Source organism: Verrucosispora sp. NA02020 (assembly GCF_013364215.1).
Taxonomy (GTDB): Bacteria; Actinomycetota; Actinomycetes; order Mycobacteriales; family Micromonosporaceae; genus Micromonospora.
The window spans coordinates 5,729,531-5,843,212 of sequence record NZ_CP054923.1; the positions used below are offsets into that span (position 1 = coordinate 5,729,531).

The 113,682-nt window shown below is 72.1% G+C and carries 100 protein-coding genes, 4 tRNA genes and 1 riboswitch (1 of these 105 running past the window's edge); of the genes, 48 read left to right on the forward strand and 56 right to left on the reverse strand.

The genetic code is table 11. From position 1 onward, the window contains the following. Positions 1–92 precede the first annotated feature (92 nt). Positions 93–225, forward strand: a riboswitch (cyclic di-AMP (ydaO/yuaA leader). 4 nt (positions 226–229) lie between these two features. The 3 genes from HUT12_RS25490 to surE all read left to right on the forward strand — a co-directional run bounded on the left by HUT12_RS25490 (position 230) and on the right by surE (position 3,337). Next, entirely contained in the window at positions 230–1,315 is a 1,086-nt protein-coding gene (locus tag HUT12_RS25490) for a hypothetical protein (protein ID WP_176094991.1), read from the forward strand. A 235-nt stretch (positions 1,316–1,550) separates the two neighbouring features. Further along, entirely contained in the window at positions 1,551–2,516 is a 966-nt protein-coding gene (locus HUT12_RS25495) for a 1-phosphofructokinase family hexose kinase (RefSeq protein WP_131054400.1), read from the forward strand. Beyond that, positions 2,513–3,337: a 5'/3'-nucleotidase SurE gene (gene surE / locus HUT12_RS25500; protein WP_131054396.1), complete on the forward strand. Its 825-nt coding sequence runs from the start codon at positions 2,513–2,515 to the stop codon at positions 3,335–3,337. The genes HUT12_RS25495 and surE overlap by 4 nt, the downstream gene beginning before the upstream one ends. 3 nt (positions 3,338–3,340) lie before the next feature. On the opposite strand, the gene HUT12_RS25505 is transcribed toward surE, so the two are convergent. Continuing rightward, on the reverse strand, positions 3,341–3,706 hold the full coding sequence (locus tag HUT12_RS25505) for an STAS domain-containing protein (protein ID WP_176094992.1): 366 nt from the start codon (positions 3,704–3,706) through the stop codon (positions 3,341–3,343). A 308-nt stretch (positions 3,707–4,014) separates the two neighbouring features. Between HUT12_RS25505 and HUT12_RS25510 the strand changes: the two genes are divergently transcribed. The 4 genes from HUT12_RS25510 (at position 4,015) to HUT12_RS25525 (ending at position 6,284) form a co-directional block, all read left to right on the forward strand. Continuing rightward, a complete protein-coding gene (locus tag HUT12_RS25510) occupies positions 4,015–4,191 on the forward strand; it encodes a hypothetical protein (protein ID WP_176094993.1) in 177 nt (58 codons plus the stop codon). 154 nt (positions 4,192–4,345) lie between these two features. Beyond that, on the forward strand, positions 4,346–4,738 hold the full coding sequence (locus HUT12_RS25515) for a hypothetical protein (RefSeq protein ID WP_176094994.1): 393 nt from the start codon (positions 4,346–4,348) through the stop codon (positions 4,736–4,738). Positions 4,739–4,968: 230 nt separating this feature from the next. Beyond that, positions 4,969–5,658 carry a BON domain-containing protein gene (locus HUT12_RS25520; RefSeq protein WP_176094995.1) on the forward strand — a complete coding sequence of 230 codons (690 nt, stop codon included), beginning with the start codon at positions 4,969–4,971 and terminating at the stop codon, positions 5,656–5,658. Between the two features lie 80 nt (positions 5,659–5,738). Then, positions 5,739–6,284, forward strand: a complete 546-nt coding sequence (locus HUT12_RS25525; protein WP_176095972.1) for a DsbA family protein — start codon at positions 5,739–5,741, stop codon at positions 6,282–6,284. Between the two features lie 60 nt (positions 6,285–6,344). Here HUT12_RS25525 and HUT12_RS25530 read toward each other — a convergent pair whose 3' ends face one another. After that, a complete protein-coding gene (locus HUT12_RS25530) occupies positions 6,345–9,170 on the reverse strand; it encodes a LuxR C-terminal-related transcriptional regulator (protein ID WP_176094996.1) in 2,826 nt (941 codons plus the stop codon). 255 nt (positions 9,171–9,425) lie between these two features. Between HUT12_RS25530 and HUT12_RS32975 the strand changes: the two genes are divergently transcribed. The 5 genes from HUT12_RS32975 to serS all read left to right on the forward strand — a co-directional run bounded on the left by HUT12_RS32975 (position 9,426) and on the right by serS (position 14,967). Continuing rightward, on the forward strand, positions 9,426–9,800 hold the full coding sequence (locus HUT12_RS32975; RefSeq protein WP_254877078.1) for a hypothetical protein: 375 nt from the start codon (positions 9,426–9,428) through the stop codon (positions 9,798–9,800). Next, complete coding sequence (locus HUT12_RS25540) at positions 9,797–10,984, forward strand: alcohol dehydrogenase catalytic domain-containing protein (protein ID WP_176094997.1); 1,188 nt, start codon at positions 9,797–9,799, stop codon at positions 10,982–10,984. Before HUT12_RS32975 ends, HUT12_RS25540 begins: the two co-directional genes overlap by 4 nt. A 12-nt stretch (positions 10,985–10,996) precedes the next feature. After that, positions 10,997–12,169 (forward strand): trans-acting enoyl reductase family protein, encoded by a 1,173-nt coding sequence (locus HUT12_RS25545; RefSeq protein ID WP_176094998.1) that lies wholly within the window; start codon positions 10,997–10,999, stop codon positions 12,167–12,169. Between the two features lie 153 nt (positions 12,170–12,322). Beyond that, entirely contained in the window at positions 12,323–13,483 is a 1,161-nt protein-coding gene (locus HUT12_RS25550; protein ID WP_131057103.1) for a MerR family transcriptional regulator, read from the forward strand. 203 nt (positions 13,484–13,686) lie between these two features. After that, positions 13,687–14,967 (forward strand): serine--tRNA ligase, encoded by a 1,281-nt coding sequence (serS, locus tag HUT12_RS25555; RefSeq protein WP_131057101.1) that lies wholly within the window; start codon positions 13,687–13,689, stop codon positions 14,965–14,967. Here the strand turns inward: serS and HUT12_RS25560 are convergent. From HUT12_RS25560 to HUT12_RS25575, 4 genes are all read right to left on the reverse strand, one after another. After that, positions 14,954–15,898, reverse strand: a complete 945-nt coding sequence (locus tag HUT12_RS25560) for a cytochrome c biogenesis protein CcdA (RefSeq protein ID WP_254876954.1) — start codon at positions 15,896–15,898, stop codon at positions 14,954–14,956. The genes serS and HUT12_RS25560 overlap by 14 nt on opposite strands. Further along, positions 15,898–16,497, reverse strand: a complete 600-nt coding sequence (locus tag HUT12_RS25565) for a redoxin domain-containing protein (protein ID WP_176094999.1) — start codon at positions 16,495–16,497, stop codon at positions 15,898–15,900. Before HUT12_RS25565 ends, HUT12_RS25560 begins: the two co-directional genes overlap by 1 nt. 130 nt (positions 16,498–16,627) lie before the next feature. Beyond that, positions 16,628–18,094: an NADH-quinone oxidoreductase subunit NuoF family protein gene (locus HUT12_RS25570; RefSeq protein WP_131055582.1), complete on the reverse strand. Its 1,467-nt coding sequence runs from the start codon at positions 18,092–18,094 to the stop codon at positions 16,628–16,630. Continuing rightward, positions 18,091–19,908, reverse strand: a complete 1,818-nt coding sequence (locus HUT12_RS25575; RefSeq protein WP_254876955.1) for a ferric reductase-like transmembrane domain-containing protein — start codon at positions 19,906–19,908, stop codon at positions 18,091–18,093. The genes HUT12_RS25570 and HUT12_RS25575 overlap by 4 nt, the downstream gene beginning before the upstream one ends. A 268-nt stretch (positions 19,909–20,176) precedes the next feature. Between HUT12_RS25575 and HUT12_RS25580 the strand changes: the two genes are divergently transcribed. From HUT12_RS25580 to HUT12_RS25595, 4 genes are all read left to right on the forward strand, one after another. After that, positions 20,177–21,625, forward strand: coding sequence for an alpha-amylase family protein (locus HUT12_RS25580; RefSeq protein ID WP_176095000.1), 1,449 nt, complete (start codon positions 20,177–20,179; stop codon positions 21,623–21,625). Positions 21,626–21,821: 196 nt separating this feature from the next. Continuing rightward, on the forward strand, positions 21,822–22,724 hold the full coding sequence (locus tag HUT12_RS25585) for a L,D-transpeptidase (protein ID WP_254876956.1): 903 nt from the start codon (positions 21,822–21,824) through the stop codon (positions 22,722–22,724). Between the two features lie 72 nt (positions 22,725–22,796). Further along, on the forward strand, positions 22,797–23,531 hold the full coding sequence (locus HUT12_RS25590; RefSeq protein ID WP_176095001.1) for a hypothetical protein: 735 nt from the start codon (positions 22,797–22,799) through the stop codon (positions 23,529–23,531). Positions 23,532–23,907: 376 nt separating this feature from the next. Then, entirely contained in the window at positions 23,908–25,047 is a 1,140-nt protein-coding gene (locus HUT12_RS25595) for a site-2 protease family protein (protein ID WP_131052997.1), read from the forward strand. A 4-nt stretch (positions 25,048–25,051) separates the two neighbouring features. On the opposite strand, the gene HUT12_RS25600 is transcribed toward HUT12_RS25595, so the two are convergent. Continuing rightward, positions 25,052–26,287, reverse strand: coding sequence for a D-arabinono-1,4-lactone oxidase (locus HUT12_RS25600; protein WP_131052998.1), 1,236 nt, complete (start codon positions 26,285–26,287; stop codon positions 25,052–25,054). Between the two features lie 59 nt (positions 26,288–26,346). Here HUT12_RS25600 and HUT12_RS25605 point away from each other — a divergent pair, with 59 nt between their 5' ends. Continuing rightward, a complete protein-coding gene (locus HUT12_RS25605; protein WP_131052999.1) occupies positions 26,347–26,730 on the forward strand; it encodes a thrombospondin type 3 repeat-containing protein in 384 nt (127 codons plus the stop codon). Between the two features lie 43 nt (positions 26,731–26,773). Here HUT12_RS25605 and HUT12_RS25610 read toward each other — a convergent pair whose 3' ends face one another. Beyond that, entirely contained in the window at positions 26,774–27,703 is a 930-nt protein-coding gene (locus HUT12_RS25610; RefSeq protein WP_131053000.1) for an LLM class F420-dependent oxidoreductase, read from the reverse strand. 94 nt (positions 27,704–27,797) lie between these two features. Here HUT12_RS25610 and HUT12_RS25615 point away from each other — a divergent pair, with 94 nt between their 5' ends. The 3 genes from HUT12_RS25615 (at position 27,798) to HUT12_RS25625 (ending at position 32,326) form a co-directional block, all read left to right on the forward strand. Further along, positions 27,798–28,421: an ATP-binding cassette domain-containing protein gene (locus HUT12_RS25615; RefSeq protein ID WP_236145712.1), complete on the forward strand. Its 624-nt coding sequence runs from the start codon at positions 27,798–27,800 to the stop codon at positions 28,419–28,421. Between the two features lie 5 nt (positions 28,422–28,426). Then, the gene (locus tag HUT12_RS25620) at positions 28,427–29,944 is read left to right on the forward strand and encodes a DUF6297 family protein (RefSeq protein WP_176095002.1); all 1,518 of its coding nucleotides are present in this window, start codon (positions 28,427–28,429) and stop codon (positions 29,942–29,944) included. Positions 29,945–30,157: 213 nt separating this feature from the next. Further along, the gene (locus HUT12_RS25625) at positions 30,158–32,326 is read left to right on the forward strand and encodes a carbohydrate-binding module family 20 domain-containing protein (protein WP_176095003.1); all 2,169 of its coding nucleotides are present in this window, start codon (positions 30,158–30,160) and stop codon (positions 32,324–32,326) included. A 96-nt stretch (positions 32,327–32,422) separates the two neighbouring features. Here the strand turns inward: HUT12_RS25625 and HUT12_RS25630 are convergent, their stop codons facing one another. From HUT12_RS25630 to HUT12_RS25640, 3 genes are read right to left on the reverse strand one after another with little or no spacing between them, the layout of a single operon-like run. Continuing rightward, on the reverse strand, positions 32,423–33,118 hold the full coding sequence (locus tag HUT12_RS25630) for an ABC transporter permease (RefSeq protein WP_131053004.1): 696 nt from the start codon (positions 33,116–33,118) through the stop codon (positions 32,423–32,425). Continuing rightward, positions 33,115–34,026, reverse strand: coding sequence for an ABC transporter ATP-binding protein (locus tag HUT12_RS25635; protein ID WP_176095004.1), 912 nt, complete (start codon positions 34,024–34,026; stop codon positions 33,115–33,117). The genes HUT12_RS25630 and HUT12_RS25635 overlap by 4 nt, the downstream gene beginning before the upstream one ends. Continuing rightward, positions 34,023–34,394: a GntR family transcriptional regulator gene (locus tag HUT12_RS25640; RefSeq protein ID WP_236145711.1), complete on the reverse strand. Its 372-nt coding sequence runs from the start codon at positions 34,392–34,394 to the stop codon at positions 34,023–34,025. The genes HUT12_RS25635 and HUT12_RS25640 overlap by 4 nt, the downstream gene beginning before the upstream one ends. A gap of 130 nt (positions 34,395–34,524) precedes the next feature. On the opposite strand from HUT12_RS25640, the gene HUT12_RS25645 reads away from it, so the two are divergent. Together HUT12_RS25645 and HUT12_RS25650 are read left to right on the forward strand one after the other, a co-directional pair. Continuing rightward, positions 34,525–35,049, forward strand: a complete 525-nt coding sequence (locus tag HUT12_RS25645; protein ID WP_176095005.1) for a SigE family RNA polymerase sigma factor — start codon at positions 34,525–34,527, stop codon at positions 35,047–35,049. Continuing rightward, a complete protein-coding gene (locus HUT12_RS25650) occupies positions 35,046–36,209 on the forward strand; it encodes a hypothetical protein (RefSeq protein ID WP_176095006.1) in 1,164 nt (387 codons plus the stop codon). Before HUT12_RS25645 ends, HUT12_RS25650 begins: the two co-directional genes overlap by 4 nt. Positions 36,210–36,212: 3 nt before the next feature. On the opposite strand, the gene HUT12_RS25655 is transcribed toward HUT12_RS25650, so the two are convergent. Both HUT12_RS25655 and HUT12_RS25660 read right to left on the reverse strand, forming a co-directional pair. Beyond that, complete coding sequence (locus HUT12_RS25655; RefSeq protein ID WP_131053008.1) at positions 36,213–37,250, reverse strand: hypothetical protein; 1,038 nt, start codon at positions 37,248–37,250, stop codon at positions 36,213–36,215. Continuing rightward, positions 37,250–37,519: a hypothetical protein gene (locus tag HUT12_RS25660; protein ID WP_131053009.1), complete on the reverse strand. Its 270-nt coding sequence runs from the start codon at positions 37,517–37,519 to the stop codon at positions 37,250–37,252. Before HUT12_RS25660 ends, HUT12_RS25655 begins: the two co-directional genes overlap by 1 nt. Before the next feature lie 288 nt (positions 37,520–37,807). Here HUT12_RS25660 and HUT12_RS25665 point away from each other — a divergent pair, with 288 nt between their 5' ends. The 4 genes from HUT12_RS25665 to HUT12_RS25680 all read left to right on the forward strand — a co-directional run bounded on the left by HUT12_RS25665 (position 37,808) and on the right by HUT12_RS25680 (position 42,348). After that, complete coding sequence (locus tag HUT12_RS25665) at positions 37,808–38,176, forward strand: YciI family protein (protein WP_176095007.1); 369 nt, start codon at positions 37,808–37,810, stop codon at positions 38,174–38,176. Between the two features lie 2 nt (positions 38,177–38,178). Beyond that, complete coding sequence (locus HUT12_RS25670; RefSeq protein WP_176095975.1) at positions 38,179–39,435, forward strand: RNA polymerase sigma factor; 1,257 nt, start codon at positions 38,179–38,181, stop codon at positions 39,433–39,435. Positions 39,436–39,504: 69 nt separating this feature from the next. Then, complete coding sequence (locus HUT12_RS25675; protein ID WP_131053931.1) at positions 39,505–40,200, forward strand: dihydrofolate reductase family protein; 696 nt, start codon at positions 39,505–39,507, stop codon at positions 40,198–40,200. 99 nt (positions 40,201–40,299) lie between these two features. Then, positions 40,300–42,348, forward strand: a complete 2,049-nt coding sequence (locus tag HUT12_RS25680) for a DUF4153 domain-containing protein (protein WP_254876958.1) — start codon at positions 40,300–40,302, stop codon at positions 42,346–42,348. A gap of 70 nt (positions 42,349–42,418) precedes the next feature. Here HUT12_RS25680 and HUT12_RS25685 read toward each other — a convergent pair whose 3' ends face one another. Next, complete coding sequence (locus tag HUT12_RS25685) at positions 42,419–43,225, reverse strand: hypothetical protein (RefSeq protein ID WP_131053930.1); 807 nt, start codon at positions 43,223–43,225, stop codon at positions 42,419–42,421. A 311-nt stretch (positions 43,226–43,536) separates the two neighbouring features. Here HUT12_RS25685 and HUT12_RS25690 point away from each other — a divergent pair, with 311 nt between their 5' ends. Continuing rightward, on the forward strand, positions 43,537–44,376 hold the full coding sequence (locus HUT12_RS25690) for a hypothetical protein (RefSeq protein WP_176095008.1): 840 nt from the start codon (positions 43,537–43,539) through the stop codon (positions 44,374–44,376). Here HUT12_RS25690 and HUT12_RS25695 read toward each other — a convergent pair. Beyond that, on the reverse strand, positions 44,342–44,821 hold the full coding sequence (locus tag HUT12_RS25695; RefSeq protein WP_236145797.1) for a DUF488 family protein: 480 nt from the start codon (positions 44,819–44,821) through the stop codon (positions 44,342–44,344). The genes HUT12_RS25690 and HUT12_RS25695 overlap by 35 nt on opposite strands. A gap of 374 nt (positions 44,822–45,195) precedes the next feature. On the opposite strand from HUT12_RS25695, the gene HUT12_RS25700 reads away from it, so the two are divergent. Then, positions 45,196–45,474 carry a type II toxin-antitoxin system Phd/YefM family antitoxin gene (locus HUT12_RS25700; RefSeq protein ID WP_176095009.1) on the forward strand — a complete coding sequence of 93 codons (279 nt, stop codon included), beginning with the start codon at positions 45,196–45,198 and terminating at the stop codon, positions 45,472–45,474. Continuing rightward, positions 45,471–45,881: a type II toxin-antitoxin system VapC family toxin gene (locus tag HUT12_RS25705; RefSeq protein WP_131053927.1), complete on the forward strand. Its 411-nt coding sequence runs from the start codon at positions 45,471–45,473 to the stop codon at positions 45,879–45,881. The genes HUT12_RS25700 and HUT12_RS25705 overlap by 4 nt, the downstream gene beginning before the upstream one ends. A 106-nt stretch (positions 45,882–45,987) precedes the next feature. Here HUT12_RS25705 and HUT12_RS25710 read toward each other — a convergent pair. From HUT12_RS25710 to HUT12_RS25725, 4 genes are all read right to left on the reverse strand, one after another. Beyond that, a tRNA-Ile gene (locus tag HUT12_RS25710) sits at positions 45,988–46,064 on the reverse strand. Positions 46,065–46,123: 59 nt separating this feature from the next. Next, entirely contained in the window at positions 46,124–47,818 is a 1,695-nt protein-coding gene (locus tag HUT12_RS25715; protein WP_176095010.1) for a pitrilysin family protein, read from the reverse strand. Continuing rightward, a complete protein-coding gene (locus HUT12_RS25720; protein WP_254876959.1) occupies positions 47,815–48,765 on the reverse strand; it encodes a hypothetical protein in 951 nt (316 codons plus the stop codon). Before HUT12_RS25720 ends, HUT12_RS25715 begins: the two co-directional genes overlap by 4 nt. A gap of 152 nt (positions 48,766–48,917) precedes the next feature. Next, positions 48,918–48,990, reverse strand: a tRNA-Asn gene (locus tag HUT12_RS25725). Positions 48,991–49,263: 273 nt separating this feature from the next. Between HUT12_RS25725 and HUT12_RS25730 the strand changes: the two genes are divergently transcribed. Then, a complete protein-coding gene (locus tag HUT12_RS25730; RefSeq protein WP_131053924.1) occupies positions 49,264–49,641 on the forward strand; it encodes a hypothetical protein in 378 nt (125 codons plus the stop codon). Positions 49,642–50,070: 429 nt separating this feature from the next. Next, positions 50,071–51,249, forward strand: a complete 1,179-nt coding sequence (locus tag HUT12_RS25735) for an ROK family transcriptional regulator (RefSeq protein ID WP_176095012.1) — start codon at positions 50,071–50,073, stop codon at positions 51,247–51,249. 130 nt (positions 51,250–51,379) lie between these two features. Here HUT12_RS25735 and HUT12_RS25740 read toward each other — a convergent pair whose 3' ends face one another. The 18 genes from HUT12_RS25740 to HUT12_RS25825 form a co-directional block, all read right to left on the reverse strand. Continuing rightward, positions 51,380–52,387, reverse strand: a complete 1,008-nt coding sequence (locus tag HUT12_RS25740; RefSeq protein ID WP_131054505.1) for a sugar phosphate isomerase/epimerase — start codon at positions 52,385–52,387, stop codon at positions 51,380–51,382. Positions 52,388–52,705: 318 nt separating this feature from the next. Then, positions 52,706–54,421 (reverse strand): lectin, encoded by a 1,716-nt coding sequence (locus HUT12_RS25745; RefSeq protein ID WP_176095013.1) that lies wholly within the window; start codon positions 54,419–54,421, stop codon positions 52,706–52,708. A gap of 79 nt (positions 54,422–54,500) precedes the next feature. Then, a complete protein-coding gene (locus HUT12_RS25750) occupies positions 54,501–57,368 on the reverse strand; it encodes a PQQ-dependent sugar dehydrogenase (protein ID WP_176095014.1) in 2,868 nt (955 codons plus the stop codon). A 238-nt stretch (positions 57,369–57,606) separates the two neighbouring features. After that, a complete protein-coding gene (locus HUT12_RS25755; protein WP_176095015.1) occupies positions 57,607–58,674 on the reverse strand; it encodes a polyprenyl synthetase family protein in 1,068 nt (355 codons plus the stop codon). Beyond that, positions 58,671–60,059, reverse strand: coding sequence for an alkaline phosphatase family protein (locus tag HUT12_RS25760; protein ID WP_176095016.1), 1,389 nt, complete (start codon positions 60,057–60,059; stop codon positions 58,671–58,673). The genes HUT12_RS25755 and HUT12_RS25760 overlap by 4 nt, the downstream gene beginning before the upstream one ends. 19 nt (positions 60,060–60,078) lie before the next feature. Then, positions 60,079–61,296, reverse strand: a complete 1,218-nt coding sequence (gene eboE, locus HUT12_RS25765; RefSeq protein ID WP_176095017.1) for a metabolite traffic protein EboE — start codon at positions 61,294–61,296, stop codon at positions 60,079–60,081. After that, complete coding sequence (locus HUT12_RS25770) at positions 61,296–62,144, reverse strand: TatD family hydrolase (RefSeq protein WP_131057566.1); 849 nt, start codon at positions 62,142–62,144, stop codon at positions 61,296–61,298. The genes eboE and HUT12_RS25770 overlap by 1 nt, the downstream gene beginning before the upstream one ends. Next, entirely contained in the window at positions 62,144–62,749 is a 606-nt protein-coding gene (locus tag HUT12_RS25775; protein ID WP_131057563.1) for an EboA domain-containing protein, read from the reverse strand. Before HUT12_RS25775 ends, HUT12_RS25770 begins: the two co-directional genes overlap by 1 nt. Before the next feature lie 169 nt (positions 62,750–62,918). Beyond that, entirely contained in the window at positions 62,919–63,962 is a 1,044-nt protein-coding gene (locus tag HUT12_RS25780) for a sugar phosphate isomerase/epimerase (protein ID WP_176095018.1), read from the reverse strand. Next, positions 63,959–64,837 (reverse strand): SCO3242 family prenyltransferase, encoded by an 879-nt coding sequence (locus tag HUT12_RS25785; RefSeq protein WP_176095019.1) that lies wholly within the window; start codon positions 64,835–64,837, stop codon positions 63,959–63,961. Before HUT12_RS25785 ends, HUT12_RS25780 begins: the two co-directional genes overlap by 4 nt. After that, positions 64,821–65,981 (reverse strand): inositol-3-phosphate synthase, encoded by a 1,161-nt coding sequence (locus HUT12_RS25790; protein ID WP_176095020.1) that lies wholly within the window; start codon positions 65,979–65,981, stop codon positions 64,821–64,823. The genes HUT12_RS25785 and HUT12_RS25790 overlap by 17 nt, the downstream gene beginning before the upstream one ends. Before the next feature lie 60 nt (positions 65,982–66,041). After that, on the reverse strand, positions 66,042–66,197 hold the full coding sequence (locus tag HUT12_RS25795; RefSeq protein ID WP_176095021.1) for a hypothetical protein: 156 nt from the start codon (positions 66,195–66,197) through the stop codon (positions 66,042–66,044). A 253-nt stretch (positions 66,198–66,450) separates the two neighbouring features. Continuing rightward, positions 66,451–67,656: a Gfo/Idh/MocA family protein gene (locus tag HUT12_RS25800; protein WP_131053887.1), complete on the reverse strand. Its 1,206-nt coding sequence runs from the start codon at positions 67,654–67,656 to the stop codon at positions 66,451–66,453. A gap of 21 nt (positions 67,657–67,677) precedes the next feature. Next, complete coding sequence (locus tag HUT12_RS25805; RefSeq protein WP_131053886.1) at positions 67,678–68,733, reverse strand: substrate-binding domain-containing protein; 1,056 nt, start codon at positions 68,731–68,733, stop codon at positions 67,678–67,680. A 104-nt stretch (positions 68,734–68,837) separates the two neighbouring features. Further along, the gene (locus HUT12_RS25810) at positions 68,838–69,953 is read right to left on the reverse strand and encodes an ABC transporter permease (protein WP_176095022.1); all 1,116 of its coding nucleotides are present in this window, start codon (positions 69,951–69,953) and stop codon (positions 68,838–68,840) included. A gap of 156 nt (positions 69,954–70,109) precedes the next feature. After that, entirely contained in the window at positions 70,110–71,621 is a 1,512-nt protein-coding gene (locus HUT12_RS25815; protein ID WP_176095977.1) for a sugar ABC transporter ATP-binding protein, read from the reverse strand. 65 nt (positions 71,622–71,686) lie between these two features. Beyond that, the gene (locus tag HUT12_RS25820; protein ID WP_131053884.1) at positions 71,687–72,865 is read right to left on the reverse strand and encodes an ROK family protein; all 1,179 of its coding nucleotides are present in this window, start codon (positions 72,863–72,865) and stop codon (positions 71,687–71,689) included. 345 nt (positions 72,866–73,210) lie between these two features. Then, a complete protein-coding gene (locus HUT12_RS25825; RefSeq protein WP_176095023.1) occupies positions 73,211–74,257 on the reverse strand; it encodes a YihY/virulence factor BrkB family protein in 1,047 nt (348 codons plus the stop codon). 825 nt (positions 74,258–75,082) lie between these two features. On the opposite strand from HUT12_RS25825, the gene HUT12_RS25830 reads away from it, so the two are divergent. The 5 genes from HUT12_RS25830 (at position 75,083) to HUT12_RS25850 (ending at position 82,172) form a co-directional block, all read left to right on the forward strand. Next, positions 75,083–77,152: a TRAP transporter fused permease subunit gene (locus HUT12_RS25830; RefSeq protein WP_176095978.1), complete on the forward strand. Its 2,070-nt coding sequence runs from the start codon at positions 75,083–75,085 to the stop codon at positions 77,150–77,152. 17 nt (positions 77,153–77,169) lie between these two features. Further along, a complete protein-coding gene (locus HUT12_RS25835; protein WP_117231039.1) occupies positions 77,170–78,189 on the forward strand; it encodes a TAXI family TRAP transporter solute-binding subunit in 1,020 nt (339 codons plus the stop codon). A 139-nt stretch (positions 78,190–78,328) separates the two neighbouring features. Further along, positions 78,329–80,683 carry a sensor histidine kinase gene (locus tag HUT12_RS25840; protein ID WP_254876960.1) on the forward strand — a complete coding sequence of 785 codons (2,355 nt, stop codon included), beginning with the start codon at positions 78,329–78,331 and terminating at the stop codon, positions 80,681–80,683. Further along, positions 80,680–81,099 carry a roadblock/LC7 domain-containing protein gene (locus HUT12_RS25845; protein ID WP_131057271.1) on the forward strand — a complete coding sequence of 140 codons (420 nt, stop codon included), beginning with the start codon at positions 80,680–80,682 and terminating at the stop codon, positions 81,097–81,099. Before HUT12_RS25840 ends, HUT12_RS25845 begins: the two co-directional genes overlap by 4 nt. Before the next feature lie 101 nt (positions 81,100–81,200). Continuing rightward, positions 81,201–82,172, forward strand: a complete 972-nt coding sequence (locus HUT12_RS25850) for a TAXI family TRAP transporter solute-binding subunit (RefSeq protein ID WP_176095025.1) — start codon at positions 81,201–81,203, stop codon at positions 82,170–82,172. A gap of 59 nt (positions 82,173–82,231) precedes the next feature. On the opposite strand, the gene HUT12_RS25855 is transcribed toward HUT12_RS25850, so the two are convergent. Together HUT12_RS25855 and HUT12_RS25860 are read right to left on the reverse strand one after the other, a co-directional pair. Then, on the reverse strand, positions 82,232–82,423 hold the full coding sequence (locus HUT12_RS25855) for a DUF397 domain-containing protein (protein WP_176095026.1): 192 nt from the start codon (positions 82,421–82,423) through the stop codon (positions 82,232–82,234). Then, positions 82,414–83,217, reverse strand: a complete 804-nt coding sequence (locus HUT12_RS25860) for a helix-turn-helix transcriptional regulator (RefSeq protein ID WP_254876961.1) — start codon at positions 83,215–83,217, stop codon at positions 82,414–82,416. Before HUT12_RS25860 ends, HUT12_RS25855 begins: the two co-directional genes overlap by 10 nt. Before the next feature lie 228 nt (positions 83,218–83,445). Here HUT12_RS25860 and HUT12_RS25865 point away from each other — a divergent pair, with 228 nt between their 5' ends. Beyond that, positions 83,446–83,733 carry a flavin reductase gene (locus tag HUT12_RS25865; RefSeq protein ID WP_176095027.1) on the forward strand — a complete coding sequence of 96 codons (288 nt, stop codon included), beginning with the start codon at positions 83,446–83,448 and terminating at the stop codon, positions 83,731–83,733. Positions 83,734–83,953: 220 nt separating this feature from the next. On the opposite strand, the gene HUT12_RS25870 is transcribed toward HUT12_RS25865, so the two are convergent. The 6 genes from HUT12_RS25870 to HUT12_RS25895 all read right to left on the reverse strand — a co-directional run bounded on the left by HUT12_RS25870 (position 83,954) and on the right by HUT12_RS25895 (position 90,915). Next, positions 83,954–84,490, reverse strand: coding sequence for a hypothetical protein (locus HUT12_RS25870; protein WP_131054891.1), 537 nt, complete (start codon positions 84,488–84,490; stop codon positions 83,954–83,956). 2 nt (positions 84,491–84,492) lie between these two features. Then, positions 84,493–86,352 (reverse strand): DNA primase, encoded by a 1,860-nt coding sequence (dnaG, locus tag HUT12_RS25875; RefSeq protein WP_176095028.1) that lies wholly within the window; start codon positions 86,350–86,352, stop codon positions 84,493–84,495. A gap of 111 nt (positions 86,353–86,463) precedes the next feature. Next, the gene (locus tag HUT12_RS25880; RefSeq protein ID WP_176095029.1) at positions 86,464–88,104 is read right to left on the reverse strand and encodes a BCCT family transporter; all 1,641 of its coding nucleotides are present in this window, start codon (positions 88,102–88,104) and stop codon (positions 86,464–86,466) included. A gap of 202 nt (positions 88,105–88,306) precedes the next feature. Then, entirely contained in the window at positions 88,307–89,152 is an 846-nt protein-coding gene (locus tag HUT12_RS25885; protein ID WP_176095030.1) for a siderophore-interacting protein, read from the reverse strand. 171 nt (positions 89,153–89,323) lie between these two features. Continuing rightward, on the reverse strand, positions 89,324–90,565 hold the full coding sequence (locus HUT12_RS25890) for a deoxyguanosinetriphosphate triphosphohydrolase (RefSeq protein WP_176095031.1): 1,242 nt from the start codon (positions 90,563–90,565) through the stop codon (positions 89,324–89,326). After that, complete coding sequence (locus HUT12_RS25895; protein ID WP_176095032.1) at positions 90,562–90,915, reverse strand: VOC family protein; 354 nt, start codon at positions 90,913–90,915, stop codon at positions 90,562–90,564. Before HUT12_RS25895 ends, HUT12_RS25890 begins: the two co-directional genes overlap by 4 nt. A 306-nt stretch (positions 90,916–91,221) precedes the next feature. On the opposite strand from HUT12_RS25895, the gene HUT12_RS25900 reads away from it, so the two are divergent. Then, complete coding sequence (locus HUT12_RS25900; RefSeq protein ID WP_254876962.1) at positions 91,222–91,707, forward strand: roadblock/LC7 domain-containing protein; 486 nt, start codon at positions 91,222–91,224, stop codon at positions 91,705–91,707. 66 nt (positions 91,708–91,773) lie between these two features. Here the strand turns inward: HUT12_RS25900 and ppdK are convergent, their stop codons facing one another. Continuing rightward, positions 91,774–94,518, reverse strand: a complete 2,745-nt coding sequence (gene ppdK / locus HUT12_RS25905) for a pyruvate, phosphate dikinase (RefSeq protein ID WP_176095034.1) — start codon at positions 94,516–94,518, stop codon at positions 91,774–91,776. A 308-nt stretch (positions 94,519–94,826) separates the two neighbouring features. Here ppdK and HUT12_RS25910 point away from each other — a divergent pair, with 308 nt between their 5' ends. The 3 genes from HUT12_RS25910 (at position 94,827) to HUT12_RS25920 (ending at position 98,819) form a co-directional block, all read left to right on the forward strand. Further along, positions 94,827–96,611: a beta-N-acetylhexosaminidase gene (locus tag HUT12_RS25910; RefSeq protein ID WP_254876963.1), complete on the forward strand. Its 1,785-nt coding sequence runs from the start codon at positions 94,827–94,829 to the stop codon at positions 96,609–96,611. 436 nt (positions 96,612–97,047) lie between these two features. Continuing rightward, positions 97,048–97,707, forward strand: a complete 660-nt coding sequence (locus HUT12_RS25915) for a C39 family peptidase (protein WP_176095035.1) — start codon at positions 97,048–97,050, stop codon at positions 97,705–97,707. Between the two features lie 884 nt (positions 97,708–98,591). Next, positions 98,592–98,819, forward strand: coding sequence for a hypothetical protein (locus HUT12_RS25920; RefSeq protein WP_131052510.1), 228 nt, complete (start codon positions 98,592–98,594; stop codon positions 98,817–98,819). Between the two features lie 6 nt (positions 98,820–98,825). Here HUT12_RS25920 and HUT12_RS25925 read toward each other — a convergent pair whose 3' ends face one another. From HUT12_RS25925 to HUT12_RS25950, 6 genes are all read right to left on the reverse strand, one after another. Continuing rightward, complete coding sequence (locus tag HUT12_RS25925; RefSeq protein WP_131052511.1) at positions 98,826–99,623, reverse strand: carbon-nitrogen hydrolase family protein; 798 nt, start codon at positions 99,621–99,623, stop codon at positions 98,826–98,828. A 61-nt stretch (positions 99,624–99,684) separates the two neighbouring features. Next, entirely contained in the window at positions 99,685–100,980 is a 1,296-nt protein-coding gene (gene clpX / locus HUT12_RS25930; protein WP_131052512.1) for an ATP-dependent Clp protease ATP-binding subunit ClpX, read from the reverse strand. Positions 100,981–101,185: 205 nt separating this feature from the next. After that, complete coding sequence (locus HUT12_RS25935) at positions 101,186–101,848, reverse strand: ATP-dependent Clp protease proteolytic subunit (protein ID WP_131052513.1); 663 nt, start codon at positions 101,846–101,848, stop codon at positions 101,186–101,188. 14 nt (positions 101,849–101,862) lie between these two features. Next, positions 101,863–102,504, reverse strand: coding sequence for a ClpP family protease (locus HUT12_RS25940; RefSeq protein WP_131052514.1), 642 nt, complete (start codon positions 102,502–102,504; stop codon positions 101,863–101,865). A 172-nt stretch (positions 102,505–102,676) separates the two neighbouring features. Then, complete coding sequence (tig, locus tag HUT12_RS25945; RefSeq protein WP_131052515.1) at positions 102,677–104,023, reverse strand: trigger factor; 1,347 nt, start codon at positions 104,021–104,023, stop codon at positions 102,677–102,679. Between the two features lie 161 nt (positions 104,024–104,184). Then, positions 104,185–104,258 (reverse strand) — tRNA-Pro (locus HUT12_RS25950). A 220-nt stretch (positions 104,259–104,478) separates the two neighbouring features. Between HUT12_RS25950 and HUT12_RS25955 the strand changes: the two genes are divergently transcribed. The 3 genes from HUT12_RS25955 to HUT12_RS25965 all read left to right on the forward strand — a co-directional run bounded on the left by HUT12_RS25955 (position 104,479) and on the right by HUT12_RS25965 (position 106,553). Next, positions 104,479–104,552 (forward strand) — tRNA-Gly (locus HUT12_RS25955). A gap of 578 nt (positions 104,553–105,130) precedes the next feature. Next, entirely contained in the window at positions 105,131–105,490 is a 360-nt protein-coding gene (locus tag HUT12_RS32980; protein ID WP_254876964.1) for a hypothetical protein, read from the forward strand. A 613-nt stretch (positions 105,491–106,103) separates the two neighbouring features. After that, positions 106,104–106,553, forward strand: coding sequence for a hypothetical protein (locus HUT12_RS25965; RefSeq protein WP_131052524.1), 450 nt, complete (start codon positions 106,104–106,106; stop codon positions 106,551–106,553). Positions 106,554–106,570: 17 nt separating this feature from the next. Here HUT12_RS25965 and HUT12_RS25970 read toward each other — a convergent pair whose 3' ends face one another. Next, positions 106,571–107,359 carry an aminoglycoside N(3)-acetyltransferase gene (locus HUT12_RS25970; RefSeq protein WP_131052525.1) on the reverse strand — a complete coding sequence of 263 codons (789 nt, stop codon included), beginning with the start codon at positions 107,357–107,359 and terminating at the stop codon, positions 106,571–106,573. Between the two features lie 48 nt (positions 107,360–107,407). Between HUT12_RS25970 and HUT12_RS25975 the strand changes: the two genes are divergently transcribed. Together HUT12_RS25975 and HUT12_RS25980 are read left to right on the forward strand one after the other, a co-directional pair. Further along, positions 107,408–107,689, forward strand: coding sequence for a hypothetical protein (locus tag HUT12_RS25975; RefSeq protein WP_176095036.1), 282 nt, complete (start codon positions 107,408–107,410; stop codon positions 107,687–107,689). A gap of 124 nt (positions 107,690–107,813) precedes the next feature. Beyond that, the gene (locus tag HUT12_RS25980; RefSeq protein ID WP_176095037.1) at positions 107,814–109,043 is read left to right on the forward strand and encodes a S8 family peptidase; all 1,230 of its coding nucleotides are present in this window, start codon (positions 107,814–107,816) and stop codon (positions 109,041–109,043) included. A gap of 209 nt (positions 109,044–109,252) precedes the next feature. Here the strand turns inward: HUT12_RS25980 and HUT12_RS25985 are convergent, their stop codons facing one another. Continuing rightward, on the reverse strand, positions 109,253–109,792 hold the full coding sequence (locus HUT12_RS25985; RefSeq protein WP_176095038.1) for a hypothetical protein: 540 nt from the start codon (positions 109,790–109,792) through the stop codon (positions 109,253–109,255). A 115-nt stretch (positions 109,793–109,907) separates the two neighbouring features. On the opposite strand from HUT12_RS25985, the gene HUT12_RS25990 reads away from it, so the two are divergent. Together HUT12_RS25990 and HUT12_RS25995 are read left to right on the forward strand one after the other, a co-directional pair. Beyond that, the gene (locus HUT12_RS25990; RefSeq protein WP_254876965.1) at positions 109,908–111,140 is read left to right on the forward strand and encodes a GNAT family N-acetyltransferase; all 1,233 of its coding nucleotides are present in this window, start codon (positions 109,908–109,910) and stop codon (positions 111,138–111,140) included. A 19-nt stretch (positions 111,141–111,159) separates the two neighbouring features. Then, a complete protein-coding gene (locus HUT12_RS25995; RefSeq protein WP_176095039.1) occupies positions 111,160–111,489 on the forward strand; it encodes a hypothetical protein in 330 nt (109 codons plus the stop codon). A gap of 248 nt (positions 111,490–111,737) precedes the next feature. Here the strand turns inward: HUT12_RS25995 and HUT12_RS26000 are convergent, their stop codons facing one another. Together HUT12_RS26000 and HUT12_RS26005 are read right to left on the reverse strand one after the other, a co-directional pair. After that, a complete protein-coding gene (locus HUT12_RS26000; RefSeq protein WP_176095040.1) occupies positions 111,738–112,205 on the reverse strand; it encodes a ribose-5-phosphate isomerase in 468 nt (155 codons plus the stop codon). A gap of 272 nt (positions 112,206–112,477) precedes the next feature. Continuing rightward, positions 112,478–113,682, reverse strand: partial view of a DUF1015 family protein gene (locus HUT12_RS26005; RefSeq protein WP_176095041.1) — the 3' portion only. It continues 1 nt past the right edge of the window; only the last 1,205 of its 1,206 coding nucleotides appear in the window; the start codon is cut by the window's right edge — 2 of its three bases fall inside, at positions 113,681–113,682; it ends in the stop codon at positions 112,478–112,480.

The following is a 113,682-nucleotide window of genomic DNA, read 5'->3' on the forward strand; positions in this document are numbered from 1 at the left end:
GGGAACACCAGGAGTCACACCGGCTGCACGGGTCCCACCAGCACCGGTAGGCTCGGACCCGGCCTCCGCCAGGCGGCACTCGACGGTGCCGGCGGTGACCGCCGCCTAATCGCCCGCCAGGGCGAACCGGGGAACCATGTTCCAGGGGTGCATCCGCGTCCAGCGGTAGGGATCTTCCGTCCCGAACCCGTCAGCTAACCCGGTCGGCGGCTGACGGAAGGACATGTGCATGCCAGCAGTGGCAACCGTGAGACCGGCCGCCCGTATGGCGGCCCTGATAGCCGCGGGGCTCGCCCTTGCCCTGGGCGCCGCGCTGGCGCCGTTCAGCGCCGCCTCCGCGGCTCCCGGTGACGTCGGCGACGAGGGCGGCACCCCGGCGCTGCGCGCCCAGTTGGAGGCGGCCAGCAAGGGTTACCTCGACGCCAAGACCGCCCTGGACCGCTCGGTCGACCGGCAGAAGAAGCTGGCCGAGCAGCTCACCACGACCGAGGGCCAGCTCACCGAACGCAGCACCAAGGTCGCCGAGATCGCCGCGCAGGCGTACCGCAGCGGCCGACTCGGTGCCGCGTCGGCGTTGCTCAACAGCGGATCCCCGGCCGGCTTCATGGACCGCGCGGCGGCACTGGACGCGGTGGCGGCCAACGAGGAGCGCGCCCTGCGCGACCTGCGGGCCAGCCGGGACGAGGTCGGCAAGACCAAGCAGGCCCTCGACGTCGAGGTGCAGGAGCAGCGCAAGCAGGTGGCCGTGATGGCCAAGCGCAAGGAGCAGGCCGAGCGTTCGCTGACGGTGGCCGAGGAACGGGAGGAGCGGGCAGCCGAGCGGGCCGCGGCGGAGGAGCGGGCCAGTCGGGCCCCGGCACGCAGCGGCGGTTCCAGCAGCCCCACGGCCAAGCCGGCGCCCCGCAACTCCAACGGCTCCTGGCCGTCCGAGTCGTGCAGCGTCAACGACCCCACGCCGGCCAACGGCTGCATCACCCCGCGCACCCTGCACGCGCTCAACCAGGCCAAGGCGGCCGGCTTCACCCGGTACGTCTCCTGCTACCGCGCTGGCGGCTCGGGTGAGCACCCGAAGGGGCGGGCCTGCGACTTCGCGGCGCAGAAGAACGGCTTCGGCGGGGCCGCCACCGGCGGCGACCGGACGTACGGCAACAACCTGGCGGCGTTCTACGTCAACAACGCCGACCGTCTCGCCGTGCTCTACGTGATCTGGTACAAGCAGATCTGGCTGCCCAGCAGCGGCTGGCGGACGTACAGCGGCGCGCGTGGCGACCCCTCCAGCGACCACACCAACCACGTGCACCTCTCGGTGTACTGACCCGCACGACACGCCGGGTGGCCGCCCTCACGGGTGGGTCCACCCGGCGTCGTCGTTCCCGCACCCCGACGCGCCCGCCTCGAATCCACCCGCCCGTCGCCGCGCGCTCTCGCGCCACCTTCGTTACCGTCGACATCGAAGCGGACATTTCGTGGCGACCGGGAGGAACGGTTATGAGCGGACCGCAGCGGACCCAGTGCGACGGTGTGTCGTGAGCGCGGCGACCGGCCATGTGATGGTCTTCGCGCCGACCCCCCTGCTCACGGTCACCATCGACCAGCCCAACGAGACGCCGGAGCTGCACCTGCACCCCGGCGGTCAGGGCGTCTGGCAGGCCCGGATGGTGCTGTCCCACGGTGTCGACGTGGTGCTCTGCACCGCGCTCGGCGGCGAGATCGGGCAGGTGCTGGAGCCGTTGCTCGTCAGCGAGGGCGTCGACCTCAAGGTGGTGGCGCGGGACTCTGGCGGCAGCGGCGGGTACGTGCACGACCGCCGGGACGGCACCCGGCAGGAACTCGTCGACGTGACCGGGCAGCCGCTGAGCCGGCACGAGCTGGACGAGCTCTACAACCTGGCGCTCGGCGAGGGACTGCGCGCGGCGGTGAGCATCCTGAGCGGCCCGAACGACCCGTCGCTGGTCCCCGCCGACCTGTACCGCCGCTTCGCCGCCGACCTCGGCGCCAACGGCAGCCGGGTGGTGGTGGACCTCTGCGGTGACCACCTGACGGCGGTGCTGGAGAGCGGGGTCTTCTTCGTCAAGGTCAGCCACGAGGAGCTGATCGCCGACGGCCTCGCGACCGACGACGACGAGGAGCAGCTCACCCGGGCGATGCACGACCTGCACGCCAACGGTGCCGAGAACGTGGTGGTCAGCCGCGCCGACAAGCCCGCGCTGGCCCTCGTCGACGGCGAGGTCTTCGAGGTGCGGATGCCGCGCCTGGAGGCGGCCGACCCGCGCGGTGCGGGTGACTCGATGACCGCCAGCGTGGCCGCCGTGGTGGCGCGCGGCGGCGACGTACGCACCGCGATCCGGACCGGCGCGGCGGCCGGCGCGCTCAACGTCACCCGGCACGGGCTGGGCACCGGGCGGCTCGACTCGATCACCGGGCTGGTGGACCGGGTACGCCTGGAGCCCGCCGGAGTCCGCCGGCAGGAACGCACCACCCCCGACGAGTTGGCCCACCGGGTGGGTGGCGCATGACGCTGCGGGTGCTGATCACCAACGACGACGGGATCGCCGCGCCGGGTATCCAGGCGCTGGCCCGGGCCGCCGTCGACCGGGGGTTGGACGTGGTGGTCGCCGCGCCGCTGGAGGAGGCGAGCGGCACCAGCGCCGCGATGAGCGCGCTGGAGCAGGACGGGCAGGTGGTGGTCCGTGAGCATCCGCTGCCGGAGCTGGCCGGGGTGCCGGCCTTCGGGGTCGGCGGGTCCCCCGGTTTCATCGCGTTGATCGCCGTGCACGGCGCGTTCGGGCCCCCGCCGTCGGTGCTGCTCTCCGGGATCAACCGGGGGGCGAACGCCGGTCGGGCGGTGTTGCACTCCGGCACCGTGGGTGCGGCGTTCACCGCCGCCGCCAACGGCTGCCGGGCGTTGGCGGTGTCGCTGGACGTGCTCTCCGTCGGTGAGGCGACCGCCGTCAGCGGAGGCGCCGCGGTGGCCGCCGCAGCCCGGGTACGCGACGCCGAACGGAACTGGGCCACCGCCGCCCACGTGGCCCTGGACCTGCTCCCCCGGCTGACCGCCGGGCCGGTGGAGAGCGTGCTCAACGTCAACTCGCCGGACGTGCCGCTGGAGCGGCTGCGGGGCGTACGCCGGGCGGGGCTGGCGACCTTCGGCCAGGTGCAGATGACCGTTGCCGAGTCCGGCCACGGTTTCGTGCGTACCGCGCTGGAGGAGCCCGGTCAGTCGGTGCAGCCCGGGACCGACCTGGCGTGGCTCGCCGACGGGTACGCCACGGTGACGGCGGTCCGCGCCGTCACCGAGGTGTCCGACGTGAACCTGTCCGGCCTCGACGGCGACTGACGGTCAGCCGCCGGGAAGGACCTCGGGGGTGGCGGTGGCGCCGGCGTAGTACGGCTCCGGCGCGCCGAAGAGACCGAGCAGCCCGGTCACCCAGAGCTGTCGGTGCACGAACCGGCTGGGTTCGGTGACGATCAGCTTCACGCCGCTGACCTCAGCCGTCTGGAAACCGGCGACCATCGCGCTGATGCCCACCGAGTCGATGAAGGTGACCAGCCGCATGTTGAGCTCGATCCGGGCCGGCCGCCCCTTGGCCAGCACTTCGGCGATGGCCTCTTTCACCTCGTACGCGGTGTCGACGTCGATCTCGCCCCGAGGGGCGATCTCGATGACACCACCGGGCCGAACCGTCTGCAGGATCGACAGGCTCACGCGAGCACCTCCACTCGCCCGTACGACGGGCGCCTCATCAGTACGCGGGCCGCGACCGAGAGTATTCCTCCGACGGCCTCGGTCGCCACCCCTCGGGATGAGCAATTCGCGGACATCGGCATGTCAAATCACCCATATCCGAACTTATACGTCCTATCACTCGGTGCGAACCGGGGCTCGCACCGACGAACCAGGGTAGCGGGCCGAGGCTCGCCCGTCCGATATCCGGCACCCCGGCGTGCCCCCGCATCCGGCGGCCTGACCTGCGACCGTCCGGTGCCGGTGGCGGAGTGTGCCTAGCATCACCGGTGACGACCACGACGAAGGGACGACGGATGCTTCGTAGGCTCGCCGGTCTGGCCGGCGTCAGCGCGCTGCTCGCCCTCCTGCTCGCCTGCGGGTTCGGCGGCGGAGGCGATGACGACGATGACGATGACGACGACTTCGCCCGCGCGGCGGTCGTCGCGGTGGTGTCCCCGAGCTGATCCGCACCGTCCGGGCGCGCCGACCGTGAGCGGCACCGACGACGCGCACGCGGGTTTGCGGCGGTGTCCGGCGGGGCACAGCGTCGGTGGCGAACCGCCGACGTCCGAGGTCTGACCTGGCCACCGGCTTCGGCACTGTCGAGGAGGGAACCACATGTTCGGAAGCAACCTGCTGGACCGTCGCAGCAAGCCGGAGCAGATCACGGACCAGGCGTGGCAACACCTCGTCTCGGCCGGCGACAGCATCCGGGACGCCGCCCGTTCGGCCCGGCACACCTCGGCCGGCTTCGCCGACGACGCCGGTGACCTGGTCGGATCGGCCGCCGAGGAGGCGCGGCACCGGGCCAGCGTGGCCTTCGACGCGCTCGCCGGACGTCGTCCCGCGCTGCCCTGGACCCTGCTGATCGGCGCGGCCCTGGTCGGTGCCGCGATCGGCTGGGCCGCCGGCAGTGCCGCGCGGGCCGCCGGCAGCCGGGACCGGGCCACCGACGACATCGAGTTCGTCGACGTCGAGCGCCCCGACTCCCCCGCCGGTCCGCTGACCTGACGGAGATGTAAGGAAGGGTCCCCTGCTAACGCCTCGTGCATAGCAGGGGACCCTTCCTTACATCTGTGCGCGACGTCTCGCCAGAACAGCTGTGCGCGACGTCTCGCCAGAACACCTGTGCGCGGCGTCTCGCCCGACGCGGGTGAGGCCGGATCACCCGCGCCTCGACCAGGCTCGGTCCCGGCGGACCGGCACCGGTCCGCAGCCGCCACCGCGAGAGGAGCGAGGAGATGGTCGGCATCTCGACGATCCAGCGCACCGACGAGCGCATCCGGAGCGCGGTGCTCGACGAACTCGACTGGGAGCCCCGGGTCCGGCCGCACGAGATCGGGGTGACCGTCGCGGAGGGCGTGGTGACGCTGACCGGACGGGTGGACGGGTACGCCAAGAAGTGGGCGGCGGAACAGGCCGCCCACCGGGTCGCCCAGGTCCGGGCCGTCGCCAACGACCTCGCCGTGCACACGGCCACCGGTGCGGAGCGCACCGACCCGGAGATCGCCGCCGCCGTGACGCACGCCCTCCAGTGGCACGCGTTCGTGCCGGTCGAGCAGATCGACGTGACGGTCTCGCAGGGCTGGGTCACCCTGCACGGCGAGGTCGAGTGGGAGTACCAACGGCGGGCTGCCCAGCAGGCGGTCGCCGAGCTCGGCGGCGTACGCGGGGTGAGCGACGGTCTCGTCGTGCGGCCCTCGGTACGCCCCGACGGTGCCGAACTGGCCGAGCGGATCGTCGACGCGCTGGCCCGCAACCGGGCCACCGAGGCCGAACAGGTCACGGTACGCGTACACGGCGACACGGTGCTGCTGGGCGGACTGGTGCACTCGATGCCCGAGCGCGCCGAGGTCGAACGGGTCGTCTGGTCCGCTCCCGGCATCCGCGAGGTGCAGAACCACATCGCGGTGGCCCCGGTGCTGGGCTGAGCCGTCCTGCGGCAACCACCCCGGCCGGGTGACCCCGCCTCACCCGGCCGGACAGCAGACTGGCGGGTATGACCGATCGGCTGACCACGCCATTGCAGGTCACTGCGCGGCTCCGCACACCCGTCACGGAGCACGACCACGTCCGGGGCCCGGTGGACGCGCCGGTGACGATCGTCGAGTACGGCGACTTCCAGTGCCCGTTCTGCGGCACCGCCCACCGCGACCTCAAGGAGGTCCTGCGGCAGCGGCCCGACAGCGTCCGACTCGTCTACCGGCACTTCCCCATCGCCAACATCCACCCGTACGCGGAACGGGCCGCCGAGGCGGCGGAGGCCGCCGGTCGGCGCGGACGGTTCTGGGAGATGCACGACTGGCTCTACGAGCACCAGGACCAGCTCGACCCGGTGCACCTGACCCTCGGCATCGAGCAGCTCGACCTGCCGGTCGACGAGGTGGACGCGGAGATCGGGCGGCACGCCGGTGGTGACCGGATCCGGCAGGACTTCGTCGGCGCGATCCGCAGCGGCGTGGACGCCAGCCCCACCCTGTTCGTCAACGGTGACCGCCACGACGGCGACGTCGACCTGGGCACCCTCCTGACCGTGGTCGACGACGCCACCGGCTGAGGCCGGGCGGTGTCGACGGTGGCGGGTGAGCGTCCGACCCGCCACCGTCGGCTGTCCGGATCAGATGAGGCGCAGTTGGCGGGCCCGGCGTACGGCGTCCCGACGGCGGGTGGCGTCCAGCTTGCGATAGATGTTGCGCACATGCGTCTTGACGGTGTTCACCGAGACGGACAGCTCGGCCGCGATCTCCACGTTGGAGAGGATGCTCTGCAGGTACCGCAGGATGGTCAGCTCCCGCTCGGTCAACGGCTCGTCCAGTGTCGCCGACGACGCGCCGACCGGACTCCGCTCGTCCGGCACCTCGACGGCACGGACCAGGTCACTGACCGTCGGCCAGTGTGCCGTGCCGGAGTCCAGGTGAGCGACGAGCAGGTCACGCAGGCCCGGCTCGGCCCGGGTGAACGGTCGCCGGTACCCGTCCGGGCCCGCCAGGTCGAGCGCCTGCTCCACCGTCCGGCCGGCCCGCCGCCCGTCCCCGCTCCGGGCCGCGAGCACCGCGTCGAGCAGCGCGGCGTCCAGGCGTACCGGCAGGGGCCAGTCGGCCGACGACGGCGCGGACCACTCCGGCAGCAGGCGGGCGGCGGCGCGGAGGTCGCCGGCCCGCAGCTCGACCCGGGCGGCGGCCACCGCCAGCGCGGCGGCCGGCGGATCCACGTGGTCACCGGCCAGGTCCCGGGCCGTCGGCAGGTCACCCCGCGTGCCGTGCAGGTCCGCCTCGGCCGCCCGGAGCCGGACAGCCAGCTCACCGCCCCGGCCGGACCAGCGACTCCGGGCCTCCACCAGCAGCCGGTGGGCCACCGCGAGATCCCCCTCGTCGCCGCGCAGGTGGGCCCGACACCAGGCCGCCACCGTGCCGGCTGCCGCCTCCTCGCCCGCCGGTGCCGCCAGGGCCAGGTTCGCCTCGGCCTCCGCAGGCTGGTCCCGATGCAGCGCCACCAGTGCCAACGCCAGATGGGCGTAGCCGCAGTCGAGCTGCGCCGACCAGCCCCGGCAGGGCGGCAGGGCCAGCGCCGCGCGGGCCGCCTCCTCGGCCGCACGCAGCTCGCCGCGCAGCGCCGCGAGCAGCGCCCACCGGCTGGCGCAGACCAGTTCGGTGCGGGGTCGACCGGCCGTCCGGGCCGCCGCCAGCGCCGACGCGAACCCGCTCGCCGCAGCGGCCAGCTCACCGGCGTCGAGGGCGAGCAGAGCCGAGGCCGTACCGGCCACCGCCCGCACGTCGGCGTCGTCCCCGGTGCCGGCCCGTGGGTCGTCGGCGCGGACCGTCGCGCCCCCGTCCGGAGCGACGAGGGCGTGCCGCCCCGCCGTGGCCTCCACGACGGCGGGCTCCGCGACAGCGGACGTTGCGACGGGCGATGCGACAGCGGGCGATGCGGCGGCGGGGCGGGTGGCGAGCAGGCGGGCGGCGGTGGCGCGTACCGCCTCGACGTCGCCGGCCAGCCGGGCCAGGGTGAGTTCGACGGCGGCGACCAGCCGGGCGAACCGGCTGCGGCGCGGCTCCGGCAGGGCCTCGGCGTGCCCGGCGGCCAGGCGCAGGTGCTGGTGGGCCGCGTCGGAGTCGCCGTCGACGGCCCGCTGGGCGGCGCAGGCCAGCGCCAGTTCCGGGTCCCGTGACACCGCCTCCGCCGGGGGCGGCGCGGGCACCGGCCCGGTCGGGCCACCCCGGTCGTACGCCAACTCCGGCCAGCCGGTCACGAAGAGGTCGGTCGCGGTCGTCCAGTCGCCGCCCACGAGCGCGTGCCGCAGCGCGTCCGCCGGTCGGCTGTTGCCGGCATACCAGCTCGCCGCGCGCAGGTGCAGGTCACGCTGTTCCTCGGCGGGCAACCGGGCCAGTTCGCGGCGCAGCAGGTCGGCCAGGAGCGGATGGCACCTGTACCAGACCGGACGGCCACCGTCGGGGTGCAGCAGCCCGACGTCCTCGGCGAGCGCGCCGAGCCGCCCCTCCGCGTCGGTGTCGCCGGTCAGCGCCACCGCCAGCCCGGCGCAGACGGTGTCGGTGACCGCCGCGCGGCGCAGCAGGTCCCGATCCGCCGGTTCCAGCCCGGCGAGCACCTCCTCACGCAGGTAGCCGGCGACCGCCGGCTGGTCCGCGCCGAGCTGGGTGATCCACCGGTCCGGGTCCGGTTGCCCGTGCAGCGCGAGCGCCGTGATCCGCAGGGCCGCCGCCCAGCCCTCGGTACGCCCGCGCAGCCGCTCGACGGCGGCGGCCGGCACCGCCACGCCGTGCGCGGTCAGCAGGTCGGCCACCTCGTCGGCGGTGAAGGCCAGGTCACCCGGACCGATCTCGGTCAGTTCACCGGCCAGCCGCAGCCGGTGCACCGCCAGCGGCAGGCCCGCGCGCCCGGCCGCCACCACCCGCAGCCGCTGCTCGGTGTGGCGTAGCAGGAACTCCAGTCCGGCCAGGGCGGCCGGATCGGTGACGCGGTGCAGGTCGTCCAGGACCAGCACCACGGGTCGCTCCCGGGCGGCCAGGGCGGCGGCGAGCACCTCCAGCTCGTCCGGGCGCGGGGCGCGGTCGGGCACCGGCGTCGCGGCCGGGTCCCCTCCTGGGTCCGCGACCGATCGCAGCGCCGCCGCCAGGTACGACCAGAGGCGGTCGATGTCGTCGCCCGCCTCCACCGAGATCCAGGCCGGTGCCGGGGCGTCCGGGTCGGCCTCGGTCACGGCCTGCCGCCACGACGCGAGGAGCGTGGTCTTGCCCCAACCGGCGGGCGCACGGACCAGCGTGACCGGGGACGCCACCCCCTCGTCCAGCAGTCGGGCCAGCCGGGGACGCAGCACCACCGGTCTCGGCAGCACGGCAGGCGTCAGCCGCGACGCCAGCAGGGGCGGGCCGGCCGGTACGCCGACCGCCCCGGCGGTCCGTACGGTGCTGCGGTCATCCGGCATCCGGCCCACCCCCACGGACGCGTATCCCTCCCCCGGTCCTGCGGCGGGCGGTTACCCCACCGGCAGCGGTTCACCCCTTCGGGGCGAGTCGGGTTCACCTGACCCCGGGCGACCGTGGGGAGGTTCCGTCCGCCGGTCGGGCCGCCGATCCGGACGATCGGGGCGGACACGGATCCGGAGGTGCGAGTGGGACGGGTCAGGACGGTCGTCGCGGTGGCCGGCGTCCTCGGTGCGGCGGCGGCCCGTACCGCCCGGGTGGTGGTCGCGCGCCGGTGGGCCGGACGCGGCCGGGAGCCCGCCGGTGCCCGCGCCGGGCGCTGGCAGGTGGTGACGGTCGACCGCCCGGCGGAGGAGGTCCTGCCGGCACGCGGCTGGCCCGAGCCGCTGCGTCGGCTCGACGGCGCCGTCGACGTCACGCTGCGCGCCGCGCCCGGCGACCGGGGCGTCGAACTGGCCGCCCGAGCACTGCCCGACACCACCTGGCCCGGGTTCGCCGCGCACCTGGTCGGCGACGACCCGCAGCTCCTGCTGCGCCAGGCGTTGTGGCAGGTCAAGCAGCTCGTCGAGGCCGGTGAGGTGTTGCGCGCCGACCGCCGGCCCACCGACCGTCCGGCGCGCCCGCCGGGATGAGGGCGCTCTGCGTGACCTCCGGCGGGGAACTGGCCGTGCGCCAGGTCCCCGACCCGGAGCTGCGCAACGACCAGGACATGATCGTCCGGGTACGCCGCAGCGCCACCTGCGGCGCGGACCTGCCGCTGCTCGCCGGGCGGACACCCGGCCCGTCCCCCGGCGACGTACTCGGCCACGAGTTCCTCGGTGACGTGCTGGAGGTCGGTACGGCAGTCCGCCGGCACCGGGTCGGTGACCGGGTGGTGGTCTGCGCCTCGGTGGCCTGCGGCGCCTGCTGGTACTGCCGGCGTGGGCTGCCGGCGTGCTGCGACAACGGCAGCACCGAGCCGGCCGCCGGTGAGGCGGAGTGGGGGCACCCGGTGGCGGGCTGCTTCGGCCAGCCCCGGGCCGCCGGTGGCTTCGCCGGCAGCCACGCCGAGTACGTACGCGTGCCCTACGCCGACGTCGGGGCGTTCACCGTGCCGGAGTCCGTCGGCGACGACCGGGCCCTGTTCGCCTCGGACGCCGCCCCGGCCGGCTGGATGGCCGCCGACCTGGGCGCGGTCCGCCCCGGCGACGTGGTGGCCGTCTGGGGCGCCGGGGCCGTGGGGCAGTTGACCGCCCGGGCGGCCGGGTTGCTCGGCGCCGACCGGGTGGTGGTCGTCGACCGGCATCCGGGGCGGCTGCTGATGGCCCGTCAGCACACCGGCGCCCACACCCTCGACCTGCGGCACACCGACGTGCTGGCGGAACTGCGCGAACTCAGCGGCGGGCGGGGGCCGGACGTCTGCGTGGAGGCGGTCGGCGGCCCGGCCGAGGAACCCCGGTCGCTGGCGGACCGTTTCACCGGACGCCGCCGCACACCCGAGGCGCTGCGCGAGGCGGTGCACGCCTGCCGCAAGGGCGGCACCGTCTTCGTGCTCAACGGCGGCGCCCGCGTCGTCGACGCGTTCCCGACCGGCGCGGTGGTGCACAAGGGGCTCACCGTGCGCGGGGCGCGCCAGCACGGCCAGCGGTACATCCCGATGCTGCTGGACCGGATGGCCCGCGACGAGCTGCGGACCGAGCACCTGGCCACGCACCACTTCCCGCTGGAGCGGGCGGCCCAGGGGTACGCGCTCCTCCGCGACCGTCCCGACGACTGCGTACGGGCCGTGTTCACCCCGCACGAGCCGCCATCGATCGACGTCCGGCCTGGTGGATGACATCATCGCGGGATGGCTGCGGAACGGACGTACGACGTCGTGCTGTTCGGGGCGACCGGGTTCACCGGTGAGCTGACCGCGCAGTACCTGGCCCGGCACGCGCCGGCCGGACTGCGCTGGGCGATCGCCGGGCGCAACCCCGACAAACTGGCCGCCGTCCGGGACCGGCTGGTCGCGATCACGCCGGCCCTGGCGGACCTGCCACTGCTCACCGCCGACGTCACCGACCCGGCGTCGCTACGGGAGGTGGCCGCGCAGGCCCGGGTGGTGGCGAGCACCGTCGGCCCGTACGTGCACCACGGGGAACCGCTGGTGGCGGCGTGCGCGGCGGCCGGCACCGACTACCTCGACATCACCGGCGAACCCGAGTTCGTCGACCAGACGTACCTCCGGCACCACGCCGAGGCGACCCGCACCGGCGCCCGGCTGGTGCACGCCTGCGGCTTCGACTCGATCCCGCACGACCTGGGCGTCTGGTTCACCGTCAAGCAACTCCCCGCCGACGTGCCGATCACCGTCGACGGTTACGTACGGGCCGGCGGCCGGTTCTCCGCCGGCACGTACCACTCGGCGCTGACCGCCTTCTCCCGGCGGGCCGAGACGTCCCGGGCGGCCCGCGAGCGGCGGGCCGCCGAACCGCGACCCACCGACCGCCGGGTCCGCGCCGTGCCGGGCAAGCTGGCCCGGTCGCGGGACCTGCCGGTCTGGGCGGTGCCGCTGCCGACCATCGACCCGCAGGTGGTCCGCCGCTCGGCGGCGGCCCGACCCGAGTACGGTCCGGACTTCCGCTACCGGCACTTCGCGGCCGTCAAACGCCTGCCCACCGTGCTGATGGCGGGCGTCGGCCTGGGCGCGCTGGCCGGGCTGACCCGGCTGCCCCCGGCCCGGCGCTGGCTGCTCGGACGGCTCTCCTCCGGCCAGGGCCCGAGCGCCGAGCAGCGGGCCGAATCGTGGTTCCGGGTCCGTTTCGTGGGCACCGGCGGCGGCCGTCGGGTGGTCACCGAGGTGGCCGGCGGCGACCCCGGCTACGACGAGACCGCCAAGATGCTCGCCGAATCCGCCCTCTGCCTCGCCCTGGACGACCTGCCGGCCACGTCCGGCCAGGTCACGCCGGTGACCGCGATGGGCGACGCGCTGCTGACCCGACTCACCGCCGCCGGCCTCACCTTCCGCATCCTCGGGTGAGGTGAAAGGAAGGGCACCTTATTAACGCCTCGTGCATAGGAAGGGCCCCTTCCTAACATCCGAACGACCGTCGGGGGTCGGGCTTCGGTGGTCGGGAGCCGGGTTGACCCTCGACCTGGTCGAGGCGGCAGGATCTGCGGGGTGGATCGTGACCTGCGCAGCATCGGCGAGGTGGCCCGGGACAGCGGGCTGACGGTGAGTGCCCTGCGGTTCTACGACGCCGCCGGGGTCCTGGTGCCGGCGCGGGTGGACCCGGTGACCGGATATCGCCGCTACACCGACGAGCAGGTGGCCTCGGCCCGGCTCGTCGCCGGACTGCGCCGGGTGGGCCTGCCGGTCGCCGAGATCGCCCAGGCGGTACGCGCCGAACCAGCCGTCGTGCACCGGCTGCTCGACACCCAACTGCGCCGACTGGCCGACGGACTGGCCGACGCGCGCCGCGAGGTGTCCCGGATCCGGGCACTGGTGCCGCTCGACGAGTCGACGGCCGCCACCCGGCTCACCGTGGACCGTGCGGGACTCACCGCCGCCGTGGCCGCCGTCCGCTTCGCCGTCGGGACCGATCCGGACCTGCCTGCGCTCACCGGTGTCCTGTTCGACGTGACCGACACAGGCGTACGACTGGTGGCGACCGACCGGCACCGGCTGGCGGTGGCGACCGTCCACGCGGCGGTGGACGGCCCGGCGGTGCGTACGCTGCTGCCGCTGCCGGCGGTGGACGGGCTGCGCCGACTGGTGACCGACCCGGACATCGACGCGCACGAGGTACGGCTGACGGTGACCGCGTCCCGGCTGCACGCCGACGTGGCCGGGCGGGAGTTGCACGCCACGGCGCTGCCGGACGACTTCCCCGACTACCACGTGCTGCTGCCACGGGCGGGCGCGCACGGGCCGACACACCGCATCACGGTGGACGGTGAGTGGCTGGCCGGCGCGCTGCGGGCGGGCGGGCCCACGCTGACCCGCGAGTACGCCGGGGCTGCGCTGCCGGTGACCGTACTCGGGTGGGGGTCGGGCGACGGACTCCGCCTGCTCGGCCCCGACGACCTGCACCACGCCGCCGACCTGCCCGGCTCGCCCGACCTCGCCGACAGCGGCCCGGACGGCAGGGGCCCGGCCGACAGCGGCCCGGACGCTGACCGCGAGTACGCCGAACTGCGGGTCGGCGTGAACGGCGAGTACCTGCTCGACGCGCTGGACGCGGCCGGTGGCCGGCGGTTGGTGCTCGAACTGGACAGCCCGGTCACCCCGCTGGCGATCCGCCGCCCGGACGACGAGGGCGCCTTCTCCATCCTGATGCCGATCCGCCTCTGACCGAGCGCGCCCACCGGCTCCGCGCGAGCCCGCCCACCGGCGGCTGCCTCTGGCAGTGGGCCCGCGCGGACCGGACCACCGGCTCCGCGCGAGCGCGTTGCCGAGCAGGATCGGTGTGCCGGGTGCGGGAGTCGGGGCGATCCGGGCGCGGCGGTAGCATCTGGTAGTCCACCCGACTTCCGGACGGAGGCGTACGGAGCAGCATGCTCGACATGGAGTTGATCCGGAAGGATCGCGACGCGGTGGCGACCGCGCTGGCGAAGCGGCTCGAAGCCGCCGAGGTCGACCGGGCGCTGGACGACATCCAGCAGCTCGACCGGGAGCGTCGCCGGCTGATCAGTGAGATCGACGGGGAACGCCAGCGCCGCAAGGCCGAGGCCCGGGCGTACGCGCAGGCGAAGCGGGCCGGTGTCGAGCCGGAGGCGACCTCCGAGGTCGGCCGGAAGCAGATCGCCGAGTTGGAGAGCGAACTCGACGAGGTGCAGGCACGGCTGCGTACCGTGATGAGCGAACTGCCCAACCTGCCTGCCGAGGACGTGGTCCCCGGCGGCAAGGAGGCCAACCGGGTGGTGAAGACCTTCGGCGCACCCCCGGCGATCGAGAAGATCCGCGACCACGTCGAGTTGAGCCGGGCGTTGGGCCTGGTCGACCACGAGCGCGGGGTCAAGCTGGGCGGGTCGGGCTTCTGGATGTACACCGGTCTGGGCGCCCGCCTGGAGTGGGCGCTGGTCAACTGGCTGATCGAGAGCAACATCGAGGCCGGGTACGAGTTCCTGCTCCCGCCGCACCTGCTGCTGGACACTGCGGGCTTCGCCGCCGGCCAGTTCCCGAAGTTCTACGACGACGTCTACCACCTGGACAAGCAGTCCGCGCCGCGCGGGCAGTTCCTGCTGCCGACGGCGGAGACGGCGATCCTCGGCGCATACCAGGACGAGATCCTGGAGACCGCGAAGCTGCCGCTGCGGGTGTTCGCGTACACCCCCTGCTACCGCCGTGAGGCGGCGGGCTCGCACTCGGACGAGCGCGGCACCGTCCGGGGCCACCAGTTCAACAAGGTGGAGATCTTCCAGTTCACCCTGCCCGAGCAGGCCGACGCCGCGCTGGAGCAGATGGTCGCCCACGCGGAGAGCCTGGTCGAGGGGCTGGGCCTGCACTACCAGCGCAGCCTGCTGGCGGCCGGCGACTCCAGCGCCTCGATGCGCAAGACGCTGGACATCGAGGTGTGGATGCCCAGCACCGGCAAGTACAAGGAGGTCTCGTCGGTCTCCTGGGGCGGTGACTACCAGGCCCGACGGGCGGCGATCCGCTACCGCGAGCCGGGCGGCAAGCAGACCCGGTTCGTCCACACGCTGAACGGCTCGGCGCTGGCGACCAGCAGGCTGCTGCCGGCCATCCTGGAGCAGTTCCAGCAGGCCGACGGTTCGGTGCTGGTGCCCGAGGTGCTCCGCGACCGGATCGGCACCGACCGACTCACCCCGCGCTGACCGGTTCGTCGGGGGTCGCCGCGTGCGGCCCCCGTCCGGTGTCAGCCGCGTGCGGCCCCCGTCCGGTGTTAGCAGGGGACCCCTGTTCTACCGCAGGCGTTAACAAGGTGCCCTTCCTTCGCAGCAAGCCGGCTAGCAGCAACACGCCGACAGCCGCGACGAGCACCGCCGGACCTGCGCTGTCCAGCGTCGCCGCCAGCCACCGCTGGACACCGGCGGCGGCGCTCACCACCGGATCGGCGAGCGCCTCGCGCCGACCGGCGGCCAGCCGCGCCTCGTACCAGCCGTACCAGGCGACGTAGCCGCCCGCGAGCAGCAGCACCAGACCACTCACGCGAGGGGCCCAGGCACCGGCGCCCCGCAGCCGGGCCACCACCTCGCCGCGCAGCAGCGCCACGCCGAGCGCGGCCACCGCGACCACCAACCCCATCCCCAGGGCGTACGCCCCGAACAGCGCCAGCCCGCGCCCGGTCGACCCGGCCTGGAGGCTGGTCACCACGATCGCCAGGAACGGTGCGATGGCGCAGCCCAGCGAGGCGGTCGCGTACGCCATGCCGAACAGCACCATCGACGGCCAACTGCGGGTCAGCCGGGGCGCCCGGGTCAGCGGACGCAGGCTGGGCAGCCGTCGTCCGGCGAGCAGCCAGCAACCGAGCAGCAGGAGCAGCAGTCCCAGCCCGACGGTGAACCACGGCAGCCGGGGACGCAGCCAACCCGCGAACGGGGCCAGGGCCAGGCCGAAGGCGCCGAACACCAGCACGTACCCGCAGGTGAGCGCCGCGGCGGCGGTGAGTGCCCGGCCCACCGCACCCCGGGTGTCGGTGGCCCCGGCGACCAGCAGCGACAGGTACGCCGGCAGCATCGCGAAGCCGCACGGGTTGACCGCGCCGAGCATGCCCGCGGTCAGCGCGAGCAGGAGCGGCGCCTCCATCAGGCGGCCAGCGCGGTGACCCGGCGGGTGAGGTCCTCCCCGTCGAGCCACCCCTTGTGCGCGACCTTGCCCTCACGATCGATGATCACGAAGGTGCTCTGCTCGACGATTCCGAACCGCTTCCAGAGCGTGCCCTGCCGGTCCTCGATCTGCGGCATCGGGCCGAGTTCGAACTCGGTGACGAAGTCGGTCATCGCCTTGCGTTCGCCGAGCCCGGCGACGCCGATGATCGGCACGGTGTCCCGGAAGCCGGGTTCGATCTCGGCGATGGTCCACGCCTGGCTGGCGCAGGTGGCACACCAGGGCGCCCAGAACCAGAGCACCACCGGGCGACCGGCCAGGGCGGCGGCGTCGAACTGCGTACCGGCCAGGGTCTGCCCGGTGAACCGCAGGGTGTCGGGCACCGGCACCGGGGTGGTGGGACCGGGCGTCGGTCCGGCGGGCTCCGCAGACGCCGAGGCGGGTGCGGGTGCGGACTCCGGTACGGCCGCCGCCTCCTCGACCGAGCCCGCGGCACCGCAGCCGCCGGCCGCCAGCGCGGCGGCGAGCACAACGGCGACCGCACAAACGGCACGTCGCGTCTGTCGGACCGGCCTCATCGGTGTCTCCTTCGCTTCGCTGGTCCGGCCACCGGCCGCCCCGTCCGTCCCGCTTCGGTCACGGCACGCGCACGCATCCCCGCTCCGGTCGCGACACGCGTGCCCGGTGCCGGGCCCGGTCGCGGCACGCTCAAGCCTTGGTCAGCCGCAGCGCCAGTTCCGGGCAGACCTTGACCGCCTTCGACGCGCCCTCCCGCAGCCAGGTCGGCACCGGGGTCGGCGGGAAGGCGGGATAGCCGTTCTGGTCGAGCCGGATGAAGTCCGGCACCACGTGGGCGCAGAGGCCGTGGCCGTCGCACCGGGACCAGTCCAGGACCAGCTTCTGCGGGTCCGGGTCGGGGGCGCCGGGCAGGCCCATCATGCCCTTGACCCGCCGGCCGCAGCCCTCGCCGGTGGTGTGCTTCTTGAGGTCGTCGGCGAAGACCTCCATCGCCGACAGCGCGAAGCGGGACGTACCGTCGGGGTGGCTGCACGCGCCGCGCCCCTTGACGTCGCCGGCGGCGGCCCGGACCACCTCGACCGGCGCGCTGCCGGAGACCGCCAGGTCGACCGCGCGGGCCAGGTCGGGCAGGCCGCGCTTGCACGGCCCGCACTGCCCGGCCGACTCACCGGCCAGGTAGCGCACCACCTGGGCGGCCTCGCCGAGCGGGCAGGTGTCGTTCGCGAGCGGCACGATGATGCCGGCGCCGAGGGTGCCGCCGACCGCGGCGAGTCCCTTGCGGGAGACCTCGGCCTTCTCCGCCGCCTCCCGGGTGATCCACTTGCCGTGGTAGCCGCCCATCAGGATGCCCGGCCCGTCGGGGACCTCGCAGAGTTCGAGGATCTCCCGCAGCGGGGTGCCGGCCGCGCACTCGACCACCGCGTGCCGCTTCGCCGCGCCGGTCACGCTGAGCAGCACGGTGCCCGGCTCGTCGTCGGTGCCGAGCGCCGCGTACTCGTACGGCCCGAGGCGGGCGGCCACCGCGAGCTGCGAGTACGTCTCGGCGTTGGAGAGCAGGGTGGGCAGGTTGCTCACGCCGGAGTCGCTGGAGCGCTTCTTGGTGCCGGGCGGGATGTGCGGCAGCCCGTTGATCCCGTTGACCAGCGCGCCGCCCTCCCCGCTGATGAACCGGTGCGGCACCGTCACCACGCTGGTCGGCACCGGCATCCGCCGCTCGTCGAGCGCCTCCATGAGGGAGTCCCGGCCGACCAGGTCGTCGGCCACGCAGAGCACGATCTCCTCGGCGTCAAGCGCGAACGCGGCCAGCGCCGCGCCGTCCAGGATCAGGTGCGGGGCCCGGGTGAGGATCACCTTGTCCTTCCAGCTCGCCGGCTCCCCCTCGGTGGCGTTGACCACCACCACCGGCGGCAGGTCCTGGCGTTCGCAGGACTCCAGCACCGCCCGGAGCTTCTTGGCGAACGGGAACCCGGCACCGCCCTTGCCCTTGAGCTGGATGCCCTCCGCGAGACGCAGCAGGTTGGACGGCTCCATCGGGCTGATCGGGCCGTGCACCATCTCGTGGGCCTGCAGGTCGAGCCGGCCGAACTCGGCGAACCCGGCGGTGAGCCGGGGCTCGCCGACGCAGGCCACCGGCGGGACCACGGCACGCTCCGTCACTTGGCCTCCCCTCGCAGTCCGGCCCAGTACGCGCCGTCCACCTTCTCCGGGTCGGCCCGGCGGCGTCGGCTGTCCGACGCCCGGCGGGCGCGCCGGGAGGCGAGGTCGACCAGGGTCGGGGTGTCGTCGTCCACGGCGTCCTCCGCGGCGTACCGGGCCGGCGGCCGCCAGTAGTCGTTCTCCGCCTCGGGCACGTCGTCGTCCACGCTGTGCCGGCCGCCGCCGCTGCGGGGCTCGGCGGAGATGGGCGTACCGGAGATCGGTGAACCCGAGATGGGCGCGCCGGAGATCGGGCCGGCCGAGATCGGGGCGTTCGACTCCCAGCGACGCGGGCTGTCCCAGGGCTCCTCCGGCTCGTCGATGCTGGAGCGCGGCGGGGACGAGTAGCGGGTGCCGGCGTCGGCGTCCCCCCGGGAGCGGCGGTACCGGCCGGTCTCCTCGTCGTCGCGACGGCGCCGACCACCCGGCTCGCGCTCGTACTCCAGTTCCTCCTCGCGGCGGCGCGCGGATCGGCGGCCCACCGACTCGCGCTCCTCCTCCCGGCGGGAGGCGCGCCGCCGGACCGGCTCCTCGTCCTCGCGGACCCGCCGGCTGACCGGCTCCAGGTCCTCCTCGTCGCGGCGGTACGCACGCCGCCCGGTGGACTCCAGCTCGTCGTCGCGGCGGACGGTACGCCGGCCGACCGGCTCCTCGTCACGCCGTCGGGACACCGGCTCCATCAGCTCGGTCTCGCGGCGGATGGCCCGCTCGAACTCCTCCTCCTCGCGACGGGAGGGACGGCGCACCACCGGCTCCAGTTCCTCGTCGAGGCGGTCCCGTCCGGGGCGTACCGGCTCACGCAGGCTGCCCGGCTCGGGCACCACCGGCACGGTGAAGCGCTCCGGGTCGTTGCGCCGGATGGTCGGGCTGGCCCAGGTGCCGGAGGTGCTCTCGGCCCAGCTCATGTCGCGGCGGACCCGCTTCTCCCGGCCGTCCTCGCCCTCGGCGCGCCGGCCGGTCAGGGTGCCGAGCAGGCCCTTGCCCCGGCTCTCCTCGGTGCTCTTGCCGCCGGTCATCGCCTCGTTGAGCGCGGCGGCCTGGTGCTGCTCGCGGCTGCGCCGCTGGAGGCTGACCGAGAGTCGGACCATCAGCGCCACCACGACCAGCACCACGCAGAGCCAGTAGCTGAGGCTGACCCAGGTGGCCGGCGCACGTCCGGCGCCGAGGCCGTGGAAGATGCCGAAGGGCCAGGACACGTACGCCATCGAGTGCAGGCCGCGCCACAGCCACTTGGGGCCGACGTCGGCGAACCGGGCCCGGATGATGCCGGTCCAGAGCACACCCACCATGAGCAGCGCGGCGATGGTGCCGAGGCCGACGTAGAGCCCCCGGCCACCGACGAACGGCACCGCCGCGTCGGTCACCCCGGCCCGACCGCTGGCGATCTTGGTGATCACGTGGAAGACCAGGCCGGCGACACCGAGGATGCCGGTGGCCCGGTGCGCCGACTGCAACAGCACCCGGTGCCGGATCAGCAGCACCAGCCGGTCGGTGGCGAGCAGCCCCATCATCACCGTCAGACTCAGCGCGACCAGGGCGATCACACCGGCGAAGAACTCGGTGAAGAAGAAACCCATCGCGTACGCCCGCTGACCGGCGCTGGTGAGCATCATCAGCGCCCACAACGCCGCGATCCCCGACGCGGACAGCGCCAGGATCTGGCTGCGGGACCGTACCTGGATCCCTCTGGTGCTGGTGCTGGTACGGACGGCAGGCGCCTTCTCGTTCTGCGTAGCCCGGGCCATGTGCTCCTCGATCGTCTCGCGGCGGCGCACCGCCGGCCGACCCTGTTCCCCACACCAGTACGTCTCCGGCGTTCAGTCGGATTAGATCCGACCGAAAATTTCTCGACGAGTTGTCGAACCGTCCCCCCGCCCGGCGCGTGTAACGCCGCCACCGCACCTCCGGGCGCACTGACGGACGTCCATGCATTGACAGGTGATGAAATGCGCTTGTAACCTTGCTGAAATTTTCAGTCCCGGTTGCAAGATCCGGGCAGCCGCACCACCCTCCCCCGTCCTCCGGCACCCCCGGGAGCACCCGATGCGTCGACGTCGACTCCGCCCGGCGATCATCGCCCTCGCCGTGATCGCCAGCCTCCTCGCACCCAGCACCGTGACCGCACCCCCGGCCAGCGCCGCCCCGGCAGGCGGCAAGAAGGTCATCGCCAACCTCTTCGAGTGGAACTGGCCCTCGGTGGCTGCCGAGTGCACCAGCACACTCGGCCCGAAGGGCTACGGCTACGTCCAGGTCTCGCCCCCGCAGGAACACGTACGCGGCAACCAGTGGTGGGTCGCCTACCAGCCGGTCAGCTACCGGATCGAGTCCCGCAAGGGCACCCGCGACCAGTTCCGGTCCATGGTGGGCACCTGCCAGGCGGCCGGCGTCAAGGTGATCGTCGACGCCGTCGTCAACCACATGTCCGGCCAGACCAACGGCGGCACCGGCTGGGCCGGATCGACCTACCAGCATCACGTCTACCCCGGCATCTACCAGGCGCAGGACTTCCACTACTGCGGCCGTAACGGCAACAACGACATCGTCAACTACCTCGACCGGTACGAGGTGCAGACCTGCGAGCTGGTCAACCTCGCCGACCTCAAGACCGGCTCCGAGTACGTCCGGTCCCGGCTGGCCGGATACCTCAACGACCTGCTCTCCCTCGGCGTGGACGGCTTCCGGCTGGACGCCAGCAAGCACATGCCCGCCGCCGACATCGCCGACATCCTGCGCCGCCTGAACCGCCCCGCCTACGTGGTGCAGGAGGTCATCCACGGTGCCGGCGAGCCGATCCGACCCGAGGAGTACACCGGCAACGGCGACGTGCACGAGTTCCGCTACGGCAAGGACCTGGCCCGGGTCTTCCGCTCCGAACGCCTCGCCTACCTGCGCAACTTCGGCGAAGGCTGGGGGCACCTGCCCAGCTCGGTGTCGTCGGTCTTCGTGGACAACCACGACACCCAGCGCGACGACGGCGGGGTGCTCACCTACCGCGACCGGGGCACGTACGCCCTGGCCAACGCCTTCATGCTGGCCTGGCCGTACGGCTCACCGACGGTGATGTCCAGCTACACCATCACCAACCGCGACGCGGGCCCGCCCTCGGACGGCACCAACAGGACGCTGAACACCACCTGCTACTCGGGCTGGGAGTGCGAGCACCGCTGGCCGGTGATCGCGAACATGGTCGGCTTCCGCAACGCCACCGAGGGCACCGGCGTCAGCAACTGGTACGACAACGGCTACCAGCACATCGCCTTCAGCCGTACCGGCCGGGGCTTCGTCACCATCAACGACGAGGACTTCCCGATCACCGGCCGCTCGTACCAGACCGGGCTGCCCGCCGGCCGCTACTGCGACGTCATCCACGGCACCTTCACCAACGGCACCTGCAGCGGCCCGATCATCACCGTCGACGCCAACGGCTGGTTCGCCGCCACCGTCCCCGCCCACGACGCCATAGCCCTCCACACCAACGCCCGCCTCCCCTAACCTCCACCGCCCGCGCCACCCCGCCCCCGGCTCGGCCCCGCCCGGCCCCCACCGCCCGTGTTGATCAAGAGCTTTGGTTCAGGAATCCGCCCGAACCCGACGCAAACTTCTTGATCAACCCGGCAGGGGCGGGGGGCGGGGTGGGGCGGTGCGGGGAAGTGGGGTTATTGAGGGTTTTGGGTTGTTAGGGTTAGTTGTGCAAATTGGGGATTGGCGCAGGGGACGGCGGGGGGTCGCTGCGGCGGTCGGGGTCGCCGTACTGCTGGGTGGGTCGGCGTACGCGGGGTGGGCGCTGACGCCCTCGGCGGGACCGGCACCGGTCGCCCGACCGAGCGACCGGGCCGAGATCCCGAGTACGACGTTGCCACCGCTCGACGAGCCCGTCCCGACGGCGGCACCGGCACCGGACGACCTGCCCGAGATCGCCTACGATCCGGCACCGGCCGGTTTCCCCGACGACCCGGACACCCTGGACACCACCCCGTTGACCGAGGGGCTGCGGCCGACCCGGCGACTGGCCACGTACGACGGACCGGGCGGGCGACCGGTGGCCTTCCTGATGCCCACCATCAGCGAGGTGCCGCTCACCGTGCCGATCGCCCGACGCGAGCGGGGCTGGACCGCCGTCCTGCTGCCGTCGGCCAACCGCAAGCTGGCCTGGCTACCACCCGGCGGCTTCCGGACCGTCGCGCTGCGCGACCAGATCGTGGTGGAGCGGGTACCGTACCGCCTCACCTGGTACCGCGACGGCGTCGCCCGCCGTACCTGGCAGGTCAGCCTGGGTCAGCGCGGCCAGGAGACACCGCTGGGCCGCACCTTCGTCCTGGGCCGCACCCCGCCGCCGGAGAGCGTCTACGGCGGGGTGGACATCTATGCCCTCGGCTCGGTCCCCGACGACCCGGCCTCGGTGCCGGACGGGCTGCGCGGCGCCCACATCGGCATCCACACCTGGCACCACGACGGTGAACTGGGCCAGCAGACCACCAACGGCTGCATCCGACTCACCCCCAGCGGGCAGCGACTGCTGCTGACGGAGGTACCCGAGGGCAGCCCCGTGGTGGTCGTCGACGCACTACCCGCCCCGCCCTCGACCGCCTGAACGCCGCCGGTCCACACCGGGGAACGCCGCGGTCCGTGACGGGTACGAGCGTCGTGTCCTACGGTGACAGCCGTGACGATGCCTGCGCTACACCGGTCCGGCGTCGAGATCATTCGCCGCAAGGTGCCGTGGGTACCGGTAGTCGGAGCCGGCGGAGCCCTCGGCCTGTTCGCCTTCGTCGGCGACGAACTGCCGGGAGTGTGGGGCCTGGTCATCCTCACACTGGCCAGCAGCGGCTTCGCCTGGGGCATGGCGGCGCTGCTGGCGGGCTACGCGTCGACACGGCACGAGGTCGCACCCGTCAACGCCACCGTGCTGTTGCTCCTCGCCACGGTCACCTACTACGGACTGATCCTGATCGCCGGACGGCGTTGGCATCTCGGCCAGTTGGCGGACGGCAGTTCTGCCGCCGCGTCGGGCCTGGCGTCGGTGGGACGCCACACCGCCTTGTGGGTCGTCGCCTCGGTCGCCGCCGGCGTGGTGCTGGGCTGTCTGGGCTCGATCATCCGACGCGGTGCACGGCTACCGGCATCGGTCGCCGCCGGGGTGGCCCTGGGGCTGCTAGCCGGCCAAGGGCTCCACGACGTGTTGACCTTCCGGGCGTGGGGCGCCCTCGACGCCTTCTTCCTCGGCAGGCTCATCGCGGCCGGGATGGGCGTCTCGCTGGCCACGGTGGGAGTCACCCTCCTCTTCGTACGCTCCCGGGCCGCGAGATCCTGGCCGGTCTTCGTCGGGACGTCCCTGCTGATCAGTACGGCGGGAGTGTTGCTGTGGAGCCAGATCGAGTCGATCAGACAGGCTCTGTGACGTGCCGCCCCATCGGACTGAACCGCGCCTCCTGTCGAGCTGAACCGCCTGTGCTCTCGGCCCAGTCGCCAGCCACGCCGGTGATTCGTTCACGCCGTCAGCTCTAAAGCGGTCGCAGAGGCATGCCCGGCGGTAGCGCCCCGTCGGCGTCGTGATCGCCATCGCCGCACGTCGGCGGTGTCGCCAACGGACTCTGCACGCCGCAGGCGGCACTGGGTCGTCGCGGCAGTCGGCATGCCGGTGCTGCTCGCGTGGGGGATCTTCGCCTACCGGCTCACCGAACAGGCAGCCGCGTGCGGCGCGGAGCACGGTCCGGAGTCGGCCCGTGTTCGCCCCCGTTGGCATGGTCACGGTCTTCGGGGGTATCAGCGGACACATGAGGGCGAGTTTCCGGCTCGGCCGGGTCGTGGGCGTACCTGTCGGGGTCAACTGGAGCGTCCTGGTCATCTTCGCGCTGATCTGGTGGGGGCTCTCGGCCAACCTGTTCCCGGCGTCGTATCCGGACCGGTCGGTGGTCGCGTACGTGCTGGCGGGGCTGGCGGCGGCCGTCGTGTTCTTCCTGGGCCTGCTGGCGCACGAGGTGTCGCACGCGGTGGTGGCCAAGCGCAACGGGCTGGGCGTCACCGGCATCACCCTCTGGCTCTTCGGTGGGGTGGCGGAGCTGCGCGGCGAGGCGCGTACGCCCGGTGCCGAGCTGCGCATCGCCGGGGTGGGGCCGCTGGTCAGCCTGATCATCGGCGTCTTCTTCGGGGCGATCGCGATGCTGCTGGGCCTGGCCGGGGTGCAGGGGTTGTGGCTGGGCGTGATGGCCTGGCTGGGCGGGATCAACCTGCTGCTGGCGGTCTTCAACATCCTGCCGGCCGCCCCGCTGGACGGTGGGCGGCTGCTGCGGGCGGCGGTGTGGAAGGCCACCGGGGACCGGACCCGCGCGACGGTGGTGGCGGCGCGGGCCGGGTGGGTGCTGGGTCTGGCGCTGATCGGTTTCGGGCTGTTCCGGTTCCTCACCGGCGCCGGTGTGGGTGGGCTCTGGCTGGCCCTGATCGGCTGGTTCCTGATCGGCGCGGCCAGCCTGGAGGAGCGGCAGGCGCGGGTGGGTTCGGCCCTGCGGGGGATCCGGGTGGCCGACGTGATGACGCCGCAGCCGCAGACCGCCTCGGGCGAGATGACGGTGGCCGACTTCGTGGACAACTACCTGTTCGCGTACCGGCACACGGCGCTGCCGTTGACCGAGGACGGTCGGCCGGTCGGCCTGGTCACCCTCGACCGGGTACGCGGAGTGCCGAGTGACGCGCGCGGCAGCACCACGCTGGAGTCGGTGGCCTGCCGCTCCGACGAGTTGGTGCTGGCCTCCCCCGACGAGCAGCTCACCGATCTGCTGCCCCGGCTCAGCGACTGCGCCGACGGGCGGGCGCTGGTGGTCACCGACGGTCGCCTGGTCGGCATCGTCTCACCCAGCGACATCAGCCGCGCGGTGCAGCGCGGCGCGATGCGCGACCAGGTCGACGTGGGCCGGTGACAGCTCAGCGGGGGAAGAGGCGGTCCAGTTCCCCGGTGCGGAACCTGCCGGCCGGGTCCAGCCGGGTGAGCAGCGCGGCGAAGTCCGCCCAGCGGGGGTACGTGGCCGCGATCGTCTCGGGCGGCAGCGTGAAGACCTTGCCCCAGTGCGGGCGCGGGGCGAAGGGGGCCAGCGCGCGCTCCACCTCGGCGAGCACCGGCAGCACCTGTGTGGTGTCGGCGATCCAGGTGAAGTGGACGGCGAGGGTGTCCCGGTCGTACTGGGGGCTCAGCCACAGCCGGTCGGCCGCGATCGTCCGCAGCTCGCTGGTCTGCGAGACCGGGGCGATCAGGTGGGCCACCTCGTCCAGCGCGGCCAGCGCCTCGGCGGCGTCGGCGCGCGGCAGGTGGTACTCGGACTGCAGCTCGTCGCCGCTGCTCGGGGTGAATCCGAGCCGGAAGTGCGGCAGCCGCTCGTGCCACGGCCCGGCCACTCCGAGCTGCTCGGTGCAGTTGACCGTGGGCATGCCGGGCACCGGGTGCCAGGGCCGGTCGGCCGCCGTCGTGCCGAGCCAGTCGGCGGGCGGTGGCGGCTGGTCGGCGAGCTGCTTGCGCCAGACCTGGGTGCCGAGGGTGGAGCGCCAGTCGGTGAAGACGCTGACGCTGTACGCGGCGGCGAGCGCCTCGTCCAGCGCGGCGCGCGGCAGGTCCAGCCGGACGTACTGCCGGACGTCGTAGGTGGGCACCACGTCCAGGGTGACCCGGGTGACCACGCCGAGTGCGCCGAGGGCGACGACCGTGCCGGCGAAGTCGGCCGAGTCCCGGTCGACGGTGTGCAGGTCACCGGTGCCGGTGACCAGTTCGAGTCCGGCGACGGCGGTGGCCAGGTTGCCGACGGTGACGCCGGAACCGTGGGTGCCGGTGGCGACCGCGCCGGCCACCGAGATGTGCGGCAGGGAGGCGAGGTTGGCCAGCGCGTACCCCCGCTGGTGCAGCCAGGTGGCCAGGTCGCCGTAGCGGATCGCGGCCGGGACGTCGACGGTCCGGCGGTGCGCGTCGAGACGGATCGTGTCCGGCAGCCCGGAGAGGTCGACCAGGTCGCCGGTGGAGTCGCCGAGCCGGTTGAAGGAGTGTCCGCTGCCCACCGCCCGGATCCGGTCGCTGCCGGCGACCAGCTCGCGCAGCTCGTCCAGGGACGACGGCCGGTGGTGCGCCCGCGCGGAGTACCGGATGTTGCCCGCCCAGTTGCGCTGCGTCGACACGCGACCTCCCCCTTCCGCGCCGACGGTTACCGTCGGCTCCGTCGGGGAACCCTACGCCGATGAGCAGCTACCGTGATCCCGCCCCTCGTGGCGACGTGTACCCCTCCGAGGAGGAGATCGACCCGACCGGCAGCGGGGTGTTCCCGGCCAGCGCTCCGGCCGGTGCGTACCCGGCGGGCCAGCCGACCCCGCAGCCGTCGCCGGGACCGTCGCCGTCGCCGGTGCCGACCCCCGGCCCGCCGCCTCGCATGGAGGGCGGCGCCCGGTCGATAGTCAGCCGGCACCTGGACGGTTCGGTCTCGGTGGTCACCGACTTCGACGGCGACGGCGTGGCCGACGTGGTGCAGTACGACCTCGACGGCGACGGCATTCCGGACGTCACCTATCTCGACAACGACCGGGACGGGCGGCTGGAGACCGTGCTGCGGACCCCGGCCCCCTGACAGGCCGGAGTCGACACCGCACCGCGCAGCGCAGCCGCACCGCTCAGAGCTGCGGCAGCACCTGCGAGGCGACCAGGTCCAGGTGGTCCAGGTCGCCCAGGTCGAGCACCTGGAGGTAGGCCCGCTGGCTGCCCACGGCGGCGTACCGGCCGAGCTTGTCGACCACCTCGGCGGGCGTGCCGGCCAGCCCGTTCTCGCGCAGCTCGTCCGGTTCCCGGCCGATCACGGCGGCCCGTCGGGCCACCTCGGCGTCGTCCTTGCCGCAGCAGAGCACCAACGCGTTGGACCAGGTCAGCTCGTCCGGGTTCCGGCCGATCTCCTGGCAGGCGGCACGGACCCGCCCGAACTGGGTGACCGTGTCGTCGATCGAGACGAACGGCAGGTTGAACTCGTCGGCGTACCTGGCGGTGAGCTGCGGGGTCCGCTTCGCGCCCATGCCGCCGAGCAGGATCGGCGGGTGCGGCTGCTGCACCGGCTTGGGCAGCGCCGGCGAGTCGCTGACCTGGTAGTGGCGGCCGGTGAACGCGAACGTCTCCCCCGGCGGGGTACGCCACAGACCGGTGATCACGGCGAGCTGCTCGTCCAGCCGGTCGAAGCGTTCCTTGAGTGCCGGGAACGGGATCCCGTACGCGCTGTGCTCGGCGTCGTACCACCCGGTGCCGATGCCCAGTTCGACCCGGCCGCCACTCATCTGGTCGACCTGCGCGACGGTGATGGCCAGCGGGCCGGGCAGCCGGAACGTCGCGGCGGTCATCAGCGTGCCGAGCCGGATCGAGCGGGTGTCGCGGGCCAGCCCGGCCAGGGTCGTCCAGGCGTCGGTGGGGCCCGGTTCGCCGCTGACCGACCCCATCTTGAGGTAGTGGTCCGAGCGGAAGAAGGCGCCGAAGCCGGTCTCCTCGGCACGCCGGGCCACGGCCAGCAGGTCGTCGTAGGTCGCACCCTGCTGAGGTTCGGTGAAGATCCGCAGTTCCATGGACCGAGCATAGAAAGCCCACAGCCGTACCGCCCGACTTGTGGCGTTGATCTAGGGTGGTGCGGTGGGTGAACCGGTCGTCGCCGTCGCGGACCTGCACGTCGCGTTCGGCAGCGTGACCGTGGTGCGGGACGTCGGCTTCGACCTGCCGGCGGGCGGTGCGCTCTGCCTGGTCGGCGAGAACGGCGCGGGCAAGTCCACCGTGTTGCGCTGCGTCACCGGCCTGACCGACCCGAGCGCGGGCCGGGTCCGGGTGTTCGGGGCCGCGCCCGACGGCTCGGCCGCGTTCTGGCGCCGGGTGGTCGCCACCGTCGAACAGCCCAGTTGGTACGCCGGACTGACCGTCCGGGAACACGTGGAGCTGGTCCGGTTGGCCGGTGGCCACGACCCGGCCGACGGTCGGGTGGACGAACTGCTCTCCGTGCTGGGCCTGCGGGATCTCGGCGACGGCACCCCGGACCGGCTCTCCTCGGGCGAGCGGCAGCGGCTGCTGCTGGCCGCCGCCCTGGCCCGCCCGGCGGAGCTGCTGGTGCTCGACGAGCCGGAGCAGCGGCTGGACGCGGCGATCCGACCGGTGGTGGCCGGTCTGCTCGGCGACCACCTGGCCGCCGGTGGGAGCCTGCTGTTCGCCAGTCACGATCCGGTCTTCGTGGCCGCCCTCGACTGTCCGGTCCTGCGGCTGCACACCGGGTCACCGGCGCCCGAACCAGGCACATGACGCGGGTGGGCGAGGCGATTACCCGCCGGGAGCCGGCGCCGCCGACCGCCCGCAGGCTGCGCCGCTGGGTACGCCGGCAGCGGGCCGAACGGGCCCCCTCGCTCTCGCTGGAGAACGTGTACCTGCTGCTGCTGACCGTGGCGATCGCGGTCGCGATGTTCGGTCCGGGTGTCGGGTCGGCGATGTGGCCGGCGACGGGGGCGGCCCCGCCGGACCGGCTCGTGGTGCTGGTGCTGCTGGGTGCGGGTGCTGTCGGCCTGATGCTGCTGTTGCGTCAGACGGGCCCGCTGGTCCTCGGGCGCGGTGAGCTGACCTGGTTGCTGCCGGCGCCGGTGCCCCGGCGGGGGCTGCTGCTGCCGGCGCTGGTGCGGGCACTCACGGTCGGGGCGGTCATCGGCGCACTGCTGGCGCTGGTCGGCGCCGCCCGACTGGCGGTCCGCCCGGTCGCCGGGTCCGCCCTGGCCGCCTGGCTCGCCCTGGGTACGGCCGTCGGTGCGCTCCTGGCGTTGCTCGCGGTGACCGCGCAGCGTCGCCCCGGGTACGCCCGGATGCTGGACGTGGCGTTGCCGGCGCTGCTGGTGGCGTTGGGCGCGACGGTGCTGCTCGCCCGGGTACGACCGCTGCCGGCGCTGCCCGGTGTCGCGGCGCCGCCGCTCCCGCTCACCCTCGGCGCCCTGCTCGTCGTCGCGGGCCTGACCGCCCTGGCCGTCCGCGACCTGGCGCGCCTGCCCGACGTCCGGCTGCACGAGCCGTCGTTGACCGTCGGCACGTACCTGGACGCCGCGTACGCCGTCGAGCCGTCGTTCCTCGCCGACCTGCGCGAGCGACGGTACTGGCGGCGGCGGGCACTGCGGTCCCGGCCGTTGCGTCCCCGGTTCGGCCGGCTGGTGCCGCTGCAACAGGATCTGCTGGTGTTGCGCCGACGCGGGTGGCGGCTGGGCTGGCTGGCCGTGGCGACTCCGCTGCCCGCGTTGCTCAGTGCCGGTGCGGACTGGATGCCGGCGACCGCCCTGGTGCTGGGGGCGGTCACCACCGCCGGGGTCACCCTCGACGCGTTGCGCCGCGACGCGGCCCACCCGGCGCTGCTGCGGCTGCTCGGGCTGACCGGTCGACGGGCGGTCGCGATCCGGCTGGTCGTGCCGACGGTGCTGGCCACGGCCTGGTCCGGTCTGGCCGTGGCGGTGCTGGGGTTGCTCGGCGACCTGCCGCCGGGCCCCTGGTGGGCGCTGGGGCTGGCGTTCGGCCCGACGGCCGCGATGATGGCCGTCCGGCGGGCGCAGGCGGGCCGGATCGACCACTCCCTGCCGCTGGTCGTCACCCCGATGGGCGCCTTCTCGCCCGGCCCGGTGCTGTGGCTGTTCAACGGCACGGACGTGCTGCTGTTCGCGACGCCCACGGTGGTCGCCCTCCTGGGTCCGGTGCAACCGGGCTGGGCCTGGGTCGCCGCCCAGGCCGCCTGCGCGGTGCTGGCGGTGCTGGCCTATCTGCGCTTCGGCACGGACGGCCGCCGTCCCCGGGTGTGAGTCACCGGCCGTTCCGGTCGAAGTGGACGCAAATTCTTGCAGCGTTTACAACTGTCCGCAAGATGCTGGTGGCAAGTCGGATCGACTTGTGAATCAGAGGTTCCCAAGCATCGACGTCACTGTTACGGTCACGCCATCACCGCAACTTCTTGCATAACTTGCAGGAAGCCGTGCTGTCACCACGTCTGCCTGACCGTCCCCCGAGGAGGGCCCGTGCGAATCCCCCGTCCCCGCGCCGCGATACCCGCGGCACTGGCCGCGACACTGGTCGCGGTCGGTCTCACCGTCGTCGCCGCCGGCACCGCGCCGGCCAGCGCCGCCGACGTACGCGCCAACGGCGACGCGATCGTCCATCTGTTCCAGTGGCGGTGGGACTCCGTCGCGCAGGAGTGCGAGAGCACCCTCGGGCCCCAGGGCTGGGGCGGCGTGCAGGTCTCCCCGCCGCAGGAGCACGTGGTGCTGCCCAGCGCCGAAGGCGCCACGTACCCGTGGTGGCAGGACTACCAACCGGTGTCGTACCGGTTGGACTCGACCCGACGCGGCACCAAGGCCCAGTTCGTCGACATGGTCGAGCGCTGCCGCGCCCAGGGCGTGAAGATCTATGTGGACATGGTGCTCAACCACATGAGCGGCACCGGTTCGGCGGGCAGCGGTCCGGGCAGCGCCGGCACCGTCTACGGCAAGTACAGCTACCCCAACCTCTTCAACGACGGCTCCGGCGACGCCTACGGCTACGGCGACTTCGCACCCTGCTACCGGCGGATCAGCAACTGGGGCAACAAGCAGGAGGTCCAGGACTGCGAGCTGCTCGACCTGGCCGACCTGAACACCGCAGATCCCGAGGTACGCCGCAAGATCGCCAAGTATATGAACGCGGTCATCGACCTGGGGGTGGCCGGCTTCCGGGTGGACGCCGCCAAGCACGTCCAGGAGGCGCACCTGGGCGACATCATCAACCGGTTGCGGGACGTACCCGGCTTCGGCGGTCGACCGGACCTGTTCCACGAGGTGTACGGCGACGGGACGATCCCCTACACCGCGTACGCGCCGTACGGCGGGGTGACCAACTTCGACTACCAGCGCGCCGTCTCCTCGGCGTTCCGCGACGGCAACATCGCCCAGTTGGGCAACCTGCCGAACTACGGTGGACTCACCGCCGCACAGGCGGTCGTCTTCGTCGACAACCACGACACCCAGCGTGAGAACCCGACGCTGACCTACAAGAGCGGCGCCCGCTACTACCTGGCGGACACGTTCATGATGGCCCACCCGTACGGTCGGCCCCAGCTCATGTCGAGCTACGCGTTCGGCTCCGTGCACGGGCAGGGCCCGCCCAGCTCGTCCAACGGCACCACGCTGGCCGCCGACTGCACCGGCGGCGCCTGGATCTGCGAGCACCGCAACGCGGGGGTGGCGGGCATGCCGGGCTTCCGCAACGCGGTCGCCGGCACCGGCATCGGATCGGTGGTCACCGACGGCAACGGGCGGTTGGCCTTCGCCCGGGGCAACCGGGGGTACGCCGCCTTCAACGCCACCACCAGCGCCTGGAGCCGTAGCTTCGCCACCTCGTTGCCGGACGGCCGCTACTGCAACGTCGGTCGCGGCGCGTACGACCGGTCCACCGGGGCCTGCCCCGGCGGCGCGGTGACCGTCTCCGGTGGCGCCTTCACCGCGTCGATCGCCGCAGACCAGGCGGTCGCCCTGCACGTCGAGGCCCGACTGGACGGCGCCACGCCCACCCCGACGGTGACCCCGACCGGCTCGCCGACCCCGACCGCGAGCCCGACGGTCCCGGCCGGTTCCACCCGGTTCACCGCCACCGTCTCCACCGACCCCGGCCAGGAGGTGTACGTCGTCGGCTCGATCCCGGCGCTCGGCTCCTGGAACCCCGCGAACGGGGTGAAGCTCTCCACCACCTCGGGCAGCTATCCGACCTGGACGGGCTCGGTGTCGGTGCCCGCGGGCACCGCGTTCGAGTGGAAGCTGGTCAAGGTCGGCAACGGCTCGGTGCAGTGGGAGAACGACCCCAACCGCACCGGCACCGCCGGCACCGCGCTGACCGCCACCTGGAACCAGCCGGTCAGCACCCCGCCGGCCGCCACCACGGTCTCCTTCCGGGCGACCGCCACCACCACGCTCGGCCAGCACCTCTATGTCGTCGGCGACCTGCCCGCGCTCGGCGGCTGGGACCCGGCCAAGGGGGTCCGCCTGTCGCCGACCGCCTACCCGCTCTGGACCGGCGGGCTGAACCTGCCGACCGGCACCGCGTTCTCCTACAAGTACGTCAAGCGCACCGACTCGGGCCAGGTGGTCTGGGAGTCGGGCGCCAACCGCACCGCCACCGCCACCGGCTCGGTCACCCTGACCGACACCTGGCGCTGACCGCGACCGAACACAGCGGCCCCTCCCGACGTCGTGTCGGGAGGGGCCGCCCCCGTTCCGCCCGGTCGACCGGGTCGGGCCTCGGCGCGTCGACGGTCAGGGGGTCGCGCGCCGGATGATCAGATAGCTGACGGCGGCGAGTGGCAGCGTGAGCAGCGCCGGCCAGCCCACCAGGAGGACGGCGCCCGACTGGTCGGCGAACCAGCCACCGATCGCCGACCACCAGCCACGCCAGGTCGCCAGCACCACGGCTCCACCGATCACGACCAGCGCCACGGTGCTCAGGGCGAGCATGCCGTTGACGCCCCACCGCTTGAACACCAGAGCGATCGCGATCCCCAGGAAGCCGAGCAGCAGGAACGGGATCGCGAAGCCGAGGAAGCGCAGCACCGGGTTCTCCACCCAGAGGAACGGTATGCCGAAGAAGGTCAGGCCGACGCCCCAGCCTGCGGTGGCCTCCTCGACGACGGCGAGCAGATAGAGCGCGGCCGCGTAGACGATCGCCTGGGCGCCGAAGGTGAGCACGTTGCCGAGGTAGAAGTTGCGGCGCGAGATGCCCAGTCCGATCGCGAACGGGAAGTCCTGAGTGATGCTGTTGACGCAGGCGACGAACATCACGACGTAGATGCTGGCCAGTCCACCCGTGGTCGGTGTGGAATCGGTCGACTCGTTCATCGAGCTGAAGAGCGCCAGGTTGATGAGGAAGCTGAGGGCGAGGATCCCCCAGGGCCAGCCGACCACGCTGGGCCAGGCGACGAACTGAAGCCGGGCGACGGTCAGGGCACGGTTCATCGGACAGCCTCCGTGCTGGTCGCGCCGGCGGCGTGTCCGTCGGCCGAGGTGGTCAGGCGCACGACGGTGTCCTGCAACGACGCGGCCTCCAGGGCCAGGCCCAGGGACCGGGCCCGCTCCTGGTCCGCCGGGCCGAAGTCACCGCGTACGGTGGCGCGGGCCGTGCCGCCGAGCAGCACCCGGTGCAGTTCGGTGGCGGTACGGCTGAACTCGTCCACCGCCGCGACCGGGCCGGCGACGGTGAGCACCTGGCCGCGCAGGGCCTCCGCCTCCTCGTCGAGCAGCAGCCGTCCGGCGTCGATCAGCAGCACGTGCTCGATCAGGTCGCTGACCTCGTCGATGAGGTGGGTCGAGAGCACGATCGTGCGGGGGTGTTCGGTGTAGTCGGCCAGCAGCCGGTCGTAGAAGATCTGCCGGGCCACCGCGTCCAGGCCGAGGTAGGGCTCGTCGAAGAAGGTCAACGGTGCCCGCGTGGCCAGCCCGACGATGATGCCCAGCGCCGAGAGCATGCCCCGGGAGAGCTTGCGGACGTTGCGGCGCGGCGGCAGCCGGAAGTCCTCGACCAACTGCTGCGCGAACGCCTCGTCCCACCCGGGGTGGATCAGGGCGGCGGCCCGCAGCACGTGCCGCACCTGGAGGTTCGACGGGTAGGTCTGGCTCTCCTTGATGAACGAGATCCGGGACAGCACGCCCTCGTTCTCGTACGGGTGCTGCCCGAAGACCGCGACCTCGCCGGAGGTGGCGAAGGTCTGCGCGGTGAGGATCTGCATCAGCGTGGTCTTGCCGGCGCCGTTGCGTCCCAGCAGGCCGTAGATCCGGTTTCCGGCGAGCGAGAAGCTGACCCGGTCCAGCGCCGTGACGCCGCGGTACTTCTTGGTGAGGTCGGTGACGGTGACGACGGGGCTCATCGCTCCCCCTCCCAGGTGTCGATCATGCTCTTGAGTTCCGCCGGGTCGATGCCGAGCTTGCGTGCCTCGGCGACCAGCGGTTGCACGTACTGCCGGGCGAACTCGTCACGGCGTCGACCGCGCAGCGTGGCGCGGGCGCCGGAGGAGACGAACATCCCGATTCCTCGTTTCTTGTAGAGCGTTCCGTCGTCGACGAGCTTGTTGACCCCCTTGGCGGCGGTCGCCGGGTTGATCCGGTGGAAGGCCGCCAACTCGTTCGTGGACGGCACCTGCGCCTCCTCGGCCAGCGTCCCGTCCAGGATCGAGTTCTCCAGCAGCTCGGCGATCTGGAGAAAGATCGGCCGACCGTCCTCCATCACGCCCGCCACCCGCCACCCTGGTTGGCCGGTTCACTACTCATGTAACTAACCATGCAACCTCGGTGCGTCGCTGTCAAGTCGCGGTGCGGTCCGTTAACCTTCCGACCCGGTGTGCGCGTCTACGTACCGGGAGGTGCGCATGACCGACGGACACCCGGCTCCGCCGGAGGGCTTCGCCGAGTTCGTGACAGCCCGGTCCCCCGCGTTGCTCCGGTCGGCCTGGCTGCTGACCGGCGACGTCGGGCGGGCGGAGGACCTGTTGCAGACCGTGCTCGCCGCCGCATGGCAGCGCTGGTCGACGGTGTCCACCGGACATCCCGAGGCGTACCTGCGACGCGCCCTGTTCACCACGTACGTCTCGTGGTGGCGACGCCGGTGGCGGGCCGAGGTCCCGGCCGCCGCACCGCCCGAACAGTCCGGCCCGAGCGACCTGGCTCGCGAGTCGGCCGACCGGGACGCGCTTCGCCGCGCGCTGGCCCGCCTCAGCCGCCAGCAACGGGCGATCGTGGTGCTGCGCTACGCCGAGGACCTCTCCGTGGAGCGCACCGCCGAGGTGCTGGGCTGCTCGACCAACACCGTGAAGGTGCAGTCCTCCCGTGCCCTACGCAGCCTGCGTACCGATCCGAACCTGGACCTGTTCACCCAACGGAAGGTCGTGTCGTGAGCCGTGACGACGAGGACATCCGCCACCTGTTCGCCGACGCCGTCCCCCCGCTGCCCACCCCGCACGACCGCATCGCCGAGGTCGGGATCCGGGTACGCCGACACCGTCGCCGGGTGGTCACCGGCACGGCGGCGGCCGTCACCCTGGTCGTGGCGCTCGGCGTCGGCCTGCCCGCGCTGTGGGGGCCGGACCGGACCGCCCCACCGGTGCAGACCACCGACCCGACCGGCGAGGTCGTCTGCCCGACCAGCCTCGCCGGAGAGCCCGACCTGGACGCCGTGCGCTACGGCGACGACGAACCACTCGTCCCGCCTGGAGCCGTCGAGATCACCACCTGCGAGGTGCAGGTCGGGACCGCTGGGGTGGTCCACGAGCGCCCTGGCCCGCGTACCCTCACCGCCGGGGTGGACGAGATCGTCCGCCTGCTCAACGCCCAGCCGCCTCAACCGGTCGACGGACGGGGGCGAGCGACACCCGACGGCAGGCCGATGTGCAACGCCGCAGCGCGCAACGAGGTGACCGTCCTGGTGCTGCGCTACCCCGACCGCGAGCCGGTGACCGTCTGGACGAACGCGAACTGCCGGGTGTCGATCACTGCCACGCACGGGCGGGCGCTGGACTCCGAGGTCTTCTCGACGTTCCTCGACCGGTACCGGGCACAACTCGTCGCCACCACCGACCCGGCCACGATCACCAGCCCGGACTGCCCGGCCACGATCCCCGCCGACCGGGTACGGAACAAGCCGTCCAACCCGGGGCCACCGGACCGGATCCGGCTCGACAACAGCGACCCCTACGACACGGTCCTGCCGACCCCGCTGGTCGAGGTCACCGCCTGTCGGTACGAGGTGGACGACGGCACCGCCGAACTGGTCCGGCAGGAGCGGCGGCGCGCGGGAGCCGACGACCTGCGCCCGGTGCTCAACGGCACGTTCGACCGAAAGGCCATGAGCAGCGACTGCGGCGGGTGGCCGGGCTATCCCGCGCCCACCGCGTTCGACACGCTGACCGTGGCCGACGCGACCGGTGCCACGGCCGAGTTCTGGGTCCGGCACATCCCCTGCCGCAGCGCCCGGCACTTCTACGGCGCCAACAAGCAGGTCACCGCACCGTTGCTCGACGCGCTCACCGACCTGCTCGGCCCGCCGCCCGCCCCGTAGCGGTCAGGCGTACGGGGGGCGGGCGTACGCGGCCCGGAGGGCGGCCAGTCCGGGTGCCTTCGGGCTGAGCGTGCCCCAGCCGGAGTTGAAGTAGTTGGTGCGGGCGATGATCGGACCGCGCTCGGCGTTGAGCCGGGCGATGGCGGCCGGCACGGTGGCGATCCAGGCCGGCTGGTCGGGGATCTCGGCGGCGCGTACCCCCCACTCGGCGATGAGCACCGGGCGGGACAGGGCCACCGGGCCGAGGTCGGCCACGGCCCAGTCCTTCGTCCGGCGGAACCGGTCCAGTGCGGTGTGCGAGGCGCTGGTGGCGTAGACGTTCCATTGGAGGAAGTCCAGCCGCGACATCAGCGACTCCGGGTGGGTGCGCTGGAAGCAGGGCCGGTCGAAGCCGCCGAGACCGACCGAGAAGGTGGTCCCCTGCGGCAGCGCCTTGGCCCGGAACCAGTTCACGATGTACGTCATCGCCTGCACCGCACGGGCGTCCGACTCCGCCCAGGTGTACGCCCGGCCGGACTCGGTGGTGCCGAACTCGTGGTCGGTGTCCAGCTCGGAGGCGAGCTGGATGTTCACCCCGAACCCCATGGTGCGGTACTGCGACAGCGCCCGGGCGAAGAGTCCGTCGCACTGCCCGGCGAGCACCTGGCCGTAGCCGTACGCCTTCGGCCAGACCGCGCCGGGACGCTGCTGGATGGTCATCGCCGGAGCGGGCACGACGTAGCGCACCCCGTCGACGGTGAAGGTCTGCGCCCCGGTGTCGGTCGCCCCGTAGTGCTTGAGCTCCAGCACCATGTTGATCTGGATCCCACCCCGGCCGAGGGTGACCAGCCACGGGCGGTTGTAGCCGGGGAAGACGTAGCTGTCGGCGAAGCTGCGGTACTGGGTCAGCGACCGGAAGTTGCCCCCGGCCATGTCGGCGGTCGGGTCGGCGTTCCCGGACAGGTAGTAGCCGCCGAGCACCGGCGGCGTGATCGCGTAGTCGACGGCGGCGGTGGCGGCCTGCCCGGTGGAGTCGCGCACGGTGACGGTGACCCGGGCCATCACGCCACCGCCCGGTACACGGCCACCGCGCCGTTGTCCGACACCCGCGTCCAGGTGCGGCCCGAGCTGTCGGTGACGGCGACGGTGAGTGGGTCGATGACGGCGGTGACCTTGGCCGGCGCGCTGCTGTTGCCCTGCGCGTCGGTGACCACGACGGTGACGGTGAGCGTCTTGGTGTCCGGGTCGCCGTAGGTGACGGTGAGCAGCATCTGCGCCCCGGGGGCGTAGGTGCTCGCGTTGAGGGCGGCGGTGACGGTGGGAGCGGCCATGGCTGCGCCTTCCTGGCTCGATCGCCGTGACCGGCGGAGTGCCCCGTCGGCCCGGCGGGAGATGCGGCGGCGGCCGGAGCGGGCAGGTGTCCGCTCCGGTGGAGGATCCGGCGTGATGACGGTGGCGACGTCGCTGTCGGGCGGGGGGCGGGCGTCCGCCCGACCCGCAGGCGGCCCGTCGGACGTGGCCCGCCGTCCGCAGCCGCTTCACCTGCTACAACAGTGCGTCAGGAGAGGACCTGTCGTCCTGTCTATTTACGGACATATCGATTCTTATGAGGATGGCACATGAAGTACCTGATGCTGATCTACGGCAACGACGAGGTCTGGGGCAGCCTGCCGGACGGCGACCTGGCCACGCTGATCGGCGAGGTGGACGCCTTCAACCAGGCGCTGCGCGACTCCGGCGAACTGGTCGACTCGCAGGGCCTGGAAACCCGCCCCCGCGCGGTCCGCATGGTCGACGCCGCGCCGGTCGTCACCGACGGGCCGTACCTGGAGGCCAAGGAGTACGTCGGGTCGTACTTCGTGGTCGACGTGGACAGTGAGCAGCGTGCGCTGGAGATCGCCCGGTCGTACCCGGGGCTGCGGATGGGCACCGGGATCGGCGGCGGTCTGGAGGTCTGGCCGCTGATGACCCACGGAGCCGGGAACTGAGCCTGGACGAGGCCACCGCCGACCTGCTGCGCCGGCTCGCCCCGCAGGTGCTGGGCACCCTGGTACGCCGCTACGGCGACTTCGCCACCGCCGAGGACGCGGTGCAGGAGGCGCTGGTCGCCGCCGTCGAGGCGTGGCCGCGCGAGGGCGTACCGGAACATCCCTCGGGCTGGCTGCACACCGTGGCCGCCCGCCGCTACGTCGACCAGGTCCGCACCGAGGCGGCTCGGACCCGCCGGGAACGGAACGCCCACGACGCCCTGCCGCGGGACGCGCTCGTCGCCCCACCGCCGGACGCCACCGCACCGCCCCGCGACGACCTGCTGGAGCTGTTCCTGCTCTGCTGCCATCCGGCACTGCCCGCACCGGCGCAACTCGCGCTCACCCTGCGGGCGGTCGGTGGGCTCACCACCGCCGAGGTGGCCGCCGCCTTCCTGGTGCCGGAGAAGACCATGGGGCAGCGGATCGTGCGGGCCAAACAGCGGTTGCGCGAGGCGGGCGCACGGTTCGCCCCGCCGCAGGCGGCGGACCGGGGCCGTCGGCTGGCCGTGGTCCGGCAGGTGCTGTATCTGATGTTCAACGAGGGGTACAGCGCCAGCAGCGGCCCCGAGCTGCGTCGCGCCGACCTGACCCGGCAGGCGCTACGGCTGACCCGCCGGTTGCACGAGCGGCTGCCGGACGACGGGGAGACCGCCGGGCTGCTCGCGTTGATGCTGCTGACGGAGGCGCGGGCGGCGGCCCGGGTCGGCCCGGACGGCGACCTGGTGCCGCTGGCCGACCAGGACCGTCGGTGGTGGGACCGGGCGGCGATCGCCGAGGGCTGCGCGCTGGTCGCGCGGAGCCTCGCCAGCTCGCCGCCCGGCCCGTACCAGGTGCAGGCCGCCATCGCCGCCGTGCACGCCGAGGCGCCGAACACCGAGGAGACCGACTGGCCGCAGATCCTCGCCCTCTACGAGGTGCTGGAGCGGCTGGCGCCCAACCCGGTGGCGACGCTGAACCGGGCGGTGGCGGTGGGCATGGTGCACGGGCCGCAGGCCGGGTTGGCGCTGCTGGGCGAGGTGGAGTCGGGCCTGCTCGCCGACCACCACCGCCGGCACGCGGTCCGCGCCCACCTGCTGGAGTCGGCCGGCGACCGCGCCGCTGCGGCGGTCGCCTGGCGTCGGGCGGCCGACCTCGCCGGAAACGATCCCGAGCGGCGGCACCTGCTGCGTCGCGCGGCCCGCTGCGAGAGTGACCCGGATCACAGCACCGATCGGTAGAAGCGGCCGGTCCGGCTCCGATCCACCGGTGAGCGGCGGGTGCCCGCCGCAGACTGTGGAGGTACGGAGATGACCAGGGTGACCGCGCAACTGTCGGTGTCGCTGGACGGCTGCTACGCCGGCCCACGGCACGACGGGACCGGCGACTGGATGCACTCGGCGGAGAGCCACGGCTTCTTCCGGGTCACCCGCTGGGTCACCGCCGCGTCGTCGTGGCGCGAACGGCAGGGGTTCGCCGGTGGCGAGCACGACGTCAACTCGGAGATCGTCGCCGAGTCGTTCGGCGCCGCCGGCGCGTACGTGATGGGCCGCCGGATGGCCGACGGCGGTGAGGTGCCGTGGGGCGACGAGCCGCCGTTCCGGGCGCCGGTCTTCGTGGTGACCCACCGTCCCCGCCCGACGCTGCGGCGCCAGGGCGGCACCAGCTTCACCTACGTCACCGACGGGGTGGCCGCCGCCGTGGCACAGGCCCGCGCGGCGGCCGGAGGCAGGAACGTGGCGGTGGCCGGCGGCGGCAGCCTGGTCCGGCAGGTGCTGCGGGCCGGGCTGCTGGACGAGGTGGAACTGCACGTGGTGCCGGTGGTACTCGGCGACGGTCTGCGCCTGTTCACCCCCGACCTGGGCCTGGACGACTTCGAGGCGATCGAGATGTCCCCCACCCGGGTGGTGCCCACCCCCGAGGTCACCCACATCCGGTACGCCGTACGCGGCCGTGCCCCGCTGGTCCTGGACGACCGGGGCCGGGGCACCGGCACGCCCGGCTGAACCGGGTCGACCGGGTTGCCGCGTCCCGGGCAGAGGGGACAACGCGCAGAGGTGTACCGCGCTTAGAGTGACGGCAATTCGTCCATCGAGGAGGGCGCGGTGTCCCAGCCGCCACCCGCCGAGCGTTCCCCGACCGAGGAACCCGGCGACATCCCTGTGCCATCCGACGCCGATCCCACCGGGACGCCACCCCGGCTGCTGGTCCTGCCGCCCACCGACGGCTTGTCGCCCATCGTCTGGCCCGGTGCCGCCGACCAGCCCGCCTGGGCGATCCCGGTGACCGTGCCGCCGGGCACCCGGGGGTACGCGATCTTCCTCCCGCTGGTGGCGGCCGACGACGACCCGGCCGCCACCGGCCCGGACACCTCGACGGTGGCCGCCCCGGCGACCCCGCCCCCGACCGTGTCCACCCCGGCCGGCTCCACGCTCCCGACCGGGACTCCCCCGGTCTCCCCGGCTCCGGCGGTGACCGCGCCGGTCTCGACAGCGGCATCACCACCAGCGCAGCGGATCCCGGAGACGGCAGCGCCGGGCCAGTTAGCTCCCGGTCCGGCACTCTCGGCGGCACCGCCCGGCGCTCCCGGGCCGCCAGTGCCCGGCTACCGGACCACCGGCTCGCCATACGAATTCCGGCCACGGCCACTGCAACCGTCGTTCCTGGACCGGGCATGGCCCGGCCCCGCACCGGCCCGTGATCGGGCCACCCCGCTGGCGGTCCTGGCCGGGGCGCTCGGGGTGGCCGCGTTCGTGCCGTTGGGGCGTACCGGCGTCGGTTGGTTCCTCGGCTGGCTGGTGCTGACCGCCGCAGTGCTGGTCGCGGTCCGCCGGCACACCGCCGACCTGCCGAAGGCAGAGCGGTGGGTCCGGGCCGGATGGGCCGGTGCCGCCCTGGCGCTGCTCGCGGTGCTGGCCTTCCGCAACGCCTGGTGGCTGGTGACGTTCTGCGTGCTCGCGGCGCTGTGCTGCGCGGCCCTGGCGATAGTCGGCGGACGGCGGATGCGCTCGATCCTGTTCAGCCTGGGCGCCGCCCCGCTCGCCGCGCTGCGCGGACTGCCGTGGGTGCGCGCCCACGTCCGGGCGCCCGGCGGCGACGGCACCACCCGCCGTGTCGTCGGCTCGGTCGCCGCCACCGTGGCCGTCCTGGTCGTCTTCGGTGCGTTGCTCTCCTCCGCCGACGCCGCCTTCTCCCAGGCACTCGGCGTCCTCGTCCCCGAGGTCAGTGCCGGCGGGGTGGTCCGGTGGCTGTTCCTGGCCGCCGTCGGTGGCCTGATCGCGGTGGCCGCACTCTTCACACTCGCGGCGCCACCGGACCTGTCCCTGGTGGACCGGCCGACCGACCGCCGGCTCGGGCCGGTCGAGTGGGCCCCGCCGATCGCCGCTCTCACCACTCTCTTCGCCGGCTTCGTGCTGGTGCAGTTCACCGTTCTCTTCGGCGGGCAACGGCACGTGCTGTCGACCACCGGCCTCAGCTACGCCGAGTACGCCCGCAGCGGCTTCTGGCAGTTGGTCGCGGTGACCGTGCTGACGTTGGCGGTCCTCGGCGGGGTGACCCGCTGGGCCCGCCGGGACACCCCGCGCGACCGGGCACTCCTGCGGATCCTGCTCGGCCTGCTCAGCGCGTTGAGCGTGGTGATCGTGGTGTCGGCGCTGTCGCGGATGTGGACGTACCAGAAGGTCTACAGCTTCACCGGCGAGCGCGTCTTCGTGATGGCGTTCGAGGTGCTGCTCGGAGCCGTCTTCCTGATGGTCCTGGTGGCCGGCGTCCGGTGGCGCGGCGGCTGGATCCCCCGGCTCACCACGGCGCTCGCGGTGGTGATGCTGCTGGGGCTGGCGGCGCTCAACCCCGAGGACTACGTGGCCCGCCGCAACATCGACCGCTACCAGGAGACCGGCCGGATCGACGCCTGGTATCTGCGGGCGCTCTCCGCCGACGCCACGCCCGCCCTGGCCGCCCTGCCCGACCCGGTACGCCGGTGCACCCTGAGCTGGATCGCCGACGACCTGGCCGAACCGGATCCGTGGTACGCCTGGAACCGGGGCCGCGACCGGGCCCGGGCGGTCCTCGACCGGTTGGGTCCCGAGGCGATCGGCAACCAGCGGGACTGCCGCCGCGCCGACCAGTTCGACCTGCCGAAGACCCGCCGCTGACACCGTCGACCGGGCCGACCCGAGTCGGCCCGGTCCGGTCGCGGCGATGTCGGTGGCCGGACGGCCGGTGTCACCAGGGCTCGGGGATGTTCACCGCCAGGCAGCGCTGGGTGCCGGCGGTCGGCTGGTAGCAGGCGGACGCCTCCAGGTTGTAGCTGTGGTCGAACCGGTGGAACGAGGCCGTACCGCCGTTGACGCAGGTGCTGCCGCTGACCGTCGTACCGCCGGTGACCTTGCCGGAGGCGCAGCCCGCCGTGCCGGCGGTCTTCTGCACGGTGCTCACCGAGGAGCGCAGGTCACCGGACTGGTGTGCGCCGTAGCCCACCGAGCTGACGCCGTCGCGGGTGATCGCGTACTGGAAGGCGGTCGAGGTGTAGTACGACCAGCTCGCGCCGGTGCCGACCGTCCGCAGCCCGGAGTCCGTGGCCGAGGCCGGGATGAACAGATGGAACCCCTTGTCGTACGTGGTGGTGCCGTCGATCATCCGATAGACGACCACCAGCAGACCCTGGCTGTAGGTGCCGGTGTTGTAGGTCAGGTAGGTGCCGTTGCCGCAGGCCGTGCGGTCGGCGATGTAGCCGACACCGGCGGCGTAGAGCAGCACCCGGGCACAACGCCCGTCCGCCGCGATGTCCTCGATGGTCCCGACGGTGGACGAGATGCCGGCGTTGTCGGTGGCGTACCCGGTCAGGCGCACCCCGGGCAGCGTGCCGGAGTACTGGTAGGCGGTGGGGTGGTAGTAGTTCCACGAAGCCGACCAGCCGGTGCCCGAGGGCAGCGCGAGAGCCGGCGCAGCCGGCAGCAGGGCGGCGGTGAGCGTGGCGACCAGGGCGGCGGCCAGTGTGGCGATGGACCGCAGTCGGGGTTGCGTCCGCATCGTTTCTCCGTTCAGACGCGAGTCGTGCGAGGGGTGGATATCGACGATGATGACGTCATCGTCGGCCACCCGGACGCGCTCTGTCCCGACCCGGACACCGGCGGCACCCGCACGGCCATACGGCAAAGACCCACCGCTGGCTGCAACCGCAGCCCGGTCGAGGCAGCTCACAGCACGGCACCCACTTGGAGCACTCCTCGCTTGACACCACAAGCGACAGCACACCTCTATGCCGACCCGTCGATGCCATGAGAACCTGAATCACTGTGTGATCGGACAGCTACCTACGGCTACAGCAGCTGGAGGCGCTCATGGCCCAGATGTCGCTATTCGGTCCGAGCGAGGCCGGACCTGACCCGAAGCCCGCCGACGACCGAACGGTCCGGCTACAACTACTGATCACCGTTAAGGCTGCCCCGAACCCCTCGGAGAAGTACGGGGAGACCGTCTGCGTGGCAGGGCTGCGGACAGACGTTTTGAGGCCGACGTGGGTCCGCCTCTACCCGATCAACTTCAGACACCTCGACAGCGATGAGGCATTCAAGAAGTACGACATCATTTCTGTCGATGCCAAACCGGCACGGCAGGATCAACGGCGCGAGAGCTGGAAGCCGGTGATGGACCGGATCCAGAAGGAGCGTCATCTCGACGGCTGGAGATCGCGACAGCCGCTGCTTGACCCGGCCATTCAGGATTCAATGTGCCGACTCAACCGCGAAGCTCAGGATCACGCGGACGCACAATCGCTGGCTCTCGTGCGCCCCAAGGAAGTCCGCGCCCTCAAGGTAACGCAGCACCCCGGCTGGACCATCGACGAGCAGCGCAGGATCGAGGCGTACGCGAGCCAGCCCGACCTCTTCAGCGGTCGGAGCAGGTCCCCGCTAGAAGCACCCCGTTTCAAGGCCGCCTACCACTACCGCTGCCACGAGCGCGGGTGCAACGGACACAAGCAGCATGTGATCGATTGGGAGCTGGTAGCGCTACAACGACGACTCGCTGGTCACTCAGACGCTGCGTTGCGGGAGGCGTTGGAGACCAAGTTTCTCGGAGAGATGTGCGCGCCGAACCGTGACGTCGCCTTTTATGTAGGCAACCAAGCCAAGCGCGTGCACGTGTTCAGCGTGCTGGGCGTGTACTGGCCGAAACGATAGGCATGCGATCTTCGAGCAGGCGCATTACGACCTGGCGGTGACAACGGCTTTCGTCTGCCTCGAAACAGAGCAACGCTACCAACTCGCGTTGCCCGCTCTCGGCGAGCGCGTCAAGCGCCGCCGAGGGCTCAGCGTGGTGCAGCAAAGAGGCGTACGCCGCTCTCGCCGAGCGTAACTCCTCGGGACTGCCACCGAATCCGGGGCGATTCTCCTTCGGGTTACCCAGCTCCCTGCGGTGCTCGTAGACGATCCCCTGCGCCGCGAGCGCCTGACTAAGGGCCGACTTGCTGAAACCACGCTTGCGTGAGATCGGCGTCATCCGGACATCGACCAGGCGTGTGACGTTCATGTCCACGAGGCCGCTCACGAACTCACCGATGGAGCGGCCTTCGTAGCCGACACCCAGGATGCCGACCCGGTGACTCACAGCTAAGGTGGCGCTCATCGGAACACCCTTTCATGGCATGCCAGCAAAGACCATCGGGACGGCCAACAAACAGGCCGTCCTGGACGTCTTCGCCACAGGAAGCCCAGGCTTCGGTTGGTGGCACCCCTGGCTGGCTGAAGCCTCGATTTAGCTGGTGGGCCGGAGGCGCCACCATGCGGACCACACCGCCACGTTCGCCAGCGCTCCGCTGACCCTGAGCCTGCCCGCCCACGGACCTCGGGGTCGTGCGTGATGATTCCGACATCACCAGCTGGATCCGCCCGGCAGCCGCCATGACCTAAACCCTCGTGGATCTCCCTGGTCAGCGAAGAGAAAGCCCGGATTGCGCCAGGAGCTAGCTCCGTAGAACATCGGGTTCTACACTCGGGTCCATGGAACGCATCGGTGTCCGGGAGCTGAACCAGAACACGAGCCAGGTGTTGGCTCGAGTGAGTGGTGGGGAGACCCTCGAAATCACCGATCGTGGACACCCGATCGCCCGACTTGTTCCGGTAGGTGACGACAGGTCGATTCTGGCCAAGCTGGTAGCGGCAGGGCGGGCAGTCGCCCCCACCGGTGGGGGCTCTGTCCCACTTCCTCCGCAGCTCGGCGACGAGAGTGTGGACGTGGCCGCCTCGCTCACGGCGATGCGTGACGAGGAGCGCTGGTGATCTATCTCGACTCCGCCGCCGTCATCAAGCTGGTGCGGCAGGAAGCATGCAGCACCGACCTCGTCTCCTGGCTCAACGAGCACGACGACGTGCCGCTGGTCTCCTCCGCGCTCGTCGAGGTGGAAGTACCCAGAGCGCTCCGCCGATCGGCTCCGCAGGCGTTGATCGGAGTGCCGGCTGCTGTCGGACGACTGTTCCGACTGGAGATCGACAGCACGATCCGTGCCACCGCGGCCGCCTTCGCCGAGCCGACGCTCCGCAGCCTCGACGCCATCCACCTGGCCACCGCCCAGGTGCTGACCAACGAGTCCGGCACGGCACTGACCGCCTTCGTCACCTACGACCGGCGGCTGCTCGCTTGTGCCAAGGAAGCAGGGCTGCCCGTAGCAAGCCCCGGCCAGAACTGACCCACGAATCCATCACCCCGCACGAAGTCCGGCCACCGGGTTGGCGCGACGTCGGCCCGTAGCCCGCGTTCTGCGACCTTGGACCCTCTGTTGGGGTATCCGTAGCTGGTGGGGCGGACGGGACTCGAACCCGTGACCGAGGGATTATGAGTCCCCTGCTCTAACCGGCTGAGCTACCGCCCCGGCACCGCGCGGATCTTATCCCGCCCAGTCGATCACCGGCCAGCATCGGTGGCCGCTTCTCACCGGCGTCGCCCCCGCGCCAACAGCACGATGGGCAACGCGAGGATAACAGTGAGCAGCCAGCCTCGGACGGCCGCACCCCACCGCCCGCCGACGTCTCCGGTGGGGGGTTCGAGGACCACGTCGATGGTGAGCAGCAGGGCCCGGCCGCCGAGCCCGAGGACGACCAGGCCGCCGAGCAGCAGGAGCAACGTCTCCCGCCGGGCACGCCGGGAGCGGGGAACGTGGTCGCGGTCGTCGCGTACGCCGCCGGGTTGTGGGATCTGCTCAGGGTCGCGGGGCGGCATGGCGACCTGCCGGTCGGCGGGTACGGCGGCGTCCAACACGCCCAGGCCGGGTGGGCGCAGGTCGTACAGGGTCGGCTCGACGTGCAGCACGATCGCGTCGTGGCCGATGAGTTGGCGGGCGCCGTCGGGCCAGGCGAGCATGGCGGCGCAGTCGGCGTACCGGACGGTCAGCGGGCCGCCGTCACCGAGGTAGCTGATGCCGTCGGGGCCGACGCGGAGCTGGCCGTCGTCGTCGCGGGAACGGTGGGCGGTGCCGGCGGGGATCGCCTCGGAGATGGTGGGGGCGGCGACGAAACCGGCCCAGTCGGCACGGGTGCCCTCGGGCACCATCAGCAGGGCCGAGGCGTGCACCTCGTGGGCGACCTCGTGCAGGTCGGCCACGGTGACCGCCCTCAGTGCGGCGCGGTGCTCGTCGAGGCTGAGGTTGGGCTCGCCGGTGAGCAGGTTGAAGGCGTACCCGGTCAGTCTGGCGGCGTCGGCCTCGGCGGTGGCCAGCATCTCGATGCGCTTGGCCACGGCGGCGTCGAGGTCGGCCTGGTCTATCCGGCCGACCCGGAGCGTGGCCAGCACGTCGACGAAGCCGCCGAGGACGGCGTCCTGCTTCTCGGCCAGCGCGTCGGCGAGGGCGCGCAGGACGGCGTGGCCGTCACCGCGCGGCTCGTAGCCGCCGGCGATCGTGTAGGAGAGGCCGGCGTCCTGGCGCAACGCGCGGAACAGTTCGCGTTCCAGCACGTCGGCGAAGAGTCCGGCGGCGTGCCCGCGCCGCACCACCGCGTCGAGCACCACGGCCTGGTTGCCGCGCACGAAGTACGCCGGCGTGGCGGGCAGTGCCGACGACGCGGCCGGCACGGGCTGCCGGGTGCCGCCGGGCAGTTTCAGGGTCAGCCCGTCGGGGACCCGGTCACCGGCGATCCAGAGCACCGCGTTCTCGCGGGTGAACCAGCGCGCCGCCCACTGACGCAGGTCGTCGGCGGTGAGCGCGGCGAGTCCCCACTCGGGGTAGCTGCCCAGCCCGAAGTCGCGGGCACCGTGCCGCCACAGTGGGATGTCGTCGATGGCCGCGCTGCCCCGGCTGCTCCACTCGGTCCGCAGGATGTCCTTCTCCACCTCCAGCCGCCCGGTGGGCAGGTCGGCGAGGTGGGCGCAGACGGCGGTCAGGAAGGTGGCGACGTCCTGCTCGGAGCCCTGCATGTGGAAGGTGGTGAAGACCGGTCCGGTGGCGCCGTTGAAGTGGTGGTCGGCGCTGCCCAGCGGGGCGAGGGCGAGGTGTTCGAGCAGGTGCGTGATGCCGTGCCGGGCGAGGGTCTCGTCGGCGGTGCCGACCCGGAAGGTCAGCCCGGCCCGCATCGGCCCGCCGGTCGGCGCGAGCAGCGTGGGGACCCCGTCGGTGTCCAGGTGCGCGATCACGACTGGCCGGCCTTCGCGTACGCCTTCGCGCGCAACCGCAGGAACTCGGTCGCCCCGTCGCCGAGGTAGCCGAACATCGACTCGTCGCCGACACCGCCGAGTGCGGCGAACTCCCGTGCCGCCGGGTGCCACTCCTGCATCAGGCAGAACGCGAGGGCGAAGGTGCTGCGTACCCACACCCCACCCCAGCCGTCGCGGTAGTCGGGGTGCCAGACGGAGCGTTCCGCCGCCGCGCGGATCCGGGCGGCCACCGCCGGGTCGCGCAGGAACTCGCTCGCGGCGGAGACCCGGTCATGGTCGAGGGCCTGTTCCAGGTACGCCTCGACGACGAGTACCGCGTTGGCGGCCCCGGGTGGTGCGGCCTCGGCGCACTCGTGGGCGAACGCGTGCGCCTTCTCCCAGGTGCCGCTCCACTTGGGGCAGAGCTGTTGGAGCAACGACGCCTGTGCCGGCAGGTGATGTGGGTGGTGGGCGGCGAGCCGGTCGTACCGGCGGCGGGCCTCGGCCTGCCCCACCTGGAGTCCCCGGCCGCTGGTGATCCGCTGGGTCCATGCTGCCGCGTCCTGCGGGTGGCGGGCGGTGACCTCGATCAGGATCTGCTCGGCCCGGCGCAGGTGGTCGAAGAAGTCGGCGAACTGCTTGCGGCTGACATGCTGGGCCCGTCGCGCGGTGCGGATGCGCCAGCCGGCCCGGATCAGGTGTGCGCCGAGCATCGCCCCGGCCACCGGGTCCTCGGGATGTTCGGCGAACACCTCGTGCAGGAACCTCTCCGCGTCGGGGACGTCGCCGATCTCGCCGACCAGGACTGTCCGGCCGTGTGCGTCCTGGGCGTCGACGAGCGCGCGCAGGGTCGGCCAGTCACCGGCAGCCAGAGCATCCCGACCGGTCGCGACCTGCGGATATGCCGCAGCGACGTCGAAGGTCACCGGCGGGAGGGGTGCGGGCACAGCGAGGATCATAAGTGATCATCTTCGGCTCCGGTGTCCCCGTTTTCGCTGCCCGCCGCCGCCGTGCGGCCAGGCCCGGCTCGACCGGGGCCGGCGTCGGAGACGACGAACGCCCACCGGGTGCCGGTGGGCGTTGCGGGGAGTAAGGAGAGCTCCCCCGTTTGGACTCGAACCAAAAACCTGCCGGTTAACAGCCGGCTGCTCTGCCAATTGAGCTACGGGGGACCGAGCACCGCTTGGTGCGGATCTCTCCGCGCCGCGCGACCGGCACAAGAGTACAGGATTCCGGGGGGTCGTGGGCTAGGGGGTTATCCATCCACAGGACAGGACGCCAACCGGACGCAGACGGATAAATCGTCATCGCGGCCCAAGGAGGTATGAGCGGAGAGGAGGATGGGTAGATAACTGCCGACGACATGACGCAGGCGCGAGTTCGATCGACCACCGCCCGGCCTCCGGGAGGCGGAAGACAGCGCGCCAGGTACGAAAGGAGCCGCCATGCGCGGAAAGATCATGTTCCTTGGCGGGCTGGCTGCGGGGTTCGTCCTGGGCGCCCGTGCCGGCCGTGAGAAGTACGAGGAGCTGGTGATCCAGGGCCGCAAGGTCCTCGACCACCCGACGGTCCAGGAGGCGGCCGGGGTCGCGCAGGCCCAGGCCAACCGCCTCTACCAGGAGGGCAAGGACAAGCTCGAGCACTCCAAGCTGGGCGAGAAGCTGCACAGCAACGGCAAGCACGGGCTGACCCCGGCGGACGACACCTACGCCGGCACTCCGGCGACGGCGGGCAGCAAGGCGGGCGGCAGCTCGTCGAGCGCGACCAGTTCGACGTCGGCCACCCCCCGCAAGCCGACCGGCACCAACGGCAGCACTCTCTAGAGCCGTACGCGAACGGGCCCGGCCGCCACCTCGGCGGCCGGGCCCGTCGCTGTGTATCCGCCGATCGACGCAGGCTCCGGGCGCGACGTCCGGCCGCACTCGGCTGAGCCGAGCGACGAGGTGGGGAGATTTGTTGTCGCTGGAGCGACAAGAAATCTCCCCACCTCACGATCGCCCCGTCCCCACAGCACCTCCCGCCCCTCGCCGCCCACTCGTCGTGCCCGGACAGGTGCCGGTCGCGCAGGATCGGGGCACCCGGGCCAGGGCAGGAGGTGCCGGCCGAAGGTCGAGAACCAGGGCGGGCGGGACCGGGCGCAGCGGGACAGAGCAGGGCGCGCCCAGGACCGGACAGCGCAGGCACTGGGCGGACGATTCCGGCCACAGTGCCGAAACACCGTCGTGGAAGACTCCTGACCGGAGGTGGTGGGGATGGCCCTTCTCCGGCCGGAGAACCCGCAGCAGGCGCGACTCGTCCGGTTGCTGCGCGACGAGGGCCCGCGTTCCCGGGTCGAGCTGGGTGACCTGCTCGGCCTGTCGCGTACCACTCTCACCACCGAACTGGATCGCCTCGTCGCCCGCGGCCTGATCGAGACCGCCGGCCCGGCCGCGTCCCGGGGCGGACGGCGCTCGTCCCTGCTCCGGCTCGCCGCCGGGGTGCGGTTCGTCGGCGTGCTCGTCGGGGCCGACCGGATCAGCGTGGCGGTCACCGACGGTGAGTTGAACGTGCTGGCCGAGGCGAGCGAGCCGGCCGACGTCCGCCAGGGACCCGAGCCGGTGATCGGGCGGTGCGTCGAACTGGCCGGCAAGCTCCGCGCCGAGTCGGGAGGCGCCGAACCCACCGGTGTCGGTGTCGCGTTGCCCGGGCCGGTCGACGACGGCGCCTCCATCGCGCCGACCGCGCTGCCCGGCTGGCAGCGCTTCCCGGTCCGGGACGCCTTCGCCGCCGAGCTGGGCTGCCCGGCGCTGGTCGACAACGACGCGAACGTGCTGGCGCTGGGCGAGCAGCACGCCGGCATCGGCCGCACCTTCGACGACTTCCTCTATCTGAAGCTGGGCACGTCGATCGGCTGCGGACTGGTGCTCGGCGGCACGCTGTACCGCGGATCGACCAGCAGCGCCGGCGACATCGCGCACCTGCCGCTCTCCGAGGACGGGCCGACCTGCGCCTGCGGGGAGGTCGGCTGCCTGGAGGCGTACTGCGGCGACGCCGGGCTGACCCGGGCCGCGACGGCCGTGGCACGGACCGGCCGCTGCGCGCCGCTGGCCGCGCGGTTGGCCGACGCCGGCACGCTGACCGTGTCGGACGTGGCCGCCGCCGCGCTCGCCGGGGACCCGACGGCCCAGGCACTGGTACGCGACGCCGCACGCCGCCTCGGCCAGGTGCTCGTCGGCCTGGTCAGCTTCTTCAACCCGGGGATCGTGGTGATCGGCGGCGCGCCGGAAGGGCTCGGGCACATCCTGCTCGCCGAGGTACGGGGCGTGGTCTACCGCCGGTCGGCACCGACGGCCACCGGCACCATGCCGGTGGTCCTCTCCGACCTGGCCGACCGGGCCGGCCTGGTGGGCGCGGCCCGGCTGGCCAGCGAGCACGTCTTCACCGTCGACTGACCGGGATGTGTCGACCGGGGGCCGGGGCGGTCGGCCCCCGGTCGGCGGGATCGATCCTTGCTGCTGAACGCGCCGTCGAAGGCGGCGGGATCAGTCCTTGCTGCTGAACGCGGCGTCGAAGGCGGCGGGATCAGTCCTTGCTGCTGAACGCGGCGTCGAAGGCGGCGGACGGGGCGTCGAAGGCGAGGCGACGGACGAACTGGAGTGCCTCGGGAGCACCGACCAGCCGGTCCATGCCGGCGTCCTCCCACTCGATCGAGATCGGCCCGTCGTAGCCGATCGCGTTGAGGGCGCGGAAGCAGTCCTCCCACGGCACGTCGCCGTGCCCGGTGGAGACGAAGTCCCAGCCGCGCCGCAGGTCCGCCCAGGGCAGGTGCGAGGCCAGCCGGCCGCGCCGACCGTCGCCGGTGCGTACCTTCGCGTCCTTGCAGTCGACGTGGTAGATCCGGTCGGCGAAGTCGAAGATGAAGTTGACCGGGTCGAGCTCCTGCCAGACGAAGTGCGACGGGTCCCAGTTCAGCCCGAACGCCTCCCGGTGCCCGATCGCCTCCAGGGTGCGCCTGGTGGTGTAGTAGTCGTACGCGATCTCGCTCGGGTGCACCTCGTGGGCGAACCGGACCCCGACGGAGTCGAAGACGTCCAGGATCGGGTTCCACCGGTCGGCGAAGTCCTGGTAGCCACGCTCGATCATCGACGGCGGCACGGGCGGGAACATCGCCAGGGTGTGCCAGATCGACGAGCCGGTGAAGCCGACGACGGTGTTGACGCCGAGCTTCGCCGCCGCGCGGGCGGTGTCCTTGATCTCCTCGGCGGCCCGCTGGCGTACGCCCTCGGGTTCGCCGTCGCCCCAGATCCTGGCCGGCAGGATGCCCTGGTGCCGTTCGTCGATCGGGTGGTCGCAGACCGCCTGGCCGACGAGGTGGTTGGAGATCGTGAAGACCTGGAGGTTGTGCTTGGCCAGCGTCTCCCGTTTGCGGTCGACGTACGAGTCGTCGGCCAGGGCCTTGTCGACCTCGAAGTGGTCGCCCCAGCAGGCGATCTCCAGCCCGTCGTAGCCCCACTCGGCGGCGAGCCGGCACACCTCGTCGAACGGAAGGTCGGCCCACTGGCCGGTGAACAGCGTGATCGGTCGCGCCATAGTTCTTCTCCCCTGTGCGTGTGGTGGGGATTCCGTACCTGCGTGACCGGGGCGAGGGCGGCCGGACGTGGCGGCCTGCGAGGGGATGGGCCGGTGGGCGCGCTAGCACCTGGGACCGACGGGTTGCGCCTCCCGTCGGTGCACCGGCCACCTCGCGGTCGCCGCCTTCACTCTAGGCGCGTGCCGCACCGTTGCGGAAGGTGTCGCGCGGCCGCAGAAGGTGCCGCGCGGTTGTGCAAGGTGCCGCGCAGCGCGCGGTGGGTGTAAGGAGGGGTCCCCTGTACAACGCCAGGCGTTAGCAGGGGACCCCTGCTTTCATCAGGGCAGGACCCAGCGCTGGTTGGCGTTGGTGTGACAGGTCCAGAGGTGGACCGCCTGACCGTCGGCCGAACTGTTGTTCGACACGTCCAGGCACTTGCCCGTCTGCGGGTTGCGCAGCGTCCCGTTGGACTGCGCCGACCAGTTCTGCGCGCCGGAGCCGTTGCACGTCCAGAGCTGGATCTTCGTACCGTCGGCCGAGGCGCCGCCGTTGACGTCCAGGCACTTGCCCAACGCCCGGATCGTCGAGTTCGGCGTCACCGACCAGGTCTGCGCGGTGCTGCCGTTGCAGGTCCAGATCTGGATCTGCGTACCGTCGGCCGTGGCACCGTTGCGTACGTCCAGGCACTTGCCCGCCAGACCGGTGATCCGGCCGGTTCCGGTGGGCGGCGGGTTCGTGCCGCCCAACTCCTTGATCCGGATGTTGCGGAAGAACGCGTCGTCACCCGTACCGTGGTTCTGGATGCCGATGTGGCCGGCGAGCGACCGTACCGGATCGGTGTTGGTGAAGTCGTTGATCTTCGACCCGTTCAGGAAGACCTGGAGCCGCTCCCCCTCCACCAGCAGTTCGTAGGTGTTCCACTCCCCCGCCGGGTTCAGCGCGGCGTCGCGGGCGGCGAGGTCGGCGGACTTGAAGCCGTAGACCGCGCCGGTGGTCCGGTCGGCGGTGTCGGTGGGGTCGATCTGCACCTCGTAGCCGTTGTTGATGGCCGAGTTCGGATCGCTCGACGGCGGGAAGCCGATGAAGACGCCCGAGTTGTCGTCCCCGGCGAGCCGCCAGTCCAGCTTGAGCGAGTAGTTCGTGAACTGCTTCGCGCTGTACCAGTACAGGCCCATCCCGCCGACCGAGGTCAGCGTGGCGTCCGAGTTGGTGAAGCTGCCCGGTCCGGCCTGGGACCAGCCGGTGGTCGAGCCGTTGTAGAGGGCGGTGTAGCCGGTCTCCGGGCGGCAGTCGGCCTTGGTGCGACCGGCCGCGTACCGGATGCCGCCGAGCAGGTGCGCCCGGAACGCCGACTCGGCGTACGAGGCCTGGGTGTGGCCGCCGCCGGTGTAGAAGGACCGCCCGGCGCTGACCGTCTTGCACCAGGCGATCGGGTGGTCGGCACCCATCACCCCACCCGAGTACGTCGACTCGTTCAGGTTCGCCAGCACGCGCGCGCCGGAGCGGGGGTTGGTCTGGAAGTCGTACCACTCGTCGGTGCGTACCCAGTTCTGCGGCAGGTGTGCGGTGGCCGCGTGGGCGCGGTTCTCGACCCGTACGGTGGCCTGCTGGATCGCCGGGTGCGAGCGGAAGTACGCGCCGACCAGGTTGCCGTAGAAGGACCAGCCGTACTCGGTGTCGGCGGCGGCGTGCACGCCGACGAATCCACCGCCTGCGTTGATGTACGACTCGAAGGCGGTCTGCTGGGTGGCGTTGAGCACGTCACCGGTGGTGTTGAGGAAGACGACCGCCTCGTACTGGGCGAGGTTGCCGGTGGTGAACGCGGCGGCGTCCTCGGTGGCGGTGACGGTGAAGCTGTTCGCCGCGCCCAGGTCGCGGATGGCCTGGGTGCCGACCGCGATGGAGTCGTGCCGGAAGCCGGCGGTCTTGGAGAAGACCAGCACGTCGTACGGGGCGTCGGCGGCGCTGGCCGGGGTGGCCGGTGCGGTGCAGGCGAGGACGGCGAGGACCGCGGTGGCCAGGCCGGCGGCGGGTCTTCTGAGGAGTGTGCGCATGTCGCTCTCCTTACGGTTCGTGGTGTGAGCAGGGGTCCCCTGTACGACGCCAGGCGTTAGCAGGGGACCCCTGCTTTCATCAGGGCAGGACCCAGCGCTGGTTGGCGTTGGTGTGACAGGTCCAGAGGTGGACCGCCTGACCGTCGGCCGAACTGTTGTTCGACACGTCCAGGCACTTGCCCGTCTGCGGGTTGCGCAGCGTCCCGTTGGACTGCGCCGACCAGTTCTGCGCGCCGGAGCCGTTGCACGTCCAGAGCTGGATCTTCGTACCGTCGGCCGAGGCGCCGCCGTTGACGTCCAGGCACTTGCCCAACGCCCGGATCGTCGAGTTCGGCGTCACCGACCAGGTCTGCGCGGTGCTGCCGTTGCAGGTGTAGATCTGGATCTGCGTACCGTCGGCGGTGGCCGCGTTCCGCACGTCCAGGCACTTGCCCGCCAGTCCGGTGATCGGGCCGGTGCCGCCGGTGTTCCCGCTGCCCGTGGTGAAGGTGAACGAGTCCAGGTCGTACAGCGTTCCGGTGCCGGTGCCGGCGAACGTGAGATAGAGCGTGGTGGTGCCGCTCGGCGGGTTGGTGATCGCGCCGCTCACGGTCGTGAACGTCTCCCAACCGCCGGTCACCGGGACGGTGGCCGAGCCGAGCACGGTGCCGGTGGCCGAACCGGCGCGGACCTGGAGGGTGCCGCCGGAGCCGGCCGAGGAGACCCGGGCGCTGAACGACGTCACGTTGTTGATCCGGTACGGCTCGAACGCGATCCAGTCGCCGTTGTTGATGTTGCCGACCGTCTTGCCGCCCTCGGCCGGGGTCTTGTCGAAGACCGTGATGCCCGACGAGGTCTTGTAGTGCTCGGCCTGCCGGCTGCGCGGCTGGAGGGTGTGCTGGGTGTGGGTGGTGAGCCCGCCGGTGTCGGTGTACTCGGCGTCGAAGATCGCGAAGATGTTCGCCGCGTAGTCGTGTTCACCGTCGACCGGGATGGTGATGGAGCCGGAGCAGCCGGTCTGCGAGGTGATCTGGTGGCCGTGGCTGTCGTGGCCCAGCACGTAGGTCATCCGGACCTTGGTGCAGTCGATCGTGCCGTCCTCCGGGTCGGTGACGGTGATGCTGAACGGCACGGTGTCGCCGAAGGAGAACAGCGAGCCGTTGACCGGGCCGTTGATGGTGACCGTTGGCGCGGTGTTGCCGACCCGGATCTGCACGCTGGCGTTGCCGGTGGCGCCCTGCGGGTCGCGGACGGTCAGCGTGGCGTTGTACGTGCCGTTGGCGGTGTACGTCTTGCTCGGGTTGGCGGCCGTCGAGGTGGTGCCGTCACCGAACGCCCACGAGTAGGTCAACGCCCCACCCTCCGGGTCCGACGACCCGGCCGAGGAGAAGTTGACGGTCAACGGGGCGATTCCGGAGGTCCGGTTCGCCGACGCCACCGCCGTCGGGGCGCGGTTGCCGCCGCCGACGTAGTCGTAGCGGTAGAGCGCGGAGTTGGCGTCGCCGTTGTAGTACCCGGTGCCGTAGTCGAGCACGTAGAGGGCGCCGTCCGGCCCGAAGGCCATGTCCATGACCTGCTTGCCGTTCCAGGGGAAGGACGCGTCGATGGTGCCCACCGAGCCGTCGCTGTTGACGTGGATCGGCTTGATCCAGCCACGTCCGAACTCACCGGCGAAGAACTGGCCGTCGAAGCTCTGCGGCCACTTGGTGGTGGACGTGGACGCGGCGTCGTAGCGGTAGACCGGGCCGGCGGCGGGCGACTCGGAGCCGCTGCCGAACTCCGGCGGGCTGCCGGCGTCTCCGGCGTACCGGATCCAGGAGGGTTTGGCAGCCGGCAGGGTGGTCAGGCCGGTGTTGCGGAACGAGTTGTTGGTCGCTCCGCCGGTGCAGTTGTACTTCGGGCCGGCGGTGCCGTTGGAGAAGTTCCACTCGGCGTACGTCTCGTTCGAGGTGTTGGTGCCGGTGCAGTACGGCCAACCGTAGAAGCCGGGCGCGGTGATCCGGTTGAACTCGACCTGGCCGCTGGGGCCCCGGCTGGTGGTGGAGCCGGCGTCCGGCCCGTAGTCGCCGACGTAGACGATGCCGGTGGCCTTGTCGACGCTCATCCGGAACGGGTTGCGCAGGCCCATGGCGTAGATCTCGGGGCGGGTGCCGGCCGTGCCGGGGGCGAACAGGTTGCCGGCCGGGATCGAGTACGTCCCATTGGCGTTGACCTTGATCCGCAGGATCTTGCCACGCAGGTCGTTGGTGTTGGCCGCGCTGCGTTGCGCGTCGTACGCCGGGTTGCGGTTGGTCCGTTCGTCGATCGGGGAGTACCCGGCGGAGTCGAACGGGTTGGTGTCGTCGCCGGTGGAGAGGTACAGGTTGCCGGCGGCGTCGAAGTCGATGTCGCCGCCGACGTGGCAGCACATGCCCCGGTCGGCGGCCACGTCCAGCACGTCGACCTTGCTGGACTGGTTGAGCGTGAAGTCGGCGTTGAGGGTGAACCGGGACAGCCGGTTGACGCCGCGCCAGGCGGAGAAGTCGCTGGCGGTCGCCGGGGCGTCGCCGGACGGGGTGGACAGCGGCGGGGCGTAGTAGAGGAAGATGTGCCGGTTGCTGGTGAAGTTGGGGTCGACGCCGACGCCCTGCAACCCTTCCTCGTCATGGGTGTAGACGGGGACGGTGCCGATCACGGTGGTGGTGCCGGCCGCGTCGGTGCGGCGCAGCGTGCCGTTGCGGGCGGTGTGCAGGACCGAGCGGTCGGGCAGCACCGCGAGGGTCATCGGCTCGCCGACCTCGGCCACGCCCTTGGCGAGGGTGACCTGCTGGAAGTCGGTGGCGACGATGGGGTGGGCCTGGGCCGGGGTGGGGCCGCCGAGGGCGGCCGGTCCGGCGCCGAGGGCCACCGTGCCGGCCGTGAGGGCCAGCATCAGCGCCGAGGCGCCGGTGAGCCACCGTGCGGGGTGGCGGTGGTGGTGGGTGGACATGCGTGTCCTGTCCCTTCCTGACGAGTGACTGCCAGGGCGGGGCGCGCGCCGTCGCGCCGGATGCCGTAGCGGGAGGGGTGCGGTGGTGCTGTCGTGGGTTCCCGCGCCGCCGGTTCACCTCGACGAAACAATCCGGTGCTGGCGCCAACACTAAGCGACATAAGTCGATGTGTCTATATCTTCCGCCGAACCGGCATCGACTTTCGTCAGTTTGATCGAAAGTCGCCCGCGCTACGGGTCAGTGCCGACGGTCGATTGCCTGTGTGGCCAGCGCACTCAGTGCGGCGCGGCTCTCCGGGGTCACCGGAACGTGCGCCAGCACGGCCAGCGCGGCCTCGGCACACCGTCGGATCATCCGCTCGATCTCGTCCCGGGCACCGGTGCTCTCGATGATCTTCCGCAGCTCTGCGGCACCGTCACCGTCCAGGTCCGGGTTGCCGAACAACTCGCGCAGCCGGGTGCTCTGCGACCGGTCGGCGGCGGCGCGGGCGAGTGCCATCATCACCGTCGGCTTCCCCTCACGCAGGTCGTCCAGGACGGACTTGCCGGTGACCGCCGGGTCACCGAACACCCCGAGCACGTCGTCGCGGAGCTGGAAGGCGTCCCCCAGCGGGTCGCCGAACTCGACCAGCGCGGCGAGCAGTTCGGGTGGCGCGCCGGCCAGGGTGGCACCGATCTGCAGGGGCCGGGTCACCGTGTAGCGGGCCGCCTTCATCCGGATCACCGTGAGCGCGCTGGCCACCGACCCGTCACCGACGCCGGACACCAGGTCGAGGTACTCCCCCGCGATCACCTCGGTCCGCATCAGCGCGAAGACGCCGTACCCCCGGTGCACCGCCTCGGCGGCCAGCCCGCACTCGTGGAACATCTGGTCCGACCAGGCCGCGCAGAGATCGCCGCAGAGCAGGGCGGTGTTGCGCCCGTACGCCTCGGGGTCGCCCCGCCACGACGAGCGGGCGTGCAGGTCGGCGAAGATCCGGTGCACCGAGGGTTCACCCCGGCGGCGGTCGCTGCCGTCCAGGATGTCGTCGTGGATCAGCGCGAACGCGTGGAACAGCTCCAGCGCCGCGGCGGCGGTCACGATAGGGGTGCCGTCCGGACCACCGGCCCCCCGCCAGCCCCAGTAACAGAAGAGCGGTCGGAGCCGCTTGCCGCCGGCCAGCACGAACCGGTGCAGGGTGGTGAAGACGCCCCGGGGCGCGCCGTCCGGCCAGTCCGGGTCCTGCCGGTCGAGGAAGCCGGTCAGCTCGGCGTCGAACCGGGCCCGTAACGCGTCCGCGTCGGCGGACGGCACCTCGACGGTCACCGCACCGGGAGCCCGGCCAGATGCAGCAGCAGCCCCTTCACCTCCGTGGCAGCGATCCGGTCCCGCGCCGCCGAGAGATCGGAGCAGAGCAGCACCGGCCCGTCGGCGGGGTCGGCGGGCAGTCGGCCGTGCGAACCCCGCACCGCGGCGGCCCCGGCGTCCAGGCCGACCACGCTCATCAGATACCGCATGCCGAGCTTCTTGCGGGCCAGGGCCACCCCGGCCCGTCGCTTCGCCGCACCGGGCGCGGCCGGGTCGAAGAACAGCTCCGCCGGGTCGTACCCGGGTTTGCGGTGGATCTCGACCAGCCGGGAGAAGTCCGGCGCGCGGGCGTCGTCGTGCCAGTAGTAGTAGGTGAACCAGGCGTCCGGCTCGGCGACCAGCACCAGTTCACCGGCGCGCGGATGGTCCAGCCCGTACGCCGCCTTGCCGTCGGCGTCGAGCACCTCGGCCACCCCGGGCAGCCCGGCGCAGAGTCTCGCCACCGCCGGGACGTCGGCCGGGTCCCGCACGTACACGTGGGCGACCTGGTGGTCGGCGACCGCGAAGGCCCGCGACGTCCACGGGTCCAGGTACTCCATCCCGGCCTGCGTGTAGACGCGCAGCAGCCCCTCGGCCCGCAGCAGCCGGTTGACGTCGACCGGCCGGGAGACGTCGGTGATGCCGTACTCCGACAGCACCACCACGGTCGCTCCCCGGTCCCGCGCGGCGTCCAGCAGCGGCCCGAGTACGCCGTCCAGCTCGGCCGCCGCCTCGGCGGCCCGGGTCGAGGCGGGGCCGAAGCGTTGCAGGTCGTAGTCGAGGTGCGGGACGTAGACCAGGGTCAGGTCCGGGGCCTCTTCCTCGACGATCTGCTGGGCGGCCCGGCAGATCCACTGTGACGAGGGCAGTCCGGCACCCGGGCCCCAGTAGGTGAACAGCGGGAACGTGCCCAGCCGGGCGGTGAGCCGGTCGTGCAGCTCGGGCGGGTCGGTGTAGCAGTCCGGTTCCTTGCGGCCGTCGGCGTGGTAGACCGGCCGGGGCGTGACCGTCCAGTTCACGTCCGCGCCCATCGCGTACCACCAGCAGACGTTCGCCACGGTGTAGCCGGGCTCGGCCCGGCGGGCCGCCTGCCACAGCTTCTCCCCGCCGACCAGCGCGTGGTGCTGCCGCCACAGCAGCACCTCGCCGAGGTCCCGGAAGTACCACCCGTTGCCGACGATCCCGTGCTCGGCCGGGAGCGCCCCGGTCAGGAACGTCGACTGCGCCGAGCAGGTCACCGCCGGCAGCACCGTGCCCAGTTCGGCCTGGAAACCGGCGTCGGCGACCGCCCGGAGCCGGGGCATGTGCGCCAGCAGCCGGGGGGTCAGTCCCACCACGTCCAGCACCACCAGGGGTCGGCTCACGACGCTCCTCCAGGCTCGGTCACGGCGTCACCACCGCTTCGGTCGGGGTCAGCCCGAGGGCGACCAGTTCGTCGCGGGTGAAGGCCAGTTCGGCGGCGATCCCGGCGGCCAACTCCGCGTGGGTGCGCGGGCGCCGCCGGACCGGCAGCACCCCCCAGGTGTACGTCTCGACGTCGAGATGGTCACAGCCCGCGTCGACGCCACCGAGCAGCCCGGCCAGCGCGGCGCGCAGCACCGGCAGCGTCGAGCCCAGCGGCGGCTCGGGCGGGGCGTGCAGCGGCACGTGGTAGTGCACCCGCCACGGGCCGGGCAGCCCGGCGTCGAGCGCCGCGTCCAGGTCGTCGGCCGCCCACGCCGGGTCGGCCGGGTCCCCCGCCGCCGACGACAAGCCCGCCGGGCTGGCGGTGGCGCAGCTCGCGGAGCGGGTCTGGTGCAGGAAGCGCGGTTCGACCCAGCGGCGCAGCGCGGCGGCGTCGCCGACCGGGTCGGCCGCCTCCAGCGCGGCGGACACCTGCACCTTCACCACCGGCAGCCCGGCGGCGGTCAACCGGTCGAGGGCGGCGGCCGGGTCCTCCCAGGCACAGGCGAGGTGGGCGAGGTCCAGGCAGACGCCGAGGCGCTCGGTGTCCATGCCGGACAGTGCGGTGACCGCCTGGGCGCTGCTCTCCACGACACATCCGGGCTCCGGCTCGAAGCCGACCCGCACCGTCCGGCCGGTCTCCCGCTCCACCGTGGCGAGCCCGGCGGCGAGCTGGTCCAGCCGGTGCCGGGCCGCGTCGGCACGGGCGGTGTCCCAGGGGGTACGCCAGGCCAGCGGCAGGGTGGAGACGGAGCCCCGCACGGCGTCGTCGGGCAGCAGGTCGGCCAGCACCCGGGCCAGGTCCAGGGTGTACCGCAGTCGCTGCGCGTCGGTCCAGTCGGGCAGGTACACCGCGCCCTTGACCACGGGTGCCTGGAACGCCGCGTACGGGAAGCCGTTGAGGGTGACCACCTCCAGCCCGCGCACGGTCAGCTCGGTGCGCAGGCGACGGCGGGCGTCCGGGTCGGCGGCGAGTTCGGCGGCGACCGGGGCGGCCAGCCACAGGCCGAGGCCGAGCAGGTCGCTGCCGAGCGTCTCCCGGATCGGCAGCGCGTAGCGGTCGAGTTGGGCGACGATGCCGGCGAGATCCTCGGCGGCGTGCACGTTGGTGCAGTACCCGAGGTGCACGGTGCGCCCGCCCGGATGACGGAACCGCATCAGCCGCCGCCGCGCAGGATCGAGTTGCCGGCGAAGGTCGGCTCGGCGTCCACGTCGCTGAGGTCGAGTCGGCCGGACTGGCCGTAGAACTCGACCGGGTTGCGCCACAGCACCAGGTCCACGTCGTCGTCGCTGAACCCGGCCGCCAGCATCGCCTCACCGGTGGCCCGGGTCAGCAGCGGATCCGAGCGCCCCCAGTCGGCCGCCGAGTTGACCAGCACCCGCTCGGTCCCGTACGCCCTGAGCAGCTCGACCATCCGGGGCGGCGACATCTTCGTGTCGGGGTAGATGGAGAACCCGAGCCAGCAGTCGCTGTCCCGCACCGCGCGTACGGTCACCTCGTTGAGGTGGTCGACCACCACCCGCCCCGCCCCGATCCCCGACTCGGCGACCACCGCGAGGGTACGTTCGACGCCCCGGGCCTTGTCCCGGTGCGGGGTGTGCACCAGCGCCGGCAGTTCGTGCGCCACGGCCAGCGCGAGCTGGGCGGCGAACACCTCGTCCTCCTCCGGCGTCATCGAGTCGTACCCGATCTCGCCGACCGCCACCACGCCGTCCTTCTCCAGGTAGCGGGGCAGCACGTCGAGCACCTCCCGGCAACGCGGGTCGTTGGCCTCCTTCGGGTTGAGCGCGATCGTGGCATGGTGACGTACGCCGAACTGCCCGGCCCGGAACGGCTCCCAGCCGACCAGCGAGTCGAAGTAGTCGGTGAACGAACCGACGCTGGTCCGTGGCTGGCCGAGCCAGAACGCCGGCTCGACCACCGCCCGGACCCCCGCGGCGGCCATCCGCTCGTAGTCGTCGGTGGTACGGGACGTCATGTGGATGTGCGGGTCGAAGATCCGCATCACACCTCCCTGTGGTGGGTGGTCAGCCGGTCCAGCAGCGCGACGGAGTCGGCGGGCATCTCCCGCCCGGCGGCCCGCCGCTCGTCGGCCAGCGCGCCGAGCATCTGCGCCAGTTCCCCGTCGGCGCGGGCGTCGAGGTCGGCCACCACGGCCAGCGGTACGCCGCTGAAGACGCACTTGAGCACCGCCTGCCGCCAGGCCGGCGCGTCGAGGTGGCGGGCGTACGGGCCGAGTGCGGCGGCGACGAGTCGGGTGTCGTTGGTGCGGATCGCGTCGTGTAGCAGCGGCACCCCGGCCGTACCGATCGGCAGCAGCGGCAACGCCTTGAGCACCGCCCGTTTCTCGGCGGCGTCACCGGTCCGGTACAGCGTCTCGGCCCGCTCGGCGTGCCCGGTCGCCAGGGCGGTCAGCAACAGCGCCCGGGCCGCCTCGTCGGCGGTCCAACCGGGCAGGTCGGGCAGCTCGGCCCGGCCGCAGTGCCGACCGGCGGCGGGAAAGAGCCGCGCGATCGTGGCCGGCTCGGCCGCGACGCGCCGCAGCGCCGTCGCCAGCCACTCCGGATCGGGTACGCCCCGCAGGGCCGCCCGCAGTTCGTCCGGTGTCATCGCCGTCCGCACCCCTTCCGCTCCTGCCGTTCGGCACTTCCGGTGCTCTGCTGTTCGCTGCCCTGCCGTTCGGCGCTTCCGGTGCTCTGCTGTTCGCTGCCCTGCCGTTCGGCGCTTCCGGTGCTCTCGCGCCGCCCGCGCTACTGCCGTGCGGCCCCTTTGCTCTGCTTCACCCCACGCAACGGTCGCTGTCCGGATATCGGACGCCGGGCGTTGCGTCCGTTGAAGCAGAGCAAAGGGCGCCCACCGAGGTGTGCTCGGTCGCCTGCGGCGCTGGCGCCGCCACCATCCCGGCCACACCCACGGTCGCCCCGCCCGCACCGGCGGGCGACGCGGCGGCGGGCGACGCGGCGGCAGGCGACGCGGCGGCGCGCAGGAAGTCCAGGGAGCGGGCGGCGACGCTGGGGGCGGCGTGCGAGTGCCGGGGCAGCTCGACTGCGACCAGGCCCCGGTAGCCGACCTCGCGCAGGGCGGCCAGCACCGGCGGGAAGTCGATCTCGCCGGTACCGAACTCCAGGTGTTCGTGCACGCCTCGCCGCATGTCGTCGATCTGCACGTTGACCAGGTGCGCGGCGACCGCGCGGACGCAGTCGGGCACCGGTATCGGCTCCAGGCAGCGACAGTGTCCGATGTCGAGGGTGATGCCCAGTGGGGACGGGGCGCCGAGGGCCGCGTACAGGCGTTGCCAGTCGGCGATGTCCTCGACCAGCATGCCCGGCTCGGGCTCGAAGCCGAGAGTCACCCCGGCGGCGTCGGCCGCCGCGACCACCGGCGCGCAGCCGGCGACCAGGCGGTCCCAGGCGACCGCAGGTGGGACCGACTCCGGTCGGACACCGGCCCAGAACGAGACCGCCTCGGCGTCCAGGTCCGCGCCGATCGCCACCGCGCGGCGCAGGAACTCGATCCGCAGCGCGGGGTCGTCGTGCAGCAGCGTCGGCGCGTGCTTGTGCCAGGGGTCGAGCAGGTACCGCGCCCCGGTCTCGATCACCAGGCCGAGACCGAGGTCGGCCAGTCGGCGGCCGACGGCGTCGACCCGGCGGGCCAGCCCCGGCGCGAACGGGTCGAGGTGGTCGTGGTCGAGGGTGAGTGCCACGCCGGTGTAGCCGAGGTCGGCGATGACCGCCAGCGCGTCGTCCAGCCGATGGTTGGCGAAGCCGTTGGTGCCGTACCCGAAACGCAGCCCGCCCGGGTTCGCGGAGCCGGCGGCGGTCATGTCGGTGAGACCTTCCGGGCCAATCGCCGGCCCAGCGGCGCGGCGGCGGCGACCGCCAGCCCGAGCAGGCCGGCACCGGCCCGCGCGGTCAGCGCGCCCTGCAACGCGGGCAGCCCGGTGATGCCGGCGCCGACCGCCGCGCGGACCCGGCCGGCGCTCGGGTCGGCGGCGACCCGCGCCTGTGCGGTGCCGTACCGGACGGCGTACCAACCGGCGAGTACCCCGGGCAGCGCCGCCGCCACCCGGCCGGCGACCGTCGGCCCGCCCCGACGGGACGGCAACGCGGCGCTCGCGGCGACCAGCGCGGTGCCGGCGAGGGTACGTCTCGGCAGCGCCCGGTCGGCGCCGGTGACCTCGCGGCGGGACAGGGCGGTGACGGTCCAGGTGTGCGCGGCGACGGTCAGTGCCGCCGGCAACGCCCGGGCCGGTCGGCCACCGGCGGCACCGAGCAGGACGTCCAGTCCCCGGCAGGTGGCCATCACCGCGGGCCCGGCGGCGGTGTTCTTGGCCGCCAGGTCGTACGCCCAGACGGCGGCGGCCAACGGCACCGCGACGGCGGTGGCGCGACGGCCGCCGCCCAGCGCGGCGAGCCCGACACCGGCCACGGTCAGCCCGGCGGCCAGACCGACCGCGAGACCGGGGTGGACCCGGCCGCTGGGGATCGGCCGCTCGGGGCGCTCGACCGCGTCCAGCCGCCGGTCCGCCCAGTCGTTGGCGGCCATCCCGGCCCAGTAGAGCAGCACCGACGCGGTGGCCAGCACGGGCGTACGCGGCCCGAGCGCACCGGCCGCCGCGGCACCGGCCACCACGTCCCCGGGCACCGAGAGCGCGGCCGGTGCCCGGACCAGCTCGGCGAGGTCAGCCACGCGCGGCATCGTGACCTCCGGCGTGCAGACGACGGGTGAACGCGACGAGTCGGGTCCACTGGTCGCCGAGCGAGTGGGTGGCGGTGCCGAGCGGGTCCTTGAAGAAGAAGGCGAGATCGGTCAGCGGCCCGGTGACCCCGGCGGTGTGTGCCGCGGCGGTGAGCCGGGCCAGGTCGAGCACGAGCGGGGCGGCCAGCGCCGAGTCGCAGCCCTGCCAGGTGAACTCCAGGCGCATGCCGGTGCCCAGGAAGCCGGCGAAGGTGATCAGGTCCCAGGCGGTCTTGAAGTCGCCCAGTTCCTCGACGTACTCGATGCGGGTGTCGCCCTGCGGCAGGTAGCCGAGCGTCTCGCCGAGTACCCGCTGCTTGCTGCGGACCTTGGCGGCGTTGGCGGCCGGGTCGGAGAGGGTCGCGCCGTCGCCGCCGCCGAGCAGGTTGAGCCCGGACCAGGACCGTACGGTGAGGTGGCGCATCGCGAACATCGGGGCGAGCACCGACTTGAGCAGCGTCTCCCCGGTCTTGCCGTCGTGTCCGGCGTACGGCACCCGGTGCGTGTCGGCGAGCGTGGTCAACGCCGGCAGCCGGAGCCCGGTCGACGGGGTGAAGTCGACGTACGGGCAGCCGGCCGTCACCGCCGCGTACGCGTACAGGGAGCTGGGGGGCAGCACCTCGTCGGGGCCGGCGAGAGCGGCACTCAGCGCCTCCGGGTCAGCGTGGCCGGGGTGGGGTCGGGGCGTCGGCTCGGTGGCCGCGACGTTGACCACCACCACCCGGTCCAGCCCGTGCCACTCGCGGAAGTCGACGAGGTCGCGGACGGTCGCGGCGGCCCGGTCGGCCTGACTGCCGCCGATCGGCGCGGGCCGCAGATCGCGTTCCACGGTGGCCAGTTCCTCGGTCGACGCGGCGACCAGGCGGGCCGGCAGCACCCCGGCGGTGGCGAGCGCCTCGGCGCGCTTGGCGAGCGGTGTGGTGACCACGTCGTGCCCGCCGAACACCAGCTCGGCGAAGGTCGGCAGGGCCGGTCCGCGCAGCTCGGGCAGCTCGGTGACGCACCCGGTGGGCCCGGTCAGACCGGCCCGCAGGGCGAGCGCCCCGACGATGCTGGTGGTCGCGACCGAGCCGCGCGCCCCCACCAGCCAGACACCCGTACGCATAGCGCTCCTTCGGATCACTTCGGGCGGATGCGCCCCGTCCGCCGCGCCGCCCGATGAAGCTCACCGGCTGGCGTCGAGGTCGGCGGCGACGACGCCGGCCGGCATTCGGGCGGTGCGGACGGACGGGGCTAGCAGGCAGGGGCGGTCGGCGTCGCGCCCCTGCCTCCCCCGCAACCGGTCGGCCACCGGCGTCGGTGACCGGGCCGGAGGACTCATGGCGAACAGGTCCGCCCAGAGGCGGGGAAGATCGGGTGGTGCGTACCCGGCGGGATCTCCTGACCGGCGGCGACGTTGCCGCCGGTGGCGGTGCTCCGGTGCGGCCGGGGAATCCCGGTCCGGCCGCACCGGAGGCACCGCATAACGGGTGTCACCGGGCCGGGTGGCCGGTGACACGACCTCCGGTACCGACCCTGTTCCGGCCGCGGGGCGCAACCGCGGCCGGCCCTCGCCGGTCGGTACCGGAGGCGGTTCAGGCGGCGACCGTCGCCAACGTCGGCTCCACCTCGGTCCAGGCGGACCCCAGATCGGCCGAGCGGACCACCGCGTCCAACACCAGTTGCACCTGCAACGCCTCGACGAACGAGGGCGACGGGTCGACGCCGGTCGCCACCGCCTCGATGAAGTCACGCATCTGGTGGGTGAAGGAGTGCTCGTACCCGATGATGTGGCCCGGCGGCCACCAGGCCGACAGGTACGGGTGCTCGCTCTCGGTCACCAGGATCCGGCTGAAGCCCTGCTCGGCCGTGGGGCGCGTGGCGTCGTAGAACTCCAGCTCGTTGAGGCGTTCCAGGTCGAAGACCACCGAGCCGAGCGACCCGTTGATCTCCACCCGGAGGGCGTTCTTGCGGCCGGTGGCGAACCGGGTCGCCTCGTACGTGGCCAGCGCGCCGCCGTCGAGTCGGGCCACGAAGATCGCGGCGTCGTCGACGGTCACCGGTCCGGTGGCGGCGGCACCGTCGGCCTGCGCCGCCAGCCCGCTCGAACCGGTCGGCAACGGCCGCTCCTTGACGAACGTCTCGGTGACCGCGCTGACCCCGGCGATCCGCTGGCCGGTGACGTGCTGGGTCAGGTCGATGATGTGCGCACCGATGTCACCCAGCGCGCCGGAGCCCGCCTGGTCCTTCTGCAACCGCCAGACCAGCGGGAACTGCGGGTCCACGATCCAGTCCTGCAGGTAGCTGGCCCGGACGTGCCGGATCACCCCCAGCCGCCCGTCGGCGACCAGCTGACGCATCAGCGCCACCGCGGGTACGCGCCGGTAGTTGAACCCGCACATCGAGCGGGCCCCGCCGGCTCGGGCGGTGGCTGCCGCAGCGGCCATCTCCCGTGCCTCGGCGACGGTGTTGGCCAGCGGCTTCTCGCACAGCACGTGCTTGCCGGCGGCCAGCGCCGCGAGGGCGATCTCGGCGTGGCTGTCACCCGGTGTGCAGATGTCGACCACGTCGATGTCCGGGCGGGTCACCAGTTCCCGCCAGTCCGTGGTGTGCTCCTCCCAGCCGAGCCGGTCGGCGGCGTCGGCCACCTTTCCCGGATCACGCCCGCAGACGGCCACCATCCGGGCCCGCGCCGGCAGGTCGAACACTCGATTCACGGTCCGCCATGCCTGCGAGTGCGCGGCGCCCATGAACGCGTAGCCGACCATGCCGACCCGCAGTTGGTTGTCAGTCGTGGACAAGGTGGGTCTCCCCCCGTGGTGTCAGAACCCGAGCTTGAGGTAGTCGCTCGCGTTCTCCTTCGTGATCGTCTCGGAGGCGAGGACGATCTCCTTGGGCACCTGAAGCTCGACCAGGTCCGACATGCCCCGGTTCTGGCCGATCAGCCGGGCCAGCGAGATGGCCGACGAGGCCATCGACGGGCTGTAGGTCACCGTGGCCTTCAGCACCGTGTTGTCGGCCTGGATGTCCTCCATCGCCTTCTTCGACCCGGCGCCGCCGACCATGAAGAACTCGTTGCGGTTGGCCTGGCTGATCGCGGCCAGCACGCCGATGCCCTGGTCGTCGTCGTGGTTCCAGATCGCGTCGATCTTCGGCAGGGCCTGGAGCAACTGGCTCGCCTCGCGCTGACCGGAGTCGACGGTGAACTCCGCGGCCCGCCGGTTGGCCACCCGCAGGCCGCCCTGGGCCAGCGTGTCCGCGAAGCCCTTCGACCGCTCCTGGGTCAGCTCCAGCGAGTCGATGCCGGCGATCTCGGCGATCACCGGGTTGCTCACGCCCTTGGCCTTGAGCTGTTCGATGATGAAGGTGGCCGCCGCCACGCCCATGCCGTAGTTGTCACCCTTGATCTGCAACCGGTACGCCTTCGCGTCCGGGAAGGCCCGGTCCAGGTTGACCACCGGGATGCCGGCCGCCATCGCCTCCAGGCCGAACGAGTTCAGCTCCTTGCCGTCGTGCGGCAGCAGCACGATCACGTCCGGCTTCTGCGAGACCAGGGTGGACAGCGCCGCCCGCTGGGCCGCCGCGTCCGCACCCGCCTCGACCGTCTTGAACTCCACGTCGGAGTACGCGCCGGCCTGCGCCCGGGCGTTGTTGGTGATCGCGGCGATCCAGCCGTGGTCGGCGGCCGGTGCGGAGAACCCGATCGTGACCCGCTCGCCCGGTTCGGCGTTGCCGCCGCCTTCGGCCGCCTTGGTCTGTGCCTCGGTGGGCGTGCCCTGCTCGTTGCTGGTGCAGGCGGAGAGCAGTACGCCGGCACCGACGGCCGCCCCGCCGAAGAGCATCCGGCGCCGCGACATGTCGCGACTGTGCTGGGTCATGACGACCTCCTGATGTCATGTGGTGGAGGAAAATTGGGTGTGCGCGACCCGACCACCGTCGTCTGCTCGGGTGGTCCGGTCTGGTGCGGAGGGTGCGAAGAGGGTTAGTTGGTGGTGACCCGGTTGTTGCGGCGGAGGAACTGGGTGAGGGTGCCGAACTGCACCTGCTGGATCAGGACGGCGGCGACGATGATGCCGCCCTTGACCATGTTCTGTGCCTCGGTGGAGAGTCCGTTGATCGCGAAGAGGTTGGTGATGGTGGCGAAGATGATCACACCGAGCAGGGAACCGATGATGGTGCCCCGCCCGCCGCTGAGCAGCGTGCCACCGATGATCACGGCGGCGATCGCGTCCAGCTCGTAGAGGTTGGCCATCGCCGCCTGGGCCGAGGTGGCCTGGGCGGTGAGCATGATCGCGGCGATGCCGCAGCAGAGGCCGGAGAGCGCGTAGAGCAGCAGGGTGTGGAGCCGGACGTTGATGCCGGCCAGCCGGGCCGCCTCCGGGTTGCCGCCGACGGCGACCGTACGCCGGCCGAAGGTGGTGCGGTTGAGCAGCATCCACCCGGCGGCGACCACGGCGGCCAGAATGTAGACCAGCAGCGGGATACCGAGCAGGTCGTTGCTGGCGATCCCGTTGATGACGCCGTTCTGCGAGATCTGCGTCTGCTTGTCGGAGATCTCGGCGGCCAGTCCCCGGGCCGCCACCAGCATGGCCAGCGTGGCGATGAACGGCACCAGCCGCCCGTACGCGATGAGCGTCCCGTTGACCAGGCCGACCGCCACCCCGACCACGATCGCGGTGAAGATCATGCCGGCGGCGCCGAAGCTCTGCGTGGCGACCGTGGTGCACCAGACCCCGGCCAGCGCGACGATCGCGCCGACGGAGAGATCGATGCCGCCACCGATGATCACGAAGGTCATCCCGACGGTGACCACGCCGACCACCGAGGCGAGCTTGAGGATGCTGAGCATGTTGGCCCAGACCCAGTCCGGGTTGGAATACAGGTCGGAGCGGGTGGCCGCGCCGATCACGAAGAGCACCAGCAGCACCCCGATCAGAGCCAGGTTCCGCTTGGCGCCCTCACCGCCCTCGCCGTTCCAGAAGGAGAGCCCGCCCCGCGACCCGCCGGACGGGTCGTGCTTGGTCACCCCGGTCGGTGCCGGCTCCACCGGCGGCGACTGTGCCGGCAACTGTGTCGTCGAGGGCCCTCGCTCGCTCATGCCGGCGCTCCGCTTCGCTCCGCGCCGCCATGAGGCACCTTCACGCTGTATCGATGATTCGCTCGCTGACGCTCGCTCATGCCGGCGCTCCGCTTCGCTCCGCGCCGCCATGAGGCACCTTCACGCTGTATCGATGATTCGCTCGCTGACGCTCGCTCATGCCGGTGCGCCTTCCATCAGAGACCCCGCCATCACGAGGTCGAGCACGGTGTTCTCGTCGAGTTCGCCCGCCGGGGCGGTACGCACGACCCGGCCCTCCCGCATGACCAGCACCCGATCGGCCAGACCGAGCACCTCGGGCACCTCGCTGGAGACCAGCAGCACCCCGACACCCTCGGCGGCGAGTTGCCGGATCACCTGGTACAGCTCGGCGCGGGCGCCCACGTCCACGCCCCGGGTCGGTTCGTCGAGCAACAGCAGTCTGGTGTCGCCGAGCAGCCAGCGCCCGACCACCACCTTCTGCTGGTTGCCGCCGGAGAGCGTGCGCACCGCCCGGCGTACGTCGCGCGGGCGCATCTCCAGCTTCTCCGCGATCCGGTCCGCCTCGGCGCGTTCCTTCCCGACGTCGGTGAACCCGAGTCGGGCGTACCTGCTGAAGGTCGCCAGCGTGACGTTGCGGTAGATCGGCTCGCCGAGCAGCAGGGCCTGGCTCTTGCGTTCCTCCGGGGCCATGCCCATGCCGGCCCGGACCGCCGCGCCGACGCTGCCCGACCGCAGGGCCCGACCGGACATCCGCACCGAGCCGGACTCGGCCCGCCGGGCGCCGTAGATCGTCTCCAGCAGCTCGGACCGGCCGGAACCGACCAGCCCGGCGATGCCGACGATCTCCCCGGCCCGGACCGAGAGCGAGACGTCGGCGAACTCCCCGGCCCGGGTCAACCCGTCGACCTGGAGCAGTTCGTCGCCGACACCGGTGCTGTCGGGGCGATCCGGGAAGACGTACTCGATGGTCCGGCCGGTCATCCGGGAGACCAGGTCACGCGTCGGGGTGTCCCGGGCCGCCAGGTTCGAGGCCGTGGTCCGGCCGTCCTTGAGGACCGTCACCCGGTCACCGATCTCGCGGATCTCCTCCAGCCGGTGCGAGATGTAGATGACCGCGATCCCCTGCGCGGTCAGCTCGCGGATGATCCGGAAGAGGTTCTCCACCTCGTCGTGGGCGAGCACCGCACTCGGTTCGTCCATGATGATCAGCCGGGCTTCGTGGGAGAGCGCGCGGGCCATGCTGACCACCTGCTTGCCGGCTGCCGGCAGCGCTCGCACCACCCGGCCCGGCGGGATCTCCGCGTGCCCGAGCCGACCGAGGATCTGCCGGGTACGCCGGGCCATCTGCCCCCGGCGGACGAAGCCGATGCGACGCGGCTCGTGCCCGAGGAAGGCGTTCTCCGCCACCGACAGGTCGTCGACCAGGTCGAGTTCCTGATAGATGGTGGCGATCCCGGCTCGCATGGCAGCCTGCGGGTTGGCGAAGGTGACCGGCTCGCCGCGCCATTCGACCAGCCCCGAGTCCGGTCGATGCACTCCGGCGAGCACCTTGATCAGGGTCGACTTGCCGGCGCCGTTCTGCCCGAGCAGGCAGTGCACCTCGCCGGCCCGGACCTCCAACTGCACGCCGTCCAGCGCGCGTACGCCCGGGAAGGTCTTGACCACGTCGGTCAGACGCAGGACCACCTCGCCGGCCACGGTGTCGTCCGGAGCTTCGACCAGTGGCGCGTCGCTCACGTCGCCGTCGGTGTTCACGCTGCCTCCAGGAAAGCCAGGTCGCTGGCGAGCACCGCGGCTCCGGCGACACCGGCGCGGGGTCCCAGTTCGGAGAGCACGACCGGCAGGTTGCCGGTGGCCAGCGGCAGGGAACGCCGGTAGACGACGCTGCGGATCTCGGCGAGCAGGACGTGCCCGAGTTGGGCGAGTCCACCGCCGATGACGATCATCGACGGGTTGGTGAAGCTGACCAGTCCGGCGAGGACGCTGCCGAGGCGTCGGCCGCCCTCGCGGATGAGCTGGATGCAGGCCACGTCGCCCTCGACGGCACCGGCGGCGACGTCCTGGGCGGTGACCGACCCCTGCACGCGCAGGCGTTCGGCCAGCGCGGGTGAGGCACCGGTACGCGCTGCGGCAGTGGCCTCCTTGGCCAGCGCGGCGCCGCTGAACAGCGCCTCCAGGCAGCCGGCGTTGCCGCACGAGCAGACCGGCCCGTGCCCGTCGACCTGGATGTGGCCGATGTCCCCGGCGCAGCCGTCGGTGCCCCGGTAGACCTCGCCACTCAGGTAGATCCCGCACCCGATCCCGGTGCCGATCTTGACGAAGAGGAAGTCGTCGACCGAGTGCGCCACCCCGCCGTGCCGTTCGCCGATCGCCATGATGTTCACGTCGTTGTCGACCACCGCCGGGCAGCCGTGCTCGCGGGTGAGCAGCTCACGGACCGGAAAGCGGTCCCATCCCGGCATGATCGGCGGGGACACCGGCACTCCGTCGCGGAAGCTGACCGGACCGGGCACCCCGATGCCGACCGCGTTCAGCCGGTCGTAGACGCCGTCCACACGGGCCTTGGCGAGCAGTTCGTTCACGCGGTGCAGGGTCACCTTGGGACCGGAGCGGATGTCGGCCGTCTCCGCGTACGCCGCCACGGGCTCCAGGCGGCCGTTGACGACTTCGACGTCGATGGAGCTGGCTCCGAGGTCGACGGCCGCGAACCGCAGGTCCGGGCTCAGTTCGACGAGCGTGGAGCGTCGGCCGCCCCGGGAGGCGGCCATGCCGGCCTCGGCGACGTAGCCATGGCTCACCAGTCGTTCCAGCTCGGCCAGCAGCCGGGGACGGGGGATCTCCAGGCGGTCCGCCAGCTCCGCCCGGGAGACGGCCCCCTGGTCGCGGAGCAACCGCAACAGGCGCACGTGCAGGGGTTCGACGGTCCGCATCGGGACCCCTTTCATCGATGCGATTCACATCGACGCAACGCCGATGTGTTGTGTCCGACACAGTAAGCGCCTTCCGAGCTGCCTGTCCAGATCTTCGGCCGACATTCCACCAACTTTTGTCCGAGCAGACAAAAGCTTCGAGTGGATCAAGGAAAGGGTTGCTCATCCGGTCCGCGCCGTGGCAGATGGTGGCCGCCGGCCTGCCGATGCCGCCCGAGGGCGGGAGGTGGCCGAACCGGCCGGAGCCTGACGACGCGCATCCGACCGGGCAGAACGAGCCTCGGCCCGAGCGCCGATGACCGGCGCTCGGACCCAGGGTGCCTCTGATCGGCTAAGAAGCCGAACTCACTCCGTCTCGTCCTCCTGCCGCAGCTTGCGGTCGTCGCGCAGCTCGACGTACGGCTCCCGGTCGACCGGACGCAGGCCACCCGCGATGGCCCGGCCGCGCGCCAGCTCGGCGTCGAACTCGGCGCCGAAGAGGATCGCGACGTTGCTCAGCCAGAGCCAGACCAAGAAGATGATCACACCGGCGAGCGCACCGTAGGTCTTGTTGTACGAGCCGAAGTTGGCCACGTAGAGCGCGAAGACGCCGGAGACCAGCAGCCACATCACCACCGCGAGGACCCCGCCCGGGCTGACCCAGCGGAAGCCGCCCTGCCGGGCGTTCGGAGAAGCCCAGTAGAGGATGGCGAACATCAGGCTGACCAGGATCAGCAGCACCGGCCACTTGGCGAGGTCCCAGACCGTCACCGCCGTACTGCCGACCCCGATCGCGTCACCCACCTGCTCGGCGAACCGGCCGGTGAACACCACGATCACCGCACTGGCCAGCAGCAGCACCCCGATCACGGCGGTCACGCCCACCCGGATCGGCAGGGTCTTCCAGATCGGGCGTCCCTCCGGCACGTCGTAGATGATGTTGGAGGCGCGCATGAAGGCGGCGACGTAGCCGGAGGCCGACCAGAAGGCAGCCAGCAGACCGATCACGGCGGCGAGGCCGGCGAGACCGCCGTTCTGCTGCGCCTGGTCGATGGCCGCGTCGATGATCTGGCGGATGTTCTGCTCCGGCACCGCCTGGCCGACGGTGTCGCGCACGCCCTGGGTGGCGCTCGGGCCGAGCAGACCGAGCAGCGAGACCAGCACCAGCAGGCCGGGGAAGATGGAGAGCACACCGTAGTAGGTGAGGGCGGCGGCCCAGTCGGTCAGGCCGTCGGAGCTGAACTCCCGGACGGTCCGCCGCGCCGCCGCCACCCACTCGTCGCGGGACAGCCGGGTCGGCCCGTCGGGGGTGTCCCGGTCGGCCGGCAGGCGCTCCGCACCGCTGTGGGGATCGTCGGCGGGCTGCCGCACCGCGTCGGCCCGGTCTGGACGGGAAGACTTCTCGGAGGCCATCGCCCCTCCCCTCACCTCGATGTTCTCGCCCGAGACATGCCCCGCCAGTGCGCTCGGGTAACCACCCGCCGGCCCTCCGCGTGGACCGCGGACACGGCGTGCCGCCGACCACACCGTCGTGCCGCCGACCGCACCGTCGCGCCACCGGTGCCGCGCGTCCGGCCCGGGCCATGGCGGAAAGGCGATCGGGAATGGCGCGTGCACCGGCGCAGAGCGCGACTCGTCGGGGATCCGCTGTCAACCGTGACGCGCCGACCGGATCAGGTCGGGCACCCGCACCGGTAGCCGCCGAACCACCGCCCCGGCCCGGACGACCGACCCGATCGACGCCGCCACCCTCCGTCAGCATCTATACGGAGAGTAATGGATTCGCTGGCATTTCGACGCCGACATGTGACAGCCCAATGCCCCAGAAGGTGAAAAACGGACGCAGTTACGCGTGCTCGCGTCGCGCATCCGGCAGACTAACGCGCACGTCCCGCGCCGGTCGCGAAACTGATTCTGAAACAAGCGCAGCGGGGAGTGACTGAAACAAAATGAAAGTCACTCAGGGAAACGACGATCGACAATGTTCCCATCGATGTGTCAATTCGCGTATCGTCCCCCCTCGTGTCGGCTATCCGATTCACCGATGATTCCGGACCCGAGGGCAATCGCGCCCGTGCCCGCGTGGCGGAGGCCGACCCCGAGGCCGATCCGCGCGCCGTCGGGACCGTTCCGGCCACCATCCCCCGGCAACGACCCGGCCCCGAGCCCGCCACCGGCCCGAACACGCCACCCGGTGACCGACCCACCGGTGCCGGGGACACCGACGCGCCGCCGGAGGTGGACGCGCGGGAACTGGCCGCCCAGTTCGAGGACGAGAAGCCCGGCCGTACGCTCACCGGGCCGGTCGCCGTCCTGCTGACCGCCGCGACCCTGGCCGTCGCGCTGCTCGCCCTCTGGCAGGTGTTCCGGCCACTGGCCCAGGGCAGCAAGTACTACCTGATCTTCTTCCTGGCCGGCGTACTCCCACTGGTCTTCCTCGCGTACCCGGCCGACCTGCGGCTGCCCCGGCTGCGCCGCGACCGTGACGCGAACACCGACGGACGTGCCACGCCCCCGGCGCGGGCCCGCCCGCCACGCACCGGGCCGAGCGGGGTCGACTGGGCACTGGCAGTCGCCGCGCTCGCCGCCTGTCTCTACCCGGTGCTGCCGGTCGCGCTGGCCGGCGGTGGCGGCGGCTACGACGCCTTCCTCGACCGGCAGGGCCTGCTCGTCGGCACCGACGTGGCGATGGGCACCGTCCTGCTGCTCCTGCTGCTGGAGGCGTGCCGACGCACCACCGGCTGGATCCTGCCCGTGGTGTGCCTGGTCTTCCTCGGCTACGGCTACTACGGCGGACTGCTGCCGCAGACCTGGGCGGTGGCCCACGCCGGGCTCGACTTCGGGCAGATCGTGGACGCCTTCTACAACTCCGACAGCGGGTTCTACGGCACCCCGTTGGACGTGGCCGCCACCTACATCGTGCTGTTCACCATCTACGGTGCGGTGCTGGACCGCTCCGGCGCCGGCCGGTTCTTCGTCGACCTCTCCGCCGCCGCGTTCCGCCGGTCCCGCACCGCCGCCGGTCGTACCGCGGTCGCCTCCGGCTTCCTGCTCGGCACCGTCTCCGGCTCGGGCGCCGCCACCACCGTCAGCATCGGTGCGGTCACCTGGCCGATCCTGCGCCGCGCCGGCTACCCGGCGGAACGGGCCGGCGGCATGCTCGCGGCGGCCGGTGTCGGCGCCATCCTCTCCCCGCCCACGCTCGGCGCGGCGGCGTTCATCATCGCCGAGTACCTGGGCGTCTCCTACCTCCAGGTGCTCGGCTGGGCGATGGTGCCGACCGTGCTCTACTACCTCGGCATCGTGCTCTCGGTGGAGATCGACGCGCGCCGCTCCGGGGTACGCGCGGCAGCCATGCCGGCCACCTCCGCCTGGCGGCTGCTGGCCCGCTCCGGCTATCACTTCGCCTCACTGTTCGCGATCGTCGGCCTGCTCGCCGTCGGCGTCTCGGCCACCCGCGCGGTGGTGCTGGCCACCCTGCTGGCGATCGTGCTGTCCTACCTGGACCGCAGGCACCGGCTCACCCCGCCCCGGCTGCTCGACGCGTTCTCCGGCGGCGCACGCGGGGTCCTCGCCGTCACGGTGGTCTGCGCGGCGGCCGGGATCATCACCGCCACCACCACGAAGACCGGGCTCGGGCCACAGGCCGCGGCGCTGCTGATCGACGCCGCCGGCATGGTCAGCTCGAATCCGGCTGTGGTGCTGGCGCTCACCGCGCTGCTCGCCGCCGTCGCGCTGAGCCTGCTCGGCCTGGCCATCCCGGTCACCGCGTCCTTCGTGATCGGCTGGGTGATCATCGGTCCGGCCCTGCTCGACCTCGGCGTCAGCGCCCCCGCCGCGGCGATGTTCGTCTTCTACTTCGCGGTGCTGTCCGAGGTGTCGCCGCCGACCGCGCTCGCCGCGGTCGCCGCCGCCGCGGTCACCGGCGGCCGCGTCGTACCGACCATGTGGCACACCCTGCGGTACGCGCTGCCGGCCTACCTCATCCCGCTCGCCTTCGTGGCCACCCCGACCGGGCTCGGCCTGCTCGGCATGGGCGGTCCACAACGGATCCTGGTCGCCGGCACGGTCACCGCGCTCAGCGTGGCGGTGCTGGCCGTGGCGGCGGGCGGCTGGCTGCCCGGGGTCGGCCCGGCGGGCGTACCGGAGCGGATGCTCGGCGCGATCGCCGGGCTCACGCTGCTCTGGCTGGAACCCGTACCCGTCGCGATCGGTGCCGTACTGGCCGGCGCCATGGCGGTGGGCGTTTTCGTACGACGCGGATCCGCCGGCTCCTCCGGCGGGACGCGAGCCGGATCACCGGCATGAACGCGGAAGGAGCAAGAGTGGGACGGATCAACGTGCGGCTCGTGGCGGGAGTGGGAGCACTCGCCCTCGTCGCGGCCGGCACCGCAGGTTGCGGCGGCCGTCAGGGCGCCGCCGCCACGGACGACACCGCGAACGCCGTCACCTGCGAGGTGGCCGAGAACACCCGGGTGGGCATCGCCACCGGCAACGCCACCGGCGTCTACTACGTGGTCGGCAACGCCCTGGCCGGGCAGCTCTCGAACAGCACCGCCGGCCGGCTCACCGGCACGGCGGCCGAGACCGGCGCGTCGGTGCAGAACATCGAACAGCTCGTCGGCGGCCAGTACGACGTGGCGTTCTCGCTCTTCGACACCGCCGTCAACGCGGTGCAGGGCAAGGGCACCTTCACCACTCCGCAGCCGGTCGAGGCGCTGGCCCGGATCTACGACAACTACACCCAGGTGGTCGTCCGGGCCGACGCGGGAATCAACTCCGTGGCCGACATGAAGGGCAAGAAGATCTCCACCGGCTCCCCCAAGTCCGGCACCGAGGTCATCGCGAACCGCCTGCTGGAGGCCGCCGGACTCGATCCGGCCGCCGACATCCAGGCCCAGCGTCTGGACCTGACCAAGACGGTCGAGGGCGTCAAGGACGGCAGCCTCGACGGCTTCTTCTGGTCCGGCGGCGTACCCACCGGCGGTGTGACGGATCTCTTCACCACTGCCGGGGACAAGGTCAAGTTCATCGACATCACGCCGTTGTTGCCTAAGATGAGCGAGCTGAACCCCGCGTACCAGGCCGGCACGATCGGCAAGGACGTGTACTCCACTGTGGCGGACACCCCGACCATCGTGGTTCCCAACGTGCTGCTCGTCCGCAAGGACCTGGACGCCAACGTGGCCTGTGCGATCACCCGGACGGTGTTCGAGAAGAAGGACGCGCTGGCCCAGGCCAACCCCGCCGCCAAGGGCATCGCTCTGGACACCGCCCGCAAGACCGACCCGGTCGGTCTGCACCGGGGTGCGGACAAGGCGTTGCAGGACCTCGGCGCGAGCTGACCGACCCGGCCGGGCCGGTGCCTCCCGTGGGGGCCCGGCCCGGCCACCACTACCTCGGGAGACCCCCGTGCCGCTGCCCTCACTGGCGCGCGTACGCCGGCACAACCGTCCGTCCGATCACACCGGTCGACTGTGGTCGGTGCGTACGCAGCTCCTCGCGCCGATCCTCGTCGCCACCGCCGGACTACTCGCCCTCGGCGCGATCCAGACCGGCAACGCCCTCTCCGCCACCACCGACGCCGAACGCGCCCGGGTACTGGCCGGCACCGCCACCGCCACCGTGTCGCTGGTGCACGAGGTGGAACGGGAACTCGGCGAGACGGCCGCCCTGCGCCAGCGCGGCGGGACCTCCGGCCGGCAACTGGTCGACGCCCAGCGGCAGCGGGTCGACGAGGCCGTGGCGCGGTACCGGTCGGCCAGCGGCGACGCCCGACGGGCCGCTCCCGACCTGGGCCGCTCCCTGGACGGCGTGGACGAACACCTCGTCCAGCTCGACGAGGCACGGGTGGCCGCACTGGGCTCCGCGACCGCCGACCCGACCTACGTGGCGCTGGTGGAGTCGCTGCTCACGGTGGCCGACGCGCTGCCCGCCCAGGTACGCGACCCGGAGCTGGCCAACCGGGCCCGGGAGGTGGCCGCCGTCGCCGCCCAGGAGCACCTGGCGTCGCTGGAACGTGACCTGCTGCGGACCGTCTTCGTCCGGGGCGAGCTGGCCGAGGGTGAACTGGTCCGGCTGGGCCGGCTGCGGGGCGCCGCCGAACAACGCCAGGCCGAGTTCTCCCGCATCGCCGGGGCGGACGCCACGGCCGCGTACACCCGGTTGCTGGCCGGCAGTGACGTCTCCACGGCCCGGCGGATGCGCGACAGCGCGCTGAACGCGGACCGCGAGCCGGCCGCGCTCGGCACCGACGGCGACGCCTGGTTCGTGGCGCAGAGCGGCACCATCCGCCGGTTCAACCTGCTGGGCCGCGAACTCTCCGACGACCTCGACCGCCGGTCCGCCGCGCTGGCCGCCGACGCCCGCCAGCGGGCATTGGTCACCGGCGGCTCCGCCGGCGGGCTGGCGCTGGCCTCGCTGGTCGCCGCCGCGATGCTGGCGGTACGCACCAGCCGCCGGCTACGGCGGCTGCGGGTGGCCGCGTTGGCCATGGCGCACCGGGAACTGCCCGAGCGGATCACCGCGATCTCGGCCGGCGACAGCAGTTCCGGTGCCGGTCCGGCCTCCCAGATCACCGCCGGGATCAGTCGCGGACGCGACGAGATCGCCCAGGTGGCGGAGGCGTTCGACACGGTCAACCGGGCCGCCCTGCGGCTCGCCGGTGAGCAGGCCGAGCTGCGCATGGACGTGACCCGGATGGTCGAGGCGCTGGCCCGACGGATCCGGACGCTGATCACCCGGCAGTTGCGCCTGCTCGACGAGTTCGAGCAGGAGGAGACCGATCCCGACGCGCTGGCCCGGCTGTTCGCGCTCGACCACCTGGCCGCCCGCATGCGGCGTAACGGCGAGAACCTGCTGGTCCTCGCCGGTGGCGAACCGGGCCGCTCGCACGAGGGCCCGCACCTGCTGGCCGACGTGGTCCGGGGCGCCGCGTCGGAGATCGAGGAGTACGCCCGGGTCGAGATCGACGTACCGGCCGCCGCAGTGCACGGCTCGGCGGTGGGCAACCTCGTCCACCTCCTCGCCGAACTGTTGGAGAACGCCACCGCCTACTCCCCGCCGCACGCCCCGGTGCACGTGGACGGTCGACGGACAGTCGACGGGCTGACGCTGCGCGTACACGACCAGGGCATCGGCATCGGCGAAGGCCGCCTGGCCGAGATCAACGAGCGGCTGCGCGCGCCGGCCGTCCTGTCCAGCGCGGCGGCCGGCAGCATGGGCCTGCACGTGGTGGCCCACCTGGCCGCGCGGCACGGCGTGCAGGTGCGACTGCACAGCGCCGGTGCCGGCACGGTCGCCCAGGTGGAGGTCCCCGAGGAGATCCTCACCCGGGTCGAGGAGGTCAAGGGACGGCCGCCCGCCGCGCCCCGCGCCACGCCCCCCGGTGCCGCCTGGTTCCGCTCGCACGACGGCGAGCCGGGCGGCCTCCGGATACCGCGGCCCCGGGTGGAGATGGGCACCGCACCGGAGCAGTTCAACGTCCACCGGGCCCCGACGATGACGCTGCCGGTGGTCCGCACCGCCGTCAACGGATCGTCCGGCCGGTCGGGCGCCGGAGCCGGGGCGGGCCAGGCACCGCCGAGCTGGTCGGGTGCCGGCGCGGGCCAGGCACCGCCGAGCTGGTCGGGTGCCGGCGCGGCGACCGCCAGCGGACTGCCCCGGCGGACCCGTGGCGGCGGCCTGCAGTCCGAACTGCACGACACCCCACCCCCACCGGCCGGCACCGACCTGCTCGACCCCGAGGTCGTCCGGGCCCGACTCACCGCCCTGTCGGCCGGGGTGGCCCAGGCGATGCGACGCAACCAGCAGACCAGACACAGCGGGAGACCCGAATGATGCCCAACGTCAGCGCCGGCCTGGACTGGCTCCTGGCGAACTTCGCCGAGCAGGTCCCGGACGTGTCGCACGCCCTCGCCGTCTCCGGCGACGGGCTGCGACTGGCCGCCTCGCCCCACCTCTCCACCGACCAGGCGGACCAGCTCGCCGCCGTGATCAGCGGGCTGGCCAGCCTGACCGTCGGCGCGGCGCGGCTGATGTCCGCCGGCCGGGTACGCCAGCAGATCGTCGACATGGACGGCGGGGTGCTGCTGGTGATGGCGGTCGGCGACCGCGCCCTGATCGGGGTCCTCGCCTCCGCCGGGTGCGACCTGGGCCAGATCGGCTACGAGACGGCCACCCTGGTCCAGCGGGTGGCCGAGGCCCTCGAACCGGCCATGCGCACCTGGGCGGAACAGGGCGGGGTGCCGGCGTGACCGGCCGGAGTGCCGGCGTCGATGGACGAAGCTCGGCGGTTCGCGGGTGGGGTGCGGGCGTCGGTGGACGAAGCTCGGCGGTTCGCGCGCGAGGTGTCGGCGTGGCCGGGCGGGGTCGGCGTCTGATGGCGGCCGTGCTGGCGGTCGCGCTGGTCGCCGGTTGTGGCGCCGAGGCCAGCCCGGAGCCGCGCCCGTGGCACGACGGACGCATCTTCCTCGCCACCGGCAACACCACCGGCGTCTACTACCAGCTCGGCGGCGGGTACGCCGACATCATCAGCCGGCACCTGCCCGGCTACGAGGCCCGCGCCGAACCGACCGGAGCCTCCGGCGAGAACATCACCCGCCTGGTCGAGGGCGACATGGAGATCGCGTTCAGCCTGGCCGACACCGCCGCCGACGCCAGCGCCGGCCGTGGCGCGTTCGCCGGCCGACCCCAACCGGTCCGGGCCCTGGCCCGGGTCTACAGCAACTACACCCACGTCATCGTCCGAGCCGACGCCCAGTTCACCGGCCTCGCGGCCCTACGCGGCAAGCGGGTTTCCACCGGTTCCCCCAAGTCCGGCACCGACGTCATCGCCGCCCGGCTGCTCACCGCCGCCGGGCTGGACCCCGAACGGGACGTACGCCGGGCCCGGCTGTCGCTGCCGGAGACGGTGGCCCGGATGCGCGCCGGGACGCTCGACGCCATGTTCTTCTCCGGCGGCCTGCCCACCCCCGGCATCGCCGACATGCTCAGCGGCGCACCGGGCCGGTTCGCCCTGCTGCCGATCGCCGAGTTGGTCGAGTCGCTCAACGCCGAACACGGCTCGGTCTACACCACCGCCGAGTTGCCCAAGGACGCCTACGACACGCCGAACGGCACTCCCACGGTCACGGTGGCCAACGTGATCCTGGTCAACGCCGACATGCCCGATCAACTGGCGTACGACCTGACCCGGCTCCTCTTCACGTACCAGACCGACCTGGCCGTGGCACACCCCGAGGCCCGCAACTTCGACCGCCAGAGCGCCGCCTCCACCGACCCCATCCCCCTGCACCCCGGCGCTGCCCGCTACTACCAGGGCGGCTGACCGTCGCTGCGCTGTCTCGCCTTGGGACGGCACCGGCCACGGGTCGCGGCCGGCGTCCGCTACGGGCGCTCGGAGAGCCGGGTGACGAACGCACGCCAGGAGCCGCGACCGAAGACCAACACCGGCCCAGCCGGATCCTTGGAATCGCGTACGGCCACCACACCCGACAGGTTGTCGGCCACCTCCACGCAGTTGCCACCCTGGCCGTTACTGCGGATGCTCTTGCGCCACCGGACGCCGGTCAATTCCATGTCTCCGCCACTTCCGCGATCAGATCGAGGGACTGCTGCTGCGATAGTGCCTCACCCCGGATCGACTCCCAAACCTCGACCATCTGCCGCAGATAGTCGGCACGGTCCACCACCTGCCCGTGGAGCTGTCCTTCCTGATAGACGACGTCCTCCCCGTGCGGCGGCGTGGCGATCACGAACGGGCCGTTGATCCCGGGATAGGCGCCGACCGAGAGCGGCACGACCTGGATCCGGAGCCTGGGCACCGTCGCGCCGAGCTTCACCAGGTGGCGCAGTTGCTCCCGCATCACCTCCGGTCCACCGATCCGCCGACGCAGCACGTACTCGTCGACGACGGCGGTGAACATCGGCGGACGCTCGCGGGTCAGCACGGTCTGCCGGTCCAACCGGGTCGTCACCTGCTGCTCGACCTCGTGTGGCGCGAACAGCCCACCGCCGGCAAGCAACGCGCGGGCATACGCCTCGGTCTGCAACAGCCCCGGCACACACAGCGGCTCGAACGAACGCAGCGCGGTGGCCTCCGCCTCGATGCCGGGCCAGTCCCGGAACCACGGCACCAGGATCTCCCGGCTGAGTCGGCGTTGGATGCGCTCGAAACGGCCGTCGGCGGCGAACACCGTGTCGCAGCGGCGGGCGAAGTCCAGGCTCGGCTTCCGCTCGCAGGTCTCCACCTTCGCCACCAGCGCGGCCGAGTAGCTGAGCGCCTCGGCCAGCGCGGTCTGCGACATGTCGGCAGCGGACCGGACCAGCCGCAGTTCCTCCGCGAAGTGCTCCAGCATGGACGAGCGGTCCACGGACACCCTCCGTACATCGTCGTACCGCCTGAGATCGGCCCGGGACGCGCGCGTCGTCACCGCGCCAAGCCTCCCACCGTAGTCGCGTCCTCACCAGACTGTCACGCAGCGGGACCGCTCACGGGATCGGACGGCGGGCGGAACCAGGCCGGGGCGTCGGCGTACCCGACTCGGCCGGCGCCCCATTCACCTCGACGGAGGCCCACCCATGCGATTCCCGTTCCGGCGATGTCCGTCCCCGGCCACCCCCATCCCGCTCCCCGGGGACCGGGACTGGTGACGGCCCGTTACCGCCCCCACGTCGCGGCCCGACCGTCCTGGCGGTGCCGGGTGTGCGGTGCCCGTTGGCCGTGCTCGGCGGCCCGGCTGGCGTTGTTGGGCGAATACCGGGAGAACCGTACCGGCCTGCTCGTCTATCTCGGCTCGATGATGTACGACGCCGCCGACGACCTGGCCGGCACCTGCCCACCCGAAACGCTGGCCGCCCGCTTCCTCACCTGGGCCCGCCCCCGCTGACCCACCCCGCCCCGCCCGACCCCCACATCACCCACCCCCGCGCACCACCCGACCCGCACGTCGATCATGGAGTTGTGGCACCCGGAAGGATGTGTTTTGCCCTCGTTCGTCCTCGCCACAAGTCCATGATCGGCGTGACGGGCGCCCGCGGCGGACGGCGAGGCGGACGGCGAGGCGGACGGCGAGGCGGACGGCCGCCGGAGTAGGGCGGCCGGGCGGGTCAGAGGTCGGTGGGGGTGGTGGCGGCGCGGGCGGCGGCGACGAGGTGATCGGTCTCGGCGAGCACGGCCGGGTCGTCGCTGGGGGTGCCGGGGTCGTAGCGGACCATCCAGGACAGGCCGTCGACGCCGGACACCCGCCGGCCGACGATCCGACCGGCGCCGCCGGGCACGGCGTGGTGCTGGGTGTACGCCACCGACTTGGTGACCCGGGCCCGAATCTGGTGCGGCAGCTCACCGGGGTCGAGCAGCAGGTAGCGCTCGGCCGGACAGTCGGCGACCACCACGTACCCGTCCCGTTCGGCGACCTGCTCGCCGGGGGTGACGGTCAACTCCCGGCCCGACCAGACCGCCTTGACGATGTCGTGCCAACCGACCCGGTGGCCGCGTCCGGGCAGCCAGAGCCCGAGGTTGGTGGCCACCACCACGCCGTCTCCCTCGCCGTTGCCGGCGGCGGACCAGGCCAGCACCCGCTCGTCGCGCTCCAGCGGTGGCCGGTCGGCCGGTGGCAGCTTCGGTCGGCGGCGGAACAGTCCCATCTCTACAACCCTCCTGCCGCCTGCTCGCGCAGCGCGCGGGCGTGCTGTTCCAGCGACAGCAACTCACCGAACGTGGCGAAGTACTCGTCCTTGTTGTTGACCGGGTTGATCCGCTGGATCCGCGACTTGAGGTCCCGGATGCGGGCGGTCACCGAGCCCCACTGGAGGCGGGCCATGGTGATCGAGACGTACCTCGGGTCGGGCTCGCCGTCGATCCGCAACGGCTCCACGGCCAGCTCACCGACGAGGGCCTGGGCCGCCAGGTCGGTGCAGGCGTCCCGGACCGACTCGATCCACACCGCGCCACCGGCCGCCGACGCGGCTCCGCCGGCCGCCGACACCGCCTCCCGGACCACCACGTGCACCGGGTGCCGGTAGTCGCTCGCCTCGACCGCGTCGAACATCGGCCCGGCCAGCGCCGGCTCCTGGAGGGCGAGCTTGAGCGCCTCGCGCTCGACCATCGACTGCGGGCTGTCCACCGTCGGCTCGGCACGGGCGGTACGCGTCGGCGCCTCCGCCGGACGCCCCGAGGCGGCGGCCAGCACCGCCCGCTGCACCGGCTCGATCTCCATGCCGAGGTCCCCGGCGAGCTTGCGGACGTACTCGGGACGTTTCTCCTGGTCCTTGAGCTTCGCCACCAGCGGGGCGGCGCGGCGCATCGCCTCCACCCGACCGTCCACAGTGTCCAGGTCGAAGCGGTTGAGCATGTGCCGCAGCGCGAAGTCGACGAGCGGCTCGCGGCGGGCCACCAGGTCGCGTACGGCCAGGTCGCCCTTTGCCAGGCGCAGCTCGCACGGGTCCATGTTGTCCGGGCTGACCGCGATGAAGGTACGCCCGACGAACCGCTGGTCGTCCTCGAAGGCCCGCAGCGCCGCCTTCTGGCCGGCGGCGTCCCCGTCGAAGGTGAAGATGATCTCGCCCGCCACCGCGTCGGTGTCCAGCAGCAGCCGACGCAGGACGCCGATGTGGTCGGCGCCGAACGCGGTGCCGCAGGTCGCCACGGCGGTCGGCACGTCGGCCAGGTGGCAGGCCATCACGTCGGTGTACCCCTCGACCACCACCACCCGGCCCTGCTTGGCGATCTCCCGTTTGGCCTGGTCGATGCCGTAGAGCACGTGCGACTTCTTGTAGATCGGCGTCTCGGGGGTGTTCAGGTACTTCGGGCCGTCGTCGTCCTCGAACAGCTTGCGGGCACCGAAGCCGATCACGTCGCCGGTGAGGTCGCGGATCGGCCAGAGCAGCCGACGCCGGAAGCGGTCGATCAGGCTGCCCGAGCGGGCCGGTCGGGACAGCCCGGCGGTGACCAGCTCGTCGTGGGTGAACCCGCGCTGGCGCAGGTGCTTGGTGAGCGGGTCCCAGCCCTCCGGGGCGAAGCCGCAGCCGTACCGCTCGGCGGCGGCGCGGTCGAATCCCCGCTCGGCCAGGAACTCCCGTGCGGTACGCGCCCCGGCGGTGGTGAGCTGCGCGGTGTAGAACTCCACGGCGGCGGCGTGCGCGGCGACGAGCCGCTGCCGCTGGCCCTGCTGCGGGCGGGTACGCGGGGTGGAGCGGTCGTCCTCGACATACCGCAGTTGCACACCGGCCCGTTCGGCGAGCCGCTCCACCGACTCGACGAAACTGAGGTGCTCGGCGTCCATCAGGAACTTGATCGCGTCGCCGCCCGCGCCGCAGCCGAAGCAGTACCAGACGTTACGGGCGGGTGAGACGTTGAACGAGGGGGACTTCTCGTCGTGGAACGGGCAGAGCCCCTTGAGGTTGCCGCCGCCGGCCGATCGGAGCGTCACCGTGTCGGAGATGACCTCGGCGATGGAGGTCCGCTCGCGGACCAACGCGATGTCCTCGTCCCGGATCCGCCCCGCCATGTCGCCACCCCCTCGGGCTACATCCTGCCCTGCCCCACCGACGGTGTAAGGAAGGGCCCCCTGCTAACGCCTGCGGTATAGCAGGGGTCCCCTCCTCACACCCACCAAGCGTCAGCGGGGACGACGGCGGAGGTAGCGCCGGACGGGCGGCGGGTCCTCCTCCTCGTACGAACGGGCGGTGCGCACGGCGGCCGCCAGGCCGGATCGCGGGGTACGGAACGGCGGCGCGAGCAGCGGATCGTCGGACATGTCCTTGACCAGCGCGGCGGCCAGCCCGAGCATCACCACCACGAACGGCAGGGCGATCATGATGGTGGCCTGTTGCAAGGCGTCCAGTCCACCGGCGAGCAGCAGCACGGCGGCGACCGCGCCGATCAGCACACCCCAGGAGACCACCAGCACCCGGTGCGGCCGTAGCGAGCCCCGCGAGGTCAGCGAGCCGAGCACCAACGAGGCCGAGTCGGCACTGGTGACGAAGTACAGCGCGATGAGCACCATGGCCAGGACGCTGGTCAACGCTGCCAGGGGAAGCGCGTCGAGCAGGCCGAACAGCGCCTGTTCGCTGCTCGCGGCGACGTCGGCCACCAGGTCACGGGTGCCGGTGCTCTGGATCCGCAGCGCGCTGCCGCCCATGATCGCGAACCATACGGCGCTGGCGCCGCTGGGCACCAGCAGGACGCCGATCAGGAACTGCCGGACCGTACGGCCCCGGGAGATCCGGGCGATGAAGGTACCGACGAACGGCGCCCAGGAAATCCACCACGCCCAGTAGAAGATGGTCCAGTCACCGAGCCACGCCGGGTCCGAGAAGGCGCCGGTACGGGTGGACATCACCACCAGGTCGTCGAGGTAGTTCCCGATCGAGGCGGGCAGCACCTCCAGCGTGTAGACGGTCGGGCCGACCACGAACACGAAGAACATCAGCCCCAGGGCGAGCAGCACGTTGGTGGTGGAGAGCCACTTGATGCCCTTGTGCAGGCCGGTGAAGGCGGAGATCACGAACGCCAGGGTGAGTGCGCCGATCACCACCAGTTCGACGGCGGTGCTGTCCGGGACGCCCACCACCAGGTCGAGGCCGGCGGCGACCTGGAGAGCGCCGAGGCCGAGGCTGGTGGCCGAGCCGAAGACGGTGGCGAAGACGGCCAACAGGTCGATCGTCCGGCCGAGACCGCCGTCGGCCCGATCGCCGATCAGTGGCCGGAACGCGGCCGAGATGGTGCCCTTCCGGCCCTTACGGAAGGTCGAGTACGCCAGCGCCAGCGCCACCACCGCGTAGATCGCCCAGGGGTGCAGCGTCCAGTGGAACAGCGTGTACTGCATTGCCGCCCCGGCAGCCGCCTCGGTCTGCGGTTCGACGCCGCTCGCCGGTGCCGGGGTGGTGAAGTGCTGGATGGGCTCGGCGACGGCGAAGAAGACCAGGCCGATACCCATACCGGCGCTGAACATCATGGCGATCCAGGCCAGGGCGCTGAACTCCGGCTCCTCGTCGTCCTTCCCGAGCCGGAGTCGACCGAACCGGGAGAACGCCATCACCACCGCGAGCACCAGGAACGCGTTGGCCGCGACGACGAAGAACCAACCGAACGTGTCGATCACCCAGCCCAGGCCGGATTCACCGAAGCTCGCCAGCGAATCGCGGGCAAGTACTCCCCAGACCACCACGGCCAGCACCCCACCGACGCCGAGCCCGAGTACGACCCGGTCGATCTCGCCCGCCCGCTGGCGGGTTTGCTGCGGTATTTCGTCGCTCATGGTCACCCCGAACCAATCCTCCGGTTCCCGCGCCGCCGCGTGCCGCAATCAGCACGAATCACCCTGGTGTGACCAGGAGTTCGGCGACACACTGCTGATGATCGCCGACAAACGGGGCACTAACGGAGAGTTCGGGCACCTCGAACCCTATTGGATCATGACGCTAACAGGATCCGAGGAAAAAGGCTCGTCAAGACCTTGATCAACCGACCGGGACCGGAACCGGGGCCTGCTCGTCGAGATCGACCTGCCGGTTCCAGTCGGACTTGCTGGCCCGCCAGCCCTCGTCGTCCAGGCCCCGCCGCCAGTAGCCGGAGATGGAGAGCGCGTCGCGCGGCACACCCCGTTCCACCCGCAACAGCTTGCGCAACTGGCGGACGAAACCCGCCTCGCCGTGCACGAACGCCTGCACCGCACCGGGCGGGAAGTCCAGCCCGCGTACGGCGTCGACAAGCGCCTCGCCCACCGGCCGGGCACCCCGGTGCAGCCAGGTCACCGCCACCGCGCCGGGGCTGGGCAGCGGCTGCTCGTCGAGCGGGCCGTCAACCTCCAGGAAGACGTACGCCGGCACGCCGGCCGGCAGCCGGGCCAGCGACGCGGCGATCGCCGGCATCGCGCTCTCGTCGCCGACCATCAGGTGCCAGTCCGCCTCCGGGCTCGGCGCGTACGCCCCGCCGGGGCCGACGAACAGCACCTCGTCGCCGGGGCGCAGAGCCGCGGCCCACGGCCCGCCGAGCCCCTCGTCGCCGTGGTGCACCACGTCCACGGTCATCTCCCCCGCCACCGCGTCCCAGTTCCGGACCGTGTACGCCCGCAGCCGGGGGTAGTGCTCCCGGGGCTGCTCGCGGCGGATCGCGGCGAGGTCCATCGGGCGCGGGTAGTCGACCCCGTCGACCGGGAACACGATCTTGATGTAGGTGTCGGTGTACTCGCCGAGCGGCAGCCCGACGAGTTCCTCCCCACCCAGCACCAGCCGGATCACGTGCGCGGTGGGCCGCCCGGTGCGCAGCACGCGGGCGGTGGTGACCTTGATCGGGCGCTCCGTCATCTGGTTAGGCTAACCTAACTAGCCCGGTGGTCGTCCACCCCGGTACCCGATCCCCACCCCCGACCGCCCCCGACGGCGCGCGACGGGGTGTGGTGTTAGGAGGGGTCCCTTCCTATACACCAGGCGTTAGCAGGGGACCCTTCCTTACATCCCCTTCCTTACATCGCCTCCTTACATCGCAGCGCTGCCGAGCAGGCGGGCGTGCCAGGCGAGCGCCGCCGGATCCGTCAGCGACGCCACCTGGTCGATGACCACCCGCAACCGGGCGGCGTCGTCCGGCGCGGAACGCCACCACGGCGCGAACACCGGGTCGAGCAGATCCGGCGCCCGCCGTGCCAGCGCCGCCACCAGGTCGGTGAGGATCTTCCGCTGCCGCTGGTAGTGCTGCGACGCGCCGGGACGGCGCATCACGTACCGCAACGCGATGCCCTTGAGCAGCGCGCACCGGGCCCGCAGCGGCCGGGGTACGACGAGGTCGGCCTCGTACCGGCGGTGCGGCCCGGGGCCGTACCGGTCGGTGGTGGCCGACACGGCGGTCGCCACGAGACGGCCGGTCAGCACGCTGGTGGTGGCCTTGAGCGCGGCCTGCGCCCGATGGCTGCCGTCGTAACCGGCCAGCGGCGCGAACACCGGGTCGGCCAGCAGGTCCAGCAACACCTGACCGAGGTGGTCGGGGGACTCGGTGGAGTAGACGGCGGCCACGTCGGCGCAGAGCGCGGCCCGCTCGTCGGCGTCGACCCGCAACGGCTCCAGGGTCAGGTACCCGCCGTGGATGGCGTCCTCGACGTCGTGCACCGAGTACGCCACGTCGTCGGCCCAGTCCATCACCTGCGCCTCCAGGCAGCGCCGCTCGCCGGCCGGGCTCCCCTCCCGCAGCCAGTGGAAGACCGGCAGGTCGTCGGCGTACACGCCGAACTTGCGCTGGCCCGGTCGGCGCGTCCACGGGTACTTGCCGACGGCGTCCAGCGCGGCGCGGGTCAGGTTCAGGCCGGCGGAGGTGCCGTCGGCGGCGTACACCTTGGCCTCCAGGCGGGTGAGTACGCGCAGCGTCTGCGCGTTGCCCTCGAAGCCGCCGCAGTCGGCGGCGACCACGTCCAGCGCTGCCTCGCCGTTGTGCCCGAACGGCGGGTGCCCCAGGTCGTGGGCGAGCCCGGCGGTGTCCACCACGTCCGGGTCGCAGCCGAGCCGCGCGCCCATCTCGCGGGCGATCTGCGCCACCTCCAGCGAGTGGGTCAGCCGGGTACGCAGGAAGTCGTCGGTGCCGGCCGCGTGCACCTGGGTCTTGGTGGCGAGCCGGCGGAACGCCGCCGAGTGCAGCACCCGGGCCCGGTCCCGCTCGTACGGCGACCGGCCGTGACCGGCGTCCTTGGCCGGCTCCGCCACCCAGCGCGCCTCGGCGCCGTCAGCGTTCAATCCCCCGCCTGCCGCAGGACGCAGAACTCGTTGCCCTCGGGGTCCGCGAGCACGGTCCAGTCGTCGCCGTCCTGGCCGACGTCCACGTGCCGGGCTCCCATGTCGACCAGCCGCTCCACCTCGGCCTCCCGGTCGGCCGGGCGCAGGTCGAGGTGCAGCCGGTTCTTGCCCTCCTTGATCCCGGTCCCGCGCACGAAGAGGATGCCGGGCAGCCGGTCGGCGGACTGCCGGATCTCCGCCTCGTGCGCCAGCTCGCGCACCACCTGGTAGTCGAGCGCCTCGGCCCACCAGCGGGCGAGCCGGCCCGGGTCGCGCGCGTCCACGGTCAGATGCGTCCAGACGCTGGTCATGCCGGCACCACCGGCCGGCCGTCGGCACGACTTCCCAGCAGTGCGGTACGCGGTTCCATCCGGCCACCCTTCGCGACGACGGTCCACGGGCGAGCCCAGGTTACGCCCGCCCGGCCGCCGGGGCCCGGCCACGACGTGCCCCTGTCGTGGTCACATCCTCCGATCAGTCGAGAGTTGCCGACCGATTGCCGACGGTCACGGGATCGCCTAATTTGACGCCGACAGGTAGCGTCGCCACTGCGGAACGTCACCTGTTGAGGCGGAGACACGACCGGTGGGAGAGACACGCTCGTGAACGCGGAAACGATGATGGGCACCGAATTGCGCGGGCTGCGTCGCCGCCGCCCCGAGATCGCCGGCGTCGTCCTCGCCGGCATGGACGGCCTGCTGATCTCCAGCGACCTGCCCACGACCGATGCCACCCACCTCGCCGCCCTGGCCGCTGCCAGCTTCGGACTCGGTCACCGGATGGCCACCACGGTCCGACGGGGAGAGTTCCACGAATCCGTGGTGCACACCGCCGCCGGTTGCGTGGTCACCTACCCCGCCGGCCGGGACGCCCTGTTGACCCTGGTCGCCGAGCCGGGCGCGGACCTGGTCGCGCTGCGCGAGGAGGCCCGGGGCCTGGTCTCCCGGGCCGGTGCCGCGCTCGCCGCCCGGCACCGCCCGACGTTGCCGACGCAGCGTCCCGACCCGCACGCCCCACTGGCGGTACGCACCCCGATGGCCACCCTGCCCAGCCGGCGTCCGCATCGCGACCCCTACATCACCTGGCGTCGACCGCCGATGTGAGTCCGGCACCAAGCCCGACGGCACCGGCACCGGGCCGGTGGATGCGCGTCCACCGGCCCGTACCCGTCAGCGACTGTCCGAGCCCGCCGTGACCACTGCGGCCCGCCCCGCCTCCAGCCGGGCCACCGGCACCCGGAACGGCGAGCAGGAGACGTAGTCCAGCCCGACCGAGTGGAAGAAGTGCACCGAGTCCGGGTCACCACCGTGTTCGCCGCAGACGCCGATCTTGAGCCCGGGGCGGGCGGCCCGTCCCTCCTCGGCGGCGATCCGCACCAGCCGGCCGATCCCGTCGGCGTCGATGGACTCGAACGGTGAGATGCCGAAGATGCCCAGTTCCAGGTAGCGCCAGAAGAAGGCGCCCTCCACGTCGTCGCGGGAGAAACCCCAGCCCATCTGGGTCAGATCGTTGGTGCCGAAGGAGAAGAACTCGGCCGCCTCGGCGATCTGCCCGGCGGTCAGCGCCGCCCGGGGCACCTCGATCATCGTGCCGATCAGCACCTCGACGTCGCTGCCGCCGACCACCTCACCGATGATCCGTTCCGCCTCCGCGCGGACCGTCTCCAACTCCTGCACCGCGCCGACCAGCGGCACCATGATCTCGGGGCAGGACCGTACGCCCTGCCGGGTGCACTCCACCGCCGCCTCGGTGATCGCCCGCACCTGCATCGCGAACAGGCCGGGGATCACCAGGCCGAGGCGTACGCCGCGCAGCCCCAGCATCGGGTTCTCCTCGTGCATCCGGCGTACGGCGGCCAGCAGCGCCTCCTCCTTGGCGACGTCCTCGCCGCGTTCCTGGGCGACCGCCACGTCGACCGCGAGCTGTTCCAGCGGGGGCAGGAACTCGTGCAGCGGCGGGTCGATCAGCCGGACGGTGACCGGCTGCCCGTCCATCTCCCGGAAGATCTCCACGAAGTCCGCCCGCTGCAACGGCAGCAGCGCGGCCAGGGCCTGCTCCCGTTCGTCCGCCTCGCGCGCCAGGATGAGCCGTTCGACCAGCTCACGGCGGTCGCCGAGGAACATGTGCTCGGTGCGGCAGAGCCCGATGCCCTCGGCACCGAAGCGCCGGGCCCGCGCCGCGTCGACGGCGGTGTCGGCGTTGGTGCGTACCGCCAGCCGCCGCGCGGCGTCAGCGTGCGACATGATCCGGTGTACGGCCCGGACCAGCGCGTCGTCCGTGGCCTCCGGGTCGAGTTCGCCCTCGAAGTACTGCACCACCTCGGAGGGCGTGGCCGGCACCTCACCCAGGTACACCTTGCCGGTGGTGCCGTCGATGGAGACCACGTCGCCCTCGGTGACCGTTCGCCCGGCCACGGTGAACCGCCGGCCGGGTACGTCGATGTCCAGCTCGTCGGCGCCGGAGACGCAGGTCTTGCCCATCCCCCGGGCCACCACGGCGGCGTGGCTGGTCTTGCCGCCACGCGAGGTGAGGATGCCGCGTGCGGCGATCATGCCGTTGAGGTCGTCCGGGTTGGTCTCCCGGCGGACCAGGATCACGTCCTGGCCCTCGGCGGCCAGCTCCACGGCACGGGTCGAGGTGAAGACGACCGCACCGACGGCGGCACCCGGCGAGGCGCCGATGCCGGTGGCGACCGCCTGGAACTCGTGGTCGAGCTGGAAGCGGGGGAACATCAGCTGGGCCAGTTGGGCGCCGTTGACCCGGTGCAGCGCCTCGTCCAGGTCGATCAGCCCCTCGTCCACGAGCTGACCGGCGATGACGAACGCGGCGGCGGCGGTCCGCTTCCCGACCCGGGTCTGCAACATCCAGAGCTTGCCGTGCTCGATGGTGAACTCGATGTCGCACAGGTCCCGGTAGTGCCGCTCCAGCCGGGCCATGTAGTCGAGCAGTTCGTCGTAGGACGTCCGGTCGATCCGTTCCAGTTCCTGCAACGGCACGGTGTTGCGGATGCCGGCCACCACGTCCTCGCCCTGGGCGTTGGCCAGGTAGTCGCCGTAGATGCCCTGCGCGCCGCTGGCCGGGTCGCGGGTGAAGGCGACCCCGGTGCCGGAGTCCGGCCCGAGGTTGCCGAAGACCATCGCCACTACGTTGACGGCGGTGCCGAGGTCGGCGGGGATGCGTTCCTGCCGCCGGTAGACCACCGCCCGCTCCGCGTTCCACGAGTCGAAGACCGCGCGGATGGCCAGGTCGAGCTGCTCGCGCGGCTCCTGCGGGAAGTCCCGCCCGGTGTGCTTCCGGAAGATCTTCTTGTACGTGTCGACGAGTCCCCGCAGGTCGTCCGCGTCCAGGTCGAGGTCGTCGGTGGTGTTCCGGGCGCGCTTGGCGTCGTCGAGCGCCTGCTCGAACTCCTCCCCCGGCACGTCGCAGACGGTCTTGCCGAACATCTGGATCAGTCGGCGGTAGGAGTCCCAGGCGAACCTGTCACTGCCGCCGGAGGCGGCCGGGTCGGCGGAGTCGGCGTTGGCGCCGGCCTGCCGGGCCAGGCCCACCACGGAGCGGTCGTTGAGCCCGACGTTCAGGACGGTCTCCATCATCCCGGGCATGGAGAACTTCGCCCCGGAGCGCACCGAGACCAGCAGCGGATCGTCCGGGTCGCCGAGCCGCCGGCCCATGCCCCGCTCCAGGGAGTCCAGGTGACGCGCGATCTGGTCGGCCAACCCGTCGGGCTCCGCGCCGGTGGCGAGGTACGCCTGGCACGCCTCGGTGGTGATGGTGAAGCCGGGCGGAACCGGCAGGCCGAGATTGGTCATCTCGGCCAGATTGGCACCCTTGCCGCCGAGCAGATCCTTGAGGTCCTTGTTGCCCTCGGCGAAGTCGTAGACGTACTTGTGTTCGACCGTTTCCTGCGTCACCAAAGCCTCCCACGCGCCCGGACTGACACTTAACGAAGGTTCAGTTTTCGATTTCCCCGGGATCGACCACTGCTAATCCAAGGGACTTTTCCGATCGGTGGGCGAAGGCTAAGCGAACGTCGCGAGCCCCGGGAACATTCGGTGACAAGGGGCACAGCAATCACCATCGGTCGCGCTCGCCACGGTCCCTGGGAACGTTTCCACGTGCACGAATACGCAACAGCCGGTCTCCCCGTACTCTTGACGGCACGCAGCGTCACGCTCGCACCTTTGCCAGAACCGCCGCGACTACACCCCTCGGAGCCGTCGTCGTGTCCACGCCCCCCACCACCGCCCCGCAGCCACCCGAGAGCACCGGCCCGGCCGGCGTACCCGCCGCGCGGACCGGCACCACCGCGGACCGCACGCCACCCGCCGCCCCGGAGGCCACCGCCGTCAACGCGGTCGCCGCTCCAGCGGTCGCCGCCGCCGATCCGGCCGGCCACGCGGTCCGCACCGCCGGAGAGCTGGCGGAGACGGCGGCGCGGGAGGCGGCGACCCAGCTCGCCCGGCCGGCGCCGGTCCCCCTCGACGACGTGGTGCCGGCCCCCGAACACGTCACCCCGGACGCCAGCGCCGACCATCTGCTCACCGCCGACACGGTCATCCGGGTCAGCGCCGACCCCGCCGCCCTCGCCGTCGCCGAGCAGCTCGCCGCGCTGCTGCGCCCCGCCACCGGGTACCCACTGCCGGTCACCGACACCACCGAGCCCGCCCCGGCCGGCGGCATCGCCCTCGACCTGACCGGCGATGCCGACCTCGGTGCGGAGGGCTACCGGCTCGACGTCACCCGCGCCGGGGTACGCCTCACCGCCGGCACCGCCGCCGGCCTGCACCACGGGGTCCAGACGCTGCGCCAACTGCTGCCCGCCGACATCGAGAGCGCCACCCCGGTCGACCGGCACTGGGTGCTGCCCGGCGGATCGATCCTCGACCGGCCCCGCTACCCGCACCGGGGCGCCATGCTCGACGTGGCCCGGCACTTCTTCGGCGTACCCGACGTGCTGCGGATGATCGACCACCTGGCCCGGTACAAGCTCAACCGGCTGCACCTGCACCTCACCGACGACCAGGGCTGGCGGATCGCCGTCGACTCCTGGCCCGACCTGAGCACCGTCGGCGGGGCCACCGAGGTCGGAGGCGGGCCGGGCGGGTACTACACCCAGGCCGACTACCGCCGGATCGTGACGTACGCGGCGGCCCGGCACATCACCGTCATCCCCGAGATCGACCTGCCCGGGCACACCAACGCCGCATTGGCCGCGTACCCGGAACTCTCCCCGGACCGGACCGCTCCGCCGCCGTACACCGGCACCGAGGTCGGGTTCAGCTACGTCGACCCGGCACACGATCGGACGTACGACTTCGTCGCCGACGTCCTCGGCGAACTCGCTGCACTCACCCCCGGCCAGTTGTTGCACATCGGCGGCGACGAGGCGTTCAAGGTGCCCGCCGACGTCTACGCCGGGTTCGTCGAACGGGTGCAGCGGATCGTCGCCGGGCTCGGCAAGACGGTCGTCGGATGGCACCAGATCGCCCCGGCCGGGCACATCGACGGACGGATCCTGCAGTGGTGGGGCACGAACGGCGACGACCCGCAGACCGCCGACGCGGTCCGTCGGGGCGCCCGCGTGATCCTCTCCCCCGGCAACCACGCATACCTGGACATGAAGTACGCCCCGGACACGCCGCTCGGACACGACTGGGCCGGTCTCATCGACGTACGTCGGGCGTACGAGTGGGATCCCGGCACGCACCTGACCGGCGTGCCGGCCGAGGCCGTACTCGGGGTGGAGGCGCCGCTCTGGACCGAGTCGGTGACGAGCCTCGACGAGATCGAGTTCATGCTGCTGCCCCGCCTGCCCGCGATCGCCGAGCTGGGCTGGTCACCCCGCCGTACCCACGACTGGGACGCCTTCCGTCGACGGCTGGCCGGGCACGGCCCGCGCTGGACGCGGGCGGGCGTCACCTTCCACTCCGCACCCGACATCCCCTGGCCGCCCCACGCAACCATCCCCCCTGCAAGGAAGGGCCCCTTGTTAACGCCTGGTGTATAGCAGGGGACCCCTCCTAACATCGCCCCCGCGCGGTGGGCGGGTTCGCGACGGGGCAGGTGATGTCGGGGGTTCGACGCCGGACGGTCCGGGCGCGAGGACGCGTCAATCTAACGCCGGATCATCCGGTTTGCCGCTGGAGATTCGTACCTTGATGTCTGGTTCGTGCCCGCTCGTGGGTGGGCCGTGGCCGCGGCGATCGCGGAATCATCGGGCCGGGCCGAGGGTTGTACATGGCATGACCGCGACGCCTCCCCCGGCGCCGCACCCCCCGGGACCCGGGTCGGAATGACCCCGCACCCCCCGGCGTTACACCTGGCTCGGACGTCGTGAGCAGTCCCCACCGCGCGGACGCCGACGAACCCGGGACATCCCCCCGCGGCACACCCGTCCCCCACGGGAGATCGCCGCACACCCCCGACGAAAGGTTCAGATCATCATGCGTACCACCATGCTGCGCAAGACCGCTCTGACCATCGCCGCTGCCGCCGCCACCGCCGGAGGCATCGCCGCACCCGCGATCGCCGCCCAGGCCACCCCGGGCGTCCAGGCCGCTGCCGTCGTGCAGGCCGACCGCAAGGGCCACAGCGAGCGCCAGCTCGACGTCCGCTACGAAGCCCAGCCCAACTTCTACTACTGCGGCCCCGCCGCCGCCCGCAACGCCCTCAGCGTCCAAGGCAAGAACATCGACGTCCACACCATGGCCACGCAGATGGGCACCACCGAGAACGGCACCGACAGCATCAACGACATCACCCCCGTCCTCAACCGCGAAACCGGCAAGGACGCCTACAAGTCCGTCGAAATCAACACCCCCACCGCCGACAACCACCAGACCGACAAGCTCCGCGACGACATCATCCGCACCATCGACGAAGGCCGCGCCGTCGTCGCCAACATCGCCGGCACCACCACCGACACCACCGGCACCACCCACAGCTTCGAAGGCGGCCACTACATCAGCGTCACCGGCTACACCGACAACGGCAACACCGTCACCATCGCCGACTCCGCCAACCCCGACCACGCCCGCTACGACCTCCACATCAACGACCTCGCCAACTGGATCGCCACCCGCGGCTACGCCACCACCCACTGACACCCCAACGGCCGGCCCCCCACACGGGGGCCGGCCACTCGAACCTGCCGGCCGTTGCCGAAAGAAAACTCGCCAGTGTCTCCGCCAATTGAGCACCCCGACCCGACATTCGCAGGTCGCGGGCTCCATACCAGCTTTCGCCGGATGGTGCTCCTTAGAAAGGCCAACAAAAACCTATTGGAAAAGCAAACCCCAGCAACAAAATGTTGTTGCCAAAGGAATCCCCACCAACCCGAAAGTTGGCACGGGGCATCATAAAACAATTTGGCACTGGCTTATCAAGCACCCTGTTGAGTTCTCAAAGAACAACCACACACCACACCACGATCCTGCATTTCTGCCTGACCGCGTCTGGGGCAACCGCTCCAAACTATCTGAGCCGCTCTCGGAGTGCAACCTGAAGAATCAGACTTTTACTCTGTAGCTTGCTCGGGACCCGCGCTGACGCACGCCCATCGGGCGGTCGTTTCTGTCGCGGGAAGCGGCAGACCGGCGATCACCATCTCTGGCGACCCACCCGGCTCCCTGCCGGCTTCAGCACTCTACCCGGTTGGCTTCGCGATCGCAACTCCGTCTTAGGGAGTCTCTCGCACCACCCGGTCTCAGTCTCAGGTCGACGGTGTCGACTCGATCCTGGCGCCCGTTCTCGGCCGGTTTGCCCCGGCCTCCCTCGTGCAGAGAGAAAGTTACGCGGACGTCCCGGAGAAGGCAAATCAGGATCCGTCGATGGTCTTGTCCGTGGGGCCAGTCGGGCCGGGCCGGGGGCTGCGAAGGCGAATGCCAGTCTCCCCGGGTCTCCCCCCGTCGGCACTCGACCACCCTGCGGTGGAACCTGTCCTGTCGGCGACGACCGGGACAGACCAGGACGTGCCAGAGTGTCTGGCATGGATGACGTGTCCCGGCCCGCCAGTCCGGTCCTCGCCGAGGACGCGCTACTCGGGCTTCTCCTGCCGTTCTGGCAACTGATCATCGGTGCGTTCGTGCTCTTCGCGGTGGTGGCCTCGATCGGACGTCTGATCAAGCGCGGCCCGTCGCGGATGAGTACGGCATTACTGGTGACCGCCGCCGCCATCGCCGGCTTCGCACTGGTGGGCGTCCTGCTACAGGGGTAGCGCCGTTCACATCCGCCGGTTGGCCAGGCTCGGCAGCTCTTCCCGGATACGTTCCAGCCGGGTCAGGTCGATGTCGGCCACCGCGAATCCGGGACCGTCGGGCACCTGGGAGAGCACCGAACCCCAGGGGTCGACCACCATGCTCCGGCCGTAACAGGTGCGGGCGGGTTCGTGGTCGCCGGTCTGGCCGGCCGCCGCGACGAAGCACTGGTTCTCGATCGCGCGAGCACGCAACAAGACCTCCCAGTGGTCGCGGCCGGTGTGCATCATGAACGCCGCCGGCACCACCAGCAGGTGGGCGCCTCCGCCGGAGGCGAGCTGCCGGTAGAGCTCCGGGAACCTGAGGTCGTAACAGATCGACAGGCCGACGCGTACGCCCTCGACGTCGACCACCACGGGACGGTCACCGGGTGCCACCGTGGCGGACTCCCGGTACGAGACTCGGCCGGGGATCTCCACGTCGTACAGGTGGATCTTGCGATAGCTGGCGGCAAGGGTGCCGGACCGGTCGAAGACCAGCGTGGTGTTCCAGGTGTGTTCGGGGTCCGGGCCGGACTCGTGGAACGAGCCGGCGATCAGCCAGACACCCCGTCGACGGGCGACGTCGGCGAAGAACCGGCCGACCTCGCCGTCGACCGGCTCCGCCGCAGGCATCCCCTTCGACGGGCCGAGGTAGTCGACGTACTCGGGGAGGAGCACCAGGTCGGCGCCGGCGTCGGCCGCCCGATCGATCAGGGCCTCGGCGGCGACCAGGTTCGCCTTACGGTCGTCCCGGGAGTTCAGCTGGCAGACAGCGACGCGCATGCCTGCCAGCGTACGACCGAACTGCCGTGGACGGCAGCGCGAGCACCTGGCACCGGCCCGATCAGGCCGACTTCTCCTCGCGCTCGCGCCGCGCCCGACGGCCGGTGAACTCGCGCGGGACGATGGTCGGGTTCACGTTCTCCAGCACCGCGTCGCGTCCGATGAGCACCCGGGCGGCGTCGGGGTTGCTGGGCACCTCGTACATCACGGAGAGCAGGACCTCTTCCATGATCGCCCGCAGACCACGGGCACCGGTGCCACGCAACATCGCCTGGTCGGCGATCGCCTCCAGCGCCGGGTGCTCGAACTCCAGCTCGACGCCGTCCAGCTCGAAGAGGCGTTGGTACTGACGGACCAGCGCGTTGCGGGGCTCGGTGAGGATGCGGACCAGCGCGCTGCGGTCCAGGCTGCGCACGCTGGTGATCACCGGAAGCCGGCCGATGAACTCGGGGATCAGCCCGAACTTGAGCATGTCCTCGGGCATGACCTGGCTGAAGATGTCGTCGGTGGACCGCTCGGAGACGGCCCGGAGACGGGCACCGAAGCCGGTGCCGCCGTGACCCGTACGCGCCTCGATGATCTGGTCCAGCCCGGCGAAGGCACCACCGCAGATGAACAGCACGTTGGTGGTGTCGATCTGGATGAACTCCTGGTGCGGGTGCTTCCGGCCGCCCTGCGGGGGAACGTTGGCGACCGTGCCTTCGAGCATCTTCAGCAGCGCCTGCTGCACGCCCTCGCCGGAGACGTCCCGGGTGATCGACGGGTTCTCCGACTTCCGGGCGATCTTGTCGACCTCGTCGATGTAGATGATCCCGGTCTCGGCACGCTTGATGTCGTAGTCGGCGGCCTGGATCAGCTTGAGGAGGATGTTCTCCACGTCCTCGCCGACGTAGCCGGCCTCGGTGAGGGCGGTGGCGTCGGCGATGGCGAACGGGACGTTGAGCATCCGCGCCAGCGTCTGGGCCAGGTGCGTCTTGCCGCACCCGGTCGGACCGAGCAGCAGGATGTTCGACTTGGCCAGCTCGACGCCGTCGTTACCGGAGCCCGGCGCACCGGCCGCCTCGGCCTGGATGCGCTTGTAGTGGTTGTAGACCGCGACGGCGAGCGCCTTCTTGGCCTGCTCCTGCCCCACGACGTAGTTGTCGAGGAACTGGCAGATCTCCATCGGCTTGGGAAGCTCTTCCCACTTCACCTCGCCGGACTCGGCCAGCTCCTCTTCGATGATCTCGTTACAGAGATCGATGCACTCGTCGCAGATGTAGACCCCAGGGCCCGCGATGAGCTTCTTGACCTGCTTCTGCGATTTACCGCAGAAGGAGCACTTGAGTAGGTCGCCACCGTCACCGATCCGTGCCACCTACGTTCTCCCTGCACTCATCGGCCGGAGCCCCGGCCACGACCTGCGGACGCTTACGCTCCGCCCGTCTTCTTACCCCGCCGGTCGCCCGGCTAAGTGGTACGGACCCGACGTTACCCGCTGTCGGAGTTTTCTCCGACCCCCAAAACGGGTGTGTCAGAGGCCGGCGGGCAACAGACCCCGCCGGCCTCTGGCCTGGTAACGGTCAGCTGGCCGAGTTGGCGGCCAGCAGTCCCTTCTTGCGGCTGGTGAGGATCGTGTCGACCAGCCCGTACTCGCGGGACTCCTCGGCCGTCATGATCTTGTCGCGGTCGATGTCCTTGCGGACCAGGTCGACCGCGCGGTTGCAGTGCCGGGAGAGCATGTCCTCCAGCTGGGTCCGCATCCGCAGGATCTCCCGGGCCTGGATCTCGATGTCCGAGCCCTGCCCGTAGCCGCCCTCGGTGGCCGGCTGGTGGATGATGATCCGCGAGTTCGGCAGCGCCATCCGCTTGCCCGGCGTGCCCGCGGCCAGCAGCACGGCGGCGGCGGACGCGGCCTGACCCAGGCACACGGTCTGGATGTCCGGCCGGACGTACTGCATGGTGTCGTAGATCGCCGTCATGGCGGTGAACGAGCCACCGGGCGAGTTGATGTACATGATGATGTCCCGGTCGGGGTCGGTCCCCTCCAGGGTGAGCAGCTGGGCCATCACGTCGTTGGCCGACGCGTCGTCCACCTGGACGCCGAGGAAGATGATCCGGTCCTCGAAGAGCTTGTTGTACGGGTTGGACTCCTTGACCCCGTACGACGTGCGCTCCACGAACGACGGCAGGACGTAGCGGTTGTGCACGGCCGCGAACTGTGGCGGCAGGCTCAGGTCGGTCATCGTCTGCTCCTCGATCAGCTCAGGGTCCCGGCGCCCTCGGGAACCTGGGCGGCCCCGGTGATCACCTTGTCGATGAAGCCGTAGTCCACGGCCTCCTGGGCGGTGAACCAACGGTCACGGTCCGAGTCCGCCTCGATCTGCGCCGGGGACTGGCCGGTGTGGGAGGCGACCCGCTCCTGGAACATCCGCTTGGTGTAGAGCATCTGCTCGGCCTGGATCGCGATGTCGGCCGCGGTACCGCCCATGCCACCGGAGGGCTGGTGCATCATGATCCGGGCGTGCGGGAGGGCGTAGCGCTTGCCCTTGGTGCCCGCGCAGAGCAGCAGCTGGCCCATCGAGGCCGCCATGCCCATCGCCACGGTCGACACGTCGTTGTCGATGAACTGCATGGTGTCGTAGATGGCCATACCCGAGTAGACGGAGCCACCGGGCGAGTTGATCCAGAGGTTGATGTCGCGGTCCGGGTCCTCCGCAGCGAGCAGCAGCAGCTGCGCGCAGATGCGGTTGGCGACCTGGTCGGTCACCTCGCTGCCCAGGAAGACGATCCGCTCCTTGAGCAACCGGTTGTAGACCGAGTCGTCGAGGTTGCCAATGGTGTCACCGCCACGGGCGTCAATCGCCCGGAGCGGCTTCGCTGGGATGTGCATGTCGGTCATGGCAGCCCTTCGCTCTCCGTACCGTCGTGTCCGACACTAACCGCTGCGCCGGGCGGCAGAGCCCCGGTCCGGGCACTGTTCGCTCTCAGCGCAGGACCCCTGAGAGGCGTACCCGGCAAAGGAATCGGGCCACCACCCACCGCTACCGGCGGACGGTGGCCCACCCCCGCGATCAGTGCTCGTGCGCGTGCTCCTGCTCGCTCGCCTCACGGAGAGCGTCGAGGCTCACCTCGTTGCCGGCCGAGTCCTTGATCTTGACGCGCTCCATGACCGAGGCGAGCGCCTTGCCCCGCCGCACGTCGCCGTAGACCGCGCCGGCCGTGCCGGAGCGGACCAGCTGGTCGTAGTACTGCTGGGGGGCCATGCCGGCGCGCTGGGCGCGGTGCACGATCTCGTGGCCGAACTCGTCGTCGGAGACCTGCGTGTCCTCGGCGTCGGCCAGCGTGTCGAGCAGCAGCTGGACCTTGACGCCCTGGGTGGCGGCCTCGGTCAGCTCGGTGTCGATCTGCTCCTCGGTCTTCTCCTCGGCGGAGAGGTAGTCCTCCATCGAGGCGCCGATGCGCTCGAGCTGGTCGACCATCGCCTGCTTGCGGCTCTCCACCTCGTCGCGGATGACGCCCTCCGGCGCCGGCACGTCGGCGACCTCGACGAGCTGCTCGAGGGCCTTGTCCCGGGCGGCGTAGATCTGCTCGACCCGCTTGCCCCGGGTGACCCGCTCACGCAGGTCGTCGCGCAGCTCCCCGATGGTGTCGAACTCGCTGGCCAGCTGGGCGAAGTCGTCGTCCAGCTCGGGCAGCTCCTTCTCCTTGACCGTCCGCACGGTCACCGCCACGTCAGCGTCCCGACCGGCGAAGTCGCCGCCGACGAGCTGGGTGGTGAAGGTGGTGTCCTCGCCGGCGGAGAGGCCGACCACGGCCTCGTCCAGGCCCGGCAGGAGCTGCTTGCTGCCCACCTCGTGGGAGATGTTGCTGGCCGAGCCGCCCGGCACCTCCTCGCCGTCGACGGTCGCCCGCAGGTCGATCTGCACGTAGTCGCCCTCGGCGGCCGGCCGCTCCACGGTCTTGAGGGTGGCGAAGCGCTCGCGCAGGCTCTTCACCTGCTCGTCGATCTCGCTGTCGTCGATCTTGAGCTCGTCGACCGTGACCTCGATGCTGGCCAGGTCGGGCAGGGTGATCTCCGGCCGGACGTCGACCTCGGCGGTGAAGTTCAGCGAGTCACCGTCGTTGAACTCGGTGATCTCGACCTCGGGGCGACCCAGGGTCTTGAGGTCGTGCTCGCGCACCGCGCTCAGGATGTTCTGCGGGATCGCCTCCTGCACCGCCTCGTTGAGCACGGTGCCCCGGCCGACCCGCTGGTCGATGATCGCGGACGGGACCTTGCCCCGGCGGAAGCCGGGAATCTGGATCTGCTGACCGATCTCCCGGTACGCCTTCTTGAGGCTCGGCTCGAGCTCGACGAACGGCACCTCGATGGCGAGCCGCACGCGCGTCGGGCTCAGAGTCTCGACGGTGCTCTTCACAGGCGTACTCCTTGACGGATCTCGGTTGTCTCTGGGGCGCTCTTACAGCCCATAGAGTGTAGGCGAGCCGGCACGGCGGGCCGGCAGCGCCCGGGAACCGCACGAACGGCAGGACCCGGAACGGTGACCGGCGCCCGGGTCGACCCGGCCGCGAGCGGCAGTCGGGGTGGCGGGATTTGAACCCACGGCCCCTCGCTCCCAAAGCGAGTGCGCTACCAAGCTGCGCCACACCCCGTGGCGACGTGCAGTCTATGCCGTCGGTCCGACAAAGGGATGCCGGGGCGTCACCCAACGCGCCGAACGGGATGAACAGGACATCGCGGCCGTTACCCACCATCCCCGGCCATCCGTACCGCCGCGCCGACGACCGCGCGGACGCCGCACCGGATACGGCCGCGCGGGGCAGACGCGCATTGGGTACGCTGTCGGCGCGCCCTGATCCGTCGGGGCGTAACGCGGGCGTAGCTCAATGGCAGAGCTTCAGTCTTCCAAACTGACGGTGCGAGTTCGATTCTCGTCGCCCGCTCCAGCACCACCGGCCCAGGTCAGCGGCGTTCTCGCCCAGCCTGGGCCGTTCTTTATGGCGATCCGGTCCCGCTCGTGAGGAGCAAGGTCGAATGTGAGCCTCTCGCGCGATACGGAGAGTCCTAGTCCGACAGCAGCCGACTCCGGACCTGGGAGGCGTCCTAGCATGGCCGAATGAGCAGCAGGTCAAGCCAGACGTCACCGCTGACCCGCCTGTTGAATCACCGGAACCTGACTCCTTGCGCCCCGCCCCAACAGGCTGGCATATAGGACGTGGAGCTTCGTGCCGTCATCGACGGCGACGCACCGAGCCCCGTACTGCTCCGGCGCCTGGCGCCCGCGCTCGACCTGCACACCGCAGACCTGTTCGTGATCGCGGGCCTGCCAGTGCCGGATGATTTGACGCCCCTGGATGCAGAGGCCCGTAGTGGGGTCGTGTCTCTGGTCTCAGCGGCGGTACGGCTTCCGGCGCAACAGCGAACCGGGCTACGTGAGAGCCTCCGTTCATTGCCCCAGATGGACCGCCTTCAGCCGTCCCCACCCCCGCCGCCTTATGAGCGGTATCCACCAGGTCCCGGCGCCATGATCCTGCGGATGCTCCACAACCGGAACCTCGGCTGGATGGGAGCGGCCAAGTGTCTTGCCCAGGTCACGCCCCACTACTTCGCCGCCTCCACAATCGGGCGGATCGGCCGAGGCGAGAAGGAGTTGACCGCCGACCTGGTCGCCGCTTTCGCCGCCCTGCTGGCCGTACCCGCCGACGACCTGGCCGCTCTGACCGGCCTCGAAGCCGGCGGAACGACAATGGTCAACCCAGCCGTAGAAGACGTGGCCTCACTGATCTGGGACGCCAGGCGCCTCACCGCCGGCCAGCTTGCGCAGGTCACGAATGAAGCAAGGTCCATGCTGTACGAACAGCGGCCCAGTCAGGACACGGCGTAGGTGTCTTCGATCTCGCGGCGGCTGCCAGGCATGACCAGGACCGGGGAATGATGGGTTCGGGCGGAGGCGCGCCCGTCGCGCTCGGCCTGCTGGCGGCCTCCGGCCGGCAAGCGATGACCGAAACAGCGGTAGACGATCTTCAGTGGCTCCCCGGCTGATCGCTGCGGATGCTACCGGTTGGCGTTGTGGCCCGCCCTGGGCGGGATTTCCGGACGCCCAAGGCGCTCCCACAGTAGTTTACGGCCCAAGCCGGCAGCGTAGAGATTTCCAGCGAGGGTGAGCATCACGAGGCTATGACTGCCCAGTAACAGAAACGCGACCACTGGTAGGCCGGTGAACAGGAGGACGCCGCTGTAGTAGACCCAGATGGGCAGCTGAAGCATTGAGCGCACGGGCCGATTCAACAGCGTGGGGGACGTGCCGGCCAAGGGCAGGGCCATCGTAGTGAAGTCGATGGGCTCGGCGTAGCGACCCAGGACGGCCTACCTCCAAGCGGGCGAGGTTTGGTCTCGACGAGCTCCGCCGGCCACTGTGCAGTGACTCTTGGGGAAGAGCGTTCACACAGGAGTGTCGGACGGTGGTGCCAGCCTTTGACCGTATGCAGCCTCTCGCCGTGCGTCACATCGTGGTCAGCATCCTCTACGGGCATTTTCTTCTCCGGGACGCGTGGTGCGATGCCGGTGACGACAGGGAGTCGTACCGGGATTCGGAGGGTCACGTAGCCGGTGCGTCGACGTACCAGATCGTCGTGCGGGCGCCGGCGGATCCACGGAGTGTGGGCCTTGAGCTACGGGTCTGGGGCGGCGAGCCCGAGCCCGATCGTGGCTCGTGGGACGAGTGTCGACAGCTTGATCTGCACTGCCCGACCGGTGAGCTGCTCGTCGAGCAGATCACTGCCGGAGCGGCGGCGGAGGTCGCTCTTCCGCAGGATGCCGGGGTGTACGGCGTCCGGGTCCATCGGAGCGGTTACGGCGACGCCCAGACGTTCCTCGTCGACCTGTGGTGGCAGACGCCGCTGCCGCCGGACGACGATGACGAGGACTTCTACGGCGATCTTCCGTGACGGTCTCCCCCAGCCGGTCAACCACGGTGGGCGGCCATCCAGGTGGTGGCGAAGTCGACAAGCGAACGTTGGGACATCAGCCGGGCCGTGGCGTTGCCGACGCGGCCGATCGTCGCCGCGCCGGTGGCCTCGAAGTCGGCGCCCAGTCGGATGAAGTCGCTCTCGTCGGTGACGACGTCCACCCAGGTCGTCCAGCGGCTCATGCCGTCGGGTTGGCGGACCGAGGAGCCGGTGGCGGCGCGTGGGGACGACGGGTGCCGCCACTCGGCCAGGTGCAGCGAGGTGTTGGAGTCGTGGCCGCAGCCGAGCAGAAGGACTTTGCCGTCGCGCCGGTACACCGCGCCGAGCGGTGAGGTCTCGCCGAGCGCGTCGTCGAGGCGGTGGCCGGCGACGATGTCGGCGGCGTCCGCGCCGAGGGCTGCGAAGGAGAGTTGCGGGTGGTCGCTGCGCAGGGCGCCCGGCCAGGTACGCACCACCTCGGGGACGGCGCCCATCCACCGGCTCGGGGTGCGGGCGGGGTCGAAGCCGGGGGTCTGCTCGCGGATCACCGGCCACCACGATTCCGGTACGGGCGGATGCTGCCAGCCGGCCGGGTCGGTGTTGTGGGGTGTGTGCGTGGGGACGACGAGCGTGCCGTCCGGACCGAGTGTCGCCAGCAGGGCGCGCACCAGCGCCTCGATGCCTCCGGCGACGAACCCGAGGCTGCGGTTGGACGAGTGCAGAATCAGGACGTCACCCGCGTCGACGCCGAGCGCACGCAGGTCGGCGCTTATCGACTGGACGGTGTGCGGTCTCGCCTGGTCCATTGGACACAGTTTATGCCGGAGCAGCAGCTCCGGCGGGGAGGAGCGGGCATGTCGGACGAGCCGGAACCGGGCCTGGTGCCGGAGCACCTGCGGCCGGAGGACGACGACCGGGAGTCGGTGCTGTTGACCGTCGACGGTGAGCAGTTCCGGGTGAGCACGCAGGCCGGTCGGCCGGGGTCGTACAACTTCGACTGGCTCAACGGGCGCAACGACTACGGCTTCGGACTCACCAACTCGGGCGGACTCGCGTTGACCCGGGACGAGTTGGTGCAGGCGATCCGGGAGTTCCTCGCCGAGATCGATCCGGCGACCGGCTACCTGGCGGAGTGACGGATCGAGTGTGCGCCGAACCTCCCGGATCAATCCACTCTCGTGGATATCTCGGTACCATCCTGGCTACCGTCGACGCCTCCACCGGAGAACCCGGCCGGGGGCGCAGCCAGGAGGAGGAACCATGCCACTCCCCCGTCCGTTCCGGCGACGTCCGGCCGCCACCCGCGCGTCCCTCGCCGTCCTGCTCACCGCCGCCGTCCTGGTCCCGCTGACCGGAGGCCCTGCCGCCGCGGCTCCGGCCACCGGCGAGATCAGGAACGCCGACGCGGCCACCGCCGTCGCCGGCAGCTATCTCGTCGTGCTCCGCGACGAGTCCACGGCGCGTACCGGCGTCACGCCGGCGGCCGTCGCCGACCGGCTGGCCGACCGGTACGCCGGACGCGTCGACCGGATCTTCACCGCCGCGCTGCGCGGATTCGAGGTACGCCTGAGCGAGCCGGCCGCCCGTCGACTCGCCGCCGATCCGGCGGTCGCCTTCGTCGAGCAGAACCGGATCGTGACGCTGGCCGACCCGGGGGTGCAGCTCAATCCGCCGTCCTGGGGACTGGACCGGATCGACCAGCGGAACCTTCCCCTGGACGGCCGGTACGCGTACCCGAACACCGCGCCGGACGTGCGCGCGTACGTGATCGACACCGGGGTGCGCGGCACCCACCGGGACTTCGGCGGACGGGTCGGCACCGGCGTGGACCTGGTGGACGGCCTGCCGGCGGACGACTGCAACGGGCACGGCACCCACCTGGCCGGCACGGTCGGCGGCACCCTGCACGGGGTGGCCAAGCGGGTGCGGCTGCACCCGGTGCGGGTGCTCAACTGTGCGGGCAGCGGCAGCATCGCCCAGGTCATCGGCGGCGTGGACTGGGTGACCGCGAACGCCGTCCGACCGGCGGTGGCGGTGCTGGCGCTGGGCGGTGCCGCGAGCAGCGCGTTGGACGCGGCGGTGACCGCCTCGATCGCCTCGGGCATCACCTACGCGGTGACCGCCGGCAGCGCCAACGGCAACGCCTGCGCCTACTCGCCCGGCCGGGTGCCGGCCGCACTGACCGCCGCCGGCACCACGATCACCGACGCCCGGATGCCGTCGGGCAACTACGGCTCCTGCCTCGACCTGTACGCGCCGGGCGCGAACATCACCTCGACCTGGCACACCTCGGACACCGCCACCGCCACCCTCAGCGGCGGGTCACCGGCGACCGCGCACGTCGCCGGATGCGCCGCCCTCGCCCTACAGGCCAACCCCGGCTGGAGCCCGGCCCAGGTCGCCGCCTACCTGACCGGGCGCGCCACGGTCGGCGTGGTCGGCGGAGTGAGCAGCGGCACCCCCAACCGGCTGCTCTACTGCGGCCCGTGACGGGCCGGTGACCGGTCGCGCAGGCCCAGCGGGCGGACAGCACGGACGGGTGCCGGTCACCGGGGGATGAACCGCGTCACGCCGGGTAAGCAGGCCGCCGTCCTGGTGGAGTGACGACCTCGGTCGCGGGCTGCGCGACCGCTTCCGGGCGGGTCGGCCGTACGGTCGGCCCGCCCGGTGTCCGCGCGGTGTCCCGTCGCGGCGTCGGGCTAGCTGAACAGCCAGTTCCAGGCGTCCACGATCCACTGGGTCTGTTGCAGGTAGGCGATGCCCAGACCGGTCAGGAAGATCGCCGTGACCAGGTGCGCGCCCCGGGCGCTGCGGCGTACCCGGCCGAGCTGCCGTTCCAGCACCAGCCGACCGATCAGCCGGGTGAGCGCGAACAGACCGGCCCCGACCAGCAGGCTCAGGATGAAGATCAGGAACGGGCCGACCAGGTCACCACCGCCCGAGATCGCCCAGATCCCCCAGCACACGAATGCGACCAGCGCGCCGGCCGCACTCCACTCCCCGCCCCGCTTGAGCTGGGCCACGTGCCAGCTCAGCGGTCGGCGCGGCGCGGGCTCGCCCGGCCAGCCGGTGCCGGTCGGCTCGTGGTCCACCACCGGGAACGGCTCGGTGCGCGGCGCTCGGGCACCGACCGAGGCCACACCCCGCCGGTACGGGTCACGCTGGGCCGGAATGCCCGCATCGGACTGCGGCGGCACCTCGACGGTGCGCTCCGCCCACGGCTGCGTCTGGTCGGCCATGTCGTCGTTCCCTCCCCCTGGACCGGCGGCGGCCACCGGCCACCGCTGGAGACTTCGAGAGTAACGAGCGCGCAAATCGGTCGCCCGACCCGCGTCGATCAGCTAGACACGAGCGGTGAACACCTTCGCTCCCACCATCAGCGCCGGCCGCCCCGAGGACTACGACGACATCGGCCGTTTCCTCGGCGTGCTCTTCCACCACGAGGTCGACTCCGAGGCCCACGAGACCGAACGGGCGATCTTCGAGCCGGAACGCGCCCTGGTGGTACGCGACGGGTCGGAGTTGGTGGCCAGCGCCGCCGCGTACACCCGGGAACTGGGTGTGCCCGGCGGCGCGATGCCGGCCGCGCACGTCACGCTGGTCGGGGTCGCGCCGACCCACCGGCGGCAGGGCCTGCTCAGCGCGATGATGCGCCGGCAGCTCCGGGAGATCCACGACGCCGGGCGGGAGCCGGTCGCGGTGCTCTGGGCCAGCGAGGGCCGGATCTACCCCCGGTTCGGGTACGGGCTGGCCGCCCAACGGTTGATGATCAACGGCGAGACGACCGAGCTGCGCCTGCCGGCACCGACGCCGGACGAGGGCCGGCTCCGCCTGGAGCGGCCCGCCGACCGGCAGGCCGACCTGGCGACGGTCTACGACCGGGTGCGCGGCGACCGGCCCGGCTGGTCGTCGCGGGACGAACGCTGGTGGCGGTACGTGCTGATGGACCCGAAGTCGCAGCGCGACGGCGCCACCGAGCTGCGGGTGGTGCTGCACGAGGGCCTGGACGGCGTCGACGGCTACGGACTGTTCCGCACCAAGGGCGAGTGGAACAACGCCGGCCCGAAGGGCGTGACCACCGTCGACGAGGTGGTGGCGGCCACCCCGGAGGCGTACCGGGCGATCTGGCGCATGCTGCTCTCGATCGACCTGACCCGGCAGGTCGTGTCCCGGCGGGCGGCGGTGGACGAGCCGCTGCTGCGGATGGTGAACGAACCGCGCATGCTCGTCGCCCAGGTGAGCGACGCGCTCTGGGTACGGGTGGTGGACGTGCCGGCCGCGCTCTCCGCCCGGCGCTACGCCACCGACGTCGACGTGGTCATCGAGGTGGACGACGACCTGCTGCCCGAGAACACCGGCCGCTGGCGGCTGCACGGCGGGCCGGAGAAGGCGGACTGCACGCGTACCGACGATCCGGCGGACCTCGCCTGCGACGTCCGGTGCCTCGGCGAACTGTTCCTCGGCGGCGTCGGCCTGGCCGCGCTGGCCGACGCCGGTCGGGTACGCGAGCTGCGCCCGGGGGCACTGGCCGCCGCCGGACCCGCCTTCGGCTGGCACCGCGCCGCGTCCGCCCTGGAGGTGTTCTGACGACGGGTACGGTCAAGGGATGGCGGACGCGGAGCGACGACGGCGACGGCACCGGCACCACGGCGGGCCGGACACTCCTGTCGACGGCGGTCCCACCGCGACCACCGCGAACGTGCACGACGGCGGTGAGCCGCCGCCGCGCGGACGGCGCGGCGGCGGCTCGGCCGACGAGGGTGAGCGGGGGCTGCGCGGGCTGGTCGGCTCCGGCTCGTCGCAGGTGAACGTGACCGCGGCGATGCGGGCCCGGGACGCCGCCCGGCCCACCGACGAGGACCTGGCCGAGGCGGCCGCCCGGATGGTCATCGTCCGCCGGAACTGGACCCCCCGCGACGAGTTGCCCCGCCGCTGACCGCACCCGGCGACACGTCCGGGCCTGGCCGGGTTCCGCGGGCATGTGCGAGTACGACCGGCCGACCCGACCGGTCGCTAGTGCGGTGTCCAGGAACGTTGGCGGTGTCGCGGCGAGGTCCAGGCGGCGGTCCGGCAAGGCGGAGTCGGGCCTGGATACCGGTGTTGTATCCAGGCCCGACTCCAACGCCGCCGGTCGTCGTCTGGACCCGGCGCGGCCCGGTGAACGTTTCTGGACACCGCACCAGCTCAGGGCAGGTCGGGCAGCTCGCGGGTGCGCTCGTAGTCGGCCACCTGGTGGATCCGGCGGGCGTGCCGGTCGCTGCCGGAGAAGGCGGTGGTGAGGAACGCCTCGACGATCGCGGTGGCCTCGTCGAGAGTGTGCTGGCGCGCGCCGACGGCGACCACGTTGGCGTCGTTGTGCTGCCGCCCGAGCTGCGCGGTCTCCACACTCCAGGCCAGCGCCGCCCGCACCCCGGCCACCTTGTTCGCCGCGATCTGCTCGCCGTTGCCGGAACCGCCGATCACCACGCCCAGGCTGCCCTCGTCGGCCACCACCCGCGTGCCGGCGTGCAGGCAGAAGGCCGGGTAGTCGTCGTCCGGGTCGTAGGCGTGCGGACCCACGTCGACCACCTCGTAGCCCTCCTTGGCGAGGTGGTTGGCCAGGTGCACCTTCAGCTCGAAACCGGCGTGATCGGATCCCAGGTAGACGCGCATACCGGGCAGTCTGTCAGGCCCGCCGGGGCGCACCGATCGGGGGCGGTGTGGTGACCCGCTGAGCGGGAGCCCGTGTCGCGGCTCACCGCGGGACCGGTTCCCCGCCCGCTGCGGGGGGCCTGCCCTCCTTCGCCGGTGCCGGCGGCCCGCCGGCCCGCAACGCGCGCCGGCCCCGCCCGGCCGTGATGGCGGGGCGGGGCCGGATTCGCGTGACGGCGGGCGGCGAGCCGAAGTCGGTCGCGCCCGTGGCGACGGGCGGGCCGGCGGCTACGTCAGGAGCGGTCGACCAGCTCGGCGACGACCAGGCCACCCCGCGCCTTCGGGGTGAACCAGGTGCTCTTGCGCGGCATCTTCTCCCGCGCCAGGTTGACCGCGACGAAGTCGTCCACGGTCACCGGGGCGACGAGCACGGCCAACTCGGCCCGACCGGCCTCGACCTCACCGGTCAGCCAGCTCGCCGGGTAGTCACCGCCGACGTAGGTGATCCGCTTGTCGCCCGGGTCCAACCCCAGGGCGTCGCGCAGCAGCAGCCGCTCGACCAGGGCGTGGTCCAGGTTCTCCAGCCGGTCGGTGCCGGTGTGCGGCAGCGTCACCGCGTACGCCCGGCCGGGAAGCTGGAGCACGACGGTGCCGCCGGTGGCCGGGACCTCGGCCGGACCGGTGACGTCGGTGACCTCGGCACCCGCCGCGCGCAGCCGGTCGAGCAGCTCGTCGGGCGTGGTGGTCAGCTCGCTGACCAGCCGGTTGTACGGCTGGATGGCCACCGAGGCGGGCGTGGTGACGACCGCCAGGAAGCGCGGCAGTCCACCGGTCTGGGCGGCCAGGCTGCGGTGGTTGCCGTCGGCGACGACCAGCTCGCCGCCGCCGGCCAGCGCGGTCAGCTCGTCCTGGCGCGGCCCGGGACCGAGCAGCCAGATGGCGTGCGTACGCCCGGCCTGGTCGGTGTCGGTGGCGGCGGGCGCACCGGCCGATTCGGTGGCGGCGGCCAGCGCGGCGTGCAGTTCGTCACCCCGCCCGGTCTGCAACAGCAGCACCGGCGAGAGCAGGTGCCCCAGCGTCTCGGCCAGCGCGACGCGCTCGCGCACCTTGGCGATGAAGACGTCCTCGTTGCGGATGACCAGACCCGGCTCGTCGGCGCGGGTGGAGATCTGGTCGGTGTCGACCATCACCCAGAGCCCGTACGCGGAGTCCTCACCGGGTGCGCTGATGCGGTACAGCACCACCACCTGCTCGGCCGGCGTGTAACTGCCGTCGGCCTTCGCCTCGGCCAGCCGGGTCGCCGCCTCCGGCAGGGCGTCGGCGAAGGACTTGCCGAGGCTCTCCGGAGCCCGGTGCGGCATCTCGATGCCGAGGGCGCTCTGCGGGTTCGCCTCGATGATCGCGGTGATCTCCGCGTCGTCGGCGAACTCGTCGTAGTTCTGGGCGCCGGTGCCGCCCGTGGTGATCCAGGCCCGGTTGATCGGGTGCACGACCGTCA

Excerpts from the sequence above, each read along its gene's own strand:
- dnaG (WP_176095028.1), bottom strand. The coding sequence starts at position 86,352 with ATGGCGGGGCGGATCCGGGACGAGGACATCGCGTTGGTCCGCGAGCGG.
- HUT12_RS25790 (WP_176095020.1), bottom strand. The coding sequence starts at position 65,981 with ATGCGTACGGGTGTCTGGCTGGTGGGGGCGCGCGGCTCGGTCGCGACC.
- HUT12_RS25690 (WP_176095008.1), top strand. The coding sequence starts at position 43,537 with ATGGCCCAGATGTCGCTATTCGGTCCGAGCGAGGCCGGACCTGACCCG.
- HUT12_RS25975 (WP_176095036.1), top strand. The coding sequence starts at position 107,408 with ATGTCGGACGAGCCGGAACCGGGCCTGGTGCCGGAGCACCTGCGGCCG.
- HUT12_RS25935 (WP_131052513.1), bottom strand. The coding sequence starts at position 101,848 with ATGACCGACCTGAGCCTGCCGCCACAGTTCGCGGCCGTGCACAACCGC.
- HUT12_RS25580 (WP_176095000.1), top strand. The coding sequence starts at position 20,177 with ATGCGTCGACGTCGACTCCGCCCGGCGATCATCGCCCTCGCCGTGATC.
- HUT12_RS25750 (WP_176095014.1), bottom strand. The coding sequence starts at position 57,368 with ATGTCCACCCACCACCACCGCCACCCCGCACGGTGGCTCACCGGCGCC.
- HUT12_RS25940 (WP_131052514.1), bottom strand. The coding sequence starts at position 102,504 with ATGACCGACATGCACATCCCAGCGAAGCCGCTCCGGGCGATTGACGCC.
- HUT12_RS25565 (WP_176094999.1), bottom strand. The coding sequence starts at position 16,497 with ATGAGGCCGGTCCGACAGACGCGACGTGCCGTTTGTGCGGTCGCCGTT.
- HUT12_RS25995 (WP_176095039.1), top strand. The coding sequence starts at position 111,160 with ATGGCGGACGCGGAGCGACGACGGCGACGGCACCGGCACCACGGCGGG.
- HUT12_RS25775 (WP_131057563.1), bottom strand. The coding sequence starts at position 62,749 with ATGACACCGGACGAACTGCGGGCGGCCCTGCGGGGCGTACCCGATCCG.
- HUT12_RS25595 (WP_131052997.1), top strand. The coding sequence starts at position 23,908 with ATGAGGGCGAGTTTCCGGCTCGGCCGGGTCGTGGGCGTACCTGTCGGG.
- HUT12_RS25845 (WP_131057271.1), top strand. The coding sequence starts at position 80,680 with ATGATGCCCAACGTCAGCGCCGGCCTGGACTGGCTCCTGGCGAACTTC.
- HUT12_RS25540 (WP_176094997.1), top strand. The coding sequence starts at position 9,797 with ATGAGGGCGCTCTGCGTGACCTCCGGCGGGGAACTGGCCGTGCGCCAG.
- HUT12_RS25495 (WP_131054400.1), top strand. The coding sequence starts at position 1,551 with ATGGTCTTCGCGCCGACCCCCCTGCTCACGGTCACCATCGACCAGCCC.
- HUT12_RS25740 (WP_131054505.1), bottom strand. The coding sequence starts at position 52,387 with ATGGCGCGACCGATCACGCTGTTCACCGGCCAGTGGGCCGACCTTCCG.
- HUT12_RS25660 (WP_131053009.1), bottom strand. The coding sequence starts at position 37,519 with ATGGCCGCTCCCACCGTCACCGCCGCCCTCAACGCGAGCACCTACGCC.
- HUT12_RS25515 (WP_176094994.1), top strand. The coding sequence starts at position 4,346 with ATGTTCGGAAGCAACCTGCTGGACCGTCGCAGCAAGCCGGAGCAGATC.
- HUT12_RS25980 (WP_176095037.1), top strand. The coding sequence starts at position 107,814 with ATGCCACTCCCCCGTCCGTTCCGGCGACGTCCGGCCGCCACCCGCGCG.
- HUT12_RS25810 (WP_176095022.1), bottom strand. The coding sequence starts at position 69,953 with ATGAGCGAGCGAGGGCCCTCGACGACACAGTTGCCGGCACAGTCGCCG.
- HUT12_RS25695 (WP_236145797.1), bottom strand. The coding sequence starts at position 44,821 with ATGAGCGCCACCTTAGCTGTGAGTCACCGGGTCGGCATCCTGGGTGTC.
- HUT12_RS25635 (WP_176095004.1), bottom strand. The coding sequence starts at position 34,026 with ATGAGCCCCGTCGTCACCGTCACCGACCTCACCAAGAAGTACCGCGGC.
- HUT12_RS25825 (WP_176095023.1), bottom strand. The coding sequence starts at position 74,257 with ATGGCCTCCGAGAAGTCTTCCCGTCCAGACCGGGCCGACGCGGTGCGG.
- HUT12_RS25530 (WP_176094996.1), bottom strand. The coding sequence starts at position 9,170 with ATGCCGGATGACCGCAGCACCGTACGGACCGCCGGGGCGGTCGGCGTA.
- HUT12_RS26000 (WP_176095040.1), bottom strand. The coding sequence starts at position 112,205 with ATGCGCGTCTACCTGGGATCCGATCACGCCGGTTTCGAGCTGAAGGTG.
- HUT12_RS25900 (WP_254876962.1), top strand. The coding sequence starts at position 91,222 with ATGATGGGCACCGAATTGCGCGGGCTGCGTCGCCGCCGCCCCGAGATC.
- HUT12_RS25805 (WP_131053886.1), bottom strand. The coding sequence starts at position 68,733 with ATGACCCAGCACAGTCGCGACATGTCGCGGCGCCGGATGCTCTTCGGC.
- HUT12_RS25735 (WP_176095012.1), top strand. The coding sequence starts at position 50,071 with ATGGCCCTTCTCCGGCCGGAGAACCCGCAGCAGGCGCGACTCGTCCGG.
- serS (WP_131057101.1), top strand. The coding sequence starts at position 13,687 with ATGCTCGACATGGAGTTGATCCGGAAGGATCGCGACGCGGTGGCGACC.
- HUT12_RS25545 (WP_176094998.1), top strand. The coding sequence starts at position 10,997 with ATGGCTGCGGAACGGACGTACGACGTCGTGCTGTTCGGGGCGACCGGG.
- HUT12_RS25560 (WP_254876954.1), bottom strand. The coding sequence starts at position 15,898 with ATGGAGGCGCCGCTCCTGCTCGCGCTGACCGCGGGCATGCTCGGCGCG.
- HUT12_RS25785 (WP_176095019.1), bottom strand. The coding sequence starts at position 64,837 with ATGCCGCGCGTGGCTGACCTCGCCGAGCTGGTCCGGGCACCGGCCGCG.
- HUT12_RS25605 (WP_131052999.1), top strand. The coding sequence starts at position 26,347 with ATGAGCAGCTACCGTGATCCCGCCCCTCGTGGCGACGTGTACCCCTCC.
- eboE (WP_176095017.1), bottom strand. The coding sequence starts at position 61,296 with ATGCGGTTCCGTCATCCGGGCGGGCGCACCGTGCACCTCGGGTACTGC.
- HUT12_RS25655 (WP_131053008.1), bottom strand. The coding sequence starts at position 37,250 with ATGGCCCGGGTCACCGTCACCGTGCGCGACTCCACCGGGCAGGCCGCC.
- HUT12_RS25855 (WP_176095026.1), bottom strand. The coding sequence starts at position 82,423 with ATGGAATTGACCGGCGTCCGGTGGCGCAAGAGCATCCGCAGTAACGGC.
- HUT12_RS25915 (WP_176095035.1), top strand. The coding sequence starts at position 97,048 with ATGCGTACCACCATGCTGCGCAAGACCGCTCTGACCATCGCCGCTGCC.
- HUT12_RS25880 (WP_176095029.1), bottom strand. The coding sequence starts at position 88,104 with ATGAGCGACGAAATACCGCAGCAAACCCGCCAGCGGGCGGGCGAGATC.
- HUT12_RS25745 (WP_176095013.1), bottom strand. The coding sequence starts at position 54,421 with ATGCGCACACTCCTCAGAAGACCCGCCGCCGGCCTGGCCACCGCGGTC.
- HUT12_RS25925 (WP_131052511.1), bottom strand. The coding sequence starts at position 99,623 with ATGCGCGTCGCTGTCTGCCAGCTGAACTCCCGGGACGACCGTAAGGCG.
- HUT12_RS25490 (WP_176094991.1), top strand. The coding sequence starts at position 230 with ATGCCAGCAGTGGCAACCGTGAGACCGGCCGCCCGTATGGCGGCCCTG.
- HUT12_RS25780 (WP_176095018.1), bottom strand. The coding sequence starts at position 63,962 with ATGACCGCCGCCGGCTCCGCGAACCCGGGCGGGCTGCGTTTCGGGTAC.
- HUT12_RS32980 (WP_254876964.1), top strand. The coding sequence starts at position 105,131 with ATGATCCTGCGGATGCTCCACAACCGGAACCTCGGCTGGATGGGAGCG.
- HUT12_RS25610 (WP_131053000.1), bottom strand. The coding sequence starts at position 27,703 with ATGGAACTGCGGATCTTCACCGAACCTCAGCAGGGTGCGACCTACGAC.
- HUT12_RS25645 (WP_176095005.1), top strand. The coding sequence starts at position 34,525 with ATGACCGACGGACACCCGGCTCCGCCGGAGGGCTTCGCCGAGTTCGTG.
- HUT12_RS25895 (WP_176095032.1), bottom strand. The coding sequence starts at position 90,915 with ATGACCAGCGTCTGGACGCATCTGACCGTGGACGCGCGCGACCCGGGC.
- HUT12_RS25970 (WP_131052525.1), bottom strand. The coding sequence starts at position 107,359 with ATGGACCAGGCGAGACCGCACACCGTCCAGTCGATAAGCGCCGACCTG.
- HUT12_RS25865 (WP_176095027.1), top strand. The coding sequence starts at position 83,446 with ATGTCCGTCCCCGGCCACCCCCATCCCGCTCCCCGGGGACCGGGACTG.
- HUT12_RS25985 (WP_176095038.1), bottom strand. The coding sequence starts at position 109,792 with ATGGCCGACCAGACGCAGCCGTGGGCGGAGCGCACCGTCGAGGTGCCG.
- HUT12_RS25885 (WP_176095030.1), bottom strand. The coding sequence starts at position 89,152 with ATGACGGAGCGCCCGATCAAGGTCACCACCGCCCGCGTGCTGCGCACC.
- HUT12_RS25770 (WP_131057566.1), bottom strand. The coding sequence starts at position 62,144 with ATGCGGATCTTCGACCCGCACATCCACATGACGTCCCGTACCACCGAC.
- HUT12_RS25920 (WP_131052510.1), top strand. The coding sequence starts at position 98,592 with ATGGATGACGTGTCCCGGCCCGCCAGTCCGGTCCTCGCCGAGGACGCG.
- HUT12_RS25630 (WP_131053004.1), bottom strand. The coding sequence starts at position 33,118 with ATGAACCGTGCCCTGACCGTCGCCCGGCTTCAGTTCGTCGCCTGGCCC.
- HUT12_RS25685 (WP_131053930.1), bottom strand. The coding sequence starts at position 43,225 with ATGCGGACGCAACCCCGACTGCGGTCCATCGCCACACTGGCCGCCGCC.
- HUT12_RS25730 (WP_131053924.1), top strand. The coding sequence starts at position 49,264 with ATGCGCGGAAAGATCATGTTCCTTGGCGGGCTGGCTGCGGGGTTCGTC.
- HUT12_RS25820 (WP_131053884.1), bottom strand. The coding sequence starts at position 72,865 with ATGCGGACCGTCGAACCCCTGCACGTGCGCCTGTTGCGGTTGCTCCGC.
- HUT12_RS25665 (WP_176095007.1), top strand. The coding sequence starts at position 37,808 with ATGAAGTACCTGATGCTGATCTACGGCAACGACGAGGTCTGGGGCAGC.
- HUT12_RS25520 (WP_176094995.1), top strand. The coding sequence starts at position 4,969 with ATGGTCGGCATCTCGACGATCCAGCGCACCGACGAGCGCATCCGGAGC.
- HUT12_RS25700 (WP_176095009.1), top strand. The coding sequence starts at position 45,196 with ATGGAACGCATCGGTGTCCGGGAGCTGAACCAGAACACGAGCCAGGTG.
- HUT12_RS25795 (WP_176095021.1), bottom strand. The coding sequence starts at position 66,197 with ATGAGTCCTCCGGCCCGGTCACCGACGCCGGTGGCCGACCGGTTGCGG.
- surE (WP_131054396.1), top strand. The coding sequence starts at position 2,513 with ATGACGCTGCGGGTGCTGATCACCAACGACGACGGGATCGCCGCGCCG.
- HUT12_RS25870 (WP_131054891.1), bottom strand. The coding sequence starts at position 84,490 with ATGGGACTGTTCCGCCGCCGACCGAAGCTGCCACCGGCCGACCGGCCA.
- HUT12_RS25675 (WP_131053931.1), top strand. The coding sequence starts at position 39,505 with ATGACCAGGGTGACCGCGCAACTGTCGGTGTCGCTGGACGGCTGCTAC.